85 protein-coding genes (2 of these 85 cut by a window edge) are annotated in these 115,343 nt (G+C 42.5%); 32 read left to right on the top strand and 53 right to left on the bottom strand.

Going from position 1 to position 115,343, the window contains the following annotated elements; translation table 11 throughout:
- The 3 genes in view from AC2CZC_RS14145 to AC2CZC_RS14135 are tightly spaced (at most 2 nt apart) and all read right to left on the bottom strand, a layout consistent with a single transcriptional unit that may run on beyond the window.
- Positions 1–2,730: the 5' portion of an SbcC/MukB-like Walker B domain-containing protein gene (locus AC2CZC_RS14145; RefSeq protein ID WP_484582268.1), read on the bottom strand. Its footprint begins 741 nt before the window's first position; only the first 2,730 of its 3,471 coding nucleotides appear in the window; it begins with the start codon at positions 2,728–2,730; its stop codon lies beyond the left edge, outside the window.
- Complete coding sequence (locus AC2CZC_RS14140; protein WP_484582267.1) at positions 2,723–3,370, bottom strand: DUF4194 domain-containing protein; 648 nt, start codon at positions 3,368–3,370, stop codon at positions 2,723–2,725. The genes AC2CZC_RS14145 and AC2CZC_RS14140 overlap by 8 nt, the downstream gene beginning before the upstream one ends.
- 2 nt (positions 3,371–3,372) lie before the next feature.
- Positions 3,373–4,800 carry a Wadjet anti-phage system protein JetA family protein gene (locus AC2CZC_RS14135; protein WP_484582266.1) on the bottom strand — a complete coding sequence of 476 codons (1,428 nt, stop codon included), beginning with the start codon at positions 4,798–4,800 and terminating at the stop codon, positions 3,373–3,375.
- 103 nt (positions 4,801–4,903) lie between these two features.
- Here AC2CZC_RS14135 and AC2CZC_RS14130 point away from each other — a divergent pair, with 103 nt between their 5' ends.
- The 3 genes from AC2CZC_RS14130 (at position 4,904) to AC2CZC_RS14120 (ending at position 7,773) form a co-directional block, all read left to right on the top strand.
- Positions 4,904–5,803, top strand: a complete 900-nt coding sequence (locus AC2CZC_RS14130; RefSeq protein ID WP_484582265.1) for a BrxR family helix-turn-helix transcriptional regulator — start codon at positions 4,904–4,906, stop codon at positions 5,801–5,803.
- A 60-nt stretch (positions 5,804–5,863) separates the two neighbouring features.
- Positions 5,864–6,889: a hypothetical protein gene (locus AC2CZC_RS14125; protein WP_484582264.1), complete on the top strand. Its 1,026-nt coding sequence runs from the start codon at positions 5,864–5,866 to the stop codon at positions 6,887–6,889.
- A 212-nt stretch (positions 6,890–7,101) separates the two neighbouring features.
- On the top strand, positions 7,102–7,773 hold the full coding sequence (locus AC2CZC_RS14120) for a substrate binding domain-containing protein (RefSeq protein ID WP_484582263.1): 672 nt from the start codon (positions 7,102–7,104) through the stop codon (positions 7,771–7,773).
- Here AC2CZC_RS14120 and AC2CZC_RS14115 read toward each other — a convergent pair.
- Positions 7,770–8,690 carry a hydrogen peroxide-inducible genes activator gene (locus AC2CZC_RS14115; RefSeq protein ID WP_211036855.1) on the bottom strand — a complete coding sequence of 307 codons (921 nt, stop codon included), beginning with the start codon at positions 8,688–8,690 and terminating at the stop codon, positions 7,770–7,772. The two genes, AC2CZC_RS14120 and AC2CZC_RS14115, sit on opposite strands and share 4 nt — an antisense overlap.
- 297 nt (positions 8,691–8,987) lie before the next feature.
- Here AC2CZC_RS14115 and katG point away from each other — a divergent pair, with 297 nt between their 5' ends.
- Entirely contained in the window at positions 8,988–11,201 is a 2,214-nt protein-coding gene (gene katG / locus AC2CZC_RS14110; RefSeq protein WP_484582262.1) for a catalase/peroxidase HPI, read from the top strand.
- 63 nt (positions 11,202–11,264) lie between these two features.
- Here the strand turns inward: katG and AC2CZC_RS14105 are convergent, their stop codons facing one another.
- Positions 11,265–11,768: an RNA methyltransferase gene (locus tag AC2CZC_RS14105; RefSeq protein WP_063362394.1), complete on the bottom strand. Its 504-nt coding sequence runs from the start codon at positions 11,766–11,768 to the stop codon at positions 11,265–11,267.
- 387 nt (positions 11,769–12,155) lie between these two features.
- Here AC2CZC_RS14105 and AC2CZC_RS14100 point away from each other — a divergent pair, with 387 nt between their 5' ends.
- Both AC2CZC_RS14100 and AC2CZC_RS14095 read left to right on the top strand, forming a co-directional pair.
- Positions 12,156–12,323, top strand: coding sequence for a hypothetical protein (locus tag AC2CZC_RS14100; protein WP_484582261.1), 168 nt, complete (start codon positions 12,156–12,158; stop codon positions 12,321–12,323).
- A 263-nt stretch (positions 12,324–12,586) separates the two neighbouring features.
- Positions 12,587–12,751 carry a hypothetical protein gene (locus AC2CZC_RS14095; RefSeq protein WP_155731824.1) on the top strand — a complete coding sequence of 55 codons (165 nt, stop codon included), beginning with the start codon at positions 12,587–12,589 and terminating at the stop codon, positions 12,749–12,751.
- 148 nt (positions 12,752–12,899) lie between these two features.
- Here the strand turns inward: AC2CZC_RS14095 and AC2CZC_RS14090 are convergent, their stop codons facing one another.
- From AC2CZC_RS14090 to AC2CZC_RS14075, 4 genes are read right to left on the bottom strand one after another with little or no spacing between them, the layout of a single operon-like run.
- Positions 12,900–13,406: a GNAT family N-acetyltransferase gene (locus AC2CZC_RS14090; protein WP_484582260.1), complete on the bottom strand. Its 507-nt coding sequence runs from the start codon at positions 13,404–13,406 to the stop codon at positions 12,900–12,902.
- A 41-nt stretch (positions 13,407–13,447) separates the two neighbouring features.
- A complete protein-coding gene (locus AC2CZC_RS14085; RefSeq protein WP_484582259.1) occupies positions 13,448–13,894 on the bottom strand; it encodes a methyltransferase family protein in 447 nt (148 codons plus the stop codon).
- Between the two features lie 58 nt (positions 13,895–13,952).
- On the bottom strand, positions 13,953–14,555 hold the full coding sequence (locus tag AC2CZC_RS14080; RefSeq protein WP_484582258.1) for a Crp/Fnr family transcriptional regulator: 603 nt from the start codon (positions 14,553–14,555) through the stop codon (positions 13,953–13,955).
- Positions 14,552–15,022 (bottom strand): GNAT family N-acetyltransferase, encoded by a 471-nt coding sequence (locus AC2CZC_RS14075; protein ID WP_196760590.1) that lies wholly within the window; start codon positions 15,020–15,022, stop codon positions 14,552–14,554. The genes AC2CZC_RS14080 and AC2CZC_RS14075 overlap by 4 nt, the downstream gene beginning before the upstream one ends.
- Before the next feature lie 377 nt (positions 15,023–15,399).
- Between AC2CZC_RS14075 and AC2CZC_RS14070 the strand changes: the two genes are divergently transcribed.
- Together AC2CZC_RS14070 and AC2CZC_RS14065 are read left to right on the top strand one after the other, a co-directional pair.
- The gene (locus tag AC2CZC_RS14070; protein ID WP_484582257.1) at positions 15,400–18,771 is read left to right on the top strand and encodes a methyl-accepting chemotaxis protein; all 3,372 of its coding nucleotides are present in this window, start codon (positions 15,400–15,402) and stop codon (positions 18,769–18,771) included.
- Positions 18,772–18,912: 141 nt separating this feature from the next.
- On the top strand, positions 18,913–20,082 hold the full coding sequence (locus AC2CZC_RS14065) for a MerR family transcriptional regulator (RefSeq protein WP_484582256.1): 1,170 nt from the start codon (positions 18,913–18,915) through the stop codon (positions 20,080–20,082).
- 46 nt (positions 20,083–20,128) lie between these two features.
- Here AC2CZC_RS14065 and AC2CZC_RS14060 read toward each other — a convergent pair whose 3' ends face one another.
- The 4 genes from AC2CZC_RS14060 to AC2CZC_RS14045 all read right to left on the bottom strand — a co-directional run bounded on the left by AC2CZC_RS14060 (position 20,129) and on the right by AC2CZC_RS14045 (position 22,895).
- The gene (locus AC2CZC_RS14060; RefSeq protein WP_211037435.1) at positions 20,129–20,476 is read right to left on the bottom strand and encodes a hypothetical protein; all 348 of its coding nucleotides are present in this window, start codon (positions 20,474–20,476) and stop codon (positions 20,129–20,131) included.
- A 142-nt stretch (positions 20,477–20,618) separates the two neighbouring features.
- A complete protein-coding gene (locus tag AC2CZC_RS14055) occupies positions 20,619–21,005 on the bottom strand; it encodes a DUF7674 family protein (protein WP_484582255.1) in 387 nt (128 codons plus the stop codon).
- A complete protein-coding gene (locus AC2CZC_RS14050; RefSeq protein WP_484582254.1) occupies positions 21,002–21,625 on the bottom strand; it encodes a DsbA family protein in 624 nt (207 codons plus the stop codon). The genes AC2CZC_RS14055 and AC2CZC_RS14050 overlap by 4 nt, the downstream gene beginning before the upstream one ends.
- A gap of 127 nt (positions 21,626–21,752) precedes the next feature.
- Entirely contained in the window at positions 21,753–22,895 is a 1,143-nt protein-coding gene (locus AC2CZC_RS14045) for an MBL fold metallo-hydrolase (RefSeq protein WP_484582253.1), read from the bottom strand.
- Between the two features lie 210 nt (positions 22,896–23,105).
- On the opposite strand from AC2CZC_RS14045, the gene AC2CZC_RS14040 reads away from it, so the two are divergent.
- Complete coding sequence (locus AC2CZC_RS14040) at positions 23,106–24,890, top strand: hypothetical protein (RefSeq protein ID WP_484582252.1); 1,785 nt, start codon at positions 23,106–23,108, stop codon at positions 24,888–24,890.
- A gap of 73 nt (positions 24,891–24,963) precedes the next feature.
- On the opposite strand, the gene ydiJ is transcribed toward AC2CZC_RS14040, so the two are convergent.
- The 5 genes from ydiJ to AC2CZC_RS14015 all read right to left on the bottom strand — a co-directional run bounded on the left by ydiJ (position 24,964) and on the right by AC2CZC_RS14015 (position 33,978).
- On the bottom strand, positions 24,964–27,966 hold the full coding sequence (gene ydiJ, locus AC2CZC_RS14035; RefSeq protein WP_484582251.1) for a D-2-hydroxyglutarate dehydrogenase YdiJ: 3,003 nt from the start codon (positions 27,964–27,966) through the stop codon (positions 24,964–24,966).
- Positions 27,967–28,132: 166 nt separating this feature from the next.
- On the bottom strand, positions 28,133–31,063 hold the full coding sequence (locus AC2CZC_RS14030) for a chondroitinase family polysaccharide lyase (RefSeq protein WP_484582250.1): 2,931 nt from the start codon (positions 31,061–31,063) through the stop codon (positions 28,133–28,135).
- 406 nt (positions 31,064–31,469) lie between these two features.
- The gene (locus AC2CZC_RS14025; protein ID WP_484582249.1) at positions 31,470–32,699 is read right to left on the bottom strand and encodes an aspartyl protease family protein; all 1,230 of its coding nucleotides are present in this window, start codon (positions 32,697–32,699) and stop codon (positions 31,470–31,472) included.
- A 186-nt stretch (positions 32,700–32,885) separates the two neighbouring features.
- Positions 32,886–33,083, bottom strand: coding sequence for a hypothetical protein (locus AC2CZC_RS14020; protein ID WP_484582248.1), 198 nt, complete (start codon positions 33,081–33,083; stop codon positions 32,886–32,888).
- 310 nt (positions 33,084–33,393) lie between these two features.
- Positions 33,394–33,978: an outer membrane beta-barrel protein gene (locus AC2CZC_RS14015; protein WP_484582247.1), complete on the bottom strand. Its 585-nt coding sequence runs from the start codon at positions 33,976–33,978 to the stop codon at positions 33,394–33,396.
- A 415-nt stretch (positions 33,979–34,393) separates the two neighbouring features.
- On the opposite strand from AC2CZC_RS14015, the gene AC2CZC_RS14010 reads away from it, so the two are divergent.
- The 4 genes from AC2CZC_RS14010 to AC2CZC_RS13995 all read left to right on the top strand — a co-directional run bounded on the left by AC2CZC_RS14010 (position 34,394) and on the right by AC2CZC_RS13995 (position 36,687).
- On the top strand, positions 34,394–34,666 hold the full coding sequence (locus AC2CZC_RS14010) for a RebB family R body protein (RefSeq protein ID WP_063362408.1): 273 nt from the start codon (positions 34,394–34,396) through the stop codon (positions 34,664–34,666).
- 83 nt (positions 34,667–34,749) lie between these two features.
- Positions 34,750–35,223, top strand: a complete 474-nt coding sequence (locus tag AC2CZC_RS14005) for a hypothetical protein (protein WP_063362409.1) — start codon at positions 34,750–34,752, stop codon at positions 35,221–35,223.
- A 222-nt stretch (positions 35,224–35,445) separates the two neighbouring features.
- The gene (locus tag AC2CZC_RS14000; RefSeq protein ID WP_484582246.1) at positions 35,446–35,943 is read left to right on the top strand and encodes a hypothetical protein; all 498 of its coding nucleotides are present in this window, start codon (positions 35,446–35,448) and stop codon (positions 35,941–35,943) included.
- A 591-nt stretch (positions 35,944–36,534) separates the two neighbouring features.
- Positions 36,535–36,687, top strand: coding sequence for a hypothetical protein (locus tag AC2CZC_RS13995; protein WP_484582245.1), 153 nt, complete (start codon positions 36,535–36,537; stop codon positions 36,685–36,687).
- Between the two features lie 662 nt (positions 36,688–37,349).
- On the opposite strand, the gene AC2CZC_RS13990 is transcribed toward AC2CZC_RS13995, so the two are convergent.
- From AC2CZC_RS13990 to AC2CZC_RS13925, 14 genes are all read right to left on the bottom strand, one after another.
- Positions 37,350–37,862: a DUF2141 domain-containing protein gene (locus AC2CZC_RS13990; protein WP_484582244.1), complete on the bottom strand. Its 513-nt coding sequence runs from the start codon at positions 37,860–37,862 to the stop codon at positions 37,350–37,352.
- 12 nt (positions 37,863–37,874) lie between these two features.
- On the bottom strand, positions 37,875–45,143 hold the full coding sequence (locus tag AC2CZC_RS13985; protein WP_484582243.1) for an amino acid adenylation domain-containing protein: 7,269 nt from the start codon (positions 45,141–45,143) through the stop codon (positions 37,875–37,877).
- A gap of 3 nt (positions 45,144–45,146) precedes the next feature.
- Positions 45,147–54,176, bottom strand: a complete 9,030-nt coding sequence (locus tag AC2CZC_RS13980; RefSeq protein ID WP_484582242.1) for an amino acid adenylation domain-containing protein — start codon at positions 54,174–54,176, stop codon at positions 45,147–45,149.
- 90 nt (positions 54,177–54,266) lie between these two features.
- Positions 54,267–55,025, bottom strand: coding sequence for an SDR family NAD(P)-dependent oxidoreductase (locus tag AC2CZC_RS13975; protein ID WP_484582241.1), 759 nt, complete (start codon positions 55,023–55,025; stop codon positions 54,267–54,269).
- Positions 55,026–55,112: 87 nt separating this feature from the next.
- The gene (locus AC2CZC_RS13970) at positions 55,113–55,829 is read right to left on the bottom strand and encodes a hypothetical protein (protein ID WP_484582240.1); all 717 of its coding nucleotides are present in this window, start codon (positions 55,827–55,829) and stop codon (positions 55,113–55,115) included.
- Positions 55,826–56,545, bottom strand: coding sequence for an SDR family NAD(P)-dependent oxidoreductase (locus AC2CZC_RS13965; RefSeq protein WP_484582239.1), 720 nt, complete (start codon positions 56,543–56,545; stop codon positions 55,826–55,828). The genes AC2CZC_RS13970 and AC2CZC_RS13965 overlap by 4 nt, the downstream gene beginning before the upstream one ends.
- Positions 56,538–56,957: a 3-hydroxyacyl-ACP dehydratase FabZ gene (gene fabZ, locus AC2CZC_RS13960; protein ID WP_484582238.1), complete on the bottom strand. Its 420-nt coding sequence runs from the start codon at positions 56,955–56,957 to the stop codon at positions 56,538–56,540. The genes AC2CZC_RS13965 and fabZ overlap by 8 nt, the downstream gene beginning before the upstream one ends.
- The gene (locus AC2CZC_RS13955; protein WP_484582237.1) at positions 56,954–58,054 is read right to left on the bottom strand and encodes an ABC transporter permease; all 1,101 of its coding nucleotides are present in this window, start codon (positions 58,052–58,054) and stop codon (positions 56,954–56,956) included. Before AC2CZC_RS13955 ends, fabZ begins: the two co-directional genes overlap by 4 nt.
- On the bottom strand, positions 58,047–58,820 hold the full coding sequence (locus AC2CZC_RS13950; protein ID WP_063362421.1) for an ABC transporter ATP-binding protein: 774 nt from the start codon (positions 58,818–58,820) through the stop codon (positions 58,047–58,049). The genes AC2CZC_RS13955 and AC2CZC_RS13950 overlap by 8 nt, the downstream gene beginning before the upstream one ends.
- A gap of 2 nt (positions 58,821–58,822) precedes the next feature.
- Positions 58,823–61,060, bottom strand: a complete 2,238-nt coding sequence (locus AC2CZC_RS13945; protein WP_484582236.1) for a beta-ketoacyl synthase N-terminal-like domain-containing protein — start codon at positions 61,058–61,060, stop codon at positions 58,823–58,825.
- The gene (locus AC2CZC_RS13940; RefSeq protein ID WP_484582235.1) at positions 61,047–62,582 is read right to left on the bottom strand and encodes a hypothetical protein; all 1,536 of its coding nucleotides are present in this window, start codon (positions 62,580–62,582) and stop codon (positions 61,047–61,049) included. The genes AC2CZC_RS13945 and AC2CZC_RS13940 overlap by 14 nt, the downstream gene beginning before the upstream one ends.
- Positions 62,579–63,058 carry a MaoC family dehydratase gene (locus tag AC2CZC_RS13935; protein ID WP_063362424.1) on the bottom strand — a complete coding sequence of 160 codons (480 nt, stop codon included), beginning with the start codon at positions 63,056–63,058 and terminating at the stop codon, positions 62,579–62,581. Before AC2CZC_RS13935 ends, AC2CZC_RS13940 begins: the two co-directional genes overlap by 4 nt.
- Positions 63,059–63,072: 14 nt before the next feature.
- Positions 63,073–63,345 carry a phosphopantetheine-binding protein gene (locus AC2CZC_RS13930; RefSeq protein ID WP_039607946.1) on the bottom strand — a complete coding sequence of 91 codons (273 nt, stop codon included), beginning with the start codon at positions 63,343–63,345 and terminating at the stop codon, positions 63,073–63,075.
- Between the two features lie 40 nt (positions 63,346–63,385).
- Positions 63,386–65,005, bottom strand: a complete 1,620-nt coding sequence (locus AC2CZC_RS13925; RefSeq protein ID WP_081216496.1) for an HAL/PAL/TAL family ammonia-lyase — start codon at positions 65,003–65,005, stop codon at positions 63,386–63,388.
- Between the two features lie 1,199 nt (positions 65,006–66,204).
- Here AC2CZC_RS13925 and AC2CZC_RS13920 point away from each other — a divergent pair.
- From AC2CZC_RS13920 to AC2CZC_RS13910, 3 genes are read left to right on the top strand one after another with little or no spacing between them, the layout of a single operon-like run.
- Positions 66,205–66,588, top strand: coding sequence for a pirin family protein (locus AC2CZC_RS13920; RefSeq protein ID WP_484582234.1), 384 nt, complete (start codon positions 66,205–66,207; stop codon positions 66,586–66,588).
- Between the two features lie 31 nt (positions 66,589–66,619).
- Positions 66,620–67,159: a pirin family protein gene (locus tag AC2CZC_RS13915; protein WP_484582233.1), complete on the top strand. Its 540-nt coding sequence runs from the start codon at positions 66,620–66,622 to the stop codon at positions 67,157–67,159.
- 32 nt (positions 67,160–67,191) lie between these two features.
- Positions 67,192–68,403 (top strand): bifunctional alpha/beta hydrolase/OsmC family protein, encoded by a 1,212-nt coding sequence (locus tag AC2CZC_RS13910; protein ID WP_484582232.1) that lies wholly within the window; start codon positions 67,192–67,194, stop codon positions 68,401–68,403.
- Positions 68,404–68,463: 60 nt separating this feature from the next.
- Here AC2CZC_RS13910 and AC2CZC_RS13905 read toward each other — a convergent pair whose 3' ends face one another.
- From AC2CZC_RS13905 to AC2CZC_RS13865, 9 genes are all read right to left on the bottom strand, one after another.
- Positions 68,464–70,518, bottom strand: coding sequence for a S9 family peptidase (locus tag AC2CZC_RS13905; RefSeq protein ID WP_484582231.1), 2,055 nt, complete (start codon positions 70,516–70,518; stop codon positions 68,464–68,466).
- 237 nt (positions 70,519–70,755) lie between these two features.
- A complete protein-coding gene (locus tag AC2CZC_RS13900; RefSeq protein WP_484582230.1) occupies positions 70,756–71,292 on the bottom strand; it encodes an SEL1-like repeat protein in 537 nt (178 codons plus the stop codon).
- Between the two features lie 243 nt (positions 71,293–71,535).
- The gene (locus tag AC2CZC_RS13895) at positions 71,536–72,297 is read right to left on the bottom strand and encodes an SDR family oxidoreductase (protein WP_039607941.1); all 762 of its coding nucleotides are present in this window, start codon (positions 72,295–72,297) and stop codon (positions 71,536–71,538) included.
- 24 nt (positions 72,298–72,321) lie between these two features.
- Positions 72,322–73,212 (bottom strand): 3-hydroxyisobutyrate dehydrogenase, encoded by an 891-nt coding sequence (gene mmsB, locus AC2CZC_RS13890; protein ID WP_484582229.1) that lies wholly within the window; start codon positions 73,210–73,212, stop codon positions 72,322–72,324.
- Between the two features lie 10 nt (positions 73,213–73,222).
- Positions 73,223–74,362, bottom strand: a complete 1,140-nt coding sequence (locus AC2CZC_RS13885; protein WP_484582228.1) for an enoyl-CoA hydratase/isomerase family protein — start codon at positions 74,360–74,362, stop codon at positions 73,223–73,225.
- Positions 74,362–75,138: an enoyl-CoA hydratase gene (locus AC2CZC_RS13880; RefSeq protein ID WP_484582227.1), complete on the bottom strand. Its 777-nt coding sequence runs from the start codon at positions 75,136–75,138 to the stop codon at positions 74,362–74,364. Before AC2CZC_RS13880 ends, AC2CZC_RS13885 begins: the two co-directional genes overlap by 1 nt.
- Positions 75,139–75,149: 11 nt before the next feature.
- Positions 75,150–76,307 carry an acyl-CoA dehydrogenase family protein gene (locus tag AC2CZC_RS13875; protein ID WP_063367640.1) on the bottom strand — a complete coding sequence of 386 codons (1,158 nt, stop codon included), beginning with the start codon at positions 76,305–76,307 and terminating at the stop codon, positions 75,150–75,152.
- Positions 76,308–76,435: 128 nt separating this feature from the next.
- Positions 76,436–77,926, bottom strand: coding sequence for a CoA-acylating methylmalonate-semialdehyde dehydrogenase (locus AC2CZC_RS13870; RefSeq protein ID WP_039607936.1), 1,491 nt, complete (start codon positions 77,924–77,926; stop codon positions 76,436–76,438).
- A 74-nt stretch (positions 77,927–78,000) separates the two neighbouring features.
- Positions 78,001–79,179, bottom strand: a complete 1,179-nt coding sequence (locus tag AC2CZC_RS13865) for a thiolase family protein (protein WP_063362432.1) — start codon at positions 79,177–79,179, stop codon at positions 78,001–78,003.
- 356 nt (positions 79,180–79,535) lie between these two features.
- Between AC2CZC_RS13865 and AC2CZC_RS13860 the strand changes: the two genes are divergently transcribed.
- From AC2CZC_RS13860 to AC2CZC_RS13815, 10 genes are all read left to right on the top strand, one after another.
- The gene (locus AC2CZC_RS13860) at positions 79,536–79,931 is read left to right on the top strand and encodes a MerR family transcriptional regulator (RefSeq protein ID WP_023400459.1); all 396 of its coding nucleotides are present in this window, start codon (positions 79,536–79,538) and stop codon (positions 79,929–79,931) included.
- Between the two features lie 96 nt (positions 79,932–80,027).
- Complete coding sequence (locus AC2CZC_RS13855; RefSeq protein ID WP_039607934.1) at positions 80,028–81,203, top strand: isovaleryl-CoA dehydrogenase; 1,176 nt, start codon at positions 80,028–80,030, stop codon at positions 81,201–81,203.
- A gap of 11 nt (positions 81,204–81,214) precedes the next feature.
- Positions 81,215–82,822 (top strand): carboxyl transferase domain-containing protein, encoded by a 1,608-nt coding sequence (locus AC2CZC_RS13850; RefSeq protein WP_484582226.1) that lies wholly within the window; start codon positions 81,215–81,217, stop codon positions 82,820–82,822.
- A 9-nt stretch (positions 82,823–82,831) separates the two neighbouring features.
- Positions 82,832–83,614 carry an enoyl-CoA hydratase/isomerase family protein gene (locus tag AC2CZC_RS13845; protein WP_484582225.1) on the top strand — a complete coding sequence of 261 codons (783 nt, stop codon included), beginning with the start codon at positions 82,832–82,834 and terminating at the stop codon, positions 83,612–83,614.
- Positions 83,615–83,624: 10 nt separating this feature from the next.
- Positions 83,625–85,577, top strand: a complete 1,953-nt coding sequence (locus AC2CZC_RS13840; RefSeq protein WP_484582224.1) for an acetyl/propionyl/methylcrotonyl-CoA carboxylase subunit alpha — start codon at positions 83,625–83,627, stop codon at positions 85,575–85,577.
- A complete protein-coding gene (locus AC2CZC_RS13835; RefSeq protein ID WP_484582223.1) occupies positions 85,570–86,478 on the top strand; it encodes a hydroxymethylglutaryl-CoA lyase in 909 nt (302 codons plus the stop codon). Before AC2CZC_RS13840 ends, AC2CZC_RS13835 begins: the two co-directional genes overlap by 8 nt.
- 34 nt (positions 86,479–86,512) lie before the next feature.
- Positions 86,513–87,211, top strand: a complete 699-nt coding sequence (locus AC2CZC_RS13830; RefSeq protein ID WP_039607929.1) for a CoA transferase subunit A — start codon at positions 86,513–86,515, stop codon at positions 87,209–87,211.
- Between the two features lie 10 nt (positions 87,212–87,221).
- The gene (locus AC2CZC_RS13825; RefSeq protein ID WP_484582222.1) at positions 87,222–87,881 is read left to right on the top strand and encodes a 3-oxoacid CoA-transferase subunit B; all 660 of its coding nucleotides are present in this window, start codon (positions 87,222–87,224) and stop codon (positions 87,879–87,881) included.
- A gap of 321 nt (positions 87,882–88,202) precedes the next feature.
- Positions 88,203–89,051: a protease HtpX gene (gene htpX, locus AC2CZC_RS13820; protein ID WP_063362437.1), complete on the top strand. Its 849-nt coding sequence runs from the start codon at positions 88,203–88,205 to the stop codon at positions 89,049–89,051.
- Positions 89,052–89,464: 413 nt separating this feature from the next.
- Positions 89,465–91,456 carry a methyl-accepting chemotaxis protein gene (locus tag AC2CZC_RS13815; RefSeq protein ID WP_484582221.1) on the top strand — a complete coding sequence of 664 codons (1,992 nt, stop codon included), beginning with the start codon at positions 89,465–89,467 and terminating at the stop codon, positions 91,454–91,456.
- 24 nt (positions 91,457–91,480) lie between these two features.
- On the opposite strand, the gene arsJ is transcribed toward AC2CZC_RS13815, so the two are convergent.
- The gene (arsJ, locus tag AC2CZC_RS13810; RefSeq protein ID WP_484582220.1) at positions 91,481–92,689 is read right to left on the bottom strand and encodes an organoarsenical effux MFS transporter ArsJ; all 1,209 of its coding nucleotides are present in this window, start codon (positions 92,687–92,689) and stop codon (positions 91,481–91,483) included.
- A 4-nt stretch (positions 92,690–92,693) separates the two neighbouring features.
- The gene (locus AC2CZC_RS13805; RefSeq protein WP_484584888.1) at positions 92,694–93,704 is read right to left on the bottom strand and encodes an ArsJ-associated glyceraldehyde-3-phosphate dehydrogenase; all 1,011 of its coding nucleotides are present in this window, start codon (positions 93,702–93,704) and stop codon (positions 92,694–92,696) included.
- 320 nt (positions 93,705–94,024) lie between these two features.
- On the opposite strand from AC2CZC_RS13805, the gene AC2CZC_RS13800 reads away from it, so the two are divergent.
- The 4 genes from AC2CZC_RS13800 to map all read left to right on the top strand — a co-directional run bounded on the left by AC2CZC_RS13800 (position 94,025) and on the right by map (position 97,107).
- Positions 94,025–94,183 carry a hypothetical protein gene (locus tag AC2CZC_RS13800; RefSeq protein WP_155731828.1) on the top strand — a complete coding sequence of 53 codons (159 nt, stop codon included), beginning with the start codon at positions 94,025–94,027 and terminating at the stop codon, positions 94,181–94,183.
- A gap of 127 nt (positions 94,184–94,310) precedes the next feature.
- Entirely contained in the window at positions 94,311–95,762 is a 1,452-nt protein-coding gene (rsmF, locus tag AC2CZC_RS13795) for a 16S rRNA (cytosine(1407)-C(5))-methyltransferase RsmF (RefSeq protein WP_484582219.1), read from the top strand.
- Between the two features lie 375 nt (positions 95,763–96,137).
- Positions 96,138–96,344, top strand: a complete 207-nt coding sequence (locus AC2CZC_RS13790; RefSeq protein WP_063362441.1) for a ParD-like family protein — start codon at positions 96,138–96,140, stop codon at positions 96,342–96,344.
- The gene (gene map / locus AC2CZC_RS13785; protein WP_484582218.1) at positions 96,325–97,107 is read left to right on the top strand and encodes a type I methionyl aminopeptidase; all 783 of its coding nucleotides are present in this window, start codon (positions 96,325–96,327) and stop codon (positions 97,105–97,107) included. Before AC2CZC_RS13790 ends, map begins: the two co-directional genes overlap by 20 nt.
- 206 nt (positions 97,108–97,313) lie before the next feature.
- Here the strand turns inward: map and AC2CZC_RS13780 are convergent, their stop codons facing one another.
- The 7 genes from AC2CZC_RS13780 to AC2CZC_RS13750 all read right to left on the bottom strand — a co-directional run bounded on the left by AC2CZC_RS13780 (position 97,314) and on the right by AC2CZC_RS13750 (position 104,241).
- Positions 97,314–97,691 (bottom strand): hypothetical protein, encoded by a 378-nt coding sequence (locus AC2CZC_RS13780; protein ID WP_484582217.1) that lies wholly within the window; start codon positions 97,689–97,691, stop codon positions 97,314–97,316.
- A gap of 93 nt (positions 97,692–97,784) precedes the next feature.
- Positions 97,785–98,657 carry a helix-turn-helix domain-containing protein gene (locus tag AC2CZC_RS13775; protein ID WP_484582216.1) on the bottom strand — a complete coding sequence of 291 codons (873 nt, stop codon included), beginning with the start codon at positions 98,655–98,657 and terminating at the stop codon, positions 97,785–97,787.
- Positions 98,658–99,183: 526 nt separating this feature from the next.
- Positions 99,184–99,507, bottom strand: a complete 324-nt coding sequence (locus AC2CZC_RS13770) for a hypothetical protein (protein ID WP_484582215.1) — start codon at positions 99,505–99,507, stop codon at positions 99,184–99,186.
- A 48-nt stretch (positions 99,508–99,555) separates the two neighbouring features.
- Entirely contained in the window at positions 99,556–101,865 is a 2,310-nt protein-coding gene (locus tag AC2CZC_RS13765) for a cadherin-like domain-containing protein (protein ID WP_484582214.1), read from the bottom strand.
- Between the two features lie 27 nt (positions 101,866–101,892).
- Positions 101,893–102,663 (bottom strand): hypothetical protein, encoded by a 771-nt coding sequence (locus AC2CZC_RS13760; RefSeq protein WP_484582213.1) that lies wholly within the window; start codon positions 102,661–102,663, stop codon positions 101,893–101,895.
- Between the two features lie 24 nt (positions 102,664–102,687).
- Complete coding sequence (locus AC2CZC_RS13755) at positions 102,688–103,467, bottom strand: hypothetical protein (RefSeq protein ID WP_484582212.1); 780 nt, start codon at positions 103,465–103,467, stop codon at positions 102,688–102,690.
- 12 nt (positions 103,468–103,479) lie between these two features.
- Positions 103,480–104,241, bottom strand: a complete 762-nt coding sequence (locus AC2CZC_RS13750) for a hypothetical protein (protein ID WP_484582211.1) — start codon at positions 104,239–104,241, stop codon at positions 103,480–103,482.
- Positions 104,242–104,719: 478 nt separating this feature from the next.
- Between AC2CZC_RS13750 and AC2CZC_RS13745 the strand changes: the two genes are divergently transcribed.
- Together AC2CZC_RS13745 and AC2CZC_RS13740 are read left to right on the top strand one after the other, a co-directional pair.
- A complete protein-coding gene (locus AC2CZC_RS13745; protein WP_484582210.1) occupies positions 104,720–105,712 on the top strand; it encodes a transposase in 993 nt (330 codons plus the stop codon).
- A gap of 722 nt (positions 105,713–106,434) precedes the next feature.
- Complete coding sequence (locus AC2CZC_RS13740; RefSeq protein ID WP_484582209.1) at positions 106,435–106,851, top strand: DUF6559 family protein; 417 nt, start codon at positions 106,435–106,437, stop codon at positions 106,849–106,851.
- Positions 106,852–106,907: 56 nt separating this feature from the next.
- Here the strand turns inward: AC2CZC_RS13740 and AC2CZC_RS13735 are convergent, their stop codons facing one another.
- The 3 genes in view from AC2CZC_RS13735 to AC2CZC_RS13725 are tightly spaced (at most 58 nt apart) and all read right to left on the bottom strand, a layout consistent with a single transcriptional unit that may run on beyond the window.
- Positions 106,908–107,444, bottom strand: coding sequence for a hypothetical protein (locus AC2CZC_RS13735; RefSeq protein WP_484582208.1), 537 nt, complete (start codon positions 107,442–107,444; stop codon positions 106,908–106,910).
- Positions 107,444–112,264: an RHS repeat domain-containing protein gene (locus AC2CZC_RS13730; RefSeq protein WP_484582207.1), complete on the bottom strand. Its 4,821-nt coding sequence runs from the start codon at positions 112,262–112,264 to the stop codon at positions 107,444–107,446. Before AC2CZC_RS13730 ends, AC2CZC_RS13735 begins: the two co-directional genes overlap by 1 nt.
- A 58-nt stretch (positions 112,265–112,322) precedes the next feature.
- A protein-coding gene (locus tag AC2CZC_RS13725; protein WP_484582206.1) for a hypothetical protein crosses the window boundary here: on the bottom strand, positions 112,323–115,343 show its 3' portion. Its footprint extends 654 nt past the window's final position; the window shows 3,021 of its 3,675 coding nt (coding positions 655–3,675); its start codon lies beyond the right edge, outside the window — the gene reads right to left on this strand; the stop codon is at positions 112,323–112,325.

Below are 115,343 nucleotides of genomic sequence, written 5' to 3'. Positions count from 1 at the left end.
TTGTTTTATCTGCTGAAAGCTTTCTTTCAAATTTGCCACGACTTCTGCTCGGAAGTTTTTCAGCATAGTCTCCCTAGCCTGTTTTGAATCAACTACATATTTTGCTAATTCTGTCTTTTCAATTCTATCTATATGGCCCTGACACCTGTCTGCTGCTTGCAGTGGTTGTGATTGATTTAATGCAGCAAGTTCTTTTTTATCATCAGGCTCAAAATTGGAGCAATACTCGGTGAGTGATTCACCAGCATTTCTCAATGCACTTTGAGCAGCTTTTTGTGCCTCTTCAGCTTTTAACCTCGCTTGTTCAGCAAGCTGAGTATAATTTTCTTCTAGTAATTCACAAAGCGCTTCCAGCTTGTCATTGGCTAAATCAAAAGAAAACTGTTGCGCAGCTTCAAATTCTTTTCGTTTACCAGCGTGGCCTTCATACTCTGATGAAAGTGAAGTGATCGCAGTTGCATAACGTTCAAGGTTCTCTTTTTGAACTCCTATATCAACCTTAAGAGCATTTAATTTGTTGTTCTCATCGTTAAATGCTTTTTCTGCTTGTTGTGATTTATTTTCCAACTGATCACCGCTATCACCGCCAAGCTGAGATAAAGCTTGATTAACTTCCTGGATAATTGCATCAAATTCATTGAACTGATTGAGTGCTTTTGGCAAAGTAGTACCGCTATTAATTGCGGTAGTTATACTTGGTATAAACTCATTAACTAAGGATTTAAACAAGAGATCCTTATTTTGGGCCTCAGCCAGTAGTGTAGCTATTAATTGCATTTTTTCTTGTAACGCTAATGCATGCTTTTTTCTGGCTTCGATACCTAGCATAATAGTATCAATCGGCTTACCGCCACCACTGATAGCACCATTACCGGCAATCATTCCATCTCGACTTATAGCACGTTTTTCATGGCGCAACTCATCTTCAGTTTCAACCAGTTTTACGTTATGTAATAAACCTCGCAAGAACTTTAATGCCACAGTGTTGTCTGATTCGATTAGACTTGCAGCACTATCAGAATCAGGGATTCCTTCAAACCCAAAACCTTTATCAGGGTTAATCAATTTAACTTGGCGAATGTGTTTATGCCTGTTTTTTTCTTGGCGATATAATTTAAGAGCATGGCTATAATCTTGGGCACTAATAACTAGTGCTTCCCGATTACTTCTAAGGAAACTCTCTATACTTACTTGCCACTCTTCATCATTAATGCTTGCGAGATCGCAGACGGGTTTTGCATCTATTCCATGACTTTTTAAAAGGTCTATCACATAAGTGGTTGACTTATTAAAACGGACCTTCCCTTGTTTAGAAGTGTCAATTACAGCTTTAAGCTCTTCAAATTCTTCAGTTAACGCCTTAGTTTTTTGTTGAGAATTTAGCGACTCGTCCTGAAATTTTGATGACAGCTCTTTTAGTTTGTTAAGTTCAAAAAGAGTAAGCTCTATTTTTTCTAATGATAAATACCAAGGGGATACTAGAAGATCATTACCAATAATAGCTTTCAAATTAGATTGTATTTTTTTCGTCGCTTCACCTAACGTAGTATCTTCAAATTCTGGCAAGACAAACTCTGTGAGCTGCCTAACTTGATCATTTGATTGAGATAACACGAGTTTATTCGAATCACGTAACTGAGTATTACCGGTTAATTTTTCAGTTAAGTTTTGTTTTTCTTGATATGTATTAGATCCAAGCCAAGCTGATTCAGCTTTCTTTGCTAGTTCTTTTAGCCTACCAACTTCTTCTTCAAGATCTGCATGTTTCTTTTGGTTAACATCAAATTTTAACTGTAATTTTTCAGCTTCGTCTTGCTTCCTATTTAACCTGTCATCTGTAGCTAAACATACAGCTTCGAGCTCACACCATTGAAAAGCTAAAGCACTTTCGTGTTTTTGTTTATAGCGGTTGTATGAATTAACAACTTTTTGTAACAAAGAAAGTTTTGCTTCTGTATTGGCTATAAGCTCTTCAATTTTCTGGTATTCGCTATAATCATTTTCAATTCGATCAACATCGATAGTTCGTTTTGGCAGAATATAATTCCAGATAAAGTCGTTAATACTTTTTTCTTCTTTGAACGCTATTCCATTTTTAAAAGCTTGTAACATCATATTAGAAGCGATTTGTTGGTTAGCGCCTGAACCAGACATTAGTTCACAATATTGTCTTCGATAATCGGATGCATTATTAGGGAACGAAATGTTAGCTTGCATAACCTGTATACGCTTTTGCATAGTTGACCAGGGGACAATAGTGTTATTACCATCCATAAAGTCCATACAACTAAGATCTTGGCCATCAATAATAAAGCGTTCTTTTTTAACTTTCTTATCACCACTTCTTGCAAATAGAGAAAGACCAAAGCTGTAATAAGAGTTGTCAGGCCGTTGAAATGTCACGGACAGATAACAATTAGATATTTTCCGAGGCTGCACCGCTCTCATCCCACCAGACTCGGCTACTACACCAAGTACATATGAAAGTATGGAACGTCCAGATTGTTTATTGTCGCCACTAGCTGCGTTAAGCGCTATTTTAGTTTCGTCTCCCCCTGCAAAAATGGTTTGTAATGCATCTGCAAGTGAACTTTTTCCTGCGCCATTAACGCCTTTAAAAAGTGCAACATCGACATCAATAGCAATATCTTCATAATCAAATAAATACCAATTAACCAAAGTCACTCTGACAAGGCGGTGCATATTCGTTGATTGTTTAGTTTTACTCATAAGTAGCCTCGGCAGTTTCTGTCATTTTTATTTCTTCTGTTAGCTCTACAGATCGTTCACCTTTGTCGTCAGTAAAGCGCTCTAGGAGGGAAATATATTGTTCTGATAGAATTACTTTGATTGTTGGCAACACCACTATTGTCGGTAGCTCTGATGCTTCATCTTTTTCCCCCAGTGAAATAAGCCCACTTTTTTCAAGCGAGTTAAGTGCTTCTTTGGTATCAGAAATTTTGGGCTTTTCTTTACCTGTAAGCTCTATGTAATTATCAATCAATAAGGAAGGTGAAGGTTTAGCTTTGCCATTCTCAATGCAAGCTTTACGAGCTTCAGTATCATAAAGTTTTGCCAGAATTAACAAAAATAGGGTGTCGAGTTGCTTCATTTTTCCACGATGATATTTAGGAATAACACCGCAATAACCAAAATTATTATCTAAAACAAATTCATCGCCAAAAGCACCAAATAAACTAGAAAAATACTCTTTGTACTTAAGGACTAGGTTATAGTTAGTCCTTTGTCCGTGGCCGTCATACCAAATAAACTGTTTACGTCTGATTTGCGCAGCTGCTTGGTAAAAATCATCTTCATCAAGATGCTCATTCTCTGGTTTATCCAATAAAATTCTTAAATCTCTTAGCATATTTATACCTTGGCATGGCTTGGTTGAATGCGTCGTTCTATGATCATTTTGGGCGCAACAATAAATGAGTTTTCTGTATATTCGTTCTGCACGGGCTTACATTTATATATTTTCACTAATTGACTATATGGGCTACCTGGAGGTACAGCGTCATGGAGTAAATCTCGCATTTGCAAAAAGGCAATGAGATCATCTAAGTTATTAACTTCAATTTCGTCAGTGGTGATACGCTGCTTGTTACCAAGCGCTTTCTCAATGAGGTGTAATATTCTTCTTGGTGAAGGAGCTCTTCGTTTGATATAGGCATCGACAGAGCGACTTCGCGCTATATCTTCAATATTTGGTTGTTGTTTTTGAACTAATGTAGGCTCAGCTGGTGCTTGTAAAGCTCTTGGCTGATACAGCCTAGAATCTGTAATAAAAAATTCAGTCAATTGATTGCTAGGTATCGTAGAATCACTGGGCAATTTTGCGACTCCACTAATAAGATTATCTAGTTTTTCTCCAAGCTCAGGTGTTACTGTTAGCGCGTATTGCATAGCCTCACGCGTTCGTTTGGTCATTGTGCGTCGATAATGGTCTATTCGCTTGAGGGTTGTATCAATATTTTCAAGGATTTGAACGATGTCGTTGAGTTCTGAATTTAACTGTTCTTCAGATTCAAGTTGCGAGTTGGTTTGGTATTCTTTGTGATGTTTTTCAACAAGTGCTTGCCAAACCTGTTTGTTTTGTTGAATGTCAAAAATCTCACTAATCGTGACTGCTCGGTATCTATAGGGATGAGTTGTTAAATTTAATTTGGAGTAATCTTCTAATAAAATTTTCTTTAGGAAATCTTCAAAAAATGTCTCGAAAAGTTTTTTACCTGTATGCTCTTCACGCATCGTATAAGCAATCTCCTGGCAATTTGCAGCCATCGAGATTAACTCTTTGTAAAATCGGCGAGCGCTTTCGGCGGCAAACTCAATATTAGAAATCCCATTTTGAGGTTCCGACTGGACAGTCCTAATAGCACTATATATTCCCTGGCAAGTTGAACCTAATTTAGCTATAGGGCCTTGTGAAATATTTTCTAAAGCCGAAATAATGCTAGCAGCAACACTTGGCATAAAGGTTTCCCTTCTGTAGCCTTCTCCATCCATTTCTCGAAGCCACCCACACTCCTTTAACCTCCTGTAGATTCTGGCAGCATCATCTGGTTCATCATACACTCGAATCTCTTCATCTTCTTCTTGAAGGTGAATCTCTTGGCCATGCTCTAATAGACTATTACGGATGACTTGTTTTGCTTTTACTGGAGTACATTCTCCGATTTCTGTCTGTTCAACAACCAAATAGCGGTATAAGGCAAATAATGAAATCGAATAGATTTTACTATTTATTGAGGCCAGAGGTTTAAACAAATCGTTATTGATGCTTTCCCAAAACATAGTAGTCAGTCTTCACATTTCCTTTAGATAATGAAACTATAAATGATTAATTTATATGCGTCTAGTTTCTTTACATGTAAAGTTAATTGACGGAGTGTGTTTGGTGTTTAATAATGATGTTGTAATTAACAAACAAGAACTGATTATGTCCAAAAAGTTTGAAGATATTTCTTGGGGGGTTAGAAAACGCCTTCAATTTATTGAGTTTCAATTGCTATTCAAGCGAGAAATAAATTCAAGAACTCTTGTTATGGAGTTTGGTATTTCAAGGCAACAAGCTAGTGGCGATATCAAACTTTATAAGGATCTATACCCAGAAAATTTATTGCCATACAATGCAGTCAACAAATCTTATCGACCAAGTAAATCATTTAGCCCCCATTTTATTAGTGAAAGCTTGACACCTAATTTTAGTGAGTCTTTTGAAGAGCTTTCTGGTAGTAGGTCTATTGAAACCATACCGACGTTAAAGAGAAATCAGATCAGAGGACTACTTCCAAGTATTATGCAAGCTATAGAGTCTGAATCTGATATTCAGGTTATCTATAAATCAGCAAGTTCACCATTTGGCGCAAGAAGAACGCTAAAACCTTGTGGTATTGCCTATGTCGGTAATAGGGCTCATTTGAGAGCTTATTGCTATGACAAGTGCCTGTATCGTGATTTTGTCTTGTCTAGGTTTAGTACAGAGCCTGAATTGATCGCCCCAAGAAAAAATAAAACTGAGCTGCCTATAGACACCATGTGGTATGAGGTTATATCTGTGGTTCTAGTTGCCAACACAAAACTTTGTGAAGACAGTAAGAAACTCATTGTTGGAGAATTTGATCTTGAAAATGCTTCGCCGGTCAATATCAGAAAATCATTACTGCATTACTTTTTTGCTCACAATAATTTACCAATAAATGATGATGATATGCTATTGGCAAAAAATAATCCTTGGGCATTTCCTGTTGTAGTAAAGAACTGGGCTGAATGTCGAGAATATTTATTTATTAACTAGGTAACTAACCTATTAAATATTCCAATTATTATCAAAGTTGAATTCTGATATTTATCCAATATGAATAATACTGACATTCAAATGAGTGGCTATTTTTTACAGCATGGCCCTATGCCTGGTGAACTTTTACATAGTTTTGTAGTTAGAGTTCTATCTAATTATGGCTACATCAAGGAGTGCAAATCTTTTCTGTCAAAAGAAGGGTGGATTAGAGAGCCAAAATTACCTTCAAATTGCAGTTGGTTATTTAATAAAAGCAGGCAACCAGGATTGGTAAACCAATTCGCTGAAATAGTTGGTGAAAAATACAAAGGAAATGTCTTTGATAGTCCTTTAATTCCAGTTGTTAACTTTAAGAGCATTTTCTTAAATGGCAGTACTAAAACACCTCATACTTATGGATGTATTCATATGAAATTTTGCGGTTGTTGTTTTAATGAACAATTAAAGGAGTACGGTTTTCATTATTTCAGATATGATTGGCTTTTAGGTGAACGATGTAAAAAACATGGGAAGCTTTTACGAAAATTTCAACCATGCGACACAACAAGTACTTACAACTTTCTTAAGTCCCCTTTTAAGCAAGGCCTTCTCTCAAATTGTGAAAGAAATGAGCAACAGACATTTGAAGGAGCTTTTATAAAAGATTTTGTTAATTATGAACAAGAAATAAAAATAGCCCCATGTGCTAAACATAAAATTGTTAGGTATTTAGAGAACTTCAGCAGGATGTTTCAAATAGACTTCTACCAAAAGTTTGATGTTGAGACCTATAGGCTATGTTTAAAATTTGACGGTCATTATATACATCAGAGTAAGGCATTAAGAGAGTATGATAAGGTTTTACTTAGATACTACAAAAAAATACAAAGTGACTTACCAAGTTTATATAAATCCATTACCTCCCTCGACTTTCAAGAAGTTCTTTATAGGTATAGTGATGACAAGATTCACAAGTATGAAGCTAGGTTAATAAAAGACAAAGGTAGTTACTGCAATATCTGTAAACGATGTTATGTTCAAGCTGAAAATCATAATTCTAATTTTCGACTTCAGATAGGAGATTATTTAGCATCCGCAAGTTGAAGTAAGGAAAAGCAGAAATTTTCATATTACCCTCAAGAAAGTAATTGCAAGTATACTGAAAAGTTGACCCATATTTGTTAATAATGTACAAACTTTATTGTTCCAAGCTGGAATAGTGTACAAACTTTATTGTTCCAGAACAACTGCTAAACAGACATGCACGGGGCATACATGTCACGCAGGCAGGAGAGCAGTTATATCGGCAATATGCAGTGGATTTACAGACGATTCAAACTCAGCTTACAGAGTTCAAATCACAATCTCAGTTGATCAGCGGGCGACTAAAAGTTTTGGCTCCGAGTAACTTGGCCACAACTGCGCTGGCAGATTTTTGGCCAGAGTTTATGCGCACTTATCCTGATCTACAACTCGATATCCAGACCAGTAATCATATCCAAGATATTGCCGAGCAAGGCGCTGATTGCGCAATTCGCGTTGGTCATTTACCAAGCTCTAGCTTAGTGCAAAAACGCCTTGGCACCATAGAGAGTAAACTGGTTGCTGCACCTGAATACCCAGATATCACCTGTGTGACTGAATTATCTGAACATACTTTTGCCATTTCGCAGCAGGTCAATAACCTTACACTCTCTCATCCGAAGCAAGGGGACTATAAGGTAACCGTCACACCAACACATTTTTGCAATGACATAGCACTACTTAAAGCCATGGTAAAAAGTGGCCGATGCATCGCATTGCTACCATTGAGTGAAGCATCAAGTTGTTTGCAAAGTGGCGCACTAAAAACAGTCCTGCCACAATGGTCTGGTGTTGAACGTCCGGTATATTTGGTGACAACTTCCCGCAAATATCCCTCACCGAAAGTAAAAGCGTTTGCAGACATACTCAAACAGTTTATGGTGCAACAGCCTTGGGCCAGTTAAATACTGCAATAACTCATTGCGCAATGTTTATCGAGCGCCTGCTCAAACAACTTTTGCAATAGGGTAATATCATTCGTGCGCACGTAATTAGGCCGAACAACCAGTGCGATAGTGCGGTGCGGACCCGGCTCATTGAGGTGTAACGCCACCAGCTCAGACTCGCCTTTTATCAGTTGATCAAGTGCCATTTGCGGCACTAAGGTGGTCCCCATTTTTCCAGCAACCATCTGGATCAGCGTGTGTAAGCTTGTACTATCAAAGGTTGTGTCTTTTTGCTCTTGCGGCAAGTTACATGCACTCAAGGCGTGCTCTTTTAAGCAGTGGCCGTCTTTAAGTAACATCAGTTTGGCAATATCAAATTGGTCGCTGGTGATCTCTTGCAGTCCCGCCCCGCTTTCATCTTTGTGACTAACCCAGTAAAAATCCTCTTTCCAGAAGTTAAACGCCATCAGCCCATCAATTTGATATGGCAAAGCTAAAATAGCGGCATCTAATTCGCCTTGGCGCAGCATATCGGTTAAGACATGAGACTGATCTTCTATGATCTTTAACTTAAAATCAGGGTATTGCTGACGTACATCCGGCAAAACTTTAGGCAGTAAAAATGGGCCAATGGTCGGGATCACACCTATTTTCATCGGTCTGCAAAGCGGCGATTTATCTACTTGTGAAAGCATCATAAACTCATCGACTTCCAGCTTAATTTTGCGCGCCTTATCCAGCAAAACCTTACCTTGCTCAGTCACAAATACATGCTTATTGTTGCGCTCAAAAATCACTGTTCCCAACTGTTTTTCAAGTTCATGTATCGCCGTACTTAAGGTCGATTGAGACACATGACATGCATCCGCCGCCTTTTTAAAGTGCAGTGTTTTTTCTACCGCAAGTGCATAGATGATTTGTTTTATAGAGACCATTAAAACGTTCTTTATTATTGATTGTTTTTTCTATTTTAATCAATTGCACGTTAAGTGCACCCGCACAACTGTTCGTATTTTCGCCACTACTTACTCTGCGTTTAGTTTAACTGTGAATAAAGATAATAAATTCAATGTTATACACATTTTTTGATGTGCTTTTATTATACATTCTAAAAAACTGATAATTATCATTAAATTATTCAATTTTTCATTTAACACCCGTCTACTTAGGCTCTAAAAGGTCACCACTCAGACAGCATTGAGCTGATTAAAGTAACCCTATTGGAGTAAATTATGCGTACTCAACTGATGACGTTAGCCTCGGGCATCGCACTGGCACTGTCTAGTACAGCGATTGCAGCGCCCAGTGCAACCCAAATTAAAACCAACCAGTTCTGGTGGCCAGAGCAATTAGATCTCAGCCCGCTTAGACAACATGACATAAACTCAAACCCCTATGGTAAAAACTTTGACTACAGAGCCGAGTTTGTAAAACTCGATTTAGCACAAGTTAAAGCCGACATTGAAAAGACCCTCACTGACTCTCAAGACTGGTGGCCGGCAGATTGGGGACACTACGGGCCTCTGATGATCCGTATGGCATGGCACAGCGCAGGCGTTTACCGCGTTCACGACGGTAGAGGCGGTGCTGCTGGCGGTCAGCAGCGCTTCAACCCGCTCAACAGTTGGCCTGATAATGCCAATTTAGATAAAGCTCGACGCTTATTGTGGCCTGTTAAGCAAAAATACGGCAAGCAGCTATCTTGGGCTGACTTAATGGTATTGGCGGGCAATGTGTCATTAGAGTCTATGGGCTTTGAAACCTTCGGTTTTGCCGGTGGTAGAAGCGATGACTGGGAACCTGATCTCGTCTATTGGGGTCCAGAAACCACATTTTTAGCCGACAAACGACGCGATAAAAAAGGCAAACTCAAAGGCCCATTGGCGGCGGTTGAAATGGGCCTTATCTATGTCAATCCAGAAGGCCCACATGGCAAGCCAGATCCCTTATTGGCAGCCGACGACATTCGCCTTTCGTTTGGTCGTATGGCTATGAATGACGAAGAAATCGTTGCGCTCATCGCAGGTGGCCACACCTTCGGAAAAGCGCATGGTGCGAAAAAACCGGGAAACTGTGTTGGTAAGGAGCCTGCCGCTGCGCCAACTGAACAGCAGGGCTTTGGCTGGAAAAACAAATGCGGCACTGGCAAAGGCGCAGATACCAGTACCAGTGGCTTAGAAGGAGCGTGGACAGTCACACCAACTCGCTGGTCAACAAACTACTTAGACAATCTAATGAATTTTAATTGGGTGCAAACCAAAAGCCCTGCTGGCGCAATACAATGGATCCCAGATAATCCAGCTGCCGCCAATTTAGTACCTGACGCACATATCAAAGGGAAACGCAGTGCCCCGATTATGTTTACCACTGACCTTGCCCTCAAAGAAGACCCTGCGTTTCGTAAAATTGTAGAGCGATTCCGCGCAGATCCTAAAGAGTACGAACTGGCATTTGCCAAGGCTTGGTTTAAGCTCACGCACAGAGATATGGGGCCAAGAGCACGCTACCTTGGCAATGAAATACCAAGCGAAGTACTGACATGGCAAGACCCTATTCCTGAACATAACGGTAAAAAAATCACGCAAAGTGACATCAAGACACTACAGGTTGCAATCAAGCGCACAGGCCTCAATAACGCTGATTTAATTGAAACTGCATGGGCAGCCGCATCAAGTCACCGTGTCACAGATATGCGGGGCGGCGCAAATGGCGCGCGGATCCGACTCGCTCCACAAAATAACTGGACGGTCAATAATCCGCACCAGCTCAAACAAGTGCTCGCACAGCTTGAGCAAGTTAAAACGCAATTTAACCAACGCTCAAAACGCCAAGTATCTCTGGCCGATGTCATTGTACTTGCTGGTAAAACTGGTATTGAAGGCGCACTTAGAAATGCAAATATGCCAAAAACAGTGCCATTTAGCCCAGGGCGTACCGATGCCTCTCAGGCACAAACCGACGTTAAATCATTCAGCTTTTTAGAGCCTAAAGCCGACGCGTTTAGAAACTATTACCATGACTCTGCCTTTATGTCGCCAACAAAAATGTTGGTAGATAAGGCAAACATGCTTGGGCTATCGGTTCCTGAGATGACGGTACTACTTGGCGGTATGCGTGTGCTGGAAACAAATACGGATAACTCAAACACTGGCGTACTGACGCATACTCCGGGTAGCTTAGACAATGCCTTTTTTGTCAACTTGCTCGATATGCGCACGCAGTGGAAAAAGTCAGACACACAGCCGGGTATGTACTTGGGTTATGACCGAAAGACCGGAAAACAGCAATGGCAAGCAAGCGCGGTTGACCTTATTTTTGGCTCAAATTCGGAGCTCAGAGCCATAGCAGAAGTGTATGCATCCGATGATGCTAAGCAAAAGTTTGCCGATGACTTTATTAAAGTCTGGGTCAAAGTGATGCGCTTAGACCGCTTTGACTTAATGTAAAACACAAAAGCCGCGTTTAATCGCGGCTTTCTCTCATCCGAATGTCATCACCCTCTGGGCGCTCTAACCAACAATTAAACGATTATTAGTATCTCGGCTTGTTAAAATCTGCGCCGCATCAAAATTAGTCGCACGCTTGGCCATACGATCGTATAAAAGTACATTCACGGTGGCAGCCAAATTCATACATCCAGTTGTCGGCACGTATACAACCGCATCAGCAGCATCGACAATATCTTGTGGCAAACTGCCATCCTCAGGACCAAACACATACAGCGCGTTCTCAGGATGAGCAAAATGCGGTAATGGCGTCGCGCCTTCTACCAGTTCAACGCACACCAAAGCACGCCCTGATACTTTTAAGCTCACTAGGTCATCGACTTGTTGAATTGGGATATTCTCAGCTACATTTTTTGTGTCTGTGTGATATTTTGCAGCTTTTGCGTAGCGGTTACCGTTAAAATACACCGCCTGTGCGCCATAGCACCCAGCAGCACGTAACACACCACCAACATTGGTTGGCGACTTAGGGTTCACCAAGCCTATCGCTGCAAATGTTTCACTCATACTATTCACTCTTAATGTATAGGCAGTACAACTACCAAAAAATTCGACGGGCGATTGTACCATGTGCGAAATTTTGTGCCAGTCAGATGAAAAACGTCAATTTACGTAAATTGGCAATAATTTGTAACATTTACGATTCCATCAACTCTCGCCAACACGTCTAAGAACTTATTGGTTTTTCAACGAGAAACAAAGCATATAAAACAAATAATTAAATCATGCCATAAAAACATCAGTTAACCCTCATAAAACATCAACTAAGGCCAACCATCACAACGTTGTTCATCGACAAATATGAATGTAACAGTTCATGTATTTGCATTGAATTTGCATTCGAGATTGACTAATTTTGAAAAGGTACAATTCAGTACAGTTAAGGAGATAACAATGAAATTAACAATCAAAAAAAGTAAAATTAAGAACCTTTCTAGCAAGCCTGCTTTAGGACTAGAAGCAACGCCGCACGTTGCTGGTGGTATGAATCAAGTAGAGACGCGCGAACCATGTCGCTCAATCTGGGCATGCACTCACCCACAGGCGTGTCTCCCAGGTTAATCAAAATGCCTGAATTTGCGGCCACAAATTCAGTATTGTTGGCGACCTTTGAGCTCAGGGTCGCCTCAATTCATTAAACGCCTCACTCGACAAGCGTGATGGCTGTTTGCATCAAAGATAATGTTAAGGAAAATACAAAATTCAACAGACAATCCAAAGGTAATCAAAAGCTAACCTAAAGTTTTTCCTTGTCAGTATTTGCTAGGTTAAGAGTTGCCAATAAAAGGTGAACCTTACATCCAGTTAAATAAAGGAAATTAATCATGAAGCTGAAAATGAAGAAAAGTAAAATTAAAAACCTTATTCATACACAAATCGTCGATAGCAACTTAACACCCAATGTTGCTGGTGGCATGCCCGTCATAGAAACTCGCTCTGCTTGCAAGTCTAACTTTGCATGTACCGGAGGCTCTGCCTGCTTGAGTTAAAAAAGCCTTATCTTTATCCTTGTTTTTTGACCCACAAACGGCTTTACAGGCCGTTTTTTCATGCGTTTCCAGCTGTTTTTGAACTTTGAATGTTCTCATCAAACAAGGAGCAATAAAACCCATTTAGCAGTGATAAGTGTGAGGTCTATTATCGCTTAAGTACATAAACATGTTCGTCGAATCTCATTCCTTGATGCAAAGCTGTATTTTGCGTTATCTGGTTTAAGCCAAACCCCGCTTTTTCCATCACTCTGATTGACGCTATGTTGGGCGCCGAAACGGGATTGAATAATGATGTTACCTGAGTTTGCTTAAACACTTTATCAATGAAAAGCGCCACAGCCTGAGTGCCAATGCCTTTGCCCCAAAACTCCTTAGCGAGCCAATATCCCAGCTCAGCACTCTGCTCTGGTACAGCTTTATCGGGTAAATAAGACCCAATCACACCACAAAATTGACCGTGTGATTCAATCGCATAATTCAGTGCATTTTGACGACATCCAATATCCAACCACCACTTTGCATCTTGCAAAGTGTAAGGCGCGGGCAGTCTATCAGACAAATATCGAGTCACCTCAGAGTCATTTAAATAGTTAACTAAATACACATCGTCTGATGGCTTAAGTGTTCTCAATGTTACATCTTGATTCATCATATTTAGGGGTACTACTTAGCCCCCTTTCCTCTATTTATTCATTATATCCAGCGTCTCACTTGGCAACAGTATTGCGCATACTCTAAACCAAACTTCTGTCGCATTGCCCGCTCTTCAAAACGGATATACCAACGATCAGTAATGACAATAAATCCGAGCCAGCATACTAAACTGACAATTCCAGCTCCAAATAATACCGCAGCCCCGAGCAAAGAGACCGCAAAACCCAAATACATAGGGTTGCGGGAGAATTTAAACGCGCCGTGAGTAACTAGCTTCCCCGGTTCCGAAAAAGTCATCACGTTAGTACCAACATGGACAAAGAGTTTTTTAGCACCTGCTGCCAGTAGCAATCCAGTTATCAAAAAGGGCAAACCCACCAAGTTATAGGGATAAACTATAAGATGGTTCACATCTAAGGACCAACACAATAAAGCCATGCTGATCAAGGTGATAAGATATAAAAATGGTGGCAAGAGTTTTTGCATTTATTCGCTCCTCAAATAAAAAATGACTTTACTGAGTGCGTGATATCTTTACCTTAACTTATGTTAAGCCCATTTTTTTGCGTATACGAGATAAGCTCACATCGGTGATACCCAAGTACATAGCGATTTGATTCAGCGCGATTAACTCACTGTCTTTACCAAACTCATCTAGAAATTGCTCATATCTTTGCTGTGCATCAAGCAGTAACAAGCTGGCCTCTCGCCTTTCTTTTTTCAATGCTAATCGTTCATACAGCCTTCGAACAAAAGTACTCCACTGGCTGTTTTGCTCAGCAAATCTAATCAAATCCTGATAAGAAATTGAGGCTATTTCACACTCACTTAATGCTTGAGCAGAAAAAGGACTCGGAGAGTGCGCTATCAATGAACCAATACTGGTAAAAGCACCACCGGGTTTAACCAACGACTTATTAAACTCTTTGCCATCAATATCGATATAGTAATAACGTCCAAAGCCTGAGAGTAAAAAGTGCACGTCTTTAACAATGTCCTGACTTACAAAAATATGTGATTTTGGCTGGTAAGTTTTAAACTCAAATACATCAATGCAAGCTGTGACTTCTCTTTCATCAAAAGGGGCTACCCCCCTTAGAAAATGTAATAAACGCGCTTTATTTTCGAAACTATCTTTATTACTCATGAAGCACTTCGTTTAATAAAATCAGTGTTATGTTTTACAAATAGCAATGTCGTCTGGTCATAAATCTCATTACACCAATGATGCTTACTGAGCACCAGATCTGGTACTTCAGCCACACTATCTGAGACGGGTTCAAAACCAAACTTTTCATAAAACGCAGCGAGATGTTCAAATGGCAAGCAATATACCTGTCGATATTGTGCTGTGTTTTCTACTAAAAAGGTGACTAACTTAGCTGCAATCCCTATTCCTCTAAAATCGGAGCTGACATAGATACCACCAAGCTCTGCATCATAGTCGGTGATTTTTTGAATACGACCTAATCCAACTTTTTGCCCGTCAATTAAGGCTATGGCGACTAGATCCGTTTCGAAGCTTGATAGCTTAAACCCCACGCGTTGATACTGCTCATTGACCCAGTGGATCTCTTCATCATTTGCTTTTCTTATCGTTATATTGATGTCCACAGTATGTTTGCTCCTAAAACAAAAACATCTCCATGATTGAATAACATACACCTTACTTAAATACCAGTGTTCTGTCGTGACATCTTTACTGTTACTGTGCTTTGGTTCTTTTATTATGCTGTCTAAAATTAAAAAAGTGCATTTATTTACATATAAAACCTCACCTCTCACAGGGAAGTCAAGCCTACCAAATTTCAACACAACCAATTGTTATTAAATGCTTAATTCAACTATTCTTAGCTAAGTTGTGACACCACATTTAAGATGTAATTCAACTTCAATTGCTAATAATACAACGCATTGCGATTTAGCTTCTATACTTGTTCTCAGGACTTTTTCTATTTCTCGCATCACCTGCGGACTAAGGGAATTTGAATATGACTAAATCCAAGCAACTTACTCTTTTTTCTACATTGCGCGCAAAGCTGATTGCTGCTTTTTCGGCTGTGATGATCACGCTTGCCGTGATTGGTTTTATTTCTTACTTTGCCTTAAAAATGGCCTCAGATGGATTTAAAGATTATCGAGAGTTAGCTCGTGATAGTAACCTAGCAGGCATTTTGCAGTCCAATATGCTAATGGTGCGTATGAATGTGAAAGACTTTTTGTTGACTGGCAGTGAGAAAGACATTCGCCAATATGATGAGTATTTCACGCAGGTCGAGAACTTACTCAAAGATGCGACGCGAGAAATTAACAAACCCGAACGTGCAGAAATGGTGAAACAACTCACCACAAAAATAGCAACTTACAATGAGACGTTTGACCTGATAAAAGCGTATCGAGTCCAACGCAATGACTTGGTGTTTAATAAACTCAACGTCATTGGCCCACAAATGGAGCGGGAACTTACCAAGCTGATGTTCAGTGCATCAGAAAGTAACGACACACAACTTGCTTATTTGACGGGGGTTGCGATGCGTAACCTGTTACTTGGTCGCCTTTATGTCATTAAATACTTAGAGAGTAATGACGAAAGCGCAGATCAAAGAGTCAAACAAGAATTTAGTGCGTTTGAGCAGCAAATGGACTTAATTGAACAGCTCACCAACACCGCGGCAAATCGTCAATTAATCGCGCAAGTCCGCGCACTTGAAGCAGACTATAAACAAGCTTATCTCAGCGTGCATGACATCATCGTAGATCGCAATGATAAAGTAACAAGTACCCTTGATGTGCTTGGACCTCGATTTGCCAAACTGGTTGACGATTTAAAGCTCTCTGTTAAAACAGACCAAGACAAACTAGGACCAATGCTCAAAGAAGCCAATGAGTCAGCAGTGACCAATATTATGATGACATTTGCAGTTGCCCTGCTACTCAGTGGCTGTATCGTCTTTATTCTGACCCGAAATGTAATGGCTCAGCTTGGTAAAGACCCAAGCGAGTTAGAAAATGTTGCTCGAGCAATTGCGCGGGGCGACTTAGATGAGCAATATGATGAACGCGCGCCAAAAGGCGTGTTTAAATCTATGATGGGTATGCGTGATAGCCTTCGCCAAATAAGAGAAAAAGAAAAAGAAGAAAAACGTATCGCCAGTACCAATGCGCGTATCAAAAGTGCACTGGATAACGCCAGTGCGTGTGTGATGATCACCAATACCCAAAACCAAGTTATCTATCTAAATGATGCCATTTACGCCATGTTCGACAATGCAAGCAGCGATATCTGTACTGTGCATGCGCACTTCGATAGTAAAGGCGTACTAAACCAGTCGCTTAGCCAATCTCTCCCTGATTTCGCTGAATTCGAGCAAAAAGCGCAGGGCCTTAGCGACAGCTACGCTAATGAGCTAAAAATTGCAGGTCGAACGTTTGCAGTGGTTGCAAGCCCCGTTGTTGTAGAAGGCAAAACAGTTGGCTTAGTTTACGAGTGGGAAGACAAAACACAGTGGTTAGCCAATGAAATAGAAAAAGCGCGGGTCGCATCGGAAAATGCCCGCGTAAAATACGCGCTGGATGGCTCATCTGGTCAAGTGATGATCACCGATGATAACTACAAAGTGATTTACCTTAATGGCGCATTAGAGAAGATGTTTAAAGAAGCATCAGCTGACGTAACGCGGGAGCTCACAGACTTTAACTCCGCAAATATTAAGTACAACGCGTTGGATTATTACTTCTCTCATTTTACCAACCTACTTGCTGAATTTGACGGCCTTACAACCAGCCACCAAAGTGAATTTGTGATTGCTGGACGGACATTTAATGTTGTTGCCAGTCCCGTCAAGGTCGATGGTGAGCGCGTGGGGACCGTTCTAGAATGGCAAGATAAGACACAGTGGCTCGCGCTTGAACGAGAAAAATCACGAGTTGCTTCTGAAAACGCTCGGGTGAAGTACGCACTAGACAGCGTATCGGGAAATGTAATGATAGCAGACCCTGACCTCAATGTAATTTATGCCAATAATGCGCTGCAAAATATGATGTTAGAGTCCGAGCAAGATATCAGACAACATGTCGGTGTTTTTGAAAGCACAAACCTAATGGGTTTTGCAATCCACAACTTTTATTTAGAACCGGAGCAGCAAAAGCTGATATTTGAGAACTTAGATGATACCCACCGCAGTGTAGAGCACATTGGTAATAAGGTGTTTGCCCTCACAGCTAATCCGATTGAAGTCGATGGCAAGCGCATTGGTACCGTGTTGGAATGGGTAGACCGTACTGCTGAAGTGAACATAGAGAAGGAGATTGATGACATTGTTCAAGCTGCTTCTCAAGGTGACCTGAGTAAGAAAATTGACCCAACAGGAAAGTCTGGTTTCTTTGGCAACTTAAGCCAAGGCCTAAATGACTTATTAGGCACCGTTGAAGTCGCACTCGATGATGTGATGCAAACACTGGGGGCGCTGGCTCATGGCGATCTCACAACCCGGATTACCAATGAATACCAAGGTAAGTTTGGCAAACTCAAAGAAGACACGAATGCAACCGCAGATAAACTCACGGAAATTATTTCTAGCATTCGCTCATCTGCAGGCAGTATTTCCCAAAGTGCCAATGAAATCGCGCAAGGCAATATGGACTTGAGTCAACGCACAGAAGAGCAAGCGTCTAGCCTCGAAGAAACCTCAGCCAGTATGGATACCATGACAGACAGTGTGAAACAAAGCAGTAAACGCGCTGAAAATGCTAATGAGTTGTCACTTGATGCAGAGCGTCGTGCAGAGCAAGGCGGCCAAGTCGTCAATATGGCCGTTACCGCCATGAAAGAGATCAGTGATTCAAGTAAAGAAATTTCTGAGATCATCGGGGTGATTGACGAAATTGCCTTCCAAACTAATTTATTGGCTTTAAATGCTGCAGTTGAAGCAGCCAGAGCGGGCGAACAAGGGCGCGGATTTGCCGTCGTCGCAGGGGAAGTCAGAAACCTCGCTCAGCGCTCCTCTGAAGCGGCGAAAGAAATCAAAGATCTGATCCGAGATAGCCAAACTAAAGTTGAAGAAGGTACCTCTTTAGTCAACAAGTCTGGTGAAACACTGTTGGAAATTGTCGAGGCGACCTCAAAAGTGCGCGTCATGATGCAAGATCTCGCTGAGTCTTCACGACAGCAATCTGAAGGCATAGTACAAGTGAACAGTGCTGTGACCCAAATGGATGAAATGACGCAGCAGAACGCAGCATTGGTTGAGCAAGCAACAGCCGCTGGTCAGTCTATGGCAGATCAAGCCAATAGTATGAATAGCACTATGGATTTCTTTACCATAGAGCAAAGGAGTACCGGACTTAGGACTTTAGCGTCCTAATTGATAAGCGTAAAAACCAAGGGGCATTCGCCCCTTCTTTCTTGCCTCTCATCTTTTTCCTTCATTTTTATAATCGAGCTTGACCTGTCTATCACTTTATACTTTAAAGTCTGTACTCATTAACTTTATTGAGTGACGTTCATGTACAAAATATCAGAACTCGCAAAGCGAGTTGGACTGTCTCGCACGGCACTACTCTACTATGAAAAGCAACAGCTCATTATAGGAAAGCGCCAAAGCAATGGCTATCGAGTCTATCTTGAGCGCGATGTGCAACGGGTACGACTTATACAAAAGTTGCTCGCGGGCGGACTTACCATAAAAGAATGTAAGGCATGCCTTGATAGCAAAATAGACCCTCAACTTTTACGTCAGCGACTGTCTGTATTAGACGAGGAAATAAAGCAAAAACAGCAAGCTCGCGATTTGCTATCAGCAATGTTGGGTGATGCGCCGCAGCACGCTTGGCATGAAGAGCTCAATGCAATTGCGCCTGATGCACACTTAAACTGGTTAATACAACAAGGCTTTAATGAAAAAGAAGCCCTCAGATTAAAATGGTTATCAAAAGATATGAATGAACATGAAAAATATATGGCTGATTTTATGAAAGTTTTTTCTCCTCTGGCACGCTGGGCGCCCGGTAGCGAGGAAGATACACTTAAAGCGCTGTCATACGTTCCCTTTTCTCCACAATCAATTGCTGACATAGGCTGTGGAAAAGGCTATGCGACTCAGTTACTTACAGCGCATACTAAAGCCAACATTATTGCTGTAGACAACGAGCAAAGCGCGCTTGATGCACTGACCGACAGCTTTACTCAACAAGGGCTGAGCCACAGGTTACAAACTGAATGCGCAAGTATGACTGAACTGAGTTTTAACCCACAAAGCATTGACCTTATTTGGTCAGAGGGCAGCGCCTATATCATGGGCGTACAAAATGCATTAAAGCAATGGAGCGCGATGCTCAACAGTGACGGTGTACTCGTTTTTAGTGACATGGTATGGCACACAGCAAAGCCAAGTGCTCAGCCGCAAGACTTTTGGGCTAAAGAATATCCTGATATGAAATCGGTTGAATCGAGATTGGCGCAAATATCCACACTCGGATACAAAGTCCTAGCGCATTTCCCACAAAGCGCTCAAGCCTGGCAAAACTATTACGGACCTTTGCATGAACGCGTCATTGAACTCAAAGACACAATGGTGGATTCCACCGCCCTGCAAGATATTCAAAAAGAAGTGGATATATGTACTGAGTATGCCAATGAATTTGGCTACCACATGTTTATTTTGCAAAAGATCTAACACGAGACAGATAAAGGCGCTGAATGCGCCTTTTTACAAAACAGAATTAATATTTAGTGATCGCCAATAGTGCGTTATTGCTCTCACCATCGTGACATCTTCTGTCGCCGCTATCGCGGTTTTCTACAACTAGTGTATATTTTACTTGGTTGTTTTTTGATTGACGAATTGCTTCTAGCACAGGGCCTAGCAAATAAGTTTGCTCTGGATAAATGATCAAAGGCTCTAGCTCAAAACCACCATCAGAATAGCGAGAATAACGTACTTCATACGCGTTATTGCCAATTGAAAAAACGTTTTTTAAATAACCAGAACAGTTAAAAACAGTTGCAGCTTGAGACTGAGCTGCAAACATTAACGCACTTACTGATAATACCTTAATATAATTTTTCATTTTTTGTCCTTAAATTTTAATTATTAGTCGCCATTTTGGCGACATCCCAACTTAAAGAACAAAAGTTAAAGTAATATTAAAAGCAAGAAAGTAACAAGGTAGAAGCTGAAAATTAAATGCTTCCACTAACTATTATCACTTATTACCTGAAATCAGGAGTAGGCAAATTAGCATGAAAATCGATATAAAGCGTTTTCAGTAATTCCGGTAACACCTGCCAGTAACCTTGTGCGTTTACTGCACTGACTTGCCAAAATAGATTTTCTGTAAAAGATACATCAATACAGTCTTTTACCTCATCAATTCCACATTTATATTGTGTCTCAAAGTAATTAAAAACATCTACATAGTGCGCTGAAGGTGCCCCCTTGTTCATCTCAATGTTAATTGCTTTAGCGACACTTTCAAACCAAGAATACGCATATTCAGGGTCAAGATCTCCCCATAACTTTAAGTGTGCTTGATCTGCCTTTTGGGTAACTTCAGCAAAACGACACCTGAAGTCAAAATACATGTCTAATACAGTCATTGTGATGATGCTTGGTGTATTTTAGTAAACCGCTCAGACAGCTCACTTGCTTGGCAATACCCTAAAGTCAGTGCATAGGCATGGTTTTCATCAGTCACATAAAACAATGCGGGGAAGCCACCCACTTGTAACTGGCGGGTTAGCGCCAAATGCTGCTGCAGCTGCGCTTGTGTATCTTGTGCATTAAGTGAAGATAAAAACTGCGCTTCGTCTAGTCCAATAGACACCGCGCATGCTGCCAAAGTCGCATCTAATGATGGATTCAATGCTTGTTGATAATAGACCGACTGAATCGCCTTTGACATAGCTTCTGCACCATTTTCTTTCATAGTTTGCGCAGCAATCACAGCCCGACAAGCTTGATAAGTAGAACGATAAGGCGTGTTATGGTGCCAATAATCATGATTAAACGAGACTTGGGTTCTTTGTTCTATTTGGTGCCAATATGAAGCAATTGTGTCTCTTAAACTTTGCTCCATTGGCTCAGTATTGTCTGGCGCAAGACCGCCCATAACCCAATCTACCCGAGCACTTGCATGCTCACTTAAAAACGCCTCTAATTCTGGCCCAAACCCATAGCACCAAGCACACATCGGGTCCATCACATATACAAAACGCATTGACACTTAACCCCATCTCTCTAATTATACTGCCAGAAGATACACACAATTATATAAGTATCAACTATATCACTGAATTTAAAGCATCCCTGCCAGTTTATCAGCTATGCATCAAGCTAAAGCATACTCAAAGCTTGCTCCAACTGGTTGTCCCTACATATCGCCTTTGCCAGCTTTTACCAAAATGGAGTTTGAGCTTTCTAATTTTCCCTCGTTCATTGCGAACAATTTCAAACTGTTCATTTAATTCACCAGAAGGGTTTATTAAGGTGTTTTTTTCAGTCCATTTAAGAGGCAAAATATAGTTCCCTTCACTGCGCGCAATCAGCCTGCCATTTTGCACAATCACTTCAAATATTTTGCCATTATTAGACACATATTTTCCTAGCAGCTCATCCCACTCTTTTAATGTTGCTTTATAGTCTGGCGTGGCATGAAAGTTTACTGCACTGCGCACTCTAGAAATAATGTCAAAGTCCAAGCGCTCAGGGTAATACGTTTTAAAAAATGACTTTATTTCTTGATGTTCAGTGATCTCCTCCGGTGATAAACCGTTAGCTGAAAGTTTTTGTACAAGTGACTTAAACAAACCTGTACTTTTAATTTGCAGCTCCACGTCTGCACGGCTTGCAAATAACTGATCGGGTAATACGTTACCCGGTACAATCACGGTCTGCTCATCAATCATTGTCAATGCAGACTCAAGGCCTGAAATATGCCCATCAACCCCCTTTGGTCCAAATACCGTTAACCAGTCACTGCGGTAGCTGTCAGCCATAAACAGAATATTGGCTTGCTTTAACCGTATGTTCATATGCCCAAATGAGTGCCCGCCACTGTGGTGCATTGAAATGGTTTGTCCGCCAAATTCAAGGGTGTAACCATCATCAACCAGCTTTTGTGTGAAAATATTGCTGTATTTAAGCGCTTGGTGAGAAATGATCTGCGCGCCTTTATGAGCAAAATAGCCATTGAGGTGCGCATTGCCACCATCATAATTATTGTTTAATACATATTTGACGGGTAAGTCTGATATTTTTCGAAGTGCCTCTTCAAAAGGATGTGCATCTGACGCGATATTGCAATTAACCAACAACAAGCCATCTTGCCCAACAACCACTCCGTAGCTAATACTAACCCCCTCCCAGTGACGGGTCATAATATACACGTTATCTGTTAATTTTTGATGCGTGTACTTCTGTGAACTAAACACCACACTCGAAAAGAAAAGCATAAATACTGCATAGATAAATAGACTCTTATTCTTCATTTTTTTCCTCAATTACAACTTGAATACAATCAGAAAAACGTAAATAAAGCGCACTGTAAATGTGCGCAGGATATGGTTTTACTGATGCTTATCTGATGAGAATAAAAGCATAAAAAACATATACATAAATACAGTAAGGGTTTTTAAATTTACAACTCAAATGATAAAGTAAAGATATAAAAATAATAAAGACAAGGAACAAGTTATAAAATGTCAAAAACGATTTTAATTTTATTTATTATAATCCTCATTTCAGCATGTCAGTCGACCCTAAAAGTAGAAGATGCACAGCTACAACAGCAAACGACATTAGCAAACGGTCAGGGCGTTGTGGCAGTTGAAGTCATCAACAATACCTCGCGCCTAGCGCCAAGGCACCAAAATTGGCGAAATGTGATTGTCGTTAGATTAGATAATGCAGAGCAACGTAAGCAAACAGCAATCGCACATGCGCGTGAGGAGGCGAAAAGGAAAAAAGTATCGTTTGATCCTGATGAAGTTGAATGGCAACGTGATTACTATAGCTTAACGGCAAACCCTCAGGGCACAATTTCAAGCCAAGTGTTTGTTGGGGCAATACCCGAAGGGGAATATGCCATAGCATCCCTGTATAGCTATTATTTTGATGGCAATCTAGAGTCTTGGCTCACTATGCCAGTATACAGACAGGCCGGAGTTTTCAACGTAGAAGCATCTGCCCTAACGGATTTAGGGACTCTCGTTTTCCAGCCATTATTAAATATCAAAGACCCATCTTTTTGGGGCAATCGCTCCAAAAAGCATGCATATGTTACTAGAATCACTAGCAATACAGATTTATCGCCATTCATAAAACAACATCACCCAAACTTAGCAAGCAAACTCAATTTTTCTCGTGTAAATTCATGGCAACATGACCCATATGCGCCAATAAGAGAGAAACTGAGCAATCTGTCCATGCTCAACGCATACGGTGAACGTGCTATTTCGCTACAAAACAGTAAAAATAACATGTTAGCCGCAAGATTTGGGCTATTGCATGTGATCAATGAAAATGGAGACTTAACAACCGACTCGTTACCAACAACATCGCAATTAACCTCTGGTACCGTGTTTAATAATAAACTCTATGTAGGGAGTGAAAGAGGCATACTATTTAGCAAGTCTACAAATGGTCAATGGCAAGAGAACTACCCCGTTTCTGCCAAAGAAGCATTTGTTTGGTTAGGAAGCTCTGACCAGTTTGGCTATGCAATTACAAGCTCCGAGAAGAAACATACAATCTATCGTTTTAGCGATGTGCAATCTGAATGGCAGAATATTGGTTATCTCGACAAAAAAGATGACAAGACTCACCGCAGAGAGAATGGCGGGTTGTTCGCATTCTTTGATGGAAACGGGAACCTAAGGGTTATCAACGACAAAGTTATTTATTTGTATGATCAAACTTTGAACTCTTGGCAGTCTAAACCTCATCAGAAGTATAAAAAATTAGCGCAATTAAAAACCGGTGAACTCGTTGCAGTAGAAGTCAGTCAATGGTCTGGATACGGCAAACAAGTCATTTCTACCGACTATGGTCATACTTGGCACGTTGTTGACCGCACATTACAGGTGTCCGGAGATCCAAAAATTTACGCAACTCCTCCTGTTGTTCTCCCTAACAACCAAGTTGCTTCTATAGGACGCTTTAAAAAAACACACCATAGCAAAAGCCAGTTACGTATAATGACAGCAGAACTGTCGAATGTGAATGACCAATCCAAGTGGACTGCACATGGTCACTTGTTACCACACTGCCAAACTCAGTTGTCTGAGCTAACACAAGCGTCTACCTTATTTTTTCTATGTGATGAGGGGCAAATAGTAAGTACTTCAGACTTAGGTTATAACTGGAAAGTCAAAGTTGAAATTGATATTGCGAAAATGCAAGAACAGTTTGACGAGTTAGCTGCGCATTTAGAAAAAGAAAAACCATCTGAGGCTAACCAAAGCAGTATGCCAAAACCTAAATAAAAAGAACGCTTAATAAGATTAAACCCGCCGTAACAGGTTCGGGTTTAATCTTTCTTCTTAGTACTCAAAGCAACTACAAAATATCTGCAATAAACTCCACGGGATGCTTTGGCTTACGCCCTTCAAAGCGTTTAACTTGACTGCGGCAAGAAAACCCTGTTGCAACTACGATTGATGACTGTACATGTGGTTGCCAAGATGCGTTATATAATGCTCTTGATGCAACTTGATTTTTACTCTCATGACCAAAGGTACCTGCCATGCCACAGCACCCGATACTAGGCGCGTTAATTTTTATGCCGAGCGTATCAAAAATGTTCTTCCAAGTAGCCGATGCTGCGCGTGCGTTCGTTTCTTCGGTGCAATGAGGCATTAGAGTCAATGACTTAGCCACCGATGTTGGCGATAAAGTGCCAAGGTCTTGTTGTTTGAGCCACTCATGAATTGTGAGTACATGAAAATCCCCTCGCTCTGCGTCACTAAGCACTTTGCGATACTCATCATCGTATACAAATACCTGTGCGGAATCTAAGCCAACCATAGGAATGTTTAAGCTTGCAGCTTGCTGTAAAAATGCACTGGTGGCTTTGGCGGTTATTTTAAACTCAGGCAAAAACCCTTTCACATGCTGGGTTTTACCGTTGCCATGAAAAGGTAAAAGAACGGCATCTTTACCGAGCTTATTTACTAATTTAATGGTTGCAGCAATTAATTCAGCTTCATAAAACCAAGTGAATGGGTCTAATACCACCAGCACATGGTTATCTTTTTGCGACTGACTGAGCTGGCTTAACGCTTCATAGTTATATTCAACCCCTGTGGGCTGGTTGGTACTGAGCTTTGGTAAATCTTGATAACCTAATCCCCACTTACTGAGCTTATTCACAAACTTTGAGCCAATCACAGGATTTAGTATTGATGCACCACGCGACATCAAAGGCAGCAGCTTTTCAATATTCCCGACGACATAATCCTTAAGCCCACGGCCATACTTTTGATGATAGAAATGCAAAAAATACGCCCGAGAATTTGGGATATCCACTTTGACAGGGCATGCCGTTGAACATGCTTTACAGGCTAAGCAAGCATCCATGGCACGCTTTACCTCATGGTTTAACTTGGCAAGCTCTCCCACTTCAGAGATCTGTACCTGAGACTTTGTTTCATCAAAGTATGCAGACTGCTGTAATGGTAACTCCACTCCTTGAGCTGCTTGTAAGCGAGTCCACTCTTTAAATAACATAGCGCGCCCTTTGGGAGAGTCTCGCCTATCTTTGGTTATTTTATATGATGGGCACATTTGAGTGCTTTCATTGTAGTTAAAACACAGCCCGTTGCCGTTGCAATTTAGCGTATCTTGAAACGACGTTTTTATATTAATAGGTATAAGCTGGTCATATCGCGCTCTAAGCGGCCCCTCTACGCCTGCAAGTACAGTCTCATTATCAATCGGCGTACATATTTTCCCAGGGTTGAGTTTGTTATGTTTATCAAATGCAGTTTTGATTTTTCTCAATTCTAAAAATAATTCAGGACCAAAAAAGTCAGGGCCATATTCACTGCGAAACCCTTTACCATGCTCACCCCAAAACAAGCCACCATACTTTTTAGTCAACTCAGATACTTTATCTGATATGGGTTTTAACATGGCTTGCTGCTTATCATCACACAAATCCAAGGCCGGTCGTACATGTAAAACACCAGCATCAACATGACCAAACATGCCATAACTCAAGTAATAGCTATCAAGCAGCTCTCTGAATTCAGTGATAAAATCAGCAAGGTTTTCTGGTGGCACTGCGGTGTCTTCAACAAATGCAACTGGCTTTTGCGCCCCTTTGGTATTGCCTAATAGCCCCACCGCTTTTTTACGCATCGCATAAATTTTTAAAATATCAGCCTTATTGGTGGTTATTGAATAAGATAAAACCCCAGCTTTTTTGCTTTCAATCAATGAATCTAATTGGTTCGTTAATGCCCTCACCTTGGTATTGATGTCAGACTCATTTGTGCCATTAAACTCCACCATATTTAACCCATCAGAGATAATATGAGCCGGAGTTTCTAAAAAATCGGCGACACTACGCCAAATCATATCTTCACGCGCCAGATTTAAAACTTTGCTGTCCACGGTTTCAACAGAAGTCGAACGGGCGCTCACCAAAAAAGGGGAATGCCTCAATGCTGAGTCAAAGTTGTCATAGTTAATATTGACCAATGTTTTGTATGGCTCAATAGGCAGGATGTTCAGTTTTGCTTCGGCGACAACCGCAAGGGAGCCCTCACTACCAGCAATAATGCGGGTTAGGTCAAAGGACTGCATATCGTCACTGAGCACATTTTTAAGGTCATACCCAGTTAAAAAGCGATTTAATTTTGGAAAAACGTCTAAGATTTTGGCGCGGTTTTCAACACAGCTGTTAAGTACGTCACGAAAGATATGTCCTTGGCGGCTGTCCTGCTTGGCGATTGTCTGTGCTGCCTTCATCGGCATTTGGCATGTATCAAGCTCATAGCCATCAGCTAAAAAACACTTTAAAGCCAATACGTGATCGCTGGTTTTACCATAAACCAGAGAGCCCTGCCCTGATGCGTCAGTATTTATCATACCACCCACCGTTGCACGGTTGCTGGTAGATAAATCAGGCGCAAAAAAGAATCCGAGCGGCCTTAAAAAATCATTGAGCTGATCTTTGATAACACCACCTTGTACTCTAACCCACTTTTCTTCCGTGTTTACCTCTAAGATTTGTCGCATATGTCGCGATAAATCCAATACAATGCCCCCTGTAAGTGATTGCCCATTAGTACCTGTGCCACCGCCACGTGGACCAAAGCTGAGCTGACGAAACTCCGCTTTATCTGCCAACGACAATGCAGTTTGAATATCCTCATTTGACTTGGCAAATATCACTGCTTGTGGAAATTGCTGGTAAATACTGTTATCCGTTGAGTGAACCAAAGTGGTTGAATAACTGGTATCTATTTCTCCTTTAAACCCCGACGCTTTCAACTCGTTTAGGTATTTTTTAACGACACTGTCCAGATTCAAACTGACTTTATTCTCCTGACCCATTTTTGCGCCCCACGCCAAAATGATACAATATAACATAACTTAAAATATTCGTAACTAGACTTAATGCGCGAGCACACTCCAAAAAGCAGTGCATAAAAAAGCGGCAAGATTGTCATCTTGCCGCTTTGAATTAGTTGGGAGATCTAATTTTAGTAGTGTAGTTGAATTACTCAGCTTTGCTTAATTGAATATTGGCAGCCTGGCCAAAAAAGCTGTGCGTTTTGATAAGCGTATTGCCTTTGACATGCTGATAGTCAGCATCATTTGTTTGCCAAATGCCTTTTAGAACGATTTCAATAGGCACACTCTGTGTTGCCTGTGTTTTACTTACTTTTAACTCTGGCGAAGACACACTTAAAGTTGCCTGCTTAGCATTTAATTGCACAAGTAACTGCGCAGTCGTACTCACTGAACGCACCGGACCAAACTTAAAGTTTGTAAAATCAGTGCTGCTGTAGCCATATAAGTTATTTATGCGATTGCGGATGTACATACCGTTTTGATCCGTTTTACGAATATTAAAATAAGGGTAGCGAGCCATTTTTTGTGCCAATTCACTCATCTGGCTTGGTGTTGCATCCATTACTACAACATATTCATAAGTCGCGTTAAGTGGCGCTGTGCCGTGATTGATCCACGCTTTGGTAAATACACCTTTTGTTTGCTGCTTCGTCTTATTATGACGAGACGTTTGTGATCCTCGACTGACTTTTACTTGCTCTGCATTTTGTAAAAAGTAGCCAACGCCATTGTCATCTATCAGCCAATCGCCCGTGCCTAGCGTCAGATCAAAGCGAGTACTATTAATTTCCTCGCCATTCACCCAGATTGAACGCGGCGTGTCTACGACTGCTAATTGGAACAATGTCGTTTCAGTAACGTTTTTACCATCTAGGTTTGAGATCCCGTTGCCTGTTAAAAACAACATGTTGTCGGCAGCAAGCACATGCTTTTCTGCTACAAAGCTCGACTCAAACTTGTCTTTATCTTGTGGTGCTTGGTGCTTAAACGTAAATAAACTAAATTTATCCTGCAGCGATGTAGACCCACTCACCCCAGTGTCTGAGCGCAACATTAAACTATGTTTATTTGGGCTTTCTAACTCGTCTAGACTCAAGTGAATTGTAGTTGCACCTGGGTTTCGGTTCCAATCCCAACCAGCTTCTTGATAGCCCCACTCATCGGGCTCACCAAATGGCATCACATGCACACTACCATGGCTTTGGTAGCGACCATAACGGTTGTCTTTTCTGTAAATTTCAGACGACCACACATCTTTATTGTAGCCTTTTATCAGTGCCATCCGATCCCCGTGTCTATGCACGACAAACGCACCGCCATTATAACTCCAGCTCCCTTCTGGTAATTTCGCTGGTGTAATATTTTGACCAAATATCTGGCTTCCTTGGTCTACTGATTGATTTGTCACTTGCAAGTAAATGGCTGCCAACTCTTCATCCAATATAGGATATGCCATAGCCAAATCACGCAGGCCGCTACTGTAGTGCTTAACACCCAATTTGCTAAATGGATGCCTACCAGATAAACCTAGAGGCACATACGGGTTGGTATAACGCCAACCTGCGACCATGACCTTTTTCAAGCTGTCTAGCGCGGTGTTTTGCAGTGCAAACTCAGTGCCTTTTAGAATATACGCAACTTGTGCCGCACGCTTAAATGCTGGAAAAGCATAGCCTGCATAATGGCCATAGTGACGCCATGCTGTGCCATCTGGCCTAAAACCGTCGTGATATCCAGAAGGCGTTTGGCTTAGCGCACCAGAAAAGAAATGAGAAAACTGCTTAACCAACGCAACACGTTCTTTAACATCAGGATTTAAAAGCAGTAATGCTAAATGTTGATTAGACAAGGTATTAAAATAATCTAGGTTAGAGCTTTTCTCGTTTAGTGCCATATCAAAGCTCGATTTAAACTCACGTGAGAACCATAGTAACGCTTCATAAGTGTGCTTAAGTAGGTTCTGCTGTTCAAGTTCATTAGCCATCATCAGCGCAGAAATATACCACCAACGTGTGCTATAGCCCCAGTGATGTGTCGTCACCAAACCACTACCGGCTGCATAACCTTGATCAAGTAAGTGCTTGGTCAGTAGGCTATACATGTTCACAATGTCAGACTTGTATCCATCAAACGCGCTGTTATGGTATGCCTTTGCCAAATCCAACATCAAGTCAGTGTAATCATCTAATTCACGATATGCTTGCACTAATGCTTTATCTTCGCTAGATAAGTGCTTAGTTTGATATATGGTCTTTTGATAGCCCATGACGATATGGCGACCAGTTATAGTGCCATCTGCTGCGATGCTGATCTGATAGTCATCAAATCGTTTTTGCAACGACGCAAAACTGCCCGAGCGACCTTTGAACTGATCAATCAGTTGCTGTTGCACCCTATCGATATCTGCCAACTGGGCAGTCGTTGGAGAAGGTATATTTTTGCTTAAATCAAAATGAATCTCAGGTAATTTATATCGCGTCGTCACTTGATGATCTGACCATTGGTAACGTTTATCATCAACCGATACCATAACACGGTCAATAAACACAGGCTGTGCCGCCTGTGTAATTGTACTCGGAGCTTTAAATACCAGCTTAGATAAATTATGTGTCACCGCAGGTTTAAAATCAGCATTTAGTGACACACCAACAGCACGCCAACCTGTGAAGTTCATATTGACTGGAAGCGTGGTCGTTTGCTCTGCATCTGCATCCGTTAGCAACACTTGCATAATGTCATTTACAGCGACTGGATTATAAATCCAAAAAGACAGCACTTGTGTCGCACCTCGACCATACGCTTTACTCGCCTGCTTATCAGTCATGCGTACAAAGTATTGCTCAATGGTAAGCTCATGTGACTTACCCCAATCCCAAAGCAGTGACTGTTCACCATTTATTGCTCTTTGCTGTGTGAGCCGAGCGTCATTGCTATGTACATTATCAGGGAGTCCATTTCCTTCAAAACTCAAAATTTGCGACTGTAAACTGTGAGCAGATACATTGCTCGCAACACCTAAAGAAAGTGCAGCCAACAGTGACAGTTTAAATTTTGCTTTGTGCATGTTTTGAAGCATATTGCTTTGCGCCTATCATTACTTTTTACTAAACCCCAAGTTAAAAACAATACCTAGGGATGAAATTTGGTGCGCATAATGCGTTATTTGCAATAATTTAGTCAACCGTTCCAAATCACTTGTCATAAAACTTTAATAAACAACATACCAGAACAAACGTTTAATATTAAAAATAAAATATAAAAATCAATACATTAAAGGTAAGGGTTTTTCAATTGGCCAACAAACCTAAAACAGAAACAAATAAAATAAACTTTATCCTGCACATAAAAAGAACAAAAAACCAAAAAAGTAGAAGATAGGTAATTAGGATTAAATCAAATGACACAACAACATTTGGAACGATGCAATATAGGCAGGTACTTTGTATGCACAAGCCATATTCATGACTTGTGCGACTTTGCTATCACTTTTGTACATTACTGTAGCCTGCAATATGCTGTGCATTGAGCTGATAGCAGGTATCGTTTCTTGTGATGCATAATGTATGTTCACCCACAGTTGATGAAAGCGCAATCCAGTCTGTTTGTGACAGCTGTTTCGCATTTACGCCATTAAAACTCACAACTACATCACCTACTTTGATCCCTGAGCCAAAGGCTGCCATATCCGGCATCACATACCTCACAACAAACGCACCATTGATCAGCTTTCTCAACTCCAAGCCAAGTAAGTTGTATTGCGCTGCAAACTTGGTTGACCGATATGGCTTTAAATGGAGCGTTAAGTTGCTGTAGTCAATAACATAACTAAAATGCGATAACGCTGAGCTACCAAGCACAGACTTGCCATCATCGTCCCCTTCAATAAAATTTGTTTTCACATTGGTTAAAGTTAAGTTCCCAGCTTTAACTTGTGGCACAGTCCCACGCTGGTGCACAGTTTGACCATTTAAACCAAAGTCAGAGCCCGTGACCGTTTTACCTTTAAACTCAAAGCCTGCATCACGCACATAATAATTATTCAGTTTGAAATAATGACGACTACCGGTATCAAGCGCGACCTCATGTTCAAGCTCCTGGTTATTGCCTAGGTCAATTTCACTATCAAAATAAAGTTTGCTGAGAAACACACGCATCGGGATGGTTATATCTTCTTGTGATGATTGATAAGGTGCTTTTGAAATAGCGACAGTGCCTTTTTTAGGATCTATGTACCACGTAAAATGTTTTAAAATGTCATGACCAAGCACACCATCAAAAACAGCCTCCTCAGGCTGTAAGAAGTAATCTGTTTGAGACAGAGGCATAAATGCAAAACTCACCTCATCAAAGCTTACATCGCCAAGCTTAATTTGACTCACTTGCGTTTGATAAGCGCGTGAATTTTCACCATCACCCCACCCGCCTAGCTCAAGTGGATATCCTTCTTTTAAACCAAGCGCCTTAACTTTGCTTGTATCTTCCAACAACGAAATCGATGCCCCAGTATCAATCATCATTTTAAAACCGCTGACACCATTAATGGTCATATAAACATACGGTTTAGCACTAATTTCGGCATCTAGTTGAGAGTGCGTTTTTCCTGCTTGCCAATTTGGCTCTAGATCATCATTTTCATATTTAAGTCGGAGATAATTAGCGACACTGCAACCGCTTAATACCATGGTGCCCAAAAGTAAAATAAGAAGCTTCATCAATCATTCCTTTTTGTATTTGAAAGTCACAACAATACAAAAGGGTTTGTGAAGAGAACGTCAAATTCACTCATGGAAAGAACCAGTGCTAGCGATATGCTTTATGCACGCAAAGAGTGTAAGCTACTAATTTACCGATGTTAACCACATCATAATGTCGAAACCATTTACTATTTTTCCCTATTATCACTGCGGATTTTTTAATACGCTCGATAATGTACTTTTACAGCATGCGCCTTCTGTACAGCGCTTTTGCGACGCATCTTCTCTAAGTAGATTTGAGTGTGTGCAGTCACTGTATTTACATAAAGAGGTTAACTCAACAATCGAGCTAAATGTAAGCTCAATACCCTGTTCAGAATGATCAAGCTGTAGCTCTCGCATACCCGGCGTATTGATAACCGCTACACCTCTTTGGGAAAAAATTGTCGACGGATTGTGTCCTAATTTTAATTAGTGTGTCCTTAGTCAATGGTTTATAGTAAATTAATTTAATCCATTGTATTGGCGGTTAATATAAATATCCGTCAATTTCGTTGTAAGGACTAAGACATGAAAATTATTCTTAAAGAAGTAGTTATGGAGTCTAAACATCTCAGATAAACTCAAAGCAAGAGCTATCTCTAACTCGCTAAACTAGAAAATATGCCTGCACCGCAGACATATATAACTAAATGCCTTAGCATTAATTCATTCAAAATTGATAATTAACACCTAAGGAGAAACCACTTACGTTTTTATCAATGGGGTTAAATTCACCTAAACTTGAATACTCTAATGACACTTGCCAGTTTTCAGGAAAGCTGTACTTAACACCTAACCCATAGCCAAGCCCACCATCATCATAGGTATACTTGCGAGATTGATTATGTTCGCTGTCTTTTTTGAAGCGAAACTTATGTTGAATTCGTGTATCAACCATTTGCAAATATCCATAAGCGGACCAGTTGTTAATTATTGGCACTTCACCAATTGCTTTTACTTTAACTTGTTGCTCTATTCTATATTCAGATGTCGATGAATAGTTAGCTAAAGGGTTTGAATAATAGCGCTCTTCTTTCATAAATGCGCCAACGCCTGCACCATATGCAACTTCAAAAGATAAAAAGTCATTGTACTTGTACCCACCTTTGAGTGTAGCAACACCCAATTCCAAATGACCAAATTCATAATTACTGTATTCCGCCCCAGTATAGAAGTCCTTACTCAGCGTGTCAGATGCATGAGTGTTAAGTGCTATCAATGTTAATAGGCTTGCTGAAATGATTGCGTGTTTCATAATTTAATCCCTTTACAGTATTTTTAAGCTGGGATTAATTTATCAATATAAAATGTTAGAAAGGGTACAAAAGTGTTTAAACAATATTTTTTAGTGTAAAAACACTAACACCCTACCCCATTGAAATATAAGCACCTACACTTGGTCAATCGAAAGATTCAGAGTGAGTTAACTCGCCTGAATAATTCCACATAACAGTTTCAATACATAGCAACAATTTAACTCTCCATGACCAAACAGCCATGTGTAATAGGGGTGTAATTTAAAACTCTAAAAAACAGCGCTATGCTCCATTAAAGTGTGATGCACTATTTATTTTCTTAATAAAGTGAGCACTCATTTTTTTTTAAAACCTTATAAATAGTAAGCACACACTACATATTTATATGGCCAACTATCTAGCAGGAGAAGTGTCATGCCAAATACAGTAAATGGAGCAATTACAGATTCAGTAACGCAAGTAAATACCAAAGTGCTGGGAGAGACACCAGCGACGGCTATGGGAAACTTGATGATGACCATAAGCCAAGCACTATCAGTCAGTGGGCAGAATCTTACAACTGGGCAGCAACAAGCCAATGTGATGTATCAAGCTGCCACAGTGCAAGGTATTAATGCGCTCTTAAAAACAGGTAATGTAGCTACGGGTAAAACGATAACCGAAAAAGAAGACGACCCAAATACCTAACCCTACTTATCCTGAAATAGTGCTAGTGCCAATTATTTTTATTGGAATTCACTTTGAACTGAATTTTTTAATCTGGAAAGCGCATGTCTGACAATAATCAAAAACTTCAAAAGCCTGTAACATCATCAAAAACACAAACAAGTGCACTCTCTACAGAAGATGCGCTCAAGAGCATACACGACGTAAATAGGTTATCGGAAACTGCTGCGGGGGTTGCTTTGGCCAATTACATCGAGACAGGCGACCCTAAGTTCATCAGTGCACTAGGCGCTTTAAATAACCAAACCAAACCGAACATGTCTAACAACCCCACTAATGTTCAAAGCACTGTCACGTCATCCGAAAAGCAGGCAGGCGCACTCTCTATGGAAGATGCACTTAGTAACATACATGACATGAATAGGCTATTAGAAACAGCTGCGGGGGTTGCTTTGGCCAATTACATCGAGACCGGTGACCCACTATTTTTGGATGCATTAAATAATTTAAATAATCAATCTGAACAAAGCCGCAGTGAATTTAGCAAGCTGTATAATAACGTCAAGTCTTCCAAATAAGGCCGTTATAGGCCACCCATGGAGCCTAAGGGTATAAACACTGATTAATCAAAATGAGTCTCCACTCGACTTTTACTTAAAATCTTTTTAGCATCGGAACTGCTAACATAATTAAAATAACAGCCCAGTAAATTAAAAAGGATCTTGCTCTCTAAATAGTTAAATTCTCGGATTAACCAATCATTATTTATCTATTTTCAATCATAATAAGGAATTTTATATATGAAAAAATTAATCGCACTCCTACTTGCAACAGGCTTGCAAAGCACAACGTATGCAAGTGTAGAAACAAATATCGATTACTTAGAAATGAAAACGAGTAGCCATATTAAAAAGCTCCTCATCGCAGAAAACATTGGTCGAGGCAATGTAGAGTTGACTATCGAGCCAATGAGATTAGGCGCAAGTGACGGAAAAGGGATTGAGATCACGGACTCTGCTGGAAGAAGTATTTTCTTTTCGATTGACGATGGGTACTCAGCCATTATTTGGGATAATGCAGTTGTTGCATCGACAAACTCATTCCCAGTGTATGTTGGCGGCAAGTATCGATTCTTCTTAAGTGTCACTGACGATGCCATTAAAGTGAATAGAGTCACTGAAAACGGCATGGCTTCGATGTTTGAGTATAATAAAGTACTTACACCACCACTAGATTATAAATTGGTGACACAAAGATCTGGGGCCAGATTTCATAACGTACTCATAACGACATACTAAAAGCCATAGATTTACGCTGCAAACACGCCTTTTAAAAGTTGGAGTGTTTGCAAATAGCATTTCCTTTAATGAATCCATGCTCATATTGGCAATCGATGACAGAACTTTGCATATGCATATTAATAAAATTTAAAAGCCTCACTGACTTTAAAAGAGCAAGAATATTAATCAAAGAAAAATAATACCGCGCTTACAATTCAGAAAAAGTAATAAAAAAAAATAGACATTCATATCTTTTTGCTACTTTCGATCACTCTCAGAAACCTAATGCATTTTCCACAAATGAGTAGGCGGTTAGCTAAAAAAGCCGACTTTTTAACTGTTAATACTTACAGGGTAAAACGACAAATAAGGTATCAAAGCTTTTTATATCATTACATCAAGGGAAAAACTGAAAACGGATTATCATTATGATCATTAAGGTTTATTTTCAATTTGTAGTACTTAATAGAACGTTTATATGTTGAATCCTGAGTAAAATACTTGCTAATCGAAGGCCAGTTATCTCCCTTGAACTTCATTTCATTTATCGCTATAAATAATTCGTCAATATTTATAAATTGGCAATTTTAAAATAATAAAGGAATAAAGATGAAAGCTATGAAACTTCAAAAAACAGTTCTTAAAAATTTCAATAACAACAATGTATTAAACCCAAAAATGACAAAAGAAATAGTTGGGGCAGGAGGTGGTCACTCAGGTAATGGTGATGTAACCCGTAACTGCACTGTTAAATGGCGTTAATTTTTCTCTAAAGCCAGTTTAAGCGCTCCACTCATTCAGTGGAGCATATTGTCATCAACTTCAAATTTAGGCCTAGCTAATCACTCTCATCAAAAAACATTCGAGAGTCTCTCTCCTAGCCCAAATTAAAACTCGAAGCTCGCATATAAGAAAAAATCGCAACGTTTGTGACAATGTCATTCATCATCGAAATCACAAAGCCAAGATAGCCTATGTATAATCCCAACAGCGCATACAATCAACTAAACCCGTCGTCCTGAACTCGATTCATGCTCCATATCACTATTAGCCAACACATAGATCCCGAGGCAAGCTCGGGATTACGAGGGTGAGATTGATAAGAGTTTATTCCAGTGAAGATAGCCTGTGCATCATCCCAACAACGCACACAATCAACTAAACCCGTCGTCCTGAACTCGATTCAGGATCCATATCACTATTGGCCAACACATAGATCCCGAGGCAAGCTCGGGATTACGAGGGTGAGATTGATAAGAGTTTATTCCAGTGAAGATAGCCTATGCATCACCCCAACAACGCACACAATCAGCTAAACCCGTCGTCCTGAACTCGATTCAGGATCTATTTCACTTAGAGCAAATACAAAAATCCCGGGACGAGCCCGGGAGCAATATGTTCAGGTAAATATCAATTACCAATATTTAACCACCAAAGGTTTTTGTCAAATGCGTTGCTAGGTTTATTTGAATTGGCTGCGGCTGGTTTGCAATATCAACCAACGCATCTTCAAAATCCCCTTTAGATAACGCACTGTATGCGTCATTTGACAAACCATAAGGCTCACTTGGCATGCCAATAAATGGGAATACCATGCGATCAAGCGTGCCATCACCGTCTTTGTCATGCACGACACTGATGGCGTATTTACCTGCAGGAATACCTTCTAGCACCACTTCTGTTGCCGGAATGCTTGGCGTCACCACCATACGGTGAAAGTACCTGATACTCGATGCGCTGTAATTATCATCGCTGTAGTAAGAGTCCGCGTTGTCATGCAAATACACTAACAACTGCCCTTCAGTACTTGCCACCTGATTCACCACGATACGGACCTCAGTCGGTGCACCTTTTACTTCATTCACGCTCATATTAGAGGTAGACGAGCAAGCCGCTAACACCGTAAGCGCCAATGACGATAACAATACCTTTTTCATATAAAATACCTTTTAACCTTTATTGCCAAAACCAAACTCATGTTCCAATACGGCCTTGATTTCAGCGTGACTTTGCAAGATATCACCATGATTTCGCTGTTTAAGTAAAGTACAATCTACTTTACCACCGATAAATGCTTCCACATTGTTATCAGCAATAACATCCAGCGTTTGTGACCATTCACGTGTCAGCGCATCCGACACCTGCGCCTCATATTGACCTGCTTTAAATAAATGCACCTGAGCCGTTTTCAGAGGTTGGCTCAGCGGACATAAATCCAACCGCCCTTCTACTTTACGTGCTTTTATCATCGCCTCAATACTGCTTGTCTCGTGGCCAAGCTCGCGCATGCGTGTGACAAACAATTGCTCATTTTCAGACTCAAACTCTTGCGTCAGCGTTTTGAGCTTTCCTGACTTGATAATAGTGTCTAAAAGCAGCACTTTTATGTCAGCGCTGTGGTTTCTTTCAAATAAACCTGCCATTTCTAGTGCGATATTGCCACCGAGTGACCAGCCTAAAAGACAAACTTTATCCGCTTCAATGTGAGCGCACACCTCATCGTAATACACCTTAGCAAGCATATCTAACTGACTAATTTTTTCGTCATTAATGAGGTTATAGTTATCAACGCCTAAGCAATTAAATAACCCGCTTAACTCTGCTGCAAGCTCTTGATAAACCTCGCAGCCGCCGCTGCCAGCATGAACCATCACCAGGGTTGGTAAGCCATCGTTAAAGTCATTTAAACGTTTCACTAATTGCCCATCACGTGCTTGATTACGTACCAAACTTGCCAGGCCTCGTACGGTAGGAGATTTAAACAAATCAGCCACAGAGAGCTTACAGTTAATGGTTTGATTTATCACCTGTGTCAGTTTAATCGCCGCAATTGAAGTTCCACCGAGCTTGAAGTAGTCATCGCTGATCCCAATTTGCGAGTGGCCTAGTGCAGATTGCCATAACTCACATAACTTAAGTTCAAGGGCATCGCGTGGCGCTACATATTCATCACTTTTAATAAAATTAGGTTCTGGCAAAGACTTTACATCCAGCTTGCCGTTGACATTGAGAGGGATTTTATCAAGTAACGTCATCGCTGAAGGCACCATAAAGTCGGGCAGCGCAGTCTGCAAATACCCCATGATCTGCTCTGCTTTATCAGCATCGGTATCGTCGCTCACAACATACGCTGCGAGATACTTTTCAGTCCCGTTTTGCTTTGCAATTACCGCTGCTTGCTTCACCCCTGCAATACTACAAATGGCGCTTTCAATTTCACCCAATTCAATCCTAAAGCCGCGTATCTTCACTTGTTTATCGTTTCGACCAACGTACTCTATATTGCCATCAGCTTGCCACTTTACAATGTCTCCAGTGCGATACATGCGAGGTTCGATATGGCTGTTTATTGAAATGTCTACAAATGGGTTTGTAACAAATTTCTCTGCCGTGAGATCTGGACGGTTTAAATACCCTCTAGCAAGCCCTTCACCACCAATGTAAAGCTCACCCGGTGTACCCACAGGAACTGGCTCCCCCATAGGATCTAATACATATAAAGTTTTGCCTGTTAAGGCGTGACCAATAGGCGCATTGGTTCGACTATCATCAAGATGGCAAACAGAGGCAAACACTGTGGTTTCTGTCGGGCCATATACATGACTTAACTTCACCTGCGGTGTACTTTGCTTAAAGGCATTCACCACATTTAAATTAACCTGCTCGCCGCCAAACAAAATGTGCTTAAGCGGACTATTATTAAGCTGTCCACTGGTTGCCAGTGCATTAAATAATGCGGTGGTCATAAAGCTCGCATCGATTTTATGTGTTTCAACATACTGAGCAAATAACTCGGGTGAGAGTCGCGTGTATTTATCCACTAAATGCACACACAAGCCATTGAGCAAACTGAACATGGCATCAAAAATAAATCCATCAAATGCATAAGACGACATACTGGCAATACGGCGCACCTTAGTCGCATCCAAGTAATTGTTGCCCAGAGCAAAAGAATTTACCGCATGGTGTTCAATCTCAACCCCTTTAGGTTGCCCCGTGGTTCCTGAGGTATAAATGACATACGCCAAGCTCGTTAAATCCGTATCCACGTCCAAATTCTCGATGCTTTCACCACCGACATGTTCGGCAACTAAGACACTCGGCCCAGAGTCGGTATTAAAAATACCTGATAACTCAGCATGATAGTCCGCTTGAGTGAGTACCAAAGAGACATTTGCATCGCGGGCAATAAAGCGTGTGCGCTCATCGGGGTTATCCATCGACAGCGGGACATAAGCAGCGCCTGCTTTGAGCACCGCTAAAATGGCCACCACCATATCGATATTTTGTGGGTAATAGAGCGCAATTAAAGTATCCGGTTTAATCGTGGTCTTTTGGTCTATTTCATAGGCCTGACGGATAAATCGAGCAAGCTTATTGGCTTTTTGATTAAGTTGCTGGTATGTCAGTTGCTCATCGCCACACACCACAGCAATGTCACTGCTACGCCTGTTGGCTACACGCTCAAAAATACGATGAATAGAAAGTGAACTTGGTGTATGCACGGGCTTTTGATTAAATTGTGCTAATACTTGTGTCCGCTCAGCGTCACTCAGTACATTAATGTGATGCAACGCGTCAGCAGGCGCCGCCAGCATGCTTTTAAGTATTCGAACATAACGCTGTGCAAATGCATCGATGGTCGCTTGCTCAAATAAACTGGTCGCGTAGTTAAACTGCAAACTAAGCTGCTCTGTGCTGTCATCAACGACTAAGGTCAAATCATATTTAGCACTCTTGCTACTGAGCTTATCGCTTAGCACTGGCTTTAACTGCAAATCACCCTGCACGATTTGCTCGGCATTCATGCTCTGCACACTGAACATCACCTGAAAAATAGGATGGCGCGAGCTGTCTCTTTCTAACGCCAACAGCTCCACTATTTGCTCAAATGGTAAATCCTGATGCACTTTCGCTTGGGTAACCAGCTGATGCGTGTGCTGAATAAACTCACTCGCACTCCTGTTTTTATCAACTTGGCTACGCAGCGCCAACGAGTTGACAAAAAATCCGATAAGCGCCTGTACTTGGCTATAATGGCGGTTATCCGAAGGCGTACCAACCACAATATCTTGCTGCCCAGATACACTCGCCAATGTGACATACAACGCGCTCAGCATCACAGTGTACACACTGGTTTGGTGTGCTTTAGCACTGTCCACAACCTGTTTGGACAGCGTTTTATCTAGAACTAATTCAAGATTCTCACCTGCGTAGCTCACTTGGCTTGGTCTTGCCTTGTCATAAGGTAACTCCAATGTTTCAAACCCTTGCAGCGTGCCTTTCCAATAGCTTTGCAACTTGCTCAGTGTCTCACCTTGTAGATAATCTCTTTGCCATTTTGCATAGTCTGCATAACGGATACTCAGCTCTGGCAGCTGAGCTGCTTTGCCATTCAACGCTGCTAGATACGCTTTCGTTAGCTCTTCAGTAAATACAAATGTCGACCATCCATCAAATGCGATGTGGTGCCACACAAAGAGCAAATACTGGATAGTTGCACGACTAATGTGATATACCCGCATTGGGCTATCTTGCGATAGCTCAAATGGTTTTGAGGCCAGTTCACTAACCAGTGTCTCAAGGGCTACTTCATCCGCCACCGAGTGCTGTACAATAGCAATATTAGTCGGTAATGCGTGCTGACTTAACAAGCCATTGTCTTGGGTATTAAATACCGAATTTAATACCTCATGGCGTGCCACAACTTGATTAAGTGCTTTTTGAAATGCATCCAGGTTTAGCGACTCACCAACTTCAAACAAGGCTGGAATATGATACGCGCTACTGCCTTTTTCATAACTGTCGATAAAGAGTAATCGTTCCTGTGCGAACGACAGCGGTAAAGATTCCGCGTCACTGCGAGGGATCACAATGGCCTGTGATGCATCAATGACGTTAGCCAGTTTGGCCACGGTATTATGGGTAAACAGCATTTCGAGTGGAATATCACGCTTGAGTGCTTTGCGGCTGGCAGCAGATAAACGAATCGCCGTAATTGAATTCCCTCCTAACTCGTAGAAGTTATCATCCACACCCACAGAGTCAACATTGAGTACCTGTTGCCAAAGCGCACATAAGGTCGACTCAAGCTCACTGCTTGGCGCTTTGTAACTCTGTTTAACGCTTTGATTAGGAATAGGCAATGCCTTTTCATCCAACTTACCATTGCCTGTTAAAGGGAACACCTCTAATTGTGTAAAGCTGGCTGGCACCATGTATTTTGGTAATGTTGACGCTAAATATGCGTTAATGCTTTCCTCACAGACAGTGCTATCGGCACTGGCAATCCAATAAGCATGTAACGCACCATCTGCATGGCCTTTATCCGCAATAACAGCTGCACTTTGAACACCCTCAACGTCACATATGGCGTGCTCTATCTCACCAAGTTCAATTCGATAACCGCGAATTTTAACTTGGTTGTCGTTACGCCCAAGGTATTCAATTTCACCATTGTCGAGCCAACGTACTACATCACCCGTTTTGTAAATCCGCTGAATGTACACATCATCACTACTTGCAAATGGATTTTGAATAAAGCGCGATTGCGTCAAATCGTCACGGTTTAAGTAGCCTCTGGCCACACCAGCCCCGCCGATATATAACTCTCCAATTGCACCCACTGGCACAGGTTTAAGTGCCGATGACAAAACATACAACGCCACATTGGGATAAGCATGCCCGATGCCGTTGACCACTTGGCTTGGGTCAACGCGCTTGTTCATGGCGCCTACTGTCGCCTCTGTTGGACCATATTCATCAATCAATGTCTCAGTAACCATTGAGAGCTTATCAATCACTGGCTTCGTCAGTGCTTCACCGCCGACCATTAAGCTGCGCAAGGTTATCTCACTGTCAGCCAATAAGAGGTTGGCAAGGCTTGGCGTGGTTTTTACAAAACGTACTTGATTGTCTGTCAAATGTGTCTGATATGCTGACACATTGGCAATATCATCCTGATAGACACACACCGTTCCACCTGCCATGAGTGGGCATAAGGTGGTTGTCACGGTCAAATCAAAGCAATAGTTGGTCGAAAAATCACATACCTCTAAGGCATCTGATAAAGTGCTTTGCACACCAAAAAAGTAATTAAGTACTTGCGCTTGCTCTACCATCACGCCCTTTGGCTTGCCTGTGGTGCCCGAAGTATAAATGACATACGCAATGTTGTTCATGCGACTGCGACGCTCCGCAAAATCTTGTGAATTATCCAACACCAACATGGGTTTATCACAGCTGATGAAACCAACATCGGTGCCTGTCAGCCAAGTATCCAGTCGATGGGCATACTGAGATTGCGTCAGAACCAAGCGCGTGTCTGTGTCCGCCAGAATAAACTGCACTCTATCCTCTGGTGCATCTGGGGAGATTGGGACATATCCCGCTCCTAACTTCAATACCGCCAACATGGCCACCAGAGTGTCAGCACTTGGACTCAAATACAGCCCAATCAAGGTATCGGCTTGTACCGATTCACCTTGCTGAGCTAGGCGTTGCACAATGGTGTTTGCTAAATGCTCTGCTCGCTCATTTAATTGGTGATAACTTAAAGTAGTTTTCCCGGCTTTGACAGCCACCTTGTCTGGCATTGCTTGTGCGTGCTGGGCAATCATGCCGGCAATGTCAGTTTCAAACTCAAAGTGTGCTTGTTGGCAGTGCCACTGCTGCGTGATTGCCTCACACTCCGCAGATGTCAACAACCCTAATTGCTGATGCGGTTGCTCTGGCGCTTCCACCAGCTGCTCAAGTAGCACGTTAAGCTGCGATACCAGCTTGCTCGCTTTGTCTGCATCTAGCCAATTTGCACTGTAGTTAATGGCTATATCGAGTGTATCCCCTTGCTCTGTCGCAACAAGGGACAGCGGATAATCAATTTTCTCAACCACCTTTTTGAGCTGCCACTTACGTGTATCACCTTGATGATTGATCGGGTAATTCTCAAAGGTAAACAAGGTATGGAATAACCGTTCACCTTGCGGCTGTAACTCAGCCAGTGCAACACTGCTGGCGCTGTTGAGTGACGCAATCGACAGCTGAATCTCTGCCATGATTTGCGCACAAGACGCATCTTCTGGCCAAAACACTTGCAGTGGTAAGGTGTTGATAAACAAACCGACACTGTTATCAATGCCTTCTACTGGCAAGTTACGCCCCGAAACAACAGTTCCCACGGTAGTTTGCTCATCGCCCGCATAAACCTGGATAAGTTTGTGCCAACAAAATTGTAATGCCACGTTGAGTGTCACCCCGGCGTTTTGGCACATGGCTTTAAGCGCATGAAACTCAGCACCCGTTATCATCAATTGTTGCGTATCAGGTTCTGTGACCTGCATCGGCTTGGTCAAATCAAGGGGCGCACTCAACATTCCTGAGATGTCATTTGCCCCTTCAAATTGCTGTTTCTTGTCTTGCCAATACTGCTGTGTTTGCACTTGGTGTTGCTGATAATACTGCTGCGTTGCTAAGTAGGCCGTTTCCACCTCAACCGTCGGCACAATGCCGCCGAGTAACTGCTCATAATACTCATGAACGCTGCGCAGTAACAAAGGCGCACTCCAGCCATCGCTGATGCTGTGATGCTCCGTTTTTAGTAAGGTGTATAAGTCATCTGCTTGCTTGATAAGTGAAATGCGGATCAAGCCCGGCTTTGACAAGTCAAACCCTTTAGCGCGCTCCGTTTGCTGCAACGCATCTATCTTTGCAGCGCGCTCTATTTCACCTAATGCGCTAATATCTTCATAATAAAAGCTAGTGCTATCAATACTCGCTTTGGGTGAGACAATTTGTAACAGGGCTTCATCCCAGTTAAAAAAAGTGCGCAGCGCGGGGAATCTTAAAGAGGTTAACTCCCAGGCCTTTTGGTACAGAGGCACGTTCAGCGGCTCTTGATAATCCAACATCATTTGCACACGATACGCATCATCGTCTGGCTGGTTCAAATGGTGATAAATAAACCCTTGTTGTAAGCTGTTTGCCAGGCTTACCGACTCAATACCACGCGAAGGCGCAGTTTGACTCTGGATATAACGTTTAAACGCTTTCGCCGAGTCAATGCTTTGCTCACTTAAAAATGCAATTAACTCTGGCTTATTGGCTTTGATTTTATTCACCAGCTGCGGATCCGGAGACGCATTACCAAAAGCCAGTTTTAACTTACCTTGCTCTGCCCAAATAGACAGGTTATGTGCACTGATTTCCTTGATAAGTAACATTGCTTAAATCTCCATGATGTTGTCGTCGCAGGTATCGTCTTGCTCATCCAAATCAGCTTCTTCGAGTACGCTGTTTAAGTGCGCAAGATGCTCTACGGATAAGTCATTGGCAATAAAGTCACTGGGGGTGGCGACTGCGCCCTGCTCAGCAATATGTGCAGTATGTTCAATCACATGTTGTAAATTGGTCGCAAAGTAGCGTTCAAAATCAGCACTGAGCTGCTGGCCTAGACGCGACTGAATTGAAAACATCAGTTGGTCAGAGTCAATCATACCGTTAATGTTAAGCATCAATGCCATCTCATTTTGCTCGCCAATTAACTGCCCACAAGACTCTTGGACAATCTGCCAACTCTCTACACCCGAAGCACGACTATTAAATTGACCTAAGTAGTTGAAGCTAATCAGTGGCAGCTTTTGAGTAATTTGGCCTGCTTGGAAAAAGGCCCCATAGCCCACCCCTTTGTTCGGCACGGCGCGCAACATCTCCTTGATTTGCACCACCGCTGTTGAAAGGTCGTCATAGGCTGTAAGCTTCACTGGATATAAGCTGGTAAACCAACCTAGGGTTTGCGATACATCTAAGTGCTCATCAATGTCTTCTCGACCATGACCTTCTAACGTGATCACATGCTCTGTACCAGATAATACTTGCGGCAAAGTTAAGCTTAACGCAGCTAACAATAAGTCATTGATTTCCGTGTTGTAACCTTCGTTTGATTGCCTCAGAAGCATTTGTGTATGTTCAACCGACAAAGATAATGAATGCTCACTGACAGATTCAGTAACATTGAGTGCATTGCTATGTTCAACCACAGATTGCCAGTAATTCAGCTCACTGCTGTGATCTGTTGGATAGGTTTGCATGCTCTTAACCCACTGGCGATAACTGCTGGTTTTTGCCGCCAATGTTTTACCGATAAGCAAGGTTTGCATGTCTTGTGACAACACCCGCCACGACACGCCATCAATGATTAAATGATGGAAAATAAAGCAAACCCGCGCAACACCATCGCCATAACCTTGCAGATGCACCAGCTTAAATAGCGGCCCATCTTTAAGATCAAAACTTTGCTGCCATTGGCTCAACTGCGCTCCAATTTGCCTATCAGAGAGCCCTGTCACATCTAATTGAGCAACGTTACACCAAGTAGCTAAATCTAACTCGTTAAGAGATAAATAAGTTTGACGATAAGTATCACCTTGCGGCGCAAAGCGGACGCGCATCATATCGTGGTGCTCAACCAAAGCCTGACATGCCTGCTCAATTTGCGACGTGGTTAGCGCTTCAGGTACCGTCAGCATAAATGACTGGTTCCAATGATTAGGTTGCGACAGACCTAAGTCAAAGAACCAAGACTGTACAGGCAGTAAATCAAACTCACCTGTTAGTACTCCTTGCTCTGTCTGTACTGTCTGGGCTTGCGGCAATTGCTCAAGCTTTTTCGCCAATTGCGCCACAGTCGGTGATTCATAGATGTCTTTCACTTTGAGCGTATAACCCAATAAACGCAGCTGCGACATCAATTGAATACTAATGATTGAGTCACCACCGATACGGAAGAAGTGCTCATCAACCCCGACTTTTTCAAGGCCAAGTAACGCCTGCCAAATATCACACAGCTGGCTCTCAAGTTCAGTGGTCGGTGCCACATAATCGCTTTGTGCATCAAATACAGGATCTGGTAAGGCTTTGCGATCGACTTTGTTGTTTACAGTCAGCGGAACTTGCTCAATGGCCATAATGGCGCTGGGTACCATGTACTCTGGCAATTGCTCAGCTAAATACGTGCGCAGCACGTCATGGTTAAGTGCAGTTTCGCCTTGTGATACCACATACGCAATCAGTTGCTGTGTGCCTTGCAGCAATCGCGGGATCACAACTGCTTGCTTCACATCTTGATGTGCAATGAGAATGTTTTCAATTTCTCCAAGCTCGATTCTAAAGCCTCGGATCTTAACCTGCTCATCATTTCGACCAATGTACTCTAACTGACCATCAGCAAGTCGGCGCACCAAGTCACCGCTGCGGTACAAGCGGGATTCATGAGAAGCAGGCAATTGCGCAGCAAATGGATTGTCAATAAAGCGCTCACGGGTCAGCTCTTCTCGGTTTAAATAGCCGCGAGCAAGACCAGCGCCACCGACATACAATTCACCCACAACTCCAACTGGCACGAGGTTTTGGTTGGCATCAAGTACATACGCTGACATGTCACTCAATGGTCGACCAATCAGTGATTGGTGCTGATTGTTATCCGGTGAGAGTTCCTGATATGTCACATGCACGGTGGTTTCTGTGATGCCGTACATATTGATTAACTTAGTGTGCGTATCACCATAAGCCTGCCACCAAGGCGCAAGACGCGCCATATTAAGTTTGTCTCCACCAAAAATAACATAGCGCAGCGCTGGTAGCTGGGCATTTTGCGACACCGCGGTATCGGTAAATGAATAGAAAGCACTCGGCGTTTGGTTTAATACCGTGACGCCTTGGTTTTGACACAAAGCAATGAACTCGCGCGGGTCACGGGTGCAGGCTTTGTCAGGGATCACAAGACAACCTCCGTGTAATAGCGCGCCCCAAATTTCCCACACACTAAAGTCAAAGGTACAAGCATGGTACATCACCCACACATCTTGCTCGGTGAACTGATACGCTTGCTCACAAGAATCAAACAGTCGTACCACGTTGTGATGGGGTTGCATCACACCTTTGGGCTGTCCTGTGGTGCCTGATGTGTAAATCACGTATGCCAAATCATCTGCCGTAGTATTCACCACAGACAAGTCAATATCCACTTCTTCCTGACTGAGTTCATCATAACTAAGTACTTGCACAGATGTATCTAAACCATCGAGTACTTCTGAAAGGTTCGCCTCTAATCCTGCTTCACAGAGCAATATGGGCGTTTGTGTGTCGCTCAAAATAAACTGGCTACGTGATTTTGGATACTCTGGTGTCAAAGGTACATAGGTGGCCCCAAGCTTTAATATCGCCATCATGCTCACTAACAACTCAAGGCTGGGCGCAAAATAAAGACCAATGTAAACCGGCGTTTGGCTTGTGGCAGAGGCAATACTCGGATCTCGCGCTAAAATTGCCTTAGCCAGCGCCGTCGACTGAGCATCTAACGCTTGATAGCTAAGCGCTTTGTCTTGGAACTTAAGCGCTGTGTTATTTGGGTACTTTTGCACTTGTTCGGCAAAAATCTCACTCAAGCTGCCACGCTCAGGGAGTGGCGCAACTTGCGGCTGAATTTGCACCAGCAACTCATGGCTTTGTTGCTTTGACAGCAAGCTAATTTGACTGTGTGGCTGGTCAACTTCAGTAGCGATGGCGTTAACGATAATTTGCAGCTGCGCGATTAATTGCTCAGCTTGAGACGATTCAATTTGACGTGCACAATAATTTAAAGAAAACTCAACCTGCTCCGGTGTGGCAGTGACAATAACGGTGATCGGGTAATCACTTTTCTCACGTGTCTCACGATACAGCATTGCCTGCTCTACGCGCTCAGCATCACTTTCTTGCACTTCTGGAATTGGATAATTCTCAAACACAAATAAAGTATGGAATAACGCATCCCCTTGGCTTTGCACACGAGATAGCTCTGCACCACTGTGGGTATTAATATCGGCGATTTCCAGCTGAATTTGCGACATCATCTGTGTGATCGTTGCATCCGTTTGCCAATTTACCGCCAGAGGTAAGGTATTGATAAACAGACCTACACTTGAATGAATATCCGCAACAGGCATATCTCGACCAGATACTGTGGTCCCAACGATTGTTTGCTGATCTTGGCAATAGCTTTGCAGTAACTTGTGCCAAGCAAATTGCATGGCAGCATTGAGCGTCACACCTGCATGCTTACACACTTGATTTAACGCACTAAACTCATCACCTGCAATCACAAACTGACTGCGTGCAGGTTCAGTGATGACGCGCTCATTGGCTAAATCAAATGACTGGCTCAGCAGATAATTAACATCATTGGCATGCTCAAATTCCAGCATTTTTTGCTGCCAAAATTCATCCGTTTTGTCTTTGTTTTCATACAGGTATACTTGCGCGGCTTGATAAGCATGGTCATGTTGGATAACGGGCTGTTCACCGGCCTTGAGTTGGTTGTAAAAACTGTTGACGGTCTCCAGTAGATTGCCGACACTCCAGCCATCGCCAATGCTGTGATGTTCCGTTTTTAGGACGCTATAATGGGTGTCGCTGTGCTTGAACACCACCACTCTAAAGAGCCCAGGCGCAGCCAAATCAAACGCTGTGAGCCTATCTTGAGTGAGTAGCTCATTCATTTTTTGCGCGCTTTCACCATCAGGCAAAGTAGTGAGATCTACCACTTTGAAATGCGCGTCATTGAGCACCAGCTTTTGGCTGATCACTTGCAGCATCTGCGCTTGCCAATCAAATGCCATACGCAGCGCTGGGTGTTTATCAGTCGCTAGCTGCCAAGCTGCTCGATACAGTTCAAGGTCTAGCTGAGTATGATAGTCCACCAGCAATTGTACTCGGTATGCATCATCATCTGGCTGATTTAAGGCATGATAAATAAAACCTTGTTGCAAACTGTTGGCAGGATATAAAGCCTCTATAGGAGCCTGTGACTGGAGGTTTTGCAGCAGCTCAAAACTAATCTTCGCCTGCGGGAAGTCACTTGGCGTGCTCACCCCGCCAGATTGCATCGCCGTCACACCTTGAGCAATCACCTGCTCAAGTGCACGCTCAAAGGCACGGACAAATTGCGCACCTTGCGCTGGCGCAAGTCTGGATTCAACCTCAATGCTCAACGCATCCTGTTTAATTAATCCCAACACGTTGAGCATTAAGTCGCTGTCATTGTCAGCGCTAACCGCTGCGCCAACAGGCTCCCCGGTAATTTGCCAATCAGCAGGCTCAGCCGTTTTATACTGCCCAAGGTAGTTAAAGCATACTTTTGGCAGCGGCGCAGGTAACTTTTCAGGGTCAAATTGATACAGCGCACCAAAACCAATGCCCTTATCTGGAATAGCACGCAGCATGTCTTTGTTTGCAGCAATGGTTTGCTCTACAGATTGCGCACATTCGAGCTTAACTGGGTATAGGCTGGTAAACCACCCCACTGTTTGGTTCACTTCGAGTGCATCATCAATGGCTTCTCGGCCATGGCCTTCGAGCATAATATGATGAGACTTAGACCCAAATACAGTTTCCATGGCAATGGAAAGCGCACTAAGTAACAACTCTTGCGTTTGCGTGTTATACCCTTGAGCTGCTTGCTGTAACAAAACCTCTGTTTGCTCAACCGATAAAGACAAGGATAATTGCTGCATTGCATGTAAAGGCTGTGGACTTGGCTGTCCTGCTAACACCTCAGACCAATAAGCCGCTTGCGTTTGATTACGCGCTGCGTATTGCGCCAGTCCATCCACCCACTGACGATAACTGGTTTGCTTTGCCAACAGGCTTTGTCCAGCAATAAGTTGCTCAAGGTCGTTAAGTAAAATGCCCCAAGAGACGGTATCTATGATCAAGTGATGGAAAATAAAACACAGTCTATCGCGGCCATCGCTATGCCCTTTTAGCCTGACCACACGCCATGTTGGGCCTGCAAAAATATCCAAGCTGGCTTGTAAAGTGCTCAAGGTGTCACTGACTTGGGCTTCATCCAACAAAGAGATATCTAGCTCAGTTAATTCAAACAGCACTTCTTCACAATAGCGGTTTTTCCGCTCAACGATGCTTCGGCTGCGCAACATATCATGCTGATAGCTCAGTGTAGTTAGCGCCTCATATAGGTCATCATGAGATAAGTCATTCGGACAATAGGCGCTAAATGCTTGGTTGAAGTGGTGCGCATTGGCAAAATTTTGTGCAAAGAACCAATTTTGCGTTGGGTGCAGGTCAAAATCACCTAACAAAACCCCTTGCTCTGAGAGTACTTCCACTTTCGCGACATCATCATTATCGGTAATAAATTCAGCCAACTCCGCCACACTTGGCGCGACAAAAATATCTTTCACCTTAAGGGAGTAGCCCGCGCGTCTCAGGGCTGATACCAAACTGATACTGACGATTGAGTCGCCACCGATTTGGAAAAAGTTATCGTTTATGCCCACTTTTTCAAGACCCAGTACACCTTGCCAGATGTCACAGAGTTCTGTCTCTAATTCATTGCGTGGTGCTTGGTATTCAGTGCTGGCACTAAACTCAGGCTCTGGTAATGCTTTTCTGTCTAACTTGCCATTGAGAGTTAACGGCAATGCATCAATCACCACAAAAGCAGCTGGCACCATGTACTCTGGTAACTGCTTTGCCACAAACTGTCTCACATAGTCTAAATCAATCGACGCATTAAGCTCTCCAACTAAATAAGCAACCAGCGCTTTTTGTTGATTGTGTTCTTTATCAATCACCGCAACATGTTTTATTTCTGGGCGCTTTAATAAGCAGTGTTCAATTTCGCCCATTTCGATACGGTAGCCACGTACTTTTACCTGAAAATCTTTACGGCCTTTGAATTCAATATAGCCTTTCTCATTCCAACATCCGTTGTCGCCAGTACGATATAGTCGGCCAAGTTTAGGGTGTTCAAAATATGCAAGATTAGTGCGCTCTGGGTCATTAAAATATCCCTGAGCTACCCCAATACCACCGATGTGAATTTCACCTAAAATACCAGCAGGACAATGATTGCCATATTGATCCAGCACCCACATAGCTTGGTTCGGCATTGCCAAACCATAAGGAATGCTCTGCCAATCCGGCTCAACTGTTTTTATTTCATGCCAAATTGACCAGATACTGCCTTCAGTAGCACCACCCAAACTCATCACTGTGGCATGAGGTGTCATAGCGCTTAGCTGCGTAGGTAGGCGCAGTGGGATCCAATCTCCACTCATCATGTAAACACGCAAACTATCCACATTGCGTGCTTGCAATGCTTGCTCATTTGCGAGCAGTTGCGCAAGCTGTGGGACTGTATTCCAAATTGTCACTTGGTGCGCTTCGACAATGTCTAACCAATGATCTGTGTCCTGCACTTTGTCTTGCTCAGGCAGCACAATCGCGGCTCCCACAGCCAAGGCACCAAATACATCGTATACAGATAAATCAAAACTCAAATCCGAAATACCAAAAATACGGTCTTCTGGCATAACCTCGAAACGCGCATTAACAGCAAAAATGGTATTCATGGCACTTTCGTGGGTGATCACCACCCCTTTTGGCTGGCCAGTACTGCCCGATGTGAAGATCACATACGCAATCTCATGCGCCAGAGGCAAGGCTAAGCTTTCTCGCCATAGGCTATCTGCCTTTGCACTGTTTGCGGCGGCCTCTTCAACTAAAGTGAATTGGAATTCGCTCAACCATGGTTCATTTTGAATACGCTCAAATAACGCATTCGAAATTAATACCTGCTGCACGCCACCTGCCAATAAAACCTGATGAATACGAGAATTTGGCCAAGCCACGTTGATTGGTAAATAAGCACACCCTGCGGTATTAATGGCCAGCAGTCCAGCGACTTGATATTCACTTTTTTCGCACATGACAGCGACCAATTCACCGCGCTTAGCAGCTTTAGATGCTACTTGGTAGGCAATGCCATAGCGGTATTCACTCAAGGTATGATAATCAATTTGACGGCTTGCCGTGATCACAGAGACGCGTTCAGGGTACTGTGCTACTTGTAAGTCAAAGCCATCAATTAAATTATGCTCTGGGTATTTTGCAGGGAAGTCATTCCACTGATGTTCAATCAAATGTGTTTGTGCTTCAGTCAGGGTGCTGATACAGCCACATATTTGATGAACATCATCTTGCGCCAAATGCGTAATAAACCGTTTTTGTATTTCACCAATTTCTTGTAAAGCCAGGGTATTAAATTGCGCGTCTGCTGCAACAATTTTACGCAGCAACTGTGAACCTGTTTCGAATAACGTAAAGTCTAATTCAAACTGTGCCACAACCGGCGTTAACAGCACGCCTTCCACTGTGACCGCATTATCTTCACCTAACATGATCTGCTGTTCAGGTAAGCCTGCAAGCACTTGCATCAAGCCCGGAATAATATGAGATGTTTTTAGTTGTGCAAGATAGTTACACACCACATTGATGTTCTTGCTGCTCAAGCCTGATGGAGCTTTATTCAAAAGTAGTGCAGTCAGCTGCTCATTGATGGTCTGTAATAATTCAATCAGTGACTTTTGATGAACCGCCGTGATAGACAACGCTTCTAAATCAACATAATGGCCTAACAAGTAACGATTTTTTCGCGTTCTTCTGGCGATCGGTATACCTATGGTGACGTCTTCATCGTTAGTTAAACGGCTCACCGTTAAAATGGTGCTTGCAAGAATAACGCAGTAAGGGCTGATACCGTGCTCAGCAGCCACTTGCTTGATTGGCTCAATGCACTCGGAGGTATTGTCCAATAGTACAGCCACCTCATCACTGCTATCCGCGCTGTGTGGCTTTTTCATGATGAAGTCTACTGGGCTCACTTGCACATCGGCAAAGTCTTGATCTTTGGCAGCGTAATATTCAATATCTGGTGTGAGTGTTGAGCTGTCATCCTCACTCGATAAGAGTCTCAGTAAATCATTCACTAAAATTTGTAAAGACCACTGATCACACACTATGTGATGGCCTTTGATCAACACAATCACCTCAGAGTCTGTCAGTGCTTGATAGAAAAATTCAAAGTTATGCACGCTGGTATCAATGAATTGCGCATTGTATTGATCGCATAGTTCGGAAGCTTTCAAAGCGGTGTCCGCCATCGCTTGCCACTGCACTGTGCCCGATTTGAAAATGAGTTCAGGCGTATCCGCTGTCAGCTCCACTTTACTGTGGATCACTGGGTGACGTTGCTGTAATTGAACAAGCGCATTTTGTAGCTGTTCAAAACAATCGTCCATGGTAATTTTAAGTGCACTAGAGACATTAAAAACAGGGCTAGTTGGTGCAATTTCTTGCCCTTGCCAAACTTGTAGTTGGCGCTGAGACAGTGATTGAGAATGTTCGTTACGCATTGGGTTTATACTTCCATTATTATTTTTGTGATGGCATAAAAAGGCGTTCAACGCCGCGAGCGTTATGATTTAGTTGATTGCTGTCAGTGATTAGGCACATGTATAGCCTCCATCGACATACACAGTGCTACCTGTGGTCCATTCACTTTCTAATAAATTAATAATTTCTTTTGAAACATGCTCTGGTGAACCAAACCCTAGCGGGTGCATGCTAGCTAGCTTTTCAAAGTGACCCGGTTGTGCCATGCCTTGATAACCATCATTGAGCTTGGTTTGGATCATGCCAGCAGCAATGCAATTGACCAGTACGCGATCTTTAGCCAATTCCAACGCTGCACAGCGACTTAAACTGCCTAGCGCCCCTTTACTGGCCGCGTAGCCGGAGATACCCGCCTCACCAGCGGACTGACTCACTGAAGACAGCAAAACAAGAGAAGTTGTACCCGCTGTATTTCTCACGCTTTTGCGTGTAAATGCCTTAATCATTGCCAGCGCACCGCCGCAGTTAACACGGTAAATCTGCTCAAAGTCGGCATAACTCGATTGGCGTAGCGTGGTCATCGCGTGTACACCAGCACAAAATACAGCCCCTTTAAATGCACCATATTGCTTGGCATTATCGATAATGAGAGGCGTCAATTCGTCTGGCATATTCAAATCAGCCACCGCCGTTTTATGCTGTCCGGGTAAAGACTCGGCCAAGGCACCTAAGGTTTTTTCATTTCGCCCTATCAATAGGAGTTCGTAACCTTTATTTGCTAAATCAAGGCAGGTTCTCTGCCCAAGATCTGAGGTTGCACCAAGCACCAAAACTCTTAATGGAGCCCCATCAATATTCATTGTTTCCATTACTATGCTTCTTCTCTTTAAAGGCCACATCACGCCAAAAGCACGGCTGTGCTTTTGGCTCATATGCGTATACTCAATGTTGAATTGTTAAACGGATATTTCTGTGCTCGGGCGCATGGTCATACACTGCCCTGTCATCATGTTGTTGTAGTGTGAAAAGTGCGCGATAAACTCGATAAAGTCCTGCTGCAAAAATACAGTTGGTCGCATACCGAATACTGAACGCTTTAGTGCACGGCGCATTTTCTTTCGCTCAGCTTCATCCTTTGCTAAATAAGGGATCACAGCACTGTTAATGAATACGGTATCGCTCGTCAGCTCTCTGGCTAAGGTCTTCATAAATGCATTCAAAGCGTGGTTAGCCACTGAATTCACCGCTTGTCCGAGATAACTCAAACTGTCCGAATACAGAGGGAAAACAATGTTTGCGCCCACCTCTTTCACAAACGTCGCCAGACTTTGATAAATTAAAAAAGTATTATCTAAGTAGGTTGTTATTAGTGCCAAACAGCTCTCATCTGTGAACAGTGCCTGCTCATTTGCACACTGCACACCTTGGATAACAACCAGTGGCTGTCCATTATCGAGCATGCCTTTTTCGGTCAATAGCAACTGAATATCTGGCTCATCTTGCGCTTTGATTTCAGCCAGTGACAAACTCGGTAGTGACACATTTTGCGATTGAAATTGCGCTGAAGGCGCTATCAAAATCACATTGACGTTTGCACTGAGGTAGTGATCAACCACCGCTTGATCAAACTCACTTTCTGCTTGTACCAATAATAAAGTTTGCGCCGCACTCATATTAAAAACCCTCCGTCCAGATGGATGACTTCTCCATTTTGATAATTTGGCGCATCTGCTGTGAGGTGCAATACCGTACGTGCAACTTCACTACACTGCCCCATGCGTCTGACACTGGTACAGTCGATAATAGGCGCAACAATAGACTGCTCTGCGCTGTCCACCATTTGTGTTTCAATCAAACCTGGCGCGACGGCATTACACAAAATATTGTCTTTTCCATACTCACGCGCGATGGTTCTGGTCATACCTATGATCGCGCCTTTAGACGTGGCATAGTTAATTTGACCTTCGCGTCCCACCACACCACTTTTTGAGACCATATTGATAATGCGACCAAATTGCTGCGCTTTAAAAATCGGCAGCACCTGTTGGCATAAATTAAACGTACCCTTTAAATTCGTCGTCAGTACTTTTTGCCAATTTTCTAAGGCCATCAGCTGTATCAAGCTATCGTGATTAATTCCTGCGTTGTTAACCAAAATATCAATGCGTTCATCTCGTGCTTTAATGGTCGCAATGCTATCTAACACAAAACCGCTGTCAGATATTGACCCCTGTAACCACGTAAAATTAGGGTTAGACTGCAGCTCATCTGGTACACTCGAGCGAGCAATACCATACACTTTTGCTCCTTCTGCCAGATACTGCTGACATATTTCCAGCCCTATGCCTTTGGAGCAGCCGCTCACAATCACGACTTTCTCTTTAAACATCCTTTTCTCCTATTTGATCTAAGTATCGAATGGCGATCCGTGCACTCGCAACTTGTTCATCATTAACCCAAGCTGCAACCTTAAACTTCACCAGCTCGCCCAATGCGATCTCTACCATAGCGCGAATTTCTAAAACTTGGCCAGGTAAAACAGGCGTGAGAAACTTGACCTTATCAATGCCAGCGATAACCCCTTTAGATTTGCCAGTAATGCACAGGCCACTGGCTTGAGCCATCGCCTCGACAATCAATACACCAGGAAACACAGGTTCATCTGGGAAGTGCCCCTCTAAACAAGGTTCGTTATAACCAATAAACTTTTGCGCGATAATAGACTCGTTTGGCTGTACCTCGACGACTCTATCAACAAACTTAAATGGCGGTTTATGCGGTAAATTATCCGGTGAAATCATTTTTCATCTCCCCAGTCGAATAAAAAGTAAATCATCACTAAAAGCACCACGGTAAACCCTGCTAGGGTTTGCACTTGCACAGAGACGTCTGCAAGCGATGCCCCTTGATTAGCCGTAAGTCTAAATGCATCTAAAAATGCCGTAGAAGGTAACCACTGAACAATGTTTTGAATCGTCTGCGGAAAGTTAGAGGTGTCAAAATAAATCCCAGATAAAAACATCAACGGGAAATACAGTAAGTTAGAGATACCCGTGGCCACTTCCACTTTTTGGCTACGCGCACCAACCAGCACACCGATTAAGCACAGGACGACAGAGCCCAATAACAGCACGGTTAAAATACTTAACCAATTGCCAAGGGGCTGATAGCCAAACAAAAAGTAGAAAGTCGCAAACAGCGCAACCAGCTGGAATATCAATAAAAACACTCTAGCGAATACAATCCCAATCACATAGTCCAAGCGGCTAAACGGAGATAACTTCAAGCGTTTAAAAAAGCCCTGCTGACGGTCTGAAACCAATCCATTTGAAATAGAGGTGATGCCAATACCGATGATCTGCAGCACAATGATGCCGGGGATCAGCCAGTCGATGTACCTAAACCCTTGAAGGTCAATCACCCCATCCAGATAAGGCTTACGGGCTTGGTCTTGAAGTGCCATGACATGGCTAAAAGCAATCGCTTGCTCATGACTGTTGCGTGTTGAAAACAAACCGCTAGGCGTCAAAATCAGCACATCACCATGATTTGAAAGGATCGAAGATAACCCCTCTCCCGGAGACACTTCCGAGTTTGGCTCAGCAAAATGCGCATTGATCCGTGCGATCAACGCGGCATCTTCAATGTTGAGTATGCTGACCTTGTTATCTTTCTCAATGGCTTGATACCAATCGGCATCTATTTTTTCCTGTTCAATGACAACCACATTCACTTCTGCCATCGGCTTTTCACCTGAGAAGGCTTGTACTAATAGCAACGCCATAAAAATGGGGAAGCCAAAAGTCCAAAACAAGGTGGCAGGCTCGCGGAAAAACGGTCGGATATTAAGCAGCATAAGCTGCCAAAATGGCTTTCTTGTCAGTACATTACTAGGCATGACTTGTTTCCTGCTTGAGAATATCGTGGCCAGTGAGTTTTAAAAACACATCATTGAGCGTGGCTTTGCGCGGCTCTCTGATAACCGGATCGGTAAACGTGCGGTGGATAATGGCATCAGGCGTACCTGACTCAATAATCTTGCCCTGCTCGATGATAAGTAGCTCATCACACAGGTAATCCGCCTCATCCATATAATGTGTGGTGAGAATGACCGTCATGCCCTCTTCTTTGAGCGATTTGATGATCTCCCAAAAGCTCTGGCGGCTGGTTGGGTCAAGACCCGTGGTGGGCTCATCTAAAAAAATCAGTTCAGGTTTACCCACTATGGTCATGGCTAAAAAAACGCGCTGCTTTTGACCACCGCTAAGGCTGTCTAACCATGCATTGGCTTTGTCAGTTAAACCAAAGCGTTCTATCAGCTCATCGACATCCATCGGATCTTTGTAAAAGCTGGCAAATAAACGGACCGCTTCTTTTACTTTGGTTCTGCCGTACAGACTATTGGACTGCAACAGTCCGCCGATTTTCATGCGGATCTGCTTTTCATTGTCCTTCCAATCCATGCCAAACAAGCTGACTTTGCCAGATGTTGGTTTTTTCAGACCTTGTAATATTTCCAATGTGGTTGACTTACCCGCCCCGTTTGGACCGAGTAATCCAAAGCATTGCCCCTTTTTAACTTGGAAAGATAACCCCTTTAAAACAAGCGTATTATTCTTGTTATAAGACTTCTTTAAGTCTGCTACATCAATGACCGCTGACATCTCTATTTCCCTTTTACTGTCGACACCAAACATGTCGTTGCACTGAGCTGTGTATTCACACTCATTACCAATACGGACTCTGGTTTACTGGTATTTTGCAGTGCCACGTCACGGCCCATAAACATGCGTCCGTTCAGTGCACAGGTGGCAAGGCTAATTGCATCAAGACTTTGGCACGCAATGCCCGATTCTTTATACGCTCTGCCATTAATCACTTGAGTAGTTGAAAACTGCGCTTGTAGCGCATTTGAAATCGCCTCAAATTGTTCAGCGTTAACCATAGAAAGGACTATCAAATCTGGTTTTACTGCAAGTTGTGCAAGCGCTGCACAGTCCCACTGTTGGTTTTCTTCATTAAATACCCAACGACCGGCATTAAAATCACTCACCTGCGCAAGTGCTCGACTCGCACGCGGGTCTTGTTCATTGACCGCGACCAGTGCATTGGCTGAACTTGCCAACCTGTGCTCATCCACTTGCATTTGCTGCCAAACTAAATCAGATGTGCCGCTCCTGTCTTCTGCGCTACACACCAAAGCACAAGCAATTTTGTCTTCACTTAAATCCATGAATGCATGCCACAATGCGTGCATACCTTCATTGCCTAAGTCGCTAAAATTGGCAGAGCAGCCTTTTAAGTCAAATGCCAAAGCCAAGTTTCCAAGCGGCGCATTGAGCACGGTATCTGGAAATAAAGTACTCTTAACTCCTGTCGGACCATATTCTTGTAAGTCAGACAGATTACGTTGCTGTACTTGAGATGCCCCCAAAGTAGTGCCGAAGTACGCACCCATCGGCGGCTTTTCAGCATCACTGTAATCCACATCCGCACCGCTAAAGGCAAGGTATGACGCGCCAATGGCATATTGACCTATGGTACTCATGCGACGACGATATAGTTTTGCTTGGAAAGGCTTTAAGGCAAATTCTTCCTCATAGCTAAGCAAAGGTTGATCCGCACCATTGCTATAACCACCTTGCTCAGCAATGCCCCCGTGGCCAAGGATATAAACCTTCTTACCCTCAGCCTTAGGAATGGCTGAAACAGATTTACGTGCTAGCATGGTGGTATTGTGGCCGCCAAACGCCGAATTAGTTGCGCCGATGCACTCAACCTTGTGATCTATCAGTCCATTCACTACGATATGGTGACCTTGGCAGTCTTCGCGAATGTCATCACCATTTAATGTCGAAGGCAGTTGTCCTTTGTTGATAGCGACCAGTGCAGAAATAAACTCAATAGCGCCCGCTGCGCCTAATGTATGACCAAAATAAGACTTGGAACTTGATACTGGGATAGATGCTTTATCTTGTAGGTTTAGCGCAGCAAAAATGCCCTTTAGTTCAGCGCCATCATTGGCGGGTGTACCAGTCCCGTGAGTGTTGACGTAATCTAGATCTTCAGGGTTCACATCACTTGAGCGCAAAGCACTTTCAAATGAGCGTCTTACACCAGCCCCCTGCGGCTCAGGTGCGGTCGCATGATATGCATCTAGACTTGAGGCTGTGCCCGCCAATTGCATGATGCTCGGTTGATTTCGAGCCTCGGCATGCTTGTGATTCTCTAACACAAGGAAGCCTGCGCCCTCGCCTAGGCTTAAACCCATTTTTACGTCATAAGGAGAGCAAACCTCCGGCGCAACCGACTGCAAAGAGTGAAAGCCGGCATAAATTGTTTTCGCCAAGGCGTCGGTGCCACCGGCTATCACAATATCAACCATATCATGGTCTAAAAGCTGTTTTGCAAAGCCCAGTGCGCTACTACTCGATGTACATGCACTGGTAAAGGTTAGTACAGGGCCTAGCACGCCAAAGTGTTTGGCTATGTTGTCACTTTGCTTGTGCGCTGGGTACTCCAAAAGACCATCATGCTGATTATCCATGATGCCCTTTTCAAGCTTTTCCATACCCGTATTTGCGTTGCCGACACACAGTGCGACACGTTTGTTTGCTAAGGTATGACGTGAGATATTTGCAGCACTCAGTGCTTCTTCTATCGCTTCAATGGCAAATAGGGTTGAAAAGTCAGGTAAATCAGTTTGTTTATCTTGATGTTTTTCTCGTACTGAGCGAACAATACCTGCGATATCACTCGGCAAGCCAGCCACGTCAAAACAGCTTAGTGATGCAACTCCCGAGCGTTGTGATTGCATTGAGTTATATAACTCCTGTGCATTGTCTCCACACGACGAAATTACACCGTATCCGGTTATCACAACTTGTGATTTACACTCTGGCATTTCTTACTTTCTCCTGTAAACCCTGCAATGTCACTTTGCCCATTGCATTGTTAGGTAACTCATCAATGAATTCTATTTTGGGGATGGGTAAATCTTGGAATAACGCTCTGATTTCATCTGTGATGTCAAAATGTGAGGATTCTTTGACAACAAAGGCTATCAGCTCTCCGCCGCGCACATTGTCTGCTTGCTCGATGAAATACACCCGCAAAGCATGTCCTGAAAACAACTGAGATAGCTTGTCTTCAACGGCCTTCAACGAGTAGCGTTTGCCCTTGAACTTAAATACGTTGTCCTTTCGGCCCAGATGTAAAATCCGATTGTTAGCGAGTATTTCAATCTTGTCATCTAGCGGCGCACATTCGACTCCCAAAGGTAGGAAATCAGAATAAATCAGATGTTCACCATCCGATGGTTGCAAACGAACGGTAGGCAGTAACTGGTACGTTTGAATATGGTCTTGACCTATCATCCGATAAGCAATGGCACCTGTTTCGGTGCTACCCAGCACGTCAATACCACGCAAATTTGGTAACTTGCTTTGAACTAGCTCGGCAAACTGTGTATTCCTTTGCTCACCAAATTTGCCACCCGAGTTAACGATATAGCGATATTGAGCCGTCAAAGCACCTGACAAGTTTTGCCAAATGCTTGGCACACTCACCGCCATGACATGATTGACCGCCTCAGGCACAGGCCTTAGTAACGTATTTGATTGATACATCACAGGAGTCTCAAGCTTAAGTGGCAACAAAAAGCTCCAAATAAACCCGTACATGTGTACAGGTGACACATAGGCATCGATTAAATCAAGGCCACTAAAATCAAATAAAGTCGTCAGCTCCTTTACCTCTTGCACCATGCTCGCTAACGATTTTTCAATGCGCACTGGCACCCCTGTGCTGCCGGAAGTTTCAAAGAAAATCACAGCCTCTTGCTGCAAAGACGCTAACTGCTGATAAATAGACTTTGAGTCCAACAACGACAGCTCAACCTGCTTTGATGACAATTGCGCAAAACTCACCGCATTTTCACCTTGAGGCTGTGCACTCATCAGCGGTTTATAACCACTTAAAACCGCCGCAACAGCGACCATCATCATTTTGACGGGATCCGTATCTAATACTCTCAGTGGCTTTGCTTTATCTAAGCCTTCACTTTGTAGTGCTGTGATTAATTGGGCGATATGCTGCTTAAACTCAACATCGCTATAATGATTGCCATCTGAGGAGTAAAACAGTGCACTGTCCGTGCTTGCATTTTTAGTCGCTTTTGCCAATATAGTGCGGGTAACAATGCTGCTAACAGTATGCGTCCCTTCATAGTCCGCGTTGTTAAACACAACACCAAATTTACGCTGACAATCAGCGTAAATTTGTAATAAGTCGACTGAATCAAGAAATAAAGGATTGCCCAATAAATCATCATCATTTGATAGCTGCGCTATTTCTGACTCTTCAAGTTCAACCGAGATAACAATTTGTCTGCGTACCTGATTGATTAAGTCTTCAAAATCCTTCATTCAGTTACCAATTCCTGTAATTCAATTGCTGCAACGCGTTTTTTGAACGATGCTTTAGGCGGCACGACTTCAACCTCACCACTGCAAACCAGCAGTTTGTTCTGATTTACAATGGTAATGGCCAATCGCACGTGCCGATTTGGTAATTTTTCAGACACTTTAACTTGCGCATAAATGGTGTCACCGATATACAAAGGTGCATGATGGCTTACGGTCATATTCGTCACCATAGAGCCCACACCTGGCAACTGCATACCAATAACTTGCGCAATCATGGCTGGCGCTATCCCTGCGTGGGCGATTCTGCCTGCTAACCCCATTTGCTCTGCAAACACAGCGTCTACATGCAACGGATTAAAATCCCCGGTGATCCCAGCAAAGCTATATACATCTGCCTCAGAGATAGTTTTTGAATGTACTGCACTGTCTCCTTCATTGATTTCCCTATACGTTTTTCCAGCCGTGTAAAGAGTCATAATCACCTCAATTTTTATGCTGCTAGTTGCTCAGAAATAAATTCGCTTAACGTATGAATTGACGACATTTTTTGCTGTACAAGTTCGCTTGGAAACTCTTTAAACTTCAGGCCATACTTTTTTTCTACCGCTGAAACCAAGTCTAAAAGTTCAATGCTGTCTAAATCTAAACCCGCGCCAACAAGCTCTGCGTGTTCATCGATTTCTTCCAGTGAGTCAGCCACTTCAAGCTCTTCAATTAAGATGTCAGTTTTAATAAAGGTGATGATGTCTTGTGTACTATTCATTGTTCTTCCTTAGCTTATAAAAAGTGAATTTAATCAGTGTTTAGTCGAATAAAAAGGCAACCATTTCTTCAATTTCACCATCCAATGCTCGGTCTTGAATGACAGGTGAGAAGGTTTGAGCAAGCGAATCAAAGAAAGGACGAGATAAGCTGTTGAGCTTCTCTGCAGATTGGTCTTTATCAAGCACATAGTAAGCCTGACGAATTGCCATCGCTTGAATTGCAATCACTGACTTCACCAAAGATAAAATGGTTTTCAAATCACGAGCTGCAATGGTGCCCATGCTCACGATGTCTTGGTTTAGAGCTTCAGTCGTACGGGAGAAAACCGACATAGGGCCAGACTGCTTAAGCGCTTCTGCAACCAATGCCGATGCGCTGATCTGCATCGCTTTAAAGCCGTGGTTGATCCACGCTTTGTCACCTAAGTCGTCAACAGCCACTAGGTTGTTAGGAATGCCCCCGTTTAATCTGTCATCAACAAGAATCCCCAGCTCTCGCTCTAACAATGCGCCCATATTGGCTACTTGCGGTTTAAGCGCATCACAAATTGCAGCAACATGACCACCATAGAAGTGACCTGCGTTGAGAATTAAATCACTTTCATGGTCAATTAATGGGTTGTCATTAACTGAGTTGATTTCTACCTGAAGCACTGATTTTGCCCAGTTCAACGTATCTACCAAAGAACCTAGCACTTGTGGAGAACAGCGAATTGAGTAGCTATCTTGCAAGCGGAACTTCTCTTTTAGACCATGTTCAATCACTTGGTCATCCGTTCTTTGTCTACGCCCCAATCTTTGCTCAGGGTTAGATAAACGCTTGTAGATTAAATCAGCACAATACCTTTGACCTTGGTGCGGCTTTAATTCGTGCACTTTCGGGTGAAAAGGTGACGCTCTGCCATCGATAAGTTCTACAAACAACGCAATTAACTTACATGAGATATCAATCGCTGTGTCTATCTCATTGATGGTATTAGCAGCAATGGCACTCATCACAGACGTGCCGTTCATGATTGCCAAGCCTTCTTTGGCTTTTAATTCATAAGGCGCAATGTTAAGTTCTTCCAAGACTTCAGAAGTAGGTCTAATCACGCCTTGGTAATACACATTTCTTTGTCCATTTAATGCAGCACCAATATACGAAAGTGGTGTTAAATCACCGCTGGCACCCACGGAACCTTTAGCTGGTATTGCTGGGAATATATTGTGTTGTAAAAACAGCTCCATTTGCTTAAGCAACTCCCAACTCACGCCTGAGTAGCCTCTTGCATTACAATTTAAGCGGATCAAAAGCGTAACGGCACAGTCGCGCTCACTCAAATACTCACCTACACCACAACCGTGATAGGCCATTAGGTTCTTTTGCAATTCTTGTGACATCACAGGCGAGATACGATTACTGGCCGAATTCCCGAATCCAGTTGTTACACCATATATGTCATCCCTATCAGAAATACGCTGATCTATATATCGGCGATTATTCTCAATGAGTGATTTGTGAACCTCTCCATTCAACTGCACTTTTGGATAATTGTCCTTGATAAACTTTTTAATATCTTCAAGCGTTAGTTGGCTTATTAAGTCTATATCTAATGTCGATACTGCTTTACTTCCAGACTCAGCTTTTGATTCTGAAAAAGAGAGTTCATTACTCATTTTTCTTGCTTCCTTTAACAATTAAAAAAACGGTCATTTTTAATTTATATTTAAAGTACATAATCTAATTAAATATAAATATCGCATGCACTAGTTAGCATTTTAAAAAAGCAGCTAATGCAAAAATTTAAGTCACTCACATAGTTCATCACTGGCTTACCAAGCTTAAAAGCACTTACTTTGTGACTGAACCACCCACTCAAAAGCGTGTGTGTCATTTTTTACACCATTACATTTAATCAATCAATAGTACCCACAAGAATTACACCAAATACATTTATTGCTATAAACTTTTACAAAATAGTGGATAAAACACCCTTATTTAACAAAAAACACACAACAAGTGTGAGGGAATTATTTACCAAAAAGTAGGATGAAAGAGAAAGGTTAAGCTGCAACTTTCCTATACAAGGAAGTTTGAAAAAGCACTTATATATATTTATTATTACAAAAAATTTTAAAATAAAAGACAACGACAAAGTAATAGCAAATTAATAAAAACCAACTTGACATTTTTCACACCCTTATAAATAAACTCATAAAGATATTTTTAGAATATATACTCAATTCAAACACACATAAAAAATCCCACACCGTACCTATATTGGTTAATTTATTATGTTATTTATATGAATACATGCCATTGAATATTAAAAGGGAAAGAAATAGGGCTAAACATAATTTTATATTTTTATGAATTGATACTTTTTTGTGCAAACATTTCCATTTTTACAAGTAAACAATAAAGGTACAAACACTGAAAAGCGGTTTAAAATGCTGTTTTTATCAACAATTAAGTTTTAATGACGAGCAAAAAAAGCTGAATATTCGCTTTATAGGTCTTTACTTATTGTTTCAGGCAAAGCAATTAATGTTTAATAATTAAACAAAACTAGCTTTGATAGTATCGTTAGAGTCATATCCTAGTCATAAAGCATGCGATAAAAAGCCAAAATGCCAAATACATACGAGAAAGCTCTGTCACATTAATGACATATAATAAAATAATGTGCTCCACTTTATTGCAAACCTTGCTAAAAAAAGCCCATGTAAGTTCAAATAAATCTGCTTCCAACCCAAGACGATTGAACAAAACACTCTATAAAACCGAACAACTCATCCTTATTTTTAAGTTTTACGTCATGGCGCTTTAAAACTAGTATCAAACTAAACATGCAATATGATTGGAGTTTCATTCTGTGGCACAAATACTCAAAGCAACCACCCACGACATTGGCGGTTTGACAGTTAGTCGGCTACTGCCACATATGAAAAAGCGCATGGTCGGCCCGTTTATCTTTTTCGACCATATGGGCCCGACCCACTTTCCAGCAGGCCAAGGGGTTGAAGTTCAACCTCACCCCCATATCGGCTTATCCACCTTAACTTACTTGTTTGAGGGGCGTATCCTGCACCGTGACTCTTTAGGAAACAAATTAGAGATAGCCCCAGGTGATGTAAATTGGATGACCGCAGGAAGCGGCATTGTGCACTCCGAAAGAGAGAGCTTTGAAGTTAGAGGGGGGGAGCATGCCATCAATGGCTTGCAATCATGGGTTGCACTAAGAAAGAGAGAGCTTTGAGGTTAGAGGGGGTAAGCATGCCATCAATGGCTTGCAATCATGGGTTGCACTGCCAGAACAATACTCTGATATCGACCCAAGCTTTGAACACATCGGCCGACATGATCTGCCGCAGAGTACATATAATGGCATCATGACGCGAGTTATAGCTGGCGAGGCTTACGGCCTTAAGTCCCCGATAACAACCTATTCAGAGATGTTTTATGTGGATATCATCGCACCAATTCAACGTACCATCACAGTGCCCAACCCAGACCAAGAGACTGCTTTATATGTGATCTTTGGTGAAGTAACCCTCTCTGGTACCTCCTACTCGCCGGGACAATTAGTACTTTTAGATCATGAAGATACATATATAACGACTACCAGAGATACGCGCATGATCTTATTGGGCGGTGATAAATGGGAAAGTTTGCCTTATATACACTGGAATTTTGTCTCCTTTAGTAAAGCGCGTATAGAACAAGCCAAGCATGATTGGCGTGAGGGCAACTTTCCCACTATACCCGATGATGACCGTGAATTTGTTCCGCTGCCAACAGGCAAACCAAAAGCTCAGCCACTGCGCTAACAATCTAGCTTTGATTAATTTGAGGAAAGGTAATGAGAGAAAAAATTGAATTTATCAGTAATGGAAACACACTTGCAGGGCTATTGGAGCGTCCGACTCAGCATATCAAAGCAGTCGCGCTATTTGCACATTGCTTTACTTGCGGTAAAGACATTGCGGCAGCCTCCCGTATTTCAAGAGCTTTGGTAAAGCATGGCTACGCTGTGCTGCGCTTTGATTTTACAGGACTTGGCAATAGCGATGGAGATTTTGCCAATAGTAATTTTTCATCAAATCTCGAGGATTTATATGCAGCAGCAGACTATTTGCGCCAAAACCTGCATGCACCGCAACTACTTATTGGGCACAGCTTGGGCGGCGCTGCGGTATTAGCAGCGGCGGATCAAGTTGAAGAGGTTAAAGCGGTCGTTACCATTGGTGCACCCGCGAACGCCAAACATGTCGCACACAACTTTTCAGCTCAAATTGAGCAGATAAAACAAGCTGGTGAAGCTCAGGTTCAACTCGGTAGACGTACTTTTAATATCAAAAAACAGTTTTTAGATGATTTAGATACACACAGTAAGACACAACACACGTTAAAGAATAAGGCACTGCTTGTTATGCACAGCCCAATTGATGATGTAGTTAGCATTGAGCAAGCAGAAGCGATTTATATGGCATCTAAGCACCCTAAAAGCTTTATTTCTTTAGACAATGCAGATCATCTATTGAGCAAAGCGCAGGATGCTGAATACGCTGCCACGGCAATTTCTGGCTGGGCCAGTAAATACATTGAACCACACCCTGAAACCACAACTGATGCTGTTGAAAATGGTCATCTAGTTGTCAGCGAAAAAGACCATAAATTTACCTTGAATGTTATCAGTGACAGTCACAGCTGGCTTGCTGATGAACCAACCCAAGTCGGCGGAAAAAACCTCGGCCCCGATCCTTATGAGCATTTACTAGCGGCTTTGGGTACGTGCACAGTGATGACAATGCGCATGTATGCGACCCATAAAAACTTGCCACTAAAACAGATTAAAGTGACATTACAGCATAAAAAAAACCATCATCAAGACTGTGACAACTGTGAGCAAAAAGACAGTTATGCAGAACTTATCACTCGCAAAGTTGAGATTGAAGGCAATTTGACACCAGAGCAAGAGCAAAAGCTGCTGGCCATTACCGATAAATGTCCCGTGCATAAAACGCTGCATAATCACATCGAGGTCAAAACACAGTTAGTCAATGATGCCTAATAGGTTTGGACACTCACTCTGGCGATGCAATGTGCATCGCCAAGTGAATATTGCAGCAATTTATTTATCTTCAAGCCTATCTTTGTACTTATCGAACCACCATAAGATATATTCTAACTTTTGCTGCAGATACGAAGGTCTTGCTGTTAGCGCGTGGCTCATATGAGGCATTCGCACCATGGTAGTATCAACATTCTGTAACTTTAATGCTTGATAAAACTGCTCTGTTTCAGAGATGGGCGTGCGATAGTCTGCCTCTCCGGTGATCAACAAGCTCGGTGTTTTGATGTTATTCATATATGTAATGGGCGAGTGCTTAAGATAGTGCTCTGTGTTTTCCCACGGCTTTCCATTAAACCAGTACTTTGGAAACATTGGATAAAAATCAGAGGTCAGCACAAAGCTATATAGGTTAACCGCCGGCTTCATAATCGCAGCCGCTGCAAACTGCTGTGTTTTACCCAACATCCAAGTGCCGATCATACCACCACCAGATCCGCCCATAATGTATTGCCTTGTTTCATCAATAAAGCCACGTTTAATCAAAGCGTCAATACCACTGATCAAATCTTCATGCTCATGATTAGGAAAGTTATTATGGATCAACTGAGCAAATTCATTGCCATACGAGTCGCTGCCTCTTGGGTTCATGTAAAGCACAACATACCCACGGGCCGCCAACATTTGCAGCTCAGCAGTAAAGTGCGGGCCGTAGTTCGCCATAGGGCCGCCATGTATTTCTAATACCAATGGATACTTTTTAGATTTATCGAAATTGGGCGGATAGATCACCCAACCATGAATAGGCCTCTCATCATATTTTGATTTACTCCACAGCGCTTCCACTTGACCAAGCGTCACAGTATCTAAAAACTTACCATTAAAATCACTGAGTGTGCTGATCTTGCCCTCGCTCAACACAGCCAATTCTGGCGGCCTTTGAGTATTGGCAATAGGAAATGCAACCATACCATTACTCGCCACATCAAACTCTCCTCCAGCGTATGGTCGACCAGAAGTCATGTTACCGAGCCTGTCAGTCAGCACTTTAAAATCGCCAGCTAAACCGCTATAACCTAGCTGCGTTTTTCCCTGATCATCATAACTGAAATAGATGCCTGCACTATCGTGTCGCCACTGCAAACGCACCACACTTCTATCGAGCCCTGCGGTTAAAACAGACACTTTACCTGTCTTCAAGTCTTTTACATGCAATTCTTTATTTTGATAAATCATGCCATTGTCATCATAACCCGTATAAGCAAGGTATCGGCCATCAGGGGATACGGTCGGCATGTCATCGGGGCCATCACGTTCAACAACGCTTTTTATTGCACGGGTTTTTAGATCTAGATAATGTATATCGGTATTAAAGTGTGAAAACTCAGGATTGGCATAACGCTTTGCAGAAAAATAAATGCCTCCCCCATCCTGTGCAAAGCTGATTTTTCCGCTATGACTGTGCTCGCCTTTTGTCAGCTGCTGAGGTACGCTCGCGGTGGTTGATTGTAGAAAAATTTGGCTCGCTCCCGGCTTCAAATACCCTGCCCCATTTAAACGATATCGGTTCGACTCAATCAATTTTGGCGCTGGGGCCCAGTTGGCATTATCTGGTTTACCCTTCAATGGGATAGGTAGCGTCTTTGGCTGCTCAACAAACATGGTAAAAGCGACCGTTTGATTATCTGGTGACCATACAAGATTACTTGGCATACTCGGGTACCATGATGAGTGATGAATATGACCCGTGTGAGTATCTTTAAAATTAATACGTGCTCTGCCGTCTGTGACTGACACAAAAGCCAATATATTTTGATTGGGGCTTAATACTGGTGCAAAGCTCGCATCCGACTGAATATCGATAGGTTGAAATTTTTCTGTAGCCTGATGATAAACCCAGACATGGCTATTCTTTTGATCATTGACTCTATCAAACTGATTTTTAACGAAGTAAATATCATTGCTTACATTTGAGACATCTACCTGATCGACATATTTAAGTTCAAAGTAGTCTTCAGGTTGTAAATACTGTTCATTGGCTGCTTGCACAACATCAGTATTCAACGCACAGGTTGCTGCAACCCATATCGTTGCCATTACATTGGTTTTTTTCATAGTTATTCCTCCTGTGCTTTCTTTGTATAACGACCAATACTATCCAGCCAGTGAACAAACCCTTTTATCAGAAAACAGTCAGGAAAAATAAAAATTAAAAGATTATAAAACAGAAGCTTAAGCCGCATGAAAAAGTAGGCCAAAGTGTAAACACGTCATCATGACGTTAATTTTAAGTAGAATAATCAACCACAGTAACTTCTAGAAACACCATGGTTGACATTAGTACAAACCATATTAGTCGAGGTTAAGTTGCGCTTCGTGCAAATCCAGCGGATAAACTGTCGATATTTTATCTTCTTTGGTACATTTTACAGCGACCTTATTTGACCCTACCGTGGTGGAATTTCGACAAGTAACAAATTGCGCTTTCATACCAAACCTACGTTTATAATCAGCAACCACTGTGTCTATTTGCTGTTGCATCTGAGGGGGTGCTTTCGCATAAAGAGCATCATAAAAATTGACCCACTCTTCAATACCTGACTCAGCGGCCACACCTAACCAACCCATACCAATTAATGTTGACTGCTCAACATGCTGGCCTTTTAAAAACATAAATGCCAAATAATACTGGGCATCTTTGTAGCCCCATGTAGCGAGTTCGCCAAGCGCCTCAAATGCCTCGGGATATGCTTTTTGATGATAGAGCTTAATGCCCTTTTTCTCTTGCTTATGGATCGCATCAATGTCTTTAATGATGGCACGATTAGATTGGCACGCAGGGGTTAGCGTGATCAACACAGCTAGAAGAAGTAACTTCTGAATCATCATAAATACTCAGCTAATTTGGCCATAAAACTTACAATTTGAGCAAGAGTAACTGGTTGCGATTAGGAGCGTAAAAGGGAATAAGCTGTAAAATTGAGGGATTTAAATTAAAAAAGCGGCGGGACACACCCCCACCGCTTTATTCAACACACTCTCTTCTTTCGAAGATAAAGGAACATAAGTATGCGAATACTTTGAATATTAACGATATTTTATTACAAAACAACGAAAATACCCGATATTTTTTTAAAGTCGAATACCACCGTCAATTTCGACGACACGACCGGTAAAGAACTCATTTTCAATAATATATTGCGCAGTATGGGCTATTTCTTGTGCTTCACCCAAACGGCCTACTGGCTTCATTTTAACCAAGCGGTCTTTTGCTTCTGGCTTCATCGCATCCGTCATCTTAGTGCGAATAACACCCGGTGCAATCGCGCCGACACGAATACCGTAACGACCTAGCTCTTTTGCCCATGTTGTCGTCATTGCCACAACACCTGCTTTTGCAGCTGAGTAATTAGTTTGGCCAATGTTACCAGCACGTGCCACACTCGACATGTTAATAATCACGCCACCTTGATCTGCCTCAATCATTTTAACAGCCGCTTCACGACCACATAGGAATACACCTGTAAGATTGACATCCATCAGTGATTGGAACTGATCAAGCGACATTTTATTAACCACTTCACCTTCTTTGACTTTAACAAATAAGCCATCACGTAAAATACCCGCATTGTTGATAAGCACAGATAGCGAGCCAAAGTCTTGTACAATTTTATCAAATACTTCTTCTACGTTGCTTTCAATACTGACATTTGCAACGTAAGTTCTAACGGTTACATCAAATTGGCTAAGCTCTTCAACTGCTGCATGCAACACTTCTTCTTGCATGTCTACAAGCGCAAGATTTGCACCTAAGCTCGCCATTTTATGTGCCATAGCAAGACCTAAACCTTGCGCGCCCCCAGTAATAACAACCGTTTTATTTTCTACATTCATAATTAAATTTTAAACCTTTACGTTTTAAGACTTTTCAGAGAAAAGTTTAAATATCGCACTAAAATCTTCCGACCCTTTGCCTTGATTTTGCATCAGGTTATACAGATTTTTCGCCAGTGCGCCCATTGGGGTGGCTGAATTTGTCTGCTGAGCGGCCTGCATTGCAAGTCCTAAGTCTTTTGCCATCAAATCCACCATGAAACCCGGTTTGTACTCATTTGAAGAAGGCACATTGTCCAGTACATTCGGGCATGGGTTATACACTTCAAGTGTCCAATTGCGCCCAGAGCTATTGAGCATGATTTCACTCAATACTTTGGGATCTAAGCCGTGATCTACACCCATTTGGAGTGCTTCGCTGGTCCCTGCCATTAAAATTGACAGCAGCATATTATTACAAATTTTTGCGACCTGACCGGCACCTATGTCCCCAGCGTGATAGATATTTTTACCCATATCTTTCAACACTGTGTGCGCTTTGGCAAATTCTTCGTCGCGTCCACCAACAATGAAAGTCAACGTCCCAGCAGCGGCTCCTGCCACACCCCCAGACACTGGTGCATCAACAAAAGATACGCCCGCATTTGCCAGTGTTTTACCAACAAACTGAGCAGACTCTGCATCTATTGTCGAACAGTCAATAACCAGTGCCGACTTACTAAGGTAGTTGATTAATCCATCTTCGCCAGTATAAATTGAGCGAACATGTTTGCCCGCAGGCAGCATGCTGATCACAAAGTCTGCACCTGAGCAAGTATCAGATACTTTCTTAGCGGCACTAGCACCTTGCTCAACTAATTGATTTACCACTTCTTCATTTAAATCAAATACTGTGACATCGTGACCTGCTTTAACTAAGTTTGCGGCCATTGGGCCACCCATATTACCTAGGCCAATAAATCCAACTTTTGCCATTTTTATTTCCTTACATACTTGCTAATGGGTGGTTTTCATCATCCCACTTTGGTACAAAAAAGCCGTCAACCACCTTGCTATCAACCTCAGCAATTGATTTAAAGCGCCAATTTGGCTTGCCGTCTTTATCAATTAACAGTGCACGCACACCTTCTTGAAATTCACCGACCTCACCACAGTGAACGGACATACCAAGCTCTTGTGAAAAACACGCTTTTAACGATTGACCAGCAAGGCGTTTAAGTTGCTCACTGACCAGCACAGCACTTAAAGGTGAACCATGTTTTAAACCCGCTTGCGCTTTACTGAGCCATTTATTATCGCTGCTATCCATTGACAATATATGGTCAACCTGTGCGGCTAAATCAGCATGCTCCACTAACTTCTTAATGTCTTTTGCAAGTGGCTTGATTGCACTGTTTGGCAATGAATGTGCGCCCTCTTCTATCGATAATAGAAGCTGCGTCAACTTGTCATGGTTGAGCACATTGGTTTTGCCCCAGTTCACTTCACTTAGGTTATGAAGCAAAATATCAAAGTGATCCGCATTAATGAAATGATCAGCCAGTCCGACAAACTTTGCATCATTGGCATTCACAGAGGCGCCTGTTAAACCTAAAAATAGGCCAACACCTTCTGGCATTTTGTTGAGGAAATAAGACCCACCTACATCAGGATATAAACCTATGGTAATTTCAGGCATCGCAATACGAGATGTCTCAGTAACCACACGGTGACTCGCCCCTGCCATTAAGCCGAGGCCGCCACCCATAATGATACCGTTACCCCATAAAAGGATAGGCTTGTCATAATTATGGATTTGATAATCTAGGCGGTACTCTTCGCTAAAGAAGGTTTCCAAGTAATTATTGTCGTCGTCAGCAGCCATCGCTTTGTATAGGCTTACAACGTCACCACCTGCACAAAATGCCTTTTCGCCAGCGCCTTTAAGCACGACCATGGCAATGCTGTCATCTGCCGACCACTCGCTTAACTGCGGCGCAAGTAAACGGATCATATCTAAGTTAAGCGCATTCAACGCTTTTGGCGCATTTAAGGTCGCAACTGCGACCTTCATATCGTTATTACAGTGCGCCAATTGGAACACGACTGGCGCGTCTTCTTGGTTTAGTAACTGTAATTCAACCATTAGCCATTCACCCAATTTGCTTTGCGTTTCTCTAAGAATGCGTTTACGCCTTCTTTTTGATCTTGTGTATCAAATAATGTCACGAACAATTCGCGCTCAAGCGGCAATGCACTGTCAATCGTACCTGTACGACCTTTTTGAATAAGTGACTTACATGCTGTAACCGCAACAGGGCTTTGATCTTCTACTTTTGCAGCAAGTGCCAGCGCAGCTTCTAAAGCTTGACCCTGCTCTACCACTTCTTCAACTAAGCCAATCTTCTCTGCTTTGTCAGCTTTGAGGCGCTCACCGCATAAAATCATACGCTTCGCCCAACCTTCACCAACCAGCCAAGATAGGTTTTGTGTGCCACCAGCACAAGGAAGCAGGCCAACCTTTGCTTCAGGTAGTGCCATTTGAGCTTGAGCTTCAGCAATACGAATATCACACGCCAACGCCACCTCTAAACCGCCGCCCATAGCAAAGCCATTGATGGCCGCAATTGATACGCCACGGAAGCTGCTCAGTGTTTCGAATGCTTCACCAAAGACACGCGACATATCGGCAGCAACGCCTTTGTCACCATCTGCGAATACATTTAAATCAGCACCCGCTGAGAAGAACTTCTCACCTTCGCCGGTAATGACCAACGAGTAGATTTCTTTATCCGCGTTTAATTCGTTTACCAGCTCTTTTAAGCCAACCAGCGTGTCACGTGTCCACGTGTTTGCAGGTGGATTAGACATAGTAACAATTGCAATGTGACCACGTTTTTCAAGTTTTAATTGTGCAGACATTTATTTGCTCCTTATAAAACGCTCGCAGCGCCTTCGGCTAAAATTCGACGGGCAATGATCACACGCATGATCTCGTTTGTGCCCTCTAAGATTTGGTGAACGCGCACATCACGTAAATGGCGCTCAAGTGGGTATTCTTTGATATAACCATAACCACCGTGGATCTGTAGTGCATCATCACACACCTTTGTGCCGACATCTGTCGCAAAACGTTTTGCCATCGCACAGTAAGTGGTTTTCTCCGGGTCATTGCTATCTAGTTTAAACGCTGCCAAGCGAACCATTTGGCGCGCAGCAACTAGCTCAGTGTTCATGTCAGCAATTTTAAATTGCAGTGCTTGGAATGCAGCCAAAGGTTTACCAAACTGCTGACGCTCCTGCATATACTCTTTTGCTGTATTCAGTGCTTGCTGCGCAGTACCAATAGAGCATGTGGCAATATTAATACGACCACCATCTAGACCCTGCATCGCAAATTTAAAGCCTTCGCCTTCTTTACCCATTAGGTTAGCTGCTGGAATTCTGACATCTTCAAAGGTAATTAAACGTGTTGGCTGTGCATTCCAGCCCATTTTCTCTTCCGCTTTACCATAAATCACGCCAGCCGCATCCGCTGGGACAACAAATGCAGAGATCCCTTTAGGGCCTTCTTCGCCAGTACGTGCCATAACAACTAATACGTCTGTTTCACCTGCACCAGAGATAAACATTTTTGAGCCATTTAAGACATATTCATCACCTTCAAGCACCGCTTTGGTTTTAAGTGACGCCGCATCAGAGCCTGAGCCAGGTTCAGTTAAGCAGTAAGACGCTAATAGTTCACCCATCACCAGTTGGTCCATATATTGGCTCTTTATCGCATCGGTACCAAAACTGGCGATCATCCAAGTTGCCATGTTATGGATAGTCAACATCGCTGTCGTCGCGGTACAGCCCATAGACAGCTGCTCAAAGATAATGCTTGAATCTAGGCGAGATAGACCTAGGCCACCCGCTTCTTCTGGTGTGTATAAACCGCAAAAACCCAACTCACCCGCTTGTTTAATTACATCTTTAGGGAAAATATGCTCCTGATCCCAACGCGCAGCATTTGGCGCAAGTTCAGTCATAGCGAATTGGTAAGCAGTTTCGGCGAATGCCTGTTGATCTTCATTCAGATTAAAGTCCATAAAAGACCTCTCTTGTTGTCGTATCAAGCGATTTTCATCACTTGTTTTTATTCTTGTTGCACCTGATCTGCGTCAGGCGGTACTACTAAAAGCCCAGCATAGGTACTGGGCTTTGGAAATATATTGGATTAACGTAAGTTAATACTCATATTAGGGCCGGTTACCGCTTCATCAGCAAACCAGCGAGATGTGATAGTCTTCGTCTCTGTGTAGAAACGAACACCTTGTTTACCATACGTGTGCACATCACCGTAGAAAGAGTTTTTCCACCCCGTGAATGAGAAGAAAGGAAGTGGCACAGGAATAGGAATATTAATACCAACCTGACCTACTTGAATTTCTTGTTGGAATTTACGAGCAGCAGCGCCGCTTGCTGTGAATAACGATACACCGTTACCATACGGGCTGTTATTAACCAGCGTGATTGCTTCTTCAAGCGTATCAACAAACACACAATTTAATACTGGACCAAAGATCTCTTCTTTGTAAATGTCCATGTCTGTTGTCACATTGGTAAATAGTGTTGGGCCTACCCAGTTACCGTTTTCATAACCTTCCACGGTAAAGTTAGAGCCATCAAGTAAACAAGTTGCCCCTTGCTCTTTGCCCGATTCAATCAAAGACAGAATGCGCGCTTTTGCTGCTGCTGACGTTTGTGGACCGTACGCAGCTTCAGGATCATTCCAAACTCCTGGGCGCACTTTTTCAAGGCCCGCTTTTAAGTCATCAACCCACTCTTGTGATTTGCCGACAAATACAGCAACTGAAATACCCATACAACGCTGGCCAGCAGCACCCACTGATGCACCAACTAGGTTATTAATTGTTTGCTCTTTGCTCGCATCAGGCATGATTACCATGTGGTTCTTAGCACCTACACAAGCTTGGACGCGTTTAAGGTTTTCCGTACCTTTACTATAAATGTATTGACCAACACCACACGAACCAACAAATGAGACCGCGCGGATCTCTGGAGCTTCTAAAATCTGGTCAACTTGATCTTTGCCACCGTGCACAACCTGTAACACCCCTTTTGGCGCACCGGCTTCTTCGAATAGTTCTACTAGGCGCATTGGTGTTAGTGGATCTTGCTCTGATGGTTTTAGTACAAATGTATTTCCGCATACAATCGCCATTGGGAACATCCAAAGTGGGATCATTGCAGGAAAGTTAAATGGCGTGATACCCGCACATACACCAAGCGGTTGAATGTATGAATATGTATCAATGTTGCGTGCTACATTTTCAACGGTTTCACCCATCATCATAGCTGGCGCATTAGCTGCTTGCTCAACTACTTCAATACCGCGCCAAACATCGCCCTTGGCATCTTCGAATGTTTTACCAAGCTCATGACAAATGATGGTTGCGATTTCTTCTTGGTGCTCTTTTAATAATGCAGCATAGCGCATCATGATACGTGCACGCTCAGGTACAGGGACATTCTTCCAAGTTTGGAACGCCTCTTGTGCTGAATTAATAGCTGCTTGTACTTCTTGTGACGTAGCGCAAGGTACCTGTGCAAGGACTTCTTGATTTGCTGGATTAACAACGTCTAACCATTTGTCAGACTGCGACTGTGTGAATTCACCGTTGATGTATAGTGGTACCTGGTGCATTTTGCACTCCTCCCCAAAAAAACTGAAAGTAGCGCCGCGTTAGAAATTAGTATAAGTGCGGCGCTTTGACGATTTTAAACTTCTACTGCTAATGCAACCGCCTCACCACCACCGATACACAGTGATGCGATGCCTTTTGATAGACCACGATTGCGAAGTGCATGGATAAGTGTCACCAAAATACGCGCACCACTTGCGCCAATTGGGTGACCTAGCGCACATGCACCGCCATTGACGTTAACTTTTGCACTATCAAGTTGCATTTCATTGATAGCAAGCATAGTTACCATGGCAAATGCTTCATTGATTTCCCAAAGGTCTACGTCTTCTTTTGACCAACCCGCTTTATCAAGCAATGAGTTCATCGCACCGACAGGCGCAATTGTAAACTCAGCTGGCGCTTGAGAATGTGTAGCGTGTGCCACAATTTTACATAGTGGTGTTAAGCCATGTGCCTTTGCTTCTGACTCACTCATCAAAATAAGCGCCGCTGCACCATCTGAAATAGATGACGAATTAGCTGCTGTGATGGTGCCGTCTTTTTTGAAAGCAGGACGTAGTGAAGGAATTTTATCTGGACGTGCGTTACCTGGCTGCTCGTCTGTTGTTACTTCAATGTCGCCTTTGCGAGTAGAAATAACATGCGGGATAACCTCATTGTCGAAGTTGCCGCTTTCAATTGCTGCGTTTGCTTTACTTAATGAATTAAGTGCAAACTCATCCATATTTTCGCGAGTAATGCCATATTGATCTGCAGTATCTTGAGCAAAACAGCCCATTGCTTTTTTATCATATGCATCTTCAAGACCATCAGCCATCATGTGATCGATAACTTGATTGTGGCCCATGCGCATACCACCACGCGCATTTGGCATGAAATATGGTGCATTTGTCATGCTTTCCATACCACCTGCAATCGCAGTTTTGATACTACCTGATTTAATTAAATCATGAGCGAACATGGCTGCTTTAAGACCTGAGCCACATACTTTATTGATAGTTGTTGCACCAGTTGAACGTGCTAGACCGGCATGCAAAACAGCTTGGCGCGCTGGCGCTTGGCCAAGGCCCGCAGGCAGTACACATCCCATAATAACTTCATCGATGCTGGCATCCGATAAACCAGTATCATTCATGACAGCTTTAATTGCAGTTGCACCTAAATCTGTTGCAGCTGCACCAGATAGGCTTCCCATAAAACCACCCATAGGGGTACGTTTGGCTGCTACGATGACTACGGCTTCGTTACTCATTTAAAACTCCTGTTAACAAGCAAATTGCTTGCTTTTAGTAATCTCTTACGTCGAGCATACCTAAAATTTACGTTTACGCCAACGTAAATCTAAAAACAAGCGCTTTGCGATTTTCAAAAATGTAAAGTTTACTTGCACAGCTGTCTTGCCAAGTTGGCATTTTACTGCGCATTCCCTTGCTATATCCCATGTTTAAGAGCAAATTAACAAAGCATATAGTGCCTTATGCGAGCTAAAAGTAGTTCAAGATCCAGATTTTGCATATGCGACTAAAGCATGATGCAAAAACGACACTTTACCTTTACGTAAACTTCACTTATATTGGTCTAATCAGTTTCGAAGTAAGTGTGTAAATAATGCAAGACACCAATAAAGAACCAACCTACTCAATAAGCGAACTCGCTAAGGAATTTGACATTACCACACGAAGTATTCGTTTTTATGAAGATCAAGGATTACTTTCGCCAGAACGTAATGGTCAGACCCGAATTTATTCAAAACGAGACAAAGTGCGCCTCAAACTTATTCTGCGCGGTAAGCGACTTGGTTTTACGCTTGCCGAAACTGGTAGATTGTTTGAGCTTTATGATGCAGACAAATCCAGCGAAAAACAGCTCCATACTATGCTGCAATTAATAGAAGAAAAAAAAGCAGATCTCAGTCAGCAAATGGATGACATAAAAGTCGTCCTCATGGAGCTAGTGACAGCAGAAAGACGCTGTCTCGATACATTAAAAGAATTACAAGACTAATCAGTACACAGTATTTGTTCGCTGAGGCATTAACCATAATCAACCTCAGCCACCCGCTAGGGTATAACACAAATTCTCACACAGGATGACAACAAGATGAGCACAGTATCACTATATAAAGAACTCAATTTTGGACTTGGTGAAACCGCAGATATGATCCGTGATCATGTCAATAACTTTGCCACCAGCGAAATCGCACCATTGGCAGAAAAAACCGACCAAGAAAATAACTTTCCAAATGAGCTATGGCCAAAGTTTGGCGAAATGGGCTTACTCGGCATCACTGTGCCAGAGGAATTTGGCGGTGCGAATATGGGCTATTTAGAGCACGTAATCGCGATGGAAGAAATTAGCCGTGCAAGCGCGTCTATTGGTTTAAGCTACGGTGCACACTCTAATCTGTGTGTAAACCAAATCAACCGCAACGGTAACCAAGCACAGAAAGAAAAGTATTTACCTAAGCTAATCAGCGGCGAGCACATCGGCGCATTGGCAATGAGTGAGCCTAACTCAGGTTCTGATGTGGTTTCAATGAAACTCAAAGCCGAGAAAAAAGGCGATAAATACGTCCTGAACGGCAACAAAATGTGGATCACCAATGGTCCTGATGCCGATGTATTTGTTATATACGCCAAAACTGAATTAGATGCAGGCCCTCGCGGTATTACCGCTTTTATCGTTGAGCGTAACTCTCCTGGTTTTTCTACTGCGCAAAAACTCGATAAGTTAGGTATGCGTGGTTCAAACACCTGTGAGCTTGTATTTGAAGACTGTGAAGTGCCTGAAGAAAATATTCTAGGTACGTTAAACGAGGGCGTTAAAGTCCTCATGAGCGGACTTGATTATGAGCGCGTTGTATTAGCAGGTGGCCCACTGGGTATCATGCAAGCATGTATGGATGTGGTTGTGCCGTATATTCATGAGCGTCAACAGTTCAATCAATCAATTGGCGAATTCCAATTGGTACAAGGCAAAATCGCAGATATGTATACGCAAATGAATGCGGCGCGTTCGTACGTATATACCGTAGCAAAAGCCTGTGACCGTGGTGAAACCACCCGTAAAGATGCCGCTGGCGCAATTTTATATGCCGCTGAACTTGCCACCAAACTTGCTCTAGACGCGATTCAGCTACTTGGCGGTAATGGTTACATCAATGAATACTCAACTGGTCGACTTTTACGTGATGCCAAACTCTATGAAATTGGCGCAGGTACGTCTGAGATACGTCGTATGCTGATCGGTCGTGAGTTATTCAATGAAAGCCGTTAAGGAGACGTGGCATGACGGTATTAAATACATCAGTTAATACGCATGACCAACAATTTAAAGACAACCATGACGCTATGGCGTCATTGGTTGCTGATTTAAATGATAAGGTCGCAAATTTAAGTCAGGGCGGTGGCGAAGCCCTCATTGCCCGCCATCAAAGTCGCGGTAAATTGTTTGTGCGCGATAGGATTGATACGCTACTTGACGAAGGCTCCCCCTTTTTAGAAATCTCTCAATTTGCCGCGTTTGGCGTATACGAACAAGATATTCCATGTGCTGGTGTTGTCGCTGGGATCGGGCGCGTTAAGGGCGTCGAATGTATGATTGTTGGCAACGACGCGACTGTAAAAGGCGGTACTTATTTCCCTTTAACAGTTAAAAAACATTTAAGAGCGCAAGAAATCGCAGAGCGCTGCCACTTACCATGTATTTATTTAGTCGACTCTGGTGGCGCTAACTTACCTGAACAAGATGAAGTATTCCCAGATAAACTGCATTTTGGTCGCATCTTCTATAATCAGGCCCGTATGTCAGCCAAAGGCATTCCACAAATTGCCGTAGTCATGGGTTTATGTACCGCAGGTGGTGCCTATGTACCCGCCATGGCTGATGAAAGTATCATTGTTAAAGAGCAAGGTACGATTTTCTTAGCAGGTCCGCCTTTGGTAAAAGCCGCAACAGGCGAAGAAGTCAGTGCTGAGGATTTAGGTGGTGCAGATGTCCACTGTAAAGTGTCTGGTGTGGCCGATCACTATGCAGAAAATGACGAACACGCCCTCTCAATTGCACGCCAATGTATTGAACGACTAAACCATCAGCGCCCTACCCAACCTATTCTAAAAGACATCAAGCCACCAAGATATGATATTAGAGAGATCTACGGCATTGTCGGTACCGATCTTAAAAAACCATTTGATGTCAGAGAAGTGATTGCGCGCATCGTGGATGACTCTCAGTTTGACGAGTTTAAGCGCTACTTTGGCGAAACGCTTGTCACCGGCTTTGCCGAAATATTTGGCCGCCCAGTGGGGATCGTCGCAAATAACGGCATCTTGTTTTCAGAGTCGGCGCAAAAAGGCGCACACTTTATCCAGCTGTGTGCACAACGTGATATTCCTCTGTTGTTTTTACAAAATATCACTGGATTTATGGTTGGCCAAAAATACGAAGCCGAAGGCATCGCCAAACATGGTGCCAAAATGGTTACCGCTGTGTCTTGTGCAGACGTACCTAAATTTACAGTGCTTATTGGTGGCTCATATGGCGCTGGTAACTACGGCATGTGTGGTCGCGCATACGAACCCACCATGATGTGGATGTGGCCAAATGCACGAATATCCGTCATGGGCGGTGAACAGGCAGCTGGCGTACTCATACAAGTCCGCCAAGATGGCTTAGCGCGTAAAGGTCTAAGCATGAGTGACGATGAAGTTGCTGAGTTCAAAAAGCCGATTGTTGAGCAGTATGAGAAACAAGGTCATCCATACTACGCCAGTGCAAGACTGTGGGATGATGGCATCATCGACCCAGCAGATACACGCAACGTATTAGGTCTGGCGTTAGAAGCTGCGGCGAACGCGCCGCGTCAAGAATCTAAGTTTGGTATTTTCAGAATGTAGGGGGCGTACATGTCTGTCACTTTAAATATTACAAAGAGCAAAGTGGCGATTTTAGAATTAAGTCGCCCTGAAAAACATAATGCATTTAATGCTGAAATTATCGCAGAGCTAATCAAAACCATTGATTATGCCAATGAGCTAGACATTCGCGCTTTGGTTTTAAAAACCAATGGTAAGCACTTTTCAGCCGGCGCTGACTTAGCTTGGATGAAGTCAATGGCGGATAACAATTATGAAGAAAACGTCGCTGACTCTCTAGAGCTGGCAAAGCTGATGCAAGTGCTGGCTTCCTCTCCTCACCCAACTCTATGTCTGGTACAAGGTGCCGCTTTTGGTGGCGCTCTTGGCCTTATCGCTTGTTGCGATATCGCGGTTGCCTCGCCCAATGCAAAGTTTTGCTTAAGCGAAGTCAAGCTAGGCCTTATCCCAGCGGTTATTAGTCCATATGTGATTAAAGCGATTGGCGAAAGGCAGGCGAGACGTTACTTTTTAACAGCTGAAGTCTTTCAAGCTGAGAAAGCCCTCGAGCTTGGGCTTATTCACCAGATCAGTGACAATTTAGAACAAAGCGAAGAGTACTTCATTGAGCAGCTTTTAAATAACGGCCCTACTGCCGTCAAAAGTGCAAAGTCGCTGATTGATGAGGTCGCTGGTAAAGCCATCGATGAGCAACTGATCACACACACCGCAAAACGCATCGCTGAAATTCGAGTGAGTGAAGAAGGACAAGAAGGTTTGAGTGCCTTTTTTGATAAACGCGCGCCTAATTGGCAACCGACGGCAAGCGAATAAGGAGAATAGCATGTTAAAGAAAATCTTAATCGCTAACCGAGGTGAAATCGCCTGTCGAGTCATGCGCACCGCAAAACGCTTAGGCATGAGTACAGTCGCGGTTTATTCAGAAGCGGATGCTGATGCACTGCATGTTAAACAAGCTGATGAAGCCTATTTCATAGGTCCTGCACCTAGCAAAGACTCATACCTTGTCAGTGAACGTATTTTAGAGGTTGCCAAGCAAAGTGGCGCGGATTGCATTCACCCAGGCTACGGCTTTTTGTCAGAAAATGATGCGTTTGCGAATGCCTGTGAAGAAAACAATATTGTTTTCATTGGCCCACTTGCCAGCTCAATCGAAGCCATGGGGTCAAAAACCCGCGCAAAAGAAATCATGGCACAAGCCAATGTGCCATTGGTACCAGGCTACTACGGCCAGCAGCAAGACACCGAGTTTTTAACCTCAGAAGCTGAAAAGGTTGGCTACCCAGTCCTTATCAAAGCCGCTTTTGGCGGCGGTGGTAAAGGTATGCGAGTTGTCAGAAGTGCTGATGAGTTTTTAAGTGCATTAGAAGGCGCTAAGCGCGAAGCTTTGGCAAGCTTTGGTAACGACCTAGTGTTACTAGAGCGTTTTGTCGATAAACCGCGCCACGTAGAAGTACAGGTGTTTGCTGATAACCATGGCAATTGCGTTTACTTGGGCGACAGAGATTGCTCACTGCAGCGTCGCCATCAAAAAGTCATTGAAGAAGCACCAGCACCCGACTTAAGTGATGCGCTACGCAAAGAAATGGGTGAAGCGGCCGTTCGCTGTGCACAAGCCATTAATTATCGAGGTGCTGGTACGGTTGAGTTTTTACTGTGCGGTGACGAGTTCTTCTTTATGGAAATGAATACGCGCCTGCAAGTAGAGCACCCAGTAACTGAAATGGTAACTGGACAAGACCTGGTTGAATGGCAAATTCGTGTGGCAAATAATGAGCACCTGCCACTTTCACAAGCGCACATCACATTGCAAGGCCACAGCTTCGAAGCGCGTATTTATGCTGAAGACCCTGAAGAAAACTTCATGCCCTACTCGGGTAATTTAGCCCATTTGAGCTTCCCTAAAGCACAGCGCGGTGTGCGAATAGACACAGGCGTGCAACAAGGTGATGAGATCAGTCCGTTCTATGACCCAATGATCGCCAAATTAATTGTACACGGTCACGACAGACGCACGGCTTTACTTAAGCTCAGATCTGCGCTGAATGAAGTGCACCTAGCCGGTGTGAAAAGCAACATTGCATTTTTACACCATTTAGCTGAACACCCAACCTTTATGGCTGGTGCACCTGATACGCACTTTATTGATACGCAAACAGATGAGCTAACAGCATCTAAAGCCCCCAGTGATACTTTAGTGTGCTTGGCAAGCATTGCGTATCTTGCTCACAAACAAGCGCCAAAACTTAACACTCCGTGGCAGCAAGTGGGCTTTAGACTCAATCAAGCTCGTAAGCTCACCGTACCATTCACCGAGCACTTTGTCGTTGCACAGGCGCAAGGTCATCATTGGCAAGTTCACTACCAAGACTTTGAACACCGCGTAGAAGCCAAGCTTGAAGGTCATCAACTGATTGCAAATGTTGATGGCAAACGCATGATTGCCGATGTACTCATTGATGAGTCAGCCATCACGGTAATGTACGGCCCTTATCAGCACACCTTCGAGCTCAAAACTAAGCACTACGTGAGCGAGCAAGAACATCAAGAAGCACCTTTGGCTGCGCCGCTCAATGGCACCGTAGTGAAACACTTACAAACAGTGGGAGCAACAGTCAGTAAAGGTGACCCTATTGTCGTTATTGAAGCGATGAAGATGGAATATACCCTCAACGCACCATTTGATGGCACACTGACAAGCTACTGCTTTGATGAAGGTGAACTCGTAAGCCATGGTGCTATGCTGGCCATTGTTGAGGAAGAAGCAAATGGCTAACTACCCTACTCAAGTCAAAATTGTCGAAGTGGGTGCCCGCGATGGCTTGCAAAACGAGGCCTCGGTCAGTACGCAAAGCAAAATAATGCTGTTAAATGCACTGGCAGACGCGGGATTAACGCACCTTGAAGCGGGCGCTTTTGTCTCCCCTAAATGGGTGCCGCAAATGGCTGATTCGGCGCAAGTGATACAAGGTATTACACGCAAAGAAGGCGTAGAAATAAGTGCCCTTACACCGAATCTAAAAGGGGCTGAATTAGCCCTTGAAAACCAAGTTGACGAATTTGCTATCTTCACTGCTGCCAGTGAAGCGTTTACGCAAAAAAACATCAATTGCAGCATTGAAGAAAGTATTGAACGCTTTCGCCCTGTGGTTGAGCTTGCACAAAAAAACAACATCAAAGTAAGAGGTTATGTCAGTTGTATTGCAGGCTGCCCCTACCAGGGAAAAGTGGAACCAGAGCAGGTTCTCGCAGTATGTAAACAATTGTTGGCACTCGGCTGTTATGAGATAAGCCTCGGCGATACCATAGGTGTGGGCACGGCAAATCAAATAGAGTCACTGCTAAGCTTGCTACTCGAACACATACCAGCACAAAGGCTTGCAGTGCATTTCCATGATACATATGGCCAAGCGCTTGCAAACATTCACAAGGCGCTAGAAATGGGCATTGCAACCATAGATAGTGCGGTTGCAGGTCTTGGCGGCTGCCCTTATGCCAAAGGGGCGTCAGGAAATGTTGCCACTGAGGATGTGATTTACTTACTGCAAGGGCTTGGCATTAGTACCGAAATTGATTTAGAAAGGCTAGCAAAAGCAGGCTGGCAAATTTGCGATGCGCTTAACAAAGCGCCTGTAAGTAAGGTTTCTTTGGCATTAAAAAATACGTGCCAGTCTTAACAACAAGACAATATTGACAACGAGGAGTGGGCTAATGGCCGGTTTCGATAAAGTAGTTTCTAGCTACGAAGAAGCAATGGAGGGTCTCAAAGATGGAGATACCGTTATTGCCGGTGGTTTTGGACTGTGTGGTATTCCAGAAGGTTTAATCGCTGAAATCAAACGTAAGCAGACAAAAGAGCTGACTGTGGTATCTAATAACTGCGGTGTTGATGATTTTGGTCTTGGTATTTTGTTACACGACCGTCAAATCAAAAAAATCATCGCATCCTATGTTGGTGAAAATGCCCTATTTGAGCAGCAACTACTTGACGGCATTATTGATGTAGAGCTTACCCCACAAGGCACGCTAGCAGAAAAAATGCGTGCTGGCGGTGCAGGTATTCCAGGTTTTTACACCGCAACTGGATATGGTACACCTGTTGCAGAAGGCAAAGAGGTTAAAGAGTTTAACGGTCGCCCTTATATTCTTGAGGAGTCTATTACCGGTGAATTTGCCATTGTTAAAGCTTGGAAAGCTGACCGCTATGGCAACTTGGTGTTCCGTCATACCGCGATGAACTTCAACCCGATGGCCGCAACAGCTGGCAAAATTACAGTTGTTGAGGTAGAAGAAATTGTTGAGCCTGGCGAATTAGAGCCAAGCGAAATTCATACCCCAGGTATTTATGTTAACCGCGTTATCAAGGGTAACTTTGAAAAACGCATCGAACGTGTTACTACGCGCAAGTAAGGAGATCACCATGGCTTTAAATCGTGAACAAATTGCAATGCGCGTAGCGCAAGAGCTTCAAGATGGTTACTACGTAAACCTAGGTATTGGTATTCCAACACTTGTTGCGAACTACGTACCTGACAATATGGAAGTGATGCTACAGTCTGAAAATGGCTTACTGGGTATGGGTCCGTACCCAGATACTGACCAAGTTGACGCAGATATGATCAATGCGGGTAAAGAAACCGTGACAGCAGCCACAGGAGCGGCTATTTTTAATAGCGCAGAAAGCTTTGCCATGATACGTGGTGGTCATGTAGACTTAACGGTATTAGGTGCATTTGAAGTGGATCAGAGCGGCAATATTGCTTCTTGGATGATCCCGAAAAAGTTAATCAAAGGCATGGGTGGTGCGATGGATCTCGTCGCTGGCGCACAAAATATTGTTGTGACCATGACCCATGCTAGTAAACACGGCGATTCTAAATTACTTGAGTCATGTACACTGCCACTGACTGGGGTAAATTGTGTGAAAAAGATTGTAACCGATCTCGCTGTGTTAGAAGTAAAAGACGGCGCATTTCATTTGCTTGAGCGCGCGCCAGGTGTTAGTGTTGATGAAATTATCAGCAAGACTGCAGGTAAATTAATCGTCGAAGGCGATATTCCTGAAATGCAGTTTGCGTAAAACGTATATTACGTGGTCAACATAGAAGATTAAAAACTAACACAATTGTACCGACCTCATTCCCAGTGCCAAAGGCGCTGAGTTACCCAAAACCCCTCGCAAGAGGGGTTTTTTTTATCCTCTTGGCTTAGTTTACCTACCCTTATTGCAAAGCAAAGGCGATTTACAGGCTTTTTCACCCGACAACATCTTGTAACACTTCAGCGCCATACTCGCTATTGAGAAAATCAATTTGTCCTCCATATTGATAGAAAGCAATGAACACTTTTTGCGTAGCAAGAGTAAAAACAAGTAAGTAAATTCAATTTTAATGAGGTGACTATGAAGCGCGTGTTACTTTTTCTAGCGACAAACTTAGCCATCATGGTTGTGTTGTCCATTATTTTATCCATTCTAGGGGTTTCCTCTAGAAGTTATGCTGGCATGCTCACCATTGCAGCCGTATTTGGTTTTGGTGGTGCATTTATTTCGTTATATATCTCTAAGTGGATGGCCAAAAAGTCAACGGGTGCTTATGTGATCGACCAGCCTCGTAATGAGACCGAGCATTGGTTAGTCAGCACCGTAGCAGCGCAAGCGCAAAAAGCGGGTATCAAAATGCCAGAGGTTGCCATTTATGACAGTCCAGAGATCAATGCCTTTGCTACAGGCCCCAGTAAAAACGATTCTCTCGTTGCAGTCAGTAGCGGTTTACTTGCTGGCATGAGCCAAAGTGAAGCAGAAGCCGTGCTCGCACATGAGGTATCCCATGTTGCTAATGGCGATATGGTCACACTGACGCTTATTCAGGGTGTCGTAAATACATTCGTCATTTTTATCTCAAAAGTACTGGCCAATATTGTCGACGGCTTCTTAAATGGTGATGAAGAAGGTGAAGGATTTAGTTGGACCTACATGATCTTTGACCTTATTTTCCAAATTCTCTTTGGCTTCTTAGCATCTATGATCGTTGCTTACTTTAGCCGTAAGCGAGAATATGCTGCCGACAAAGGGGCTGCTGATTTAGTCGGTGCACACAAAATGAAAGCTGCACTTGAACGTCTACGTAGCAATCAAGAATCAAAGTTAGAAGGTTCAATGATGGCATTTGGTATCGCATCAGGTAAAAGCGTGGTCGATCTGTTTGCCTCACACCCACCACTTGAGCAAAGAATTGCCGCACTATCTTAGGATATTGATGTAAACACAATGTGTATTTTATAACCATAGGCCCTAACGGGCCTTTTTAAGGACGATTTACAAATAATTAAATTTAGGAATTAAATTCAATTTTTACGTAATAAATAGTTATAAAAAATTATATCTTTATATGGCAAAGATATATAATTACTTTCCTTAATATTCTCTATAAAACAATACTTAAGTTCTTTTACCTTCGAATAAACCAGTAAATAGGTCGTTTATTTTATGACCAAAAGACAGGAAAAGTTACTTTTTGGTTATTTATTAACCCACATTTAACTCAAATCTTAATCTAAACCATACTTTTTGCGTGTATCTATACTGGGCCCATTTGTTTAAAATATGTAACCCATTTTATTGACATAATAGCAATATTCTACGTTCGCAAGGTAAAAAGAAGTATGCTGATCAAAACTCGATTACTCATTTCATTTATGCTCATTGGTCTATTACCAGCAGGTATACTGGCGATGGTCTCGTTGTGGACCGCCTCCACAGCACTTGAACAACAGGCATACAATCAGCTTACTTCCATCAAACAAATAAAACACAAGCAAATTGATGATTACCTTAATGCAAGAAAAGGTGACTTATCAGTCATCGCAAAAAAATGGCAGCTCCTCGTTGAGCAAAACCCTACCCTGTCAAACACAGAGCTGGCTCATAACTATCACAGCCTTTTTGACACCTTCATCAATGAGAAAGGGTTTTACGACTTTTTCGTAATAGAACGCGATGGCTTAATTAGCTATACAGTTGCTAAAGAGTCTGATTACAACACGAACCTGGTTACTGGCCCGTTCAATAACTCAGGGCTTGCTACTTTGTTTACTCAAGTCATTTCAGCAAGAAAGTTTATCTTAGCCGACTACAGTGCGTATGCACCGAGCAATAATGACCCAGCTGCCTTCATTGGTATTCCAGTCATAATTGATGGTCAAGTCAACTCGGTACTTGCACTACAACTTTCAATCGATGCCATAAACGCCATTATGCAACAGCGTGATGGCATGGGAGAAACCGGTGAGTCATACCTTGTTGGTAATGATTTCCGCATGCGTTCAGATTCATTTTTAGATCCAATTAATCATACCGTCATTGCTAGTTTTGCAGGTTCAGTTGAAGCAAATGGTGTCGATACCGTTGCTGTTCGCCGAGGCTTACAAGGGATCTCTGATACAGAAATTATTATCGATTATAATGGCAACCCTGTTTTATCCGCTTACCTTCCTTATACATTCGCTGGATTAAAATGGGTACTTTTGGCTGAAATAGACAAAGCCGAAGCTTTCGCGCCAGTTTATAAACTCTACTGGATTATTGCCCTTATCTTTTTATTAACTGTTTTATCAGTCGCTGGAGCAACGGTATTGATCGCCCGCTCGGTATTAAAGCCGCTTGGTGGTGAACCAATTGAAATGCGTAAGATCAGTGAGCGGATCGCTGCAGGTGACCTAAGAGAGCAGTTCGGCCGTGATGAGAACGCAATTGGTGTATATGGCGCGATGAGGCAGATGAACACCTATTTAACTAGCGTGATAGGCACCATAGTTGAAACCACAGCTCAGCTGGCTTCTACAGCCACACAGACAAGTGCAGCCAGTGAACAAGCAAACGCCAGCTTACAAGAGCAGCATGCCAATATTGAGCAAGTCGCCGAAGCAATTCAGCAGACTTCTCACTCTATCGATGAAGTGGCAACCAATGCGCGTAATGTTGCAGATTTAAGCTTGGACGCAGAGAAAACATCATTATCGGCGAATCAAACACTCAGAGATACCGTTGTACAGATGGAAGCGCTCAGTACCGCTGTTGAGAACTCAGAAACGGCCATTAAAGAAGTTGAATACAATACGCAAAATATCAGCCGTGTTATCGAAGTGATCCAAGCTGTGACTGAGCAGACTAACTTGCTCGCACTCAACGCAGCCATTGAAGCAGCACGAGCAGGAGAACATGGACGTGGATTTGCCGTAGTTGCTGACGAAGTCAGACAGCTTGCACAAAAAACTCAAGCGTCTACTGCCGACATTGAAAATATGATTGCCAATCTTCAGTCTACATCACAAACCGCGGTATCTGAGATGCATGCATCCGCTGAAGCGACTAAACAGACGATCACAGCAGCCAATGACAGCGCCTCTTTACTTGAGCAAAGTGTACATCAAATCAATCAGATAGCACTGAGTGCGCAAACCATAGCTCAGGCGGCTCAAGAGCAGTCTGCAACGACGGAAGAGATTTCATATAATGTTGAGTCGATTAGACAAGCGGCTATTGATAACGCAGCAGGTGCAGATCAAGTTACCAGCGCGAGCCTTGAACTAGATAAGCAATCTAAAACTCTGAAACAAGTTACATCAGCCTTTAAACTGCCTCAGCAATTACACTAGTCCTTAGTGAAATTCAGCAAGCGCTTAACCGCGTTTGCTGAGTCCATATGTAAACCCACCTGCCAATATAAGCATTGCACTTGAAATCATCAAACAGGCTTCAAGGCCATAAAACTGATAAACAAGACCAGATAAGACCGTACCTAACAATCTGCCCATTGCATTCGCCATGTAATAAAAGCCAACATCCATCGATACGCCATCACTGTCAGCGATTTTGACGATTAAGAAACTATGCAACGATGAGTTAACGGCAAATACAGCGCCAAATATCAATAAACCAGCGATAATCACTATCTTAGGCTGCCAGTTTAACCACAAACCCAAAGCCAGCAAAGCTGGTATAATTGACAGTAAGGCCACCCACTTGAATGCTTGTTGGTAATTGCCACCTTGCTTTGCTGTGATTTTTGGCGCGTTCGCTTGGACTATGCCATAAGCAATCACCCAAGACGCCATAAAGCCGCCAACCCACCAATGATCCCAACCAAATGTTGAGGCCAAAAAGACAGGTAAAGCCACTACAAACCACACATCGCGTGAAGCAAACAAAAATAAACGCGCCGCCGCCAATAGATTTAACTGGCGACTTTTAGAAAATAGTTCATTGAACTTGGGTTTGTTCTTTTTCTTACCTAAGTCTTGCTTCAATAACACTAAGCTTGATAGCCAAGTGAGTGTCAGCATTGCAGCCATAAACCATAAAGCGCCTTGAAAGCCCAGTAAAGTCAGCAGTAAGCCACCAAGGAAAAAACCGACCCCTTTTAAGGCGTTTTTTGAACCCGTAAGCAGTGCTACCCACTTATACAAAGTACTATCTTGATCTTTCGGAACCAGTAATTTAATGGCGCTTTTTGCACTCATTTTATTGAGATCTTTGGCAATACCAGACAAAGCCTGCGCGACCATGACATAGGCAATTGTCAGTAATTGCTCATCTAATGCCAACATAGACACAGCCACAATCTGCAAGAATAGGCCTATATTCATGGTTTTATTCAAGCCAAGACGTGCGCCTAACCAGCCCCCCAATAAATTGGTAACCACGCCAAAGATTTCATAAAACAAAAATAACGAGGCAATCGCCAATGGGCTGTATCCAAGTTGATGAAAATACAGCACCACCAACATACGCAGCGCACCATCTGTCAAGGTGAATGACCAATAGTTACCAGTGATAACAAGGTACTGCTTAATTTCTGGTGATAGCCTTGCCATAAGTGACTGCGTCATGATGTTATCCCCAGCGCTTATCGATAACCATACGGACTAAATCTGCCGTTCTATTTGCATAGCCCCACTCGTTATCATACCAAACGTATAATTTAACTTGCGTGCCATTGACTACCATTGTTGATGGCGCATCAACAATGGCACTTCTTGGGTCCGTTTTATAATCTATTGAGACAAGTGGACGCGTTTCATACCCTAATACACCAGCCAGTTCACCGTTTGCAGCTTGCTCCATCCAGCTGTTAATTTCTTCAATACTCGTTTCGCGATTGACTTCAAACACGCAATCTGTGATCGAGGCATTCGTTAGAGGTACTCTTACAGCGTGACCATTTAACTTACCTTTCAGCTCAGGGAAAATATGGGTAATTGCCGTTGCCGAGCCAGTCGTCGTTGGAATAAGACTCGTGCCGCATGAACGCGCACGGCGCAAATCTTTATGCGGTGCGTCAATGATGGTCTGTGTATTGGTAATATCGTGTATTGTCGTCATCGAGCCGTGTTTAATGCCAATATTATCCTGTAGTACTTTAACAACGGGCGCTAAGCAGTTAGTCGTACAAGATGCCGCGGTCACTATCGGATGCTGCTCAACATCGTAATCCGTGTGGTTTACACCCATCACAACATTTAATACTCCCTCTTCTTTGACTGGTGCAGTCACAACCACTTGCTTCACACCTTGAGCAAAAAAAGCAGCGAGCTTTTCTTTGGTTTTAATCTTACCTGAGGCTTCAATTACAAGGTCGCACATCGACCAGTCATTATCAGTAACGGACACTTGCTGCGTTACTGCAATGCGCTGATCGCCAATGATCATCTCACTCCCCTCACTCAACGCCTCGTGTTGCCACTTGCCGTGAACAGAATCAAAGTTCATCAAATGTGCTAAGGTAAGTGCATCGCCGGCTGGATCATTTATCTTCACCAACTCAATACCTGGCGAATTCCACAGTGCACGCATAGTCAATCGGCCCATTCTGCCAAAGCCATTGATCCCAACTTTAATTGCCATCATCTTTTCTCCCATTATTTAGCCATTCGCATATGTCGTCATGACTGTTGACAATGCGCCCAGCAACTTTAATTAACTTACCCCACTATACATTTGCACTGGCATTAAATGTGTCAGTGCGCCATGCAGACAAAATTATGTCTATTGATGAGGATACTTACAATATATGGAAAATCATATATTCATTTTTCCATATATGCAAACACTCATTTGTAATGATTTTGTATCATTTTTATTAATTTTATTTGAAACTTTTTCGCGATTTACTAACATGAAATTAGAAGTAAAAAGCAATGTTAATTTGAAAGGAGTTAATCACTATGAAGCTTAAAGTCACCAAAAAGCCTTTGAAAAAATTGAGTTATGATAGCCTACCACTTGATAGAAAACTGACTCCACTGGTCGGGGGCGCGGGCTTAAGTAATGGCCCAACACAAGAATGTGAAACTTACTACCACTGCGATTCCGAGACGCCATAATTGGGCCACTGAACATGCAAACGTTGTCTTTTCATGCGGCAACGTTTGCTTACTCGTTAAATCTTTCCTGCTAAATACCAATTGATGATAAACTACAACAAATCCTAGTTGTTTCGAGTACTTTAGATTGGATAAGAATACCTACATCCCAGAAAACTTTATCGAAGATGTTAAAACCTACCTACCTGAGCATTTAAATTTAGATGACTTCATTGAGCATTGCCAAAAACCTCTTAGGCTGTCTATACGCGTTAATACACTCAAAATGTCCGTCGATGATTTTAAACTCGAAGCAAAAGCACTCGGTTGGCAAATAATACCTGTGCCTTGGTGCCCTGAAGGCTTTTGGATCAGCCGCAGCGAAGAAGAACAAGCAAACCTGCCTATAGGTAATACAGCCTTACATCTCAGTGGCTGTATTTATGTGCAAGAAGCAAGCTCAATGCTCCCGCCTTTAGCATTAAGATCTGAAATAGAAAATATGGATACTGATCAATATGCTGTGCTCGATATGGCTGCGGCTCCGGGCTCAAAAACCTCACAGCTTTGCGCCTTAATGAATAACCAAGGCCTATTGGTTGCCAATGAATTCTCATCTTCTCGGTTAAAAGTGCTTGCCGCCAACATGAAACGCATGGGGGCAGCAAACTGCGCATTATCACACTTTGATGGCAAAATATTTGGCGACTACATGTATGAGTGCTTTGATCACATACAGCTTGACGCGCCATGCTCAGGTGAAGGCACTGTCAGAAAAGATGCAAACGCACTTAAAAATTGGTCAATAGAATCTAATATCGAGATCAGCGATGTGCAAAAAAGCCTGATCAAAAGTGCCTTTTTAGCGCTAAAACCCGGCGGTAGTTTGGTGTACTCAACATGTACTCTGACCCCTTTAGAAAACCAGCAAGTGTGCTCATTTTTATTAGAAGAATTTGCAGGTGCTATAGAGGTCACGCCACTTGACGACCTGTTTGACAATGCGAGTCAGGCCACCACAAGCGAGGGATACTTGCATGTCTGGCCACAGATTTTTGATAGTGAAGGTTTCTTCATCGCAAAATTTAAAAAGCTCGCCTCTGTTGAACACCCTAATCAACAGCGAAAAAAAGGGGCATTTCCTTTTGAAGTTTTTCCTACTAAAGCACAAAGCACCTTCGCGAGCTATTTAAAGAAGCAATTTAAGATTAAACAGCTTCCAGGTACGCTCATGCAGCGCGATAAAGAGCTATGGCTATTTCCCGAAAAGCTTGCAGATGTGCAAAACAAAATAAAATATGCGCGCTTGGGGATAAAAATAGGCGCAATCCACAAAAATGGTGTGCGGTTAGAACATGAGCTTGCCACGGCATTTGGACATCTAGCCACAGAAAATGTACATGCACTTACTGAAAAACAGGCTGTAGACTACTTCCAAGGCAAAGATGTACGTTTAGAAAAACCGACTAATGAGACAGGTGAAGTCATACTAACTCTGTGCGGTGCCCCTGTGGGTCTTGGCAAATGGCAAAAGGCGAAGATTAAAAATAACCTCCCTAGAGATTTAATTGCACAAGGTCAGTTAATAACTTGGGTATAACCTGATTAGAACTTTTTGACAACTTTAAGATTATTAATTCATATAAACACAACACTATGTTTTTATTATGTTTTAAAAATGTCATTCTGTTTGTAACTTTTGTAATGCATTAACTACACTTAAAGGACTTTCTACTTCTCCCTTATGTTTTAGAAGGTGTTTAAGTTAGCGCACGGCTCCAAATGAGCCTTCCCCTACGCCCAGATTCACACATTACTGGGCGTTTTTTTATGTCTAAAATTTCAATCCAAATCTGCAATAATCCTGCTCTCCAAGCCTATTCAAATTGCCATTTGATACATTGCATATTTTTAGTTGAATAAAGTAGCAAAAGAAAATATGATTTACATACAAAATGCTACATAACGTATAAAAATGGGTATTGTAAAAATTTCCGAAGAACTTCATGAAGAGATCCGCCTAGCCAGCCAAGTGATGTCACGCTCAATCAATTCACAAGCTGAATTTTGGTTGAAAATGGGCCGCCTTGCAGAGCAAAATCCGGACAAGCCGTTCGCACAGTTAATACAAATAGAATTAGAGCAAGTAAAAAAGAAGCAATATGAAAGCAGTGATAATTAAGGATCAGGATCAAATCGTTAAAATGCGACGCTCCGGACAGATGTTAGCAGACGTGTTTAAAGCACTGGATGACTTCATCAAACCGGGTGTCACCACCATGGAAGTGAACGACTTTGTCGAAGCCTATATCACCGATGAGCTTAAAGCAATTCCATCCACAAAAGGCCAATATGGCTACCCATATGCAGTCAATACGTCACTTAATGAAGTTGTCTGTCATGGTATGCCAAAAGCGAACCAAAAAATAAAATCGACCGATATCATCAATGTTGATATCACGCTCAAATGTGATGGTTACCTTGCTGACTCCAGTAAAATGTACGTCATGGAGGCCGTTCAAGGGCTTGCTAAAAAGCTTGTAAAAACCACCTACGAAGCCATGTGGCAAGGCATAAAACAAGTTAAACCTGGTGTAAAACTGGGCGATATTGGCTATGCAATTCAGTCATATGCGCAGCAACATGGCTATAGCATTGTCAGAGAATTTTGCGGTCATGGTATAGGCACTGAGATGCATGAAGGGCCAGATGTGCTTCACTTTGGCAAACCTAACGAAGGCTTAACTCTACAAGCCGGCATGACATTTACTATTGAACCTATGGTCAATCAAGGCCAGCACAAGGTCAAAACCTTAAAAGATGGCTGGACCGTTGTGACAAGAGATAGAAAATTATCAGCTCAGTGGGAACATACCATTTTGGTGACAGACACAGGCTATGAAGTGTTGACCTTGAGAGAAGAAGAGCAGTTGTCGATGCAATAAACTTATTTCTGTTCATCAAGTTTTTCTTAGAATGCCAAAGCAACGGCGGTTACTTTCAAAGCGATAGTAAGCTCTGTATAAGAGCTTACTTTTTCTCAACGTCACTTTGACCATCGCTATATTCATTGCTATCTAAAAAGCCTTAGACTATGAAGCAGAGTCTTTCAAAAGCGTCCAAACATTAGCTTAATTTCAAATAGATTAATCTAATTTGCTTTTCTAAATATCTGTAACGCAATTTGTGAAAGCATAAACAATGTGAACGTAAATATAAGTCCAAACAGCATCACGGGATCATAACCCTCAATCACGGCCGAAATGGCTCTCGCGAAAAAATTAAAAAAGAAATACATCGATGCGGGTAAAATCAGCAACCACGCTTTTTTATAAATACCAATGGCGGTGATTATTGCCAAACTTAAAGTTGGCGCCCCCAGTGTGCGTAAGTTAGTAAAGCCATAATCTGTTACTGCGTTAAAACCACTTGGCTCGTTAATAATCGTAGGAAAAAGCATAGCTGTTAATGCCGCCGAGCCCAGAATAAGTACAAACATGCCGCATAACACTTGTGCGAATTTGATCATAAAAATAGCCTATCTATCTGTTATTTGATGACAAACATTCTATTTGAACTGACCGTGCCTAACTTGCACTATTAGGTCACGGATTTGTATTTTTCAGTCAGACTGGGCTTTTCTCAATTCAGTTGGCGTGATGTTAAAGTGCTGCTTAAATGCCCTTGAAAAATAACTTAACTCCTCAAAACCGCATTCAAGTGCAATGTCGGTAATGCGTTTATTGGTTGTGTTTATTTGCTGTTCTGCCTTTTCTAAACGCTTCAATACAAGGTATTTGTTAGCACTTGTTCCATACACTTGTTTGAATTTTCGATTAAAGGTTGATGTGCTCATATGACATAAAAACGCCATTTCATCGACCTTCAAAGGAGAATATAAATGTGCTTGTACAACCTGCTGTAGTTTTGGTTGGTTCGGTAAAAACAGCTCGCTCAGAAGTGGCGTAACTTGGCTGCTTGAGTCAGCTTGTATGATCAGCTCTATTAGCTCTTGTACCTTTAAAGCAATCAAACTATCTGTCATGTCATCTGGCTGAGCAATGTACTGTTTCAACAGCGTAAAATAGCCCATGAGTAGTTTGTGGTTTGAGATCACCGCGGCTGATCCAGATTCTAAACCCTTTAAATTTAAGTGAGTGCCTACAAACCTTTCAGGTAATGAATTCTCATATATTGATTGAATTAACGACTGTGTTAACCTTACTCCGACAAATTCAACTGCATTGCCTTGTGGGCTGTCTAACCAGCGATTAATAAAATTATCCGCCTTCATCAACAACGTATCTCCCGCCTTTAAAGACAAAGTCTTACCCGCGCAAATTAAAGATGATTGCCCTTTGAAGATATGTATCAACCGAGCTTCATTAACTAAGCCATCTTGGTAGGTAAAAGGCGCAGAAAACTGCCTGAGTCCCATTACGACTTGAGAGTCGTAGCGCAGGGTCTTTAAAACTGGTTTATGTTCTGATGTCATCTAGCTGAATTAACTTTGTGGGGTATCAAACAGTTTAAAGGAATGAGTTGTGCCTGTCCTAATTTATTCTCTCTAACTTATTGCCTGTCCCAATTTACTGCCTGTCCCAATTTACTGCCTGTCCTAACTTATAATATTTAAAGACAAAGTCTTACCCGCACAAATTAAAGATGATTGCCCTTTGAAGATATGTATCAACCGAGCTTCATTAACTAAGCCATCTTGGTAGGTAAAAGGCGCAGAAAACTGCCTGAGTCCCATTACGACTTGAGAGTCGTAGCGCAAGGTCTTTAAAACTGGTTTATGTTCTGATGTCATCTAGCTGAATTAACTTTGTGGGGTATCAACAGTTTAAAGGAATGAGTTGTGCCTGTCCTAATTTACTGCCCTGCTTGTCCCAATTTACTGCTTATCCTAATTTGCTGCCTGTCCTAACTTATAATATTCACCGTTCTACTTGTCACGGTTGATAACATAAACGCACACAAGCACAGGTCATACTGTGCTTGCGCGCGCTGACAGGAATTTACTTAATTACACCAATGGCCCTAACAGCTTCCACGCCTGCAATGCAAGCTTGTTTACTTGTAATTGTCACGGGTGTTTGACTATCAAATGCGCCAAGTACCAAGCTATAAATGTTTACATTTCCCGGGGCATTTAAGTCCACTCCCCAATGCGCTTGTAAACTTGGCTCAACACAGCTTAATTGCGTAACCTGCTTTTGTGGGTGTGTCTTAAACAAAACGACTTCACCTTGAATGTCCACTTGTGTCACTAAATACTGTTGCTCTACGGTAAGACCCTTAAAACTCAGCAATAGTGCACTTAAAAAAACTAATGCTCTCATGTATTCACTTCTATTTTATTGGCCTTGCAGCTGCAAGGCCCTATTTTATCAATTAGTTGACTCAGCTACTGGGCTACCAAGCAAATCGGTGTGGATAAAAATCACCTGCTTTTTACCTCCTTTGCCTTTGTTTTGAGATAGCGAGGTCGATTTAGAGCGCCAGCACTGATTTGTGGCGGTACAAGCCTCAACATAATATGTACTGACATTAAATTGACCCAATACAAATTGATGTTGCCCAGCCTGTGCGTTTGATTTCAGCACTTGCCACTGGCCAGCATCGACTTTATGCCATACTCGATAGGTTGTCGCATGTGCTTGCACAGGCCAACTTAATGTTACCGAGTCACCAGCTTTGGCAGTCGCTTTGTCAATGCTTAGCGCAAACTCATCTAATCCAGGGTCTGGTTCGTTATTTTCCAGATTAAAAAGTATAAACCCTCGCTGTGATTGCAAACCCTGCTCATCAGTGACCCAATAGGGTACTGCTTCTTTGCCTGTACTACCCGGGTCGGCAACATATCTAAATACCCCATGAGGCTCACCTGGGACACGCACAATTTTGCCAAGCTTAGTTTTATTATCGGCACTGCCTGACGGGGTCATAAATTGATAAGTAAAGCGGTCGAGCAATCCGGGCGCGGTTTGCGCTTCAGGATCAATCAACAAGCCCGTCCTAAAAAGGATTGCATCGGATTGTTGCCCTGTGAGTGTAAACTCAGCATCAAATACTATAGGGGCCTCGTTCACTTGAATAAGTCGCACTGGCACACGATATTTATTTGAGTTGGATGCACCATCACTGACTTGAACAAACACGTTAAGATCCGTGCCTTCAAACAACGGATCAATGGTGATCAAGTTGGTCGCTGCATCATAGGTATAGCGACCCGGCTCATTTGGTATCACCCAATGTAGTTTATGATTGTTGCTGAAAGAACCTTGATACAGAATTCTAAATGCATTCATATCTAGGCTAAACGGTTGGTCCTCAGCAACAGCAGGAACACTGCGGTGGAACCGTATCACTGGAGATGATTTTGACTCTTTTATTTCTATGACTATATCACCTCGCCCAGAGCGAGCTCCCATATCGTCGTATACAAAAAAGAAAACACTGTCTGAAGTTATACTCGGATCGCTTGGAGGTATATACTCAACATGCCCATTTCGCTCACCGGGTATCTGCAAAAAGCGACCGCCTTCTATTGTCCAACCCTTGTCATCATCCCCTGTTGCATCTTTGTTAAAAATATACCTAAATTGCTCAAGCCTCGGGTCGAGACCGTTCTCATGACGGTAGTTAATATCAGGGTCATGCATCATACCTGACATATACAAAGTTAGTTTCTCACCCTTTACAATATCCAAAAAGATCATACCTGCGTCTGGAGGATCGTTAATCGGCGCTACCGTCAGTGCCGTGTTGAATACCTCTGAGCGATGCTTTCCATCAAATAAAGTAACAGGCACACTCAATTCGCCATAATAGTGCTCATTAGGTATCACCGTTAAGTCTTTGACTTGATAATTTGTTCCACTGCCAACTTCTAGACGAATATCTTCAGGCAACGAGTCCACATCACTATAAACAAAATGAGACAACTTCAATTCAAATTGAGTATCTTCGTCCATATGCAATGCTTGCTGAGCTGTGATAATAGGCGGAAGCTTGTTCTCTTTTAACACAGTGACGCTGACTAGGCCCACTGAAACACCACCATTAGAATCGCTAACCGAATAGGTGATCACATCAGGACCGTCATAATCAAAGTAAGGGGTATATTGCACCAAATTATTTGAAATAAATACGTGCCCTTGCTTAGCAGACACCTCTGAGAGCGTTAATGCATCGCCGTCTATATCACTGTCATTTGCCAACACATCAATATTCACTTGTGTGTTGGCGATTAGGGTCACCTCATCATTTGTCGTCAAAGGCGCATCATTCACCGAATTAACGGTAATAAAGGCGGTACCTTCGATAGGCACTGAACGCCCATCTGACAATAAATAGGTTATTTCATCTTGGCCATTAAAATGCGCGGCAGGAATATATTGCACACGCCCGTTAGGTAATAGGCGGACTTCACCATGTAATGCCGATGCCGCGACAATTTTAAGCAGATCCTTATCTTTATCAGAGTCATTACTGAGAAAATCAAACTCTCCAGTGCCATCTTCTTGTAATGTCACATAGTCGCTTGTGACCACGGGTTTTGTATTTTTACTGGCTTGGTCATGCAAGTTTTTAAGTGTAAATTGCAAATGGATCGGAAACTCTAATCCCGATGCACCTGCCGCCACACTCAACATACTGAGCCAGCACATAATCATAACTGATACAGCCTTTTTCACTGTCAATCCTTATCAAAATATTCTGTTTTATTTAATTATGCAGGGCTTATCGCCACATAAAGGGTGGGTAGTGGGAACAAGCTTCAATTGACCGGAGGTAAATTCACTCGCGGTTGCATTCTGCTTTAAACAAGTTCCATGGATATACTGATAAACTGTTTTGGCACCTTGTGAACTGAGGTGATTACTTCTGTCTTTTGAATCTGCAAAATCAAAGTAGGCACCAAGCCGCTCAGAGTAAATAACTTCTTCGGTATGGGAATGCCAGTTCTTTTGCCTATAAGCTTGCCCTTTACATTTGTCATCTAAAAAGTAAAAGTCATCCATAAAGTTATGTACGTGCCTCACAGGTTTAGCCGCACCGCCATTTGGTATATAGTGTGTGATTGCATTGCCATCAGACTTGACCACAATCCCAATTTTATTAAGGCCATTGCCATCATACAGTGCCAACGCCCCACTATTTGCAGTCGCATTATTAACCATGAGCGAGATATTTTTTACCTGCTCTATGTCTGCAATAGACTCGCAGGCATTCGCAGATTGAACTGACACTAGCTGCTCTTTTGCAATGGCTGTAACTAACAAGCTATATACTGCTTGCCCTTGCAGTGAGTTTAAATTAACTGCCCACTTTTCATGGTTTTGCGCACTGACACAATTTGGCACTTGATGTGACTTGAGCTCAGCCAATGTGAATGTCACAGTTTGGCCCAATACATCGAGCTGTTTGATGGATGATGCAGCAATGGCGCTGTTAATGCTCAAAGCGAACATGGGCAAAAATAGGTATTTCATACTAACAAGGTTCTTCCAATGAATTTATTTGATAACGCAAGGCTTTTCGCCGCACAGAGGATGGGTCGTTTTTATCATTTTAAGGTACCCCGAAAAAGCTTGGGCCAAACTTACTGTAATAACCTGACAGGTGATATCATCAACCAGTCGGTACACTCGAGACTCGCCATAATCAGAAAGCTTATCTCCGTGTTGAGCTCCATCCGCATACGTTAAGTATGAATTCACAACCTCATAAAAATAAAGTGGTTTGTTTTCAGAATACCTCCCATAAATATCACCTGAGCAATCAGGTGTAATAAATACAGCATAGTTAGGAAATCTTTTAGAATAATGCCAATATGAATCCGGTTTAATACTACCTGTGAGGGGAGTATATAAATACCCATGATGTTTATCACTCCATCCAATCACCTTGCCAATTTTTGTTGTACCATCGCCTTTATAAAGCGCTAATGCATGGGTTACATCACGATCAGTATTCGCAGTGAGTGAGACACCATGTGCTATTTCAATTGCTAAATCAGTATCACAATAATTGGCTGAGGTAACCGTAACAAATTGCCCTTTTGATAGGGCTGTCACTAGCAAACTATAAGTTGCTTGCCCTTGTAAAGAGTTAAGATTAACGGCCCACTTTTCATGATTTTGCGCACTAACGCAATTTGGAACCTGATGGGTTTTAGGGTTAGAAAGGGTAAAAATAGCAGTCTGTCCAGCCACCTCAAGGTGACTAATAGAAGACGCAGCGATTGTACTGGCAGACATGATTGCCGCCAGTAAAGTTAAGCATGTATATTTCATAGATATTTTTTATTATTTAAGAAAACAGGCACTATCACCACATAATGGGTGAGGCATAGGTTCAAGTTTTGAATATGAGCTACTGTATTCACTGGCTACCTTGTTTTGAGCTACACACTCATATTTATACTCGAGATTTTGCCATTTATCTTTATACACTAAAGCATAAACAGGTGTATTACCTTTTGTATTCAAACGGTTTTCAGCAAGGTTGTTGTTTGACTTTGCCACATATTTATCAAGTTCCGGAATATAGCTTGGAGTCCTAGGGATCCGATCATCATACGCATCCCCATTACACTGCGGGTTTAAAAATATTGGGTTAGCATTATTCGTTTGATATTTTATGTATGACCAAACTTGATTTGAGCCACCATTGGGGATGAAGTAAGCTCTCCCGCCGTCAAAACCTATCACTGTACCTAACTTTGTTACTCCGTCCCCTTTATAAATAGAGGGCTGTTGGGTTGTAAGTGGGCTTTGGTAATTAGTCGACAATGACACCCCCGCAGCTTGCTCTATATCTGGGGAAGACTCACAGCGATTTGCAGAACGTACCGACACTAACTGCCCTTTGGAGACAGCAGATGCCAATAAGCTATACATAGCTTGTCCCTGTAAGGAGTTTAAGTTGATTGCCCATTTGTTGTGATTGTCACCACTCACACAGCTTGGCGGTGTATGTTGCTTAGGCGCTGATAAAGTAAATGTGACCGTATCACCATACACCTCTAGTTGCTCAACACTTGATGCAGCAATGGCACCACTAGACATAGCTAGCGAGATAAACAGGAAGATATTTTTTTTTCATTAATTTGCTTTTTAAAATAATAAATTGTCCTTATAAAGCACATTGTACCCCATACAGGTATTAATACATATAATTAAATACTGACTGATGGAATAAGTTTGAATGGAATAAGTTTTAAATAAGTTTGGGAGGCACTAAGTTTGGGACAGGCACAAATTGCCCGAATTCAACATGCAAGTGCACCACATATAAAAACAAGATAGAAATAAGGCACTTCTCAGCTTCTGCTAATGGATAAGTTTGGGACAGACATAAATTCTTTGCTTAAATTACACACCTTAACTACTGTTTATATATCCAGGCAAAAAGGAGTCTTCAAAAATGACAAGAGCAAGGAAAAAAATAAGTTTGGATGTAAGTTTGGGACAGACATAAATTCTTTGCTTAAATTACACACCTTAACTACTGTTTATATATCCAGACAAAAAGGAGTCTTCAAAAATGACAAGAGCAAGGAAAGCGTTAATAGACTTGTCGGCTACACCATATTATCACCTAATTGCACGCTGCGTTCGCCGCGCATTTTTATGTGGTGATGATAAATATTCAGGTAAAAACTTTGACCATAGACGTACTTGGTTAGTGGAGCGCGTAAAGCTATTAAGTAGTATATTTGCTATTGAAATCGCGGCTTATGCCATCATGAGCAATCATTATCATCTCGTTGTTAAAGTGAATCGACTTCAGGCACTCGGCTGGTCAGATGATGAAGTAATTTCGAGGTGGTATCAGCTTTATAAAGGCAGCCCTATCATTGATAGATATTTGCAAGGAGAAACCCTGAGCGAGGCGGAGCAACTACTAGTATCTGAACTGATCGCAAAATGGCGAACAAGACTTTATGACATTAGTTGGTATATGAAAAACCTTAATGAGTTTATCGCAAAAGAAGCAAACAAAGAGGATAACTGCACAGGAAAGTACTGGGAAGGAAGATATAAATCTCAAGCTTTATTAGATGAAAACGCTCTACTAAACTGCATGGCATATGTGGATTTAAACCCTATACGTGCGAATATAGCAAATCAGCTAGAGGACTGTGACTTTACTTCGATTCAAGAGCGATTGAAACAGTTCCAAAGCGCTGAATCAAATACAAAAGAATCAAAACAAAATGAAAAAATACAAGGTTCTGTGCAATCCATATCACTACAACCTTTTGGCACAAGAGAGCAAACGCACACATTGCCATTTTCTCTATTGGATTACTTTGATCTAGTTGACTGGACAGGCCGACATGTTCACCCCAAAAAGAAAGGTTACATCCCAAAAAGTACTCCCAAAATACTTACTTTACTCAATATTGATGAGAAAGCTTGGTTAGATAAAATACAAAATTATGGGACACAGTATGGGAATTTTGTTGGTTCTAAAACTGCGCTGCAAGCGCATGCAGCCAAAAATGATGTGAACTGGTACAAAGGTGTTGGATAGTATTTAACGCAGTTTTACGTCTGCCATTTTAAACATTGCTTGTTTATAAAAATGAAAATATTCCTATTCAAGTGATTTGCTTTCAACTAACCTCAATGTGACTAGGTCACCTAACCCTAGAAGATGTACTTTCTAAACTTACGCCTATGATGATATTGATTTTGAAAAAAGTGAAAAAAGTGTCTGTCCCAACTTATTTTATCTCTCTTGCATGTTGAATTCGGGTGCTTACCTGTCCTAACTTATTTTTCAGCTGAAACGAAAAGGCCTGAGTCCGATAGCGTATCGAAATCAGGCCTTGCTAGCCGCCTAGAAATGAGTCCAACTTTATGGGGCTACTTCATAGTGCGAGGCTTTAGTTCCAAAGATTTGAGCCTGTCCTCTATTTAGTTTTCAACAAACATCAATGTGACAAGGCCACCTAACCCTAGAAGATGCACCTTTTAAACTCATGCCTACGATGATATTGATGTTTAAAAAGTGCCTGTCCTTTATTTATTCAACTTTATGGGAACAAATCAGAGTGAGAGGCTTTGGAGACAAAGGTTTGAGCCTGTCCTCTATTTAGTTCCTCCTAAACTCATGCCTATGATGATATTGGCTGATTAAAAAGTGCCTGTCCCAACTTATTCTTTTTATTTTTAGTTTTGCCTGTCCCAACTTGCCTTATTCGATCAAGAAAGATAATAATAAATATAACTATAAACTCCATGGCTAAAATTATGTTCAACCGACTAAGCATAAATTCATTACTAAAGAAAATTTTACCTACTTTAGTAAACTCCTTAGGTACGAAAGAAGCTTACCCTCTTTTGGAAGTAGAAAAGATAGTTGGACAAGTGCATCTCGAAAAACAAAAAAACATTCACTTTATTTACTGCCTTCTATGTACGCGCCACAATTTTTATGAAAAATTTGATCATAGCAGATACGAATACGATCAACTTCGAAAAGAGTTGGCTAAAAAAATACTAAACTTAGATTCAACTTTTTCTACTATCATGTTAATAAACTACTTAAACGGCACCACATCTGTTGAGCTTAATAAAGCTTTATCTTCGATTACTTATAGTGATAGTTTGTCAAATAACTCCTTAGATTATAATTACGGAGATTCGGGGAGCACAGATGGGGATTAAGGCCAAACCTTCTATTATAGCTGGCCTTAATCTTATCTAACATTACACAAAAGTACTCAAGGGTTTTTAAACAAAAAATTAGGAATAAAGCGCTCCACACGTTTTTCATATGGAATAGCAATTATAAAAGGGAGCTCTTCATAACGAGCAGCAAAACAATAACTGCCCTCTGATAAGTGGGCTATGTCATAGCCCCCTTCAACTTTATTCCATGGTAAAAAAATACTGCCTTGTCTAAGCTGTGCCCCATAGTGAACATATACCCCCTTACTAGAGTAAAGTGCTGACTGCCGATGCTTCAATTGACCAGTAAAACCTATTCCACTAACCCAGTCTTCTTGGACCGCAACCGAGGGAAAAACATCTTTTGTTGAATAATGTTTTCTGATTTGCTTAATTCTATTTTTTACCCTTAAGACTTTGTATGTAATCGTAAATATGACGCTAATCAAAAAAATTACGATTGAGAATGCCGCAGAGACCAGAATACTTTTAGTGTAAAAAATACTGGCCAAGAAATATGTCAAAAGACTGACAATAGTACTAACTACCAAAACTGAGACTAATCTGGGGTATTTAAATAAATATTTCATTATTTACCTATTACTAATGTCTTGAATTTTTTCAATGGATTTTTGGCCTCGCCATCTTCTAAAACTCGTTCAATAGATTTTGTGCCACTTGGTCTGCCAGAGCCGAGCCTTCCGTTGGTATTGGGGTTATTGCTCATGTTTCCATCAAATGCGGCGGTTAACTCAGCTACAGCATCTATTACAGTAACTACTACGTCCATTTTATCTGCGATTTTTATTGTAGTTTTTGCGGCTACAGCAAGCCCTCCAACTAAACTCAATTGTTCCACATGAGCATCTAAAGCCGCTTCTCCCATTTTGTCTAGCTGTTGGTTTGTTAAATCATGTGCTTGTTCTTGATCCCCTCCTGTTTCAACCAAGTTTGCATCATTTATAGCTTCCTCAATTTGTTCAATTGGAGCGTTACCATCGGGGTCTACATACTTGTACGGGTTGTTATTTGCGTAAGCATATCGATTAAAACCTTGTATTTTCCCCTCAGCTAAAAATAGAGCAGCGTCTTTAGGATCATTCGAATAAAACCGCCCAATAACTGGATCATAGTATCGTGCCTGCATATAGCTCAAGTTCAAATCTGTATCAAACTTGTGGCCTGTATAACCTACATCATCTTTAGGCTGGTTTATCGTTTCTCCGAATGGGCGATGGTATTGGCGGTCATTATTTGCAGTCGGTGGCGTCACATCGCCATACTTTGCAATGAGCTTTTTACCTAAATAGATGTAACTGGTGCCTTCACCTGCAAATGCATCTTTTTCACGATACAGCAATACGCCGCTTTGGCTATATAAACTATAGCTGGTGCCATTGCCATCTTCTTGTTTCACACGGCGGTTATGACCATCATAAAGGTAACGATTGCCCTTGGCTTCAACCATTTGATTCGCCAAGTTATAATCCATGGCAAACCCGCCGTTATGCGTGACATTGCCTCGTGCATCATAGTCAATCACACCATACTTACCGTTTGTGCCCAGCCCTGTCACTCGCTCTAAGCGGTTACTGTTCTTTTGATAATGATAAGTAAGATCTCGGTCTTTGCTTTTGTAGGTGCTAATGTTACCGAGGGTATCATATGTAATTGTACTGTTTCCAATTGCTATGCCACCTTGTACTTCTCTCAGCCGATTGAGGCCGTCATAAACTAAACTCGTTAGGCTATAGGCATTATTCACATTATCTTTAATGGCAGTAACGTTTGCATTACTGTCATAGTCATATGTCAAATTCACTAACGGTGAAGTACCCAACGTATCTGTCAGCGTTTTAGGCAAGTTACTCAATGGGTCGAGCTCTAAACTGTGCACCGCCTTATTACCATATATAAAACGCGCAGGCTGACCTGTCGGGTGGTAACTTACGTCTTCAGCAAATGCGAGCTCTACCGCTCCATTTGCATCCAATATAACTGCACGCGTTGGTTGCCCAAAGCCATTTGGGCTATATTGCACAGTTGTGCCATCAGGGTAAGCAATATAGCTTTGTGCCAAGGCGCTGTTATAGCCATAATCAACCTCTGATTGAAGGGTGTTATTGATTGTTAGCCGCTCAAGCTCTAAAGCCCCTTGATTGTTATAATAATAAGTGTGATTCACACTCCCAGCGGTCAAAGATAAAAGGTTGCCATTGTTGTCATGCTCATAAGTTAAAGACGGAGTACCTACAGGGAACGTCACTGTATGAGTATCACCTAAGTTGTCATACTTAAACACCGTTGCATCACTGGGTTGCGTTGTGACGCATTGCGTATTATTGACTCCCTGTTTTTGCCACATAACTTGACCTAAAGCGTTGTGGCCCATCAGGGTATTACCCACATCTGGTCTGATTATCAAACATAAGTTTTGGTTATCGTCGTACTTGCGTGTCTCCGTGACTGACACACCCTCACCTGATTGGGTGATGGATTCAACCAACCCAAATAAGTTCACATCCATCGCCGTTGTCACCGACTCTGGAGACTCGATGAGCGTGGCAATATCATAAGCTGGGCTGCCAAATGCTTGGTATGTGGTTTTTGTGGTATGTCCTTTAGCGTCAGTCACCGACATTTTATGACCGCTCAGGTATTCAAAACGCGTGGTACCCAGCCCGCTGACTGTCACTGATTCTTTTCGGCCTAAGGCGTCATAAAACGTACTCGTCCCTCTCGCTTCAAGAGCATCGAAACTAGGAAATGACTCAAAAGTTGGTTGATTTTTATAGTCATAGCTAAAACGCTGATAACGGGTCGGATTTATCGAACTAGCGTGCTCAGACAGATCGGTTTCTGTTTTGCTAATTAATCGATATAGCCCATCGTATTGCTCAACATTTAGGTATTCAACACTGGTCGGGTCACACTCCCCCAGCGCATTTAAGAAGCATCGTCTAACTAAACGAGTAAGGGTATCGTCATTCCACGTAAATTGGGTATCAAGCCAATTTTGATCTGTGTCATTGGCTAAATCAATACTGGTGATACGACCAACCTCATCGTAACCATAGTCGGTAGTGACACCATTCAAATTCTTGATTTGCCTCACCCATCCATTTTCATCAATGACTTTGTTAATCGACATCGATTGCGCGTCAAAATAACGATTCGGTAATGTAATGGTTTGCGCAGTATTATGCTTATAGTCGCTGTAACGAATAACACGTTTACCTGTGCCATCATTAAAAGTGACTTTTTCTAAGCCACCATGGCCATGGTAAGCATTAAATGTCTTTTTTAACTGGCCATGTACTTCAATGGCGCTAGGTAAATGAACCGTACGTGTAGCACCCTGATTGGTCAGTTGATATGGAGCATACTTAGTCCAAGCAGCAAGTTTGTCAGTGCCATTGATATCAATCAGTGATAAGTCCGTCTCACTGACAAAAATTTTACTTGGTTGGTTTAACGAATTGGTCCCTAAGTCATGAAAGTGTGTCAACCGCACATGTTTGGACTGAGCATTAACATGGTTTGTTAACGTAAACAGGTCTGGCTTATCGTACTCGTTGAAATTTAGTACTTTTGTCGTGTAAACCGACTGAGTTGTCTCTTTAAAAATGGTGGTTTTTACATCACTCACTTCAACATTGATATCAGAAGTAAAGTCTTTACGTTGCGGTTCATAAGGTTTATCTGTGCTTTCAATAACCAAAAAAGAGGGATCATCACCTTTACTTGGACCATAGTGATGCTCATATTCCACCATTTTTAACTTGGTATTATCGGCTTCAAATGTCTCAACCTTGATAGGTGTATTTTGAGTAATGCCATAACGGCGACTAAAAGTGTGAACAGTATAGGAATCATCAGGGTTTGTAACTATCGTGCTTTTTTCATGTATTTGATTAAGCTCTTCGCTATAACTACCTGGCTTTTGTGAGTAATCGTAGCGCCAAACCATTGGACTTTGAACGCCTGGTATAGTTAATGACTTATCAGTCAGAGCGTACGCAAACGAGGAACGATTGATCCACGCTTCATCAAAGTTTTGTCTTTTTCGATAGTTTACTTTGAGAATTTTTGGTACGTCAGATGTGCCCCTACAAAGTTCTCGAATAGAAAATTTGCCATGACTACCATTGGGGTGCGTCAGAGTTATATAATCATTTACCGAGTTTCCGCTCTTTCCGGTACATTGAGAGGTAGGCCCTTGAGATCCGACTATCCGCTTCTTAAAAATATCTTTATCAGCGTATGACATTCCCCAATATTGATTATTTGGTAACGTCACTTTTTTTAAGAAATACTGCTTAAGTGTACTCTCAATATAACCACCGTTTGGAAGCTTTATATTACCAAGCTGAACCAAAAATGGAGAAAAAGGCAAGTTAACAGTGTCATATTCATACTCCCACTTCCTATTGTTATGAGTGATAGTTTCTATCTTTTCCTCTGTCGCCGCCCAATCAAACTTAACAACTTGCCCATCCGACGTCGTAATTTTGTCAATCTTACCATTTCCCTGGTATAGAAAATTTATGTGATTACCAAACTTATCTTCAATCTTTGAAGGCAGCATAAATACATTGTACTGCAATGCTGCAGGCCCATCTTTATCATCAGACGGCCCTAAACCACTGATAGGGCATTCAGGTTCTAAAGTGCCACACTCCGCAATACGAGGATGCGGGCGCATCGACATCGCTGTACGATTAATGTTGACTTTCATTTCATCTAAGTAATAAGTAATCCCCGTCGGGCTCATTACTTTAAAACCTTCATCACCACTTTTTGCGGTATAACATGAAATATCATGAGATGCTTTAGTCGTTTTCTGAATAACGCCGTTAGACTCTTTTTGTAAAAGTTTGTACGTGGGTTCATTTGGTAAGGATAAACTATCGCCATTCCAGTACTGGTCTCGATTTAGGTTATAACCAATACCAGTTTGTGTATCAGTGTGGCTCATGTGCGGAGAATCACCTACCCTTGAGGAGCACGCCACACCCTTCATCCATGAGGATTTGCCCTTATAGACCTGATTTCTATCTTCCGCAAACACAGATCGAATGTAAGGTAATTTTAAACTCCAAACACCAAACTCCTTAGTTTGGTCAAACCAGCCATTAGGGTCAGCAAACTCTCTGGTAATGCCAAAACTCAACCCTCCATTAACTGTAAGTGTTAAATCAGTATGTGAGATGCTAAAACCACCACCCGCTAAGTCTACCTTGTCTCCTAAGAGCTCAGTTGTTAGGGTTTGTACTTCAGAACTGTTATTGGTATATTCTTTATAGTTATATGCATAATCAGGTAAATTAGCGGGATCTGATATAGCCAGAGCCTGCAAAGGCAAAAGCCCTGCTAGTAAGCCTAACTTGCACCGCATTGTAAATTTCATTTTTATATCCATTTAAACAATCGTATTTAGCGGTCTGATACCTCAAACCGCTCTTTTTTTAATTCAAAATCGATTCAGCCACTGGGCTGCCTAATAGGTCAGTGTGAATAAATATCACTTGTTTCTTACTGCTGGCTTCGACTGTATTACTCCATGGAGAACACTGAACGGTATTACAGCCTTTTACTCGGTAAAGGTATTTACCTTTATCCGTTGTTGGCTGTTTATACTGTGATTCAGTTGTTTGCGTGACTTGTTGCCAAGCCACTGAAGTCGTGGCACTGCAGCTTGAAGCGCACTGTGCTCGCTGTAAGACAAAGTAATTAGCATCAACCGGGGAGGTCCAAGTTAAGGTGTTGCGCCCACTTAAAATCGGTGCTTGCATCACAGGCACTCGAATATAGTTACCACAGCCACCACCATTGGCATTGCATGCAGAAATACGCAATACACTCCAGCCTAACTCTTGGACTTTATCGCCTACGCCCAATACAATCGTGCAGCCGTAATACGGTTTACCTTGTTGAGTGAAGGATGTGACGTGACATGATAAAGGTGCCCACTGCCCAAGAGCTGTTTGTAGTTCCAGTCTATATTTGCTGGCACCCGCTACCGCAGGCCATTTAACAAAGTATTGATTTGACCCCTCAGCTACAAAATCTAACGTGACCGAGGTCGGAGCCTGATAGTTGATATCGCCTACTTGTGTACACACCTTTGGCGTGAAGTCACTCATTGAACCATCACGCATTACCGTACGAACTTTGTAGCAGTACTCGCGGCCGTGCGCTAAGGTACGTTTTAGCTCAAACACGCCTTGAAGATCTTTTGAAGCCATTTCAGGTCGGCTGCTATAAATCACATTGCTCAGCTCACCCAACACTTGATACTCAGCGACCTCTTGTGATTGCGCACCGCACCATTTCACAGGCACATTTTTACCACCAACCACTTTGCTTGGAACATAAATGCACGCAGGGACTTGGTTTATCGGCAGTGCAACTGGACTAAAGTTGCTTGCACTCAAGCTCTGAATGTAATCTCGTTTATGATCGCCACAGTAGCCTGCTTGATCACATGCAGAGACCCTATAACCTAAATGGTTTGCTTGTCTAAACTGAGCATAATGGAACGTATCTAGAGTTTGCGTCGCGGTTTGGCCTGGGCCGAAGTAAATGGGTAACCATTCCACCATGCCAGCACTGTTTTTAGTCTGAAACTCTAACAAGTAAAACTCAGCACCTATCACTTTGCCCCACGCCAAAGACACTCTATTATTTGCACTCATATGAGCGTCAAAGTAACTAACTGGCTCAAACGCCAAAGTGCCTACCTGAGTACATTGCGTTGCTGTGTAGCCACTTACTGAGCCATCCGCATAGCGTGCGCGAGCCTTATAGCAATAGCTACGGCCAGCAGCCGGTGTGCGATGCGTTTCCATCAAGGTATGCATATTCCGTGGTGCGTTTTGAGCAGATGCCGTAAATATCGTGCTGCTCGTTTCACCTTCAATGTCATACGCTACAACCCCATCCGCTTGCGCGTCACACCATGTGATTGGTACAGACTGCCCAGCAGCCACCTGAGCTGGCACATGTAAACACGCGGGTACTTTGCTATTAGCCGACACCGTTTTGCCAAAATGAGATGTACTCAAACCACGTAAAAACGCTCGCATGAAATCACCACATACATTTTGTGCGTTACATGCTGACACGCGATAACCTAAGTGTCCCAAGCGCTGATACTGTGTGAGATGAAACGGGTCGATTGACTGCGTAATCGAGCTGTCAGGCCCTAAATAGATTGGTTGCCACTCAATTTTTCCATCTGCTGTTTTCTTCTGAAATTCCAGCAAATAATTGGTCGCACCGTGTTTTTTCTCCCAGCTAATACTGACCGTCTGTGCACTGACTAAATTCGCATTCATGTACCTCACAGCGTCAAAGACTTTAGTGCCAACAACGGTACACTCAGTCCCCGTGTAAGACCCTACTTGACCTTCATACCACGCTCTGACTTTATAACAGTACTCTCTCCCGTGCGGCAACGCTGGGCGTGTGTCATAGTAAAAACCCGACTGGGCGTCATAACCAAAATTATTAGTTTTGTCTCGCTTGAGCGTACTGCTAAGCTCGCCTTGTAGTTCAAACTCTACAAAGCCCTGCTGACGTGGCGCACGCCATTTCACATCAAACGGTTCACCCACATTCACTTTGTTAGGCACCAAAATATACTCTGGTGTCATCGCATTATTAGGGCTATTCAAGGTAAAGGTTACGGTATTGCCCACAGGTACGACTTCACCACAATACCCTTCTTTGATACAGGCTTGGATCTCAAAATGATACTCGCCCGCTAAACGGATTTTTTCACTGAATTGTGTTTCTGTGATCCCTGTAAAATAAGATTCCCACTGAGCGCCTTTGCGTCGCATTTTTACTGTATACATATCTGCATCAGGTACCGGATCCCAAGTCAGAGAGACGGAATTTTGATCACTCGCCGACTTGCCTGCTTTTGCACCGGTCGCTTTTGCGTTCACAGCGTTGCTAATCGGTACGTGGTAAGACATTGGCTGAGGTTTAGAGCAGGTGTTATTCCTATCACACGCTGATAAACGGTAGTTTTGAGCTCCGTCAAGCTCGAATGTGCCCAGTGTATGTACTTGAGTTTTATGGGTAACCTTTCGTGATTCGATGGATTGCCAAGTTTTGGTGAATTTTTGCTGCTCTAATACAGGACTTGCAGCAGGCAGAGTCAACGCCCTTGCACTGCGGCTCGATGAAGCCATTGCAGACATCGTGGACGGTATAGCGGATGGCATGGCTGCCCGCATCATTGGGCTTGCTAGCACTAAGCTGGACTCAACGCCCTCTGTACTTTGTTCAATGCGCACCGTTTCCAAAGTAAGCGTTTCTCGCTCCAATTGATAGTAATGGGCACGCTCAACGGGTTGCCAATTTAGGCTGTATACCCCGGGCTCTGTACTTTCAGCTAAAAACCCAGATGGCGTGGCCATTTCGCGCGTTGCGACTTGCGTGCACACAGGTAAAGACTGGCTTGTTACTTCATTGGC

The sequence above is a fragment of the Pseudoalteromonas sp. MMG033 genome, from assembly GCF_057197785.1.
This window is presented reverse-complemented; position numbering and strand designations above follow the sequence as displayed.

Coding starts and splice junctions, on each gene's coding strand:
- map (WP_484582218.1), top strand. CDS start 96,325: ATGAAAGCAGTGATAATTAAGGATCAGGATCAAATCGTTAAAATGCGA.
- AC2CZC_RS14140 (WP_484582267.1), bottom strand. CDS start 3,370: ATGCTAAGAGATTTAAGAATTTTATTGGATAAACCAGAGAATGAGCAT.
- AC2CZC_RS13965 (WP_484582239.1), bottom strand. CDS start 56,545: ATGTTTAAAGAGAAAGTCGTGATTGTGAGCGGCTGCTCCAAAGGCATA.
- AC2CZC_RS13745 (WP_484582210.1), top strand. CDS start 104,720: ATGACAAGAGCAAGGAAAGCGTTAATAGACTTGTCGGCTACACCATAT.
- AC2CZC_RS13825 (WP_484582222.1), top strand. CDS start 87,222: ATGGCTTTAAATCGTGAACAAATTGCAATGCGCGTAGCGCAAGAGCTT.
- AC2CZC_RS13850 (WP_484582226.1), top strand. CDS start 81,215: ATGACGGTATTAAATACATCAGTTAATACGCATGACCAACAATTTAAA.
- AC2CZC_RS13780 (WP_484582217.1), bottom strand. CDS start 97,691: ATGATCAAATTCGCACAAGTGTTATGCGGCATGTTTGTACTTATTCTG.
- AC2CZC_RS14135 (WP_484582266.1), bottom strand. CDS start 4,800: ATGTTTTGGGAAAGCATCAATAACGATTTGTTTAAACCTCTGGCCTCA.
- AC2CZC_RS13760 (WP_484582213.1), bottom strand. CDS start 102,663: ATGAAATACCTATTTTTGCCCATGTTCGCTTTGAGCATTAACAGCGCC.
- AC2CZC_RS13900 (WP_484582230.1), bottom strand. CDS start 71,292: ATGATGATTCAGAAGTTACTTCTTCTAGCTGTGTTGATCACGCTAACC.
- AC2CZC_RS13950 (WP_063362421.1), bottom strand. CDS start 58,820: ATGTCAGCGGTCATTGATGTAGCAGACTTAAAGAAGTCTTATAACAAG.
- AC2CZC_RS13880 (WP_484582227.1), bottom strand. CDS start 75,138: ATGTCTGCACAATTAAAACTTGAAAAACGTGGTCACATTGCAATTGTT.
- AC2CZC_RS13860 (WP_023400459.1), top strand. CDS start 79,536: ATGCAAGACACCAATAAAGAACCAACCTACTCAATAAGCGAACTCGCT.
- AC2CZC_RS14090 (WP_484582260.1), bottom strand. CDS start 13,406: ATGATGAATCAAGATGTAACATTGAGAACACTTAAGCCATCAGACGAT.
- AC2CZC_RS13740 (WP_484582209.1), top strand. CDS start 106,435: ATGTTCAACCGACTAAGCATAAATTCATTACTAAAGAAAATTTTACCT.
- AC2CZC_RS14000 (WP_484582246.1), top strand. CDS start 35,446: ATGAAAAAATTAATCGCACTCCTACTTGCAACAGGCTTGCAAAGCACA.
- AC2CZC_RS13995 (WP_484582245.1), top strand. CDS start 36,535: ATGAAAGCTATGAAACTTCAAAAAACAGTTCTTAAAAATTTCAATAAC.
- AC2CZC_RS13910 (WP_484582232.1), top strand. CDS start 67,192: ATGAGAGAAAAAATTGAATTTATCAGTAATGGAAACACACTTGCAGGG.
- katG (WP_484582262.1), top strand. CDS start 8,988: ATGCGTACTCAACTGATGACGTTAGCCTCGGGCATCGCACTGGCACTG.
- AC2CZC_RS13975 (WP_484582241.1), bottom strand. CDS start 55,025: ATGGAAACAATGAATATTGATGGGGCTCCATTAAGAGTTTTGGTGCTT.
- AC2CZC_RS13945 (WP_484582236.1), bottom strand. CDS start 61,060: ATGCCAGAGTGTAAATCACAAGTTGTGATAACCGGATACGGTGTAATT.
- AC2CZC_RS13800 (WP_155731828.1), top strand. CDS start 94,025: ATGAAGCTTAAAGTCACCAAAAAGCCTTTGAAAAAATTGAGTTATGAT.
- AC2CZC_RS14005 (WP_063362409.1), top strand. CDS start 34,750: ATGTCTGACAATAATCAAAAACTTCAAAAGCCTGTAACATCATCAAAA.
- AC2CZC_RS13885 (WP_484582228.1), bottom strand. CDS start 74,362: ATGGTTGAATTACAGTTACTAAACCAAGAAGACGCGCCAGTCGTGTTC.
- AC2CZC_RS13980 (WP_484582242.1), bottom strand. CDS start 54,176: ATGCGTAACGAACATTCTCAATCACTGTCTCAGCGCCAACTACAAGTT.
- AC2CZC_RS14010 (WP_063362408.1), top strand. CDS start 34,394: ATGCCAAATACAGTAAATGGAGCAATTACAGATTCAGTAACGCAAGTA.
- AC2CZC_RS14060 (WP_211037435.1), bottom strand. CDS start 20,476: ATGAAAAATTATATTAAGGTATTATCAGTAAGTGCGTTAATGTTTGCA.
- AC2CZC_RS14085 (WP_484582259.1), bottom strand. CDS start 13,894: ATGCAAAAACTCTTGCCACCATTTTTATATCTTATCACCTTGATCAGC.
- AC2CZC_RS13970 (WP_484582240.1), bottom strand. CDS start 55,829: ATGAGTGCGGCGCAAACTTTATTATTGGTACAAGCAGAAAGTGAGTTT.
- AC2CZC_RS13985 (WP_484582243.1), bottom strand. CDS start 45,143: ATGTTACTTATCAAGGAAATCAGTGCACATAACCTGTCTATTTGGGCA.
- AC2CZC_RS13735 (WP_484582208.1), bottom strand. CDS start 107,444: ATGAAATATTTATTTAAATACCCCAGATTAGTCTCAGTTTTGGTAGTT.
- AC2CZC_RS13990 (WP_484582244.1), bottom strand. CDS start 37,862: ATGAAAAAGGTATTGTTATCGTCATTGGCGCTTACGGTGTTAGCGGCT.
- AC2CZC_RS13930 (WP_039607946.1), bottom strand. CDS start 63,345: ATGAATAGTACACAAGACATCATCACCTTTATTAAAACTGACATCTTA.
- AC2CZC_RS14100 (WP_484582261.1), top strand. CDS start 12,156: ATGAAATTAACAATCAAAAAAAGTAAAATTAAGAACCTTTCTAGCAAG.
- AC2CZC_RS14045 (WP_484582253.1), bottom strand. CDS start 22,895: ATGAAGAATAAGAGTCTATTTATCTATGCAGTATTTATGCTTTTCTTT.
- AC2CZC_RS14105 (WP_063362394.1), bottom strand. CDS start 11,768: ATGAGTGAAACATTTGCAGCGATAGGCTTGGTGAACCCTAAGTCGCCA.
- AC2CZC_RS13865 (WP_063362432.1), bottom strand. CDS start 79,179: ATGAGTAACGAAGCCGTAGTCATCGTAGCAGCCAAACGTACCCCTATG.
- mmsB (WP_484582229.1), bottom strand. CDS start 73,212: ATGGCAAAAGTTGGATTTATTGGCCTAGGTAATATGGGTGGCCCAATG.
- AC2CZC_RS14040 (WP_484582252.1), top strand. CDS start 23,106: ATGTCAAAAACGATTTTAATTTTATTTATTATAATCCTCATTTCAGCA.
- AC2CZC_RS14095 (WP_155731824.1), top strand. CDS start 12,587: ATGAAGCTGAAAATGAAGAAAAGTAAAATTAAAAACCTTATTCATACA.
- AC2CZC_RS13750 (WP_484582211.1), bottom strand. CDS start 104,241: ATGTCTAGTGGTGCCATTGCTGCATCAAGTGTTGAGCAACTAGAGGTG.
- AC2CZC_RS13840 (WP_484582224.1), top strand. CDS start 83,625: ATGTTAAAGAAAATCTTAATCGCTAACCGAGGTGAAATCGCCTGTCGA.
- AC2CZC_RS13830 (WP_039607929.1), top strand. CDS start 86,513: ATGGCCGGTTTCGATAAAGTAGTTTCTAGCTACGAAGAAGCAATGGAG.
- AC2CZC_RS13925 (WP_081216496.1), bottom strand. CDS start 65,005: ATGAGTAATGAACTCTCTTTTTCAGAATCAAAAGCTGAGTCTGGAAGT.
- AC2CZC_RS13835 (WP_484582223.1), top strand. CDS start 85,570: ATGGCTAACTACCCTACTCAAGTCAAAATTGTCGAAGTGGGTGCCCGC.
- AC2CZC_RS14125 (WP_484582264.1), top strand. CDS start 5,864: ATGAATAATACTGACATTCAAATGAGTGGCTATTTTTTACAGCATGGC.
- AC2CZC_RS13775 (WP_484582216.1), bottom strand. CDS start 98,657: ATGACATCAGAACATAAACCAGTTTTAAAGACCCTGCGCTACGACTCT.
- AC2CZC_RS13895 (WP_039607941.1), bottom strand. CDS start 72,297: ATGAATGTAGAAAATAAAACGGTTGTTATTACTGGGGGCGCGCAAGGT.
- arsJ (WP_484582220.1), bottom strand. CDS start 92,689: ATGACGCAGTCACTTATGGCAAGGCTATCACCAGAAATTAAGCAGTAC.
- htpX (WP_063362437.1), top strand. CDS start 88,203: ATGAAGCGCGTGTTACTTTTTCTAGCGACAAACTTAGCCATCATGGTT.
- AC2CZC_RS14070 (WP_484582257.1), top strand. CDS start 15,400: ATGACTAAATCCAAGCAACTTACTCTTTTTTCTACATTGCGCGCAAAG.
- AC2CZC_RS13955 (WP_484582237.1), bottom strand. CDS start 58,054: ATGCCTAGTAATGTACTGACAAGAAAGCCATTTTGGCAGCTTATGCTG.
- AC2CZC_RS13755 (WP_484582212.1), bottom strand. CDS start 103,467: ATGAAATATACATGCTTAACTTTACTGGCGGCAATCATGTCTGCCAGT.
- AC2CZC_RS14115 (WP_211036855.1), bottom strand. CDS start 8,690: ATGGTCTCTATAAAACAAATCATCTATGCACTTGCGGTAGAAAAAACA.
- AC2CZC_RS14065 (WP_484582256.1), top strand. CDS start 18,913: ATGTACAAAATATCAGAACTCGCAAAGCGAGTTGGACTGTCTCGCACG.
- AC2CZC_RS13870 (WP_039607936.1), bottom strand. CDS start 77,926: ATGCACCAGGTACCACTATACATCAACGGTGAATTCACACAGTCGCAG.
- AC2CZC_RS14080 (WP_484582258.1), bottom strand. CDS start 14,555: ATGAGTAATAAAGATAGTTTCGAAAATAAAGCGCGTTTATTACATTTT.
- AC2CZC_RS14025 (WP_484582249.1), bottom strand. CDS start 32,699: ATGAAGCTTCTTATTTTACTTTTGGGCACCATGGTATTAAGCGGTTGC.
- AC2CZC_RS13875 (WP_063367640.1), bottom strand. CDS start 76,307: ATGGACTTTAATCTGAATGAAGATCAACAGGCATTCGCCGAAACTGCT.
- AC2CZC_RS14020 (WP_484582248.1), bottom strand. CDS start 33,083: ATGCGAGAGCTACAGCTTGATCATTCTGAACAGGGTATTGAGCTTACA.
- AC2CZC_RS13815 (WP_484582221.1), top strand. CDS start 89,465: ATGCTGATCAAAACTCGATTACTCATTTCATTTATGCTCATTGGTCTA.
- fabZ (WP_484582238.1), bottom strand. CDS start 56,957: ATGATTTCACCGGATAATTTACCGCATAAACCGCCATTTAAGTTTGTT.
- AC2CZC_RS14055 (WP_484582255.1), bottom strand. CDS start 21,005: ATGACTGTATTAGACATGTATTTTGACTTCAGGTGTCGTTTTGCTGAA.
- AC2CZC_RS13935 (WP_063362424.1), bottom strand. CDS start 63,058: ATGACTCTTTACACGGCTGGAAAAACGTATAGGGAAATCAATGAAGGA.
- AC2CZC_RS13805 (WP_484584888.1), bottom strand. CDS start 93,704: ATGGCAATTAAAGTTGGGATCAATGGCTTTGGCAGAATGGGCCGATTG.
- AC2CZC_RS13845 (WP_484582225.1), top strand. CDS start 82,832: ATGTCTGTCACTTTAAATATTACAAAGAGCAAAGTGGCGATTTTAGAA.
- AC2CZC_RS14015 (WP_484582247.1), bottom strand. CDS start 33,978: ATGAAACACGCAATCATTTCAGCAAGCCTATTAACATTGATAGCACTT.
- AC2CZC_RS13940 (WP_484582235.1), bottom strand. CDS start 62,582: ATGAAGGATTTTGAAGACTTAATCAATCAGGTACGCAGACAAATTGTT.
- ydiJ (WP_484582251.1), bottom strand. CDS start 27,966: ATGGGTCAGGAGAATAAAGTCAGTTTGAATCTGGACAGTGTCGTTAAA.
- AC2CZC_RS13790 (WP_063362441.1), top strand. CDS start 96,138: ATGGGTATTGTAAAAATTTCCGAAGAACTTCATGAAGAGATCCGCCTA.
- AC2CZC_RS14050 (WP_484582254.1), bottom strand. CDS start 21,625: ATGCGTTTTGTATATGTGATGGACCCGATGTGTGCTTGGTGCTATGGG.
- AC2CZC_RS13770 (WP_484582215.1), bottom strand. CDS start 99,507: ATGAGAGCATTAGTTTTTTTAAGTGCACTATTGCTGAGTTTTAAGGGT.
- AC2CZC_RS13855 (WP_039607934.1), top strand. CDS start 80,028: ATGAGCACAGTATCACTATATAAAGAACTCAATTTTGGACTTGGTGAA.
- AC2CZC_RS14030 (WP_484582250.1), bottom strand. CDS start 31,063: ATGCTTCAAAACATGCACAAAGCAAAATTTAAACTGTCACTGTTGGCT.
- AC2CZC_RS13730 (WP_484582207.1), bottom strand. CDS start 112,264: ATGAAATTTACAATGCGGTGCAAGTTAGGCTTACTAGCAGGGCTTTTG.
- AC2CZC_RS13905 (WP_484582231.1), bottom strand. CDS start 70,518: ATGAAAAAAACCAATGTAATGGCAACGATATGGGTTGCAGCAACCTGT.